Here is a 108,223-nt window from a genome sequence, read left to right as displayed (position 1 = left end):
GGGATCATAGAGCCCGTTGTAGCCGCCATAGGCGTCGGCCTGGAGGATGCCGGACCATGCCGCGAGGTGCGCGTCCGGATGCTCGTGCCGCCGGTCGCGCGAGGCGAAGTAGAGCGCCGCCGGCGGATCGGCGCCGCCAAAGGGCCTGTCGTCGCGGACATAGGTCCAGATCCGGCCCGTATCGGTTTTGCCTTTGGCCAGGATCGGCACTGTGGTGTCGTCGGCGTGCAGCCTTTCGGCCGTCATCACGTGCCTGGCGATCCGCTCATGCAACGGCGCCAGCGCTGCCGTTGCCGCGCCAACCTGGTCGGCGAGCGTCGAGACGGAGAGTTCGATGCCTTCGCGGCCGTAGCGCTCGCTTTGGCGGTTCAGTGGTTGATGTTGACCGAACTTCTCAAACAGCACCATGGCCAGCAGGTTCGGCCCGACGAAGCCGCGTGGGGTCACATGGAAGGGCGCCGGCGGTTGCGAGATGGCCTCGCACGCGCGGCAGGTGAACTTCTCCCGGACCGTCTGGATCACCTTCCACTGGCGTGGGATCACCTCCAGGGTCTCGGTGACGTCCTCGCCGAGCTTCGACAGCTTCATGGAGCCGCAGCACGGGCACGACGAAGGCGCTGCGATCACGACCCGCTCGCGCGGAAGATGTTCCGGGAACGCCTTGCGTGATGGACGGCGGCGTAGCGCCGGAGCCGGCAACGAGGCCTGCAGCGCCGCAGCCTCTGCCGAGAGTTCGTCCTCCGTAGCCTTGGCCTCCAGCTCCTCAAGCTGCAGTTCCATTTGGTCGATGAGCCGCGCCGTGCGCTCCGATCGCTGGCCGTAGAGCTCGCGCCTGAGCTTCTGGATCATCAGCTTGAGGTGGGCGATCATCGCTTCGGTGGAGGACGCCGCGGCCTTTGCCTTCAGCGCTTCGGCGACGGCGTGGGACGCTGCAGTCTGTGCCTCGATCCTGGCCTGGCGCTCGCTGAGGATCATCGCATGAGCCGCCGCCAGATTGGCGGGAAGCGAGGGCGAAGTCGGCGATGAAGGGGCGGCGCTCACGACGGTGAGGGAATCACATCCTCCTGCAAACGCAAGCAAAAAGGCCTATCCGATCACCGTCGGACGCCAGGTCTCCACCGGATTGCGCCAGTCGATCCCGGAGAGCAGATAACCCATCTGTGCGGGCGTGATCGCGACGACCCCGTCGGCTGGCGAGGGCCATAGGAAGCGGCCCTTCTCAAGCCGTCGCACGTAGAGGCTCGCCGCCTGCCCGTCGTGCCAGATTACCTTCAAGAGATCGCCCCGGCGCCCGCGGAAGCAAAAGACGTGGCCGCCGAGCGGATCACGCTTCAACACCTCCTGCGCCAACAGCGCCAGTGAGGCGAACCCCTTCCGCATATCGGTGTGGCCAGTGGCAAGCCAGACCTTCACCCCAAGCGGAACCGGGATCATCGAAAGCCCTCAAGGCCCCGCGCCAACGCAAGCACCGCGTCGACCTCGACGCCGCCTTCGACGATGATCCGGCGCCCGGCGGACAGCACGATCTCAACCCGCGGCGACCGCTCCGGCCGCGATGTCGGATCCCGATCCCTGCTCGTGTCATCCAGCAGCGATGCCGGCACCGGTGCCGACAGCGGTGCCGGACTGGACGGCCCTGGATCCGACGCGACCGCCACAGCCAGGAAAGCGCCACAGGCCGGCCGCGCCTCCAGCCGTTCACGCCAGCGATAGATCTGCTGCGCCTGGATGCCGTGGCGCTTGGCCGTCGCGATCACGTTGCCGCTGGTCACGGACTCCGTCACGACAGCGCGCTTCTCTTGAGGACTCCAGCGGCGGCGCCGGACGTAGGTCGCATCGTCCATCCGAGCATCTCCAGCACCGATGCCAGCACCGATGCCGGATCAGATCACCGAAAAGCTGGACGCCGATAAACCTCCAAACAAGGCGGCCTTCGCCGGATGCGCACGATGATCCCGCATCCCGGCATGAAGCTGAGCGCATGCCCTCAACCTCGAATCTGCCTCAGGCCGCCCGCCGCTCGCTGGTCGATTCGGCGATCGATCTCATCCGCACGCAGAACGAGACCGGCCGCTGGAAGGTCGGGGCGCGCATCCCGAAGGAGGCGGAACTCGCCGCGATGCTGCAGGTCGGGCGGAATACGGTGCGGGAGGCCGTGCGGGTTCTCTCTCATGCCCAGGTGCTGGAGGTGCGTCAGGGGGACGGAACCTATGTCCGCCTCAACGTCGATCCGGCGGAGGTCATGCGCCGGGTCGCCCATGCGAGTCTGCGCGACCATTTCGAGTTGCGTGCGCTTCTCGAGACCGAGGCGGCCCGCCGGGCGGCGGCGCGACGGAACGACGATGACGTGGCGCGGCTCGAAACCTTGCTGGAAGCACGCGGAGACCGTCCCCAGGATGGGGACCTCGCTGCCTTCATCGAGCGCGACATCGCCTTCCATGTCGCGGTTGCGCAATGCGGCGACAACGCCGCGCTCGCGGAACTCTACCGCTATTTCGCCTTGTCGTTGCACGGCAGTACAAGCACGGCGCTCGCCGACAGGGCCTTGCCCGAGCCCGACCTCGCCGCCCATCGCCGGGTGGTCGATGCGATCCGGAAACGGGACGAAGCGGGTGCGGCGGAGGCGGCCCGGGCGATCGTCGGCCCGATTCTCGATGCGCTCGGGCGTATCGAGACCGCCGGGGCCTGAGCGCGCTGCGGCTCCGATCAGCCCACCGTGTCCAGGGTCTGCCTAGCCAGTGCGACGGCTTCGCGATCGTTGGCGCATGCGGCCTGGCGCGTGCCGAACGCGCGGATCACGCTGGAAAAGGGCGTGGCGGCCCTCCGGGTCTGGCTCGACGACGATCAATGCGCGGCAGCGCCCGCCCAGGGCTTTCTTGTTCCGTTTCAGCTAGAGGCCGCGCACGACCCGGTCGTCCTGCGCTTCGTCGTGCCGGCGCCCGTCATAGATCGGCACGAAGGGGTCGCCGCCTGCGAGCAACGCGTTCATTTCCCGGCACCAGACGGAGGCGTAGCCGGGCGGACGGGCAGGGTCATTCCGGCTCTGCGCCATTGATCCGGGCGCGGTCGATGCGCGCGTCGGGTCGATCGGCGAACACGGCGGTTCCGCGAAGCGACACGGACACGGAGATCGCGCTGCCCGTGCTTACGGTGACGCGACGCGGGATGACGGGAACGGATCCGGTCCCTGGGATCGTGGCCCGGGTCTCGCCAGCGGGATCCGCGCCATTGGCCGGAGCGCCGGCGACCCGGCCAACAGCTTCTCGGTGCCGCCCGTGACCCTGGTGGACATCGGTGTCCGCCACGAACTCGGCGCCGCCGATCCGGGGCTGGCGGGCTGGCAGGTCTCGATGAACGCCGCCAACCTGTTCGACCGGACCAGTGTCACGTCCTGCTTCGCTGCGGGGGGCTGCTTCTACGGCAACGGCCGGACCGTCATCGCCAGCCTCGGTTACCGCTGGTCGGATTAGCGCGTGCCCGCCCGGCGGGTGCGGCGCTCGGCCTTGCGGGTCGCGGTCTCGCGCAGGTGCTGCTCGATGGCGTCGTTGGCGCGGCTGCGCATGTGCCGGATCGCCTCGACGTCGTCGAAGGTGTCGGGGAAGCGGCGTGACAGCCATAGATAGGCGCTGGCCAGGCGGACGCTCCGCTCCTGGTAGTCGAGTTCCCCGGTCAGGTTCGCCCGCAGGGCCGGGACCGTGGTGCCGGCCGCCCGGGCCTGGCTCCAGCGTTCGAGCATGCCCATGGCGATCTCGTCGCGCCGGTTGATCGGGCAGACCGAGAAGGCGAACTTTTCCTCGATCGGCAACCGCGCCCGGTCGACCACCCGCGCGACCTCCAGGATCTCCTCCAGAGCCGAGGGCTGGAACGGCGAGCCGGCATAGAAGGTCGCCCGGGCGAAGTGCGTCAGCACCTCGTGGAGGCTGTGGGTCTGCATCTCTGCGGCGACGGAGCGGATCGCGCCGAGATCCGGCCGGACGAAGAAGCGCGAGTCCGCTGCCGGCGCCGTGGGAGCGCCCGACAACGCGACCCGGATCGGCTCGACGGCGATCGCGTCCGTCGCCGCCACGTAGCCGACCTCCTGGTGCCCGTAGCGGCCCGCCCGCCCGGCGATCTGGCGGATCTCGGAATTGGTCAGCCCGCGCTCCTTCACGCCGTCCCACTTGCGCACGGTCGAGAACACGATCCGCCGGAGCGGCCCGAGATTGAGCCCCATGCCGATCGCGTCGGTGGTGACCAGGACGTTGGCCTCGCCGGTGCGGAAGCGGGTGGCCTCGGCCCGGCGCACCTCCGGCGACAGGGCGCCGTAGATCGTCGCGACCCGGTGCCCGCGGGCGACCAGGATCTCCCGGTTCTCGTGCACGGCTCGGCGCGAGAACGCCACGACCGCGTCCCCCGGCTCGACCTTCTCAAGGGGCACCGCCTCGTCGAGCAGCAGGAGCGGCGACTTGCGGGTGAACGGGATCACCTCCAGCGACTCGCCCGCGGCCTCGGCGGCGCGGCGGACGTACGACAGGGCGTCGTCGGAACCGCACACGACCACGGTCCGGGCGGCCACGCCGAACAGGGCGTTGGTCCAGGCCCAGCCGCGGTCGGGATCCGACAGCATCTGGATCTCGTCGATCACCGCGACATCGATGGGGCGGGTCAGGTCGGCGGTCTCGATGGTGCGGGCGGTGTGGGTCGGCTCGGGCTCGCCCAAGACCTCCTCGCCGGTGACCATCCCGGCCCGGAGCCCACGCTCGCGCAGGGCCTCGTAATTCTCCAGGGCGAGCAGCCGCAGCGGCGCCAGATAGGTGCCCGTCGGCGCCGCCGTCAGCATCTGCAGGGCCGCGTAGGTCTTGCCGGAATTGGTCGGGCCCATGTGGAACAGGATCCGCCGGTTCAGCCGGCGGGCGGCGGCGAAGCGCTCGATATAGGCACCGAAGCCGACCTGATCGCGCAGGCGGCGCAGGCGCGAGCCCTCGCTCGCCACCGCCTTGGCGTGGCGGCGCACGGGGGTGAGCGCGTCGACCAGGGCGCGTGCCAGCTTCGGCCCGTAGGCGAACACCCGGGACCGCAGCGACCGGTCCATGTGGGCGATGTAGGCGGCCGCATCGGCCCCGACCTCGCGCAGGTCCTGGATGATCTGCCCCCGCAGGCGCTCGACCGGCTTGCCCAAGCTGCGGACGGCCTCGGCCGCCCGCTCCGTCACGGCCGCCCGCAGGGCCTCGACCCGGTAGGCGGGATCGTTCCGGGCCGCCATGCGCGCCAGGATCTCAGCGGCGGCCGGGTCCGGGGCGATGTCGATCCGGAGGTCCATGCGGCCGTTGTCGAGCAGCGGGATCTCGATCCGGATGGTCCAGATCACCCGATGGTCCCGGGTGATCGCGGCCTTCAGGGTGGGGATGGCCTTCCGGACCGCCGGGACGCCCGTCTCGGCGAAGGCCCGGGCCCGCTGCCGGTCGCGCAACGCCTGGGCGACCCGCTCGTCCGCGACCTCGGCGCCGAAATCGGGCAGCTCGAGATCGGCGCGTAGGGTTTCCAGGTCGACGGAATCCGGGGCGAGCCCGAGCCGCGCCACGGCCTCGGACAGATACGCGATCGTGGGGCGGAGACGCTTGCGCGCCATGAACTCACCTTCGGCAGCGGCGTCCGCCGGTCGGCGCTGACGCCGTCGAACGCATTCCTAACAAGCATCTATGCCTAACAAGCATCTATGCCTGACAAACATCTATGCCTGACAAGCATTCTTGCGCCAGGATAGCTCCGGATGCCATCCCGCTTCCTGTCCCGTGTTCAGGCGTCGTGCGCCGCCTCGGTCAGCCAGGCGCAGAAGGCGCGTACGGTCGGGTCGTCCGCCCGGGTCTCGGGTACGTAGGTGTAGTAGCTCCGCGCCGGCAGCGACGGGCCCGCGAACGGGCGGGTCAGGCGGCCGGCGGCCACGTCGTCGGCGATCAGGCGCTCCGGGCCCATCGCGACGCCGAGGCCGTCGAGGGCGGCCTGCAGCGTCAGGTAGAAGTGCTCCAGGGTCACCGAGGCCTGCGGCGTCAGGTCCGGCACCCCGGCGGCCCGCAGCCAGTGCGGCCAGACCTCCGGGAGCGTCGCCGCGTGCAGGAGGGTATGGTGGCGCAGGTGTTCCGGTTCGTGGAGCGGCAGGCGCCGCAGCAGGGCCGGGCTGCACACCGGCAGGCGCCGCTCGGACAGGAACGGCTGCCCGATATGGCCGGGACGCGTATCCGGCCCGCCCCGGATCGCCACGTCGAACGGGTCCACCAGGTGGGCCAGGGGCACGTTGGAGGTGGTCAGCCGGACTTCCACGGCGGGGTGGGCGACCTGGAAGCCGGACAGGCGCGGGATCAGCCAGCGCAGGGTGAAGGTGGCCAGCGCGTTGACGTGCAGCAGGCGCGGCCGGCCGCGCTCGACCTGGCGGGCGGTGGCCAGGGCGACGCGGTCGAGGGCGGCGCCGATCTCGGCGGCGTAGCTCTGCCCGGCCTCGGTGAGCACCACGCGCCGGTTGTGACGCTCGAACAGCGGCACGCCGAGCCAGCCTTCGAGCATCTGCACGTGCCGGCTCACGGCTCCGTGGGTCACGCGCAGCTCCTCGGCGGCGCGGGTGAAGCTCGCGTGACGGGCCGCCGCCTCGAAGGCCCTGAGGGCGTTGAGGGGCGGCAGGCGGCGATGCATGTCTGTCAGATTTCCTCACGCGAGCGTCAGCATAAGTCGTTTGTCAGCCGGGCGCGAGACCCGCATCCTGCGATGGAACCACCAAGGGAAGCAGATGGCCCGCGCATCGGAGCTCACCGCCTCGCTGGACGACGCCCCGGACCGGACGGCCAAGCGCATCGAGGACAAGCGCATCCAGGACAAGCGCATCCTCGTGGTCACCGGGGTCAACCACGCCCTCCACGACGGCTACACCGACTTGATCTACGTGCTGCTGCCGGTCTGGCAGGCGGAGTTCGGCCTCGACTACGTCGCGCTGGCGCTGCTGCGCTCGCTCTATAACGGCGCGCTCGCCGCCCTGCAGATGCCGGCGAGCCGGCTCGCCCAGTCGCTCGGTGCCCGCACCGTCCTGGTCCTCGGCACGCTGCTCAGCGCCGGCGGCTACGCACTCGCCGGGGCGTCGGGGGGCCTGATCGGCCTCTGCGCCGGCCTGCTGCTCGGCGGCGCGGGCAGCAGCACGCAGCATCCGCTCGCCTCGACGGTGATCGCCCGGGCCTACGGGGCCGCCGCGCGGGGGCCGCTCGGCACCTACAACTTCGCCGGCGACCTCGGGAAGGCGGCCGTGCCGCCGCTGGTCGGCTTCCTGCTGACCCTGTCGGGCTGGCGAACGGCGCTCTGGGTGATCGCCGGGCTGGGCGTCGCGGTCGCGCTCGGCGTCGGCCGCTGGCTGCCGCGTGATCCCGCCTCACGCGGCGCGCCATCCCGGACCGCCCCGGGTCCCGCGCGGGGGGGCGACGGGACGGAGGCGCGGCCCGGCTTCGGGCTGCTCGTCGCCATCGGCACCCTCGACAACGCCGCGCGCCCCGCCTTCCTGCTCTACCTGCCGTTCCTGCTGCAGGAGAAGGGCGCGGCCCTGACCACCGTGGGGCTCGCGCTCTCGCTGGTGTTCATCGGCGGCGCGCTCGGCAAGGCCGTCTGCGGCCGGCTCGGGGAGCGCTTCCGCGTGACCCGGACCGTGCTGCTGACCGAGACCGGGACCGCGGCCACGATCCTGGCGGTGATCGCCCTGCCGCTCGTGCCCGCGCTGATCCTGCTGCCGCTGCTCGGAGTGATGCTGAACGGCACCTCGTCGGTCCTGTACGGCACGGTGCCGGAACTCGCCCCGGGCGGCCGGGTCGAGCGGGCGTTCGCGGTGTTCTACACCTGCACGCTCGGGGGCAGCGCGCTGGCGGCCCCGCTGCTCTATGGCCGGCTCGGGGACGCGGCCGGCCCCCATTGGGCCGCGGTGGCGGCTGCCGTGACGGCGCTCGCCGTGGTGCCGCTCATGCTGGCCCTGTCCCGGCATCTGGCCGGGGGGAGGGCGGCCCAGCGGTGCTGATGGGGTTTCTCACCGTGCCAGATGGCACCGATCCGTGAACACCCCGGCGGCTCAGAGCACCCCGAGCGTGCTCACCCGGACCGGCTCGGATCGGCCCTCCACCGGGATCTCCCGGATCGCCGTCGGCGTGGCCTTGGCGGCGCGGTAGACCGCCTCCGAGACCACAGCGATGCAGCCTAAAACCTTGGTCAGGCCCTGCAGGCGCGAGGCGACGTTGACGGTGTCGCCGAGCGCGGTGAAGCGGGCGTCGGTGGCGTCGCCCATCTCGCCGACGATCGCCAGGCCGGCATGCACGCCGATCCCGTACCGGAGGGTGTGCTCCAGGTCCGCGGCCAGGAGCTCGTTCAGGGTGGCGACGTGCTCGGCCACGAGCTCCACCGCCCGGAGCGCGTCGCGCGCCGCCGGCTCGGGTTCGGTCTCGAGGCCGAACAGGGCCAGCAGGCCGTCGCCCAGGAACTGGTTGGTCGAGCCGCCGGCCTCCCGCACCGCGTCGCCGACCGCGCCCAGGAAGCGGTTGATGATGAACACCGTGTCGTAGGGCAGCCGCTCCTCGGCGAGCCGGGTCGAGCCGCGCAGGTCGACGAACATCGCCACGATGAAGCGCTCCTCGCCGGATTGCGCCCGGTCGAGCAGATCCGCCTGCCGCACCGGCGGCGGCAGCGGGAACAGCGGCACCACGGCGAGGTCGGCCTCGGGCCGGAACTGGCAGGCGAGGCGCACCCCCGGCCCGGCGGCGATCCGCTCCAGCACGGCGCGCTCGGCCCGGCCCGCGGGGGGCGTGCGGTCGCTGCCGTCGAGCACGCGGATTCGGCAGGTGGAACACCGGCCCCGGCCGCCGCAGACGCTGGCATGCGGGATCCGGTTGCGCCGGCTCGCCTCCAGCACGCTGGTGCCGTGAGGTACCCGGACCACGCGGCCGCCGGGATAGCGCAGCCGGATCGTCCCGCGCTTGATCTCCGCCAGGGTCCGGACCCCGCGGGCCGCGATCACGGCGGCCACCAGGCCGGCATAGGTCAGCAGCATCCCGTTCCGGATGGCGGCGAGCCGCGCCACCTGGTCGGGCAGTCCGACATGGACCGGCTGGAGCGCCACGGCGCGCCAGGCCGGGTCCTGGGCGAGCGCAGCGATCGTCCGGCCGCCCTGCGCGAAGCCGAGCAGGGCGAGGACCGGCACCAGCACCGCCACCGCCAGCAGCCAGGGGGCGGCGCGCCCGAAGGCGGGCTTCAGACGGAGCCAGAAATACAGGCCGGAGCAGCCGTGGATCCAGGCGATGACCAGCATCGCCGCCTGCATCGCGCCCTGCTGCGGCGCGGCGACCCAGAAGGCGTAGAGTTCCTGCGCGTAGCCCTTGTCGAGGCCCTCGGTGGCGAAGGCGATCCGGGTGCCCGCGACGTGGCTGATGAGCAGCGGCGGGATCAGCAGGCCGGAGACCATCTGGACCACCTCGCCGGGCCGCCAGCGGAAGTAGCGGGCCACGTAGAGGCCCTGGAGCCCGAGCAGCAGGTGGATCAGCAGGGCGCCGTAGAGCAGCGCCAGGCCCAGCGGGTTGAGCCACAGGGCGGAAGCGATATCGAGGCCGTCCTCCATGGCGTCGAGGGAGACGTTGCCGAGGGCATGGTTGGTCAGGTGGGTCAGGATGTAGGCGAACAGCACCAGACCGCTGCCGAGGCGCAGGCGGCGGACGCCGAGGACGGGCCGGACCCGGGCGCGCAGCGGGATCGGGGCGGCCGGCAAACCCCCGGCGGGGGTTCGGAGCGTCGCGATCGACGAGGTGCGCGTCATGCTGGGAGGTCCGACGAGATCGGCAGCGGGCCCGGTCTGGCCGGCCTGTCGTACCAGCAAACCGCGTCCGCGGCCTCCGCTGTCTTTCTACGTGCGGGCGAATTTCGGGTCGGGACCGGAGCGGAGGCCGCCCGACAGACTTCGCGGTCCCTTCGAAGCGAACGAAAAAGGCATTGCCGTCGGCCGGGGATCGACGAAGAAGTGCGCGGCCCATCCGCCACGTCCACGAAGTCTGCGGGGCCGGACCCGGATGCCGGCGGAACGTCAACCCAACGGACCGCCCGGCCTTGCCCGGCTGGCTGACACCATCCAGATGACACTTCCGGCATGACACGCCCAGCATGACCCCCGTCGATCCGAAGCCCGCCTTGTTCTTCGCCCGGAACGCCGCCGCGGTGGCGGCGGAGCTGATCGGCGCGCGGCTCTGGGTCGGCGCGGCGGGCGGGCTCATCGTCGAGACGGAAGCCTACGACCGGACCGACCCGGCCTCCCACAGCTTCGCGGGCCCGACCCGCCGCAACGCCAGCATGTTCGGGCCGCCCGGGCACGTCTACGTCTACCGGTCCTACGGGCTGCACTGGTGCCTGAACCTGGTCTGCGAGCCGGGCAGCGCGGTGCTGCTGCGGGCGATCGAGCCGACCGAGGGCCAGGACGCCATGGCGGCCCGGCGCGGCACGGACGATCCGCTTCTGCTCTGCGCCGGACCCGGCCGGCTGTGCCAGGCCCTCGGGGTCACCGGCGCGCTGGATGGCCTGCCGGTGGCGGAGGCGCCGTTCCGGTTCGAGCCCGGGCGCAGGCCGTCGCGGTCGCGGCGGACCGCCGCATCGGGATCACCCGCGGCGCCGAGACGCCCTGGCGCTTTTGCTCGCCGGATCCCGGTTCGTCAGCCGGCCGGCGCGGCGGACCGCGGGGAGCGCGCCGCCGGCCTGAGACCCGGCGGCCCCGGTGGAACCGCACGGACCGTCGCGGCCGCCCCCGCACGCTTGGCCGGTAGCGCAACCTCATGTATAGGTTTCTTCGCGGGAGACTGACATTGCTACAACTACAGGTCGGATAAATTTTACTCCGCAAGCATTCGGACGTTCCGTGAGCCAGGATAGCCACAAGGCCTTCGAGATCGTCGGCCGTCTCAAGCAGGCCGCGCGGATCCCGGACATCCTGCGCGAGATGCGGTCGGCCGGCGCGTATTTCGGCTACGACGCCTTCATCATCACCAACCTGCCGGCGGAGCACGCGATCTCCACGCAGGGCTGCGCCCTGGTGCCGGCCTGGCCGGAGGGCTGGCGGAAGCGCTATTTCGACCGGGACTACCTGCGGATCGACCCGGTCGCGAACCATGTCCGGCGCACCACCGAGCCGTTCCTGTGGCGGGAGGCGCCCTACCGGGCCGACGAGGCCGGGGCCGCCCGGGTGATGGGCGAGGCGACCGAGTTCGGGCTGACGCAGGGGTTCTGCGTCCCGATCCATCACCTGTCCGGCCCGGGGGGCGGCGTCAGCTTCGGGGCGGACCGGCTCGACCTGTCGGACGACGCCAAGGCGGCGCTGCACCTCGTGTCGATCTACGCCTACCAGCGGGCCGAGACCCTGATCCGCGAGGGCGGCCGCAGCCCGGCGCGCAAGGCGCCCCGGCTCACCGCGCGGGAGATCGAGTGCCTGCGCTGGACCGCGGCCGGCAAGACCAGCTGGGAGGCCTCCGAGATCCTGAGCACGTCGCAGCGGACCGTGGAGTTCCACCTCAAGAACGCCGCCCGCAAGCTCGACGCGGTCAACCGCGTCCAATGCGTCGCCGAGGCCATGCGGCAGGGCATCATAGCCTGACCCCGGGGCGGCCGCCGACCTCGTAAATTTACGAGGCTCTTTCGGACCCGCCACCCGGCATCACGCCCCCAAAGGGGGAAGTGATCCATGGTTGTTGTGATCGACGACGACAATATTTCCCGGCACGGCGATCTGATGGACAAGATCTACCGGTTCCGGCACGCCCTGTTCGTGGAGCGGCTGAACTGGGAGGCCTGCCGCCGGCCCGACGGCCGCGAGATCGACCAGTTCGACGGCCCCGGCTGCATCCACCTGGCCTACCTGGAGGGCGCGGCCGTGACCGCCTACACGCGGCTGCTGCCGACGACCCGGCCGCATCTGCTCACGGAGGTCTACCCGCACCTCGCCGAGCGCGCCCCGGCGCCCCGGGGCGCGGCGGTGTACGAGTGGACCCGGTGCGGGACGCTGCCGTCCCGGCGCGAGGGCCGCACCAGCCGCATCGACCCGGCCACCGCCGGGATCTTCATCGCGGCGGCCGAGGTGGCGCGGGCGCGCGGCCTCGACGGCCTGCTGGCGCAGACGCACCCGATCCTGGTCAATCGGCTGATGTCCTGCGGCTGGGACGTGGAGCCCCTCGGGCTGCCGACGACCTATCAGGGCCATTCCATCCTGGCGGTCTACGCCCGGCTGACGCCCGACACGGTCGCGGAGTCGCGCCGGTTCTTCGGCCTCGACGCCGCGCCCCCGCACGCCCCCCGCACGCAGGCGATCCGCCCGTCCGTGCCCGCCGAGCGGAGGCTGCACGCATGAGCATTTCGGACATCCTGGACGAGGCCTGCGGGCGCGAGGGCGAGGACCCGGCGATCGTGCGCCTGGGCCACCACGCGATCGAGATGTGGCGGGCCGCCGAGGAGATCGGCGACCCGGGTCTCCTGGCCGCCCTGCGCCCGCTGGTGGAGCATGTCGGCCGGGCGCTGGCCCGCGACGTCGGGGGCGAAACCTGCCTGGACGACACGCTGCATTGAGGGCGCGGGGGCGGGGGTTTTAAGCGGCCGACGGTCCCGCCCCCGTCGTTGCCCGCGCGGCGCCGCAGCCGTGTGGTCGAAGTCGGAGGCTCGGTTCCCACCGCGATCTCGGCCAGGGGTGGCAAGTGGCCCCCGGCTTTTCGCCCCGGAGCAGACGTTCCGCGACCGACCCCCGCACGCCCGCGCCGCGACACCGTGGTCCACACGACGAACGCACGCCGATGCGCCCTCACCAGGGACTAGAATTTGGAATTATTCGCACTCCAGTGCATCCTGCCTCTGCGCTGAGCCGGCTCGCTAGAACAATAAAGCGAAACGCTCGGCCGTGGAGGAACCATGAACGAGATCGTCAAGCCCGACTCCCTGCTCGTCGCCAAGGCGGAGAGCCTGACCCAGACCTTCTTCGGCGGCTGCCCCCACGATTGCCCGGACACCTGCTCGATGATCTTCGAGGTTAAGGACGGGGAACTGCTCGGCGTGCGCGGCAACCCGGACCATCCGATGACCCGCGGCGGTCTCTGCGTGAAGCTGAAGGACTACGAGAAGCGCCACTACCATCCGGACCGGCTGCTCTACCCGATGAAGCGGGTCGGCCCGAAGGGCTCGAAGCAGTTCGCGCGCATCACCTGGGACGAGGCCCTCGACACCATCGTCACCCGCTGGAAGGCGATCATCGACCAGTACGGGCCGGAGGCCATCGCGCCCTACAGCTACCTCGGCAACCAGGGCCTCGTGCATGGCTTGAATGGCGGCGACGCGTTCTTCAACCGCATGGGCGCCACCGTGACCGAGCGCACCTTCTGCGGCGAGGGCTCGTGTACCGCGTGGCTGCTCACGGTCGGGCCGACCGCTGGCCTCGACCCGGACAGCTACATCCACTCCAAGTACATCGTGATCTGGGCCTGCAACTCGGTCTCGACGAACCTGCACCACTGGGCCATCGTCAAGGACGCGCAGAAGAAGGGCGCCAAGGTCGTCGTGATCGACACCTACGCGTCGCGCACCGCCAAGGCGGCCGACTGGCATATCGCGCCCAAGCCCGGCACCGACGGGGCGCTGGCCATGGCGCTGATCAATGCGATCATCGCGCAGGGCCTCGTCGATCAGGATTACGTCGACAATTACACGGTCGGCTTCGAGGAGCTGAAGGAGCGGGCCAGCACCCGCACGCCGGAATGGGCTGCCGAGATCACCGGCGTCCCGGCCGAGGACATCCGCAAGCTCGCCTACGAGATGGTCACCGAGCAGCCCGTCGGCATCCGCATGGGCGTGGCGCTGGAGCGGCATTACGGCGGCGGCCAGACCATCCGGGCGGTGACCTGCATCCCGGCGCTCACCGGCGCATGGCGCCACGTTGGCGGCGGCGTCACCCAGTTCGGCGTCTGGGAGCACCCCTACAAGTTCGACGTGATGTGCCGCCCTGATCTGATCCCCGAGGGCACCCGCGTGGTCTCGAACCTGCAGATCGGGCGCGCGCTCACCGGCGAGATGCAGCTCGACCCGCCGATCATGTCAATGATGTGCTGGAACTCGAACCCGGTCACGCAGGCGCCCGAGACCGACAAGATCGTCGAGGGGCTGATGCGCGAGGACCTGTTCATGGTCTCGGCCGAGCACTTCATCTCGGACACCGCCTCCTACGCCGACATCGTTCTCCCGGCGACGATGGGCGCCGAGATGGAGGACATGATCCTCTCCTGGGGTCACCTTTATCTCACCTACAACACCAAGTGCGCGGACGCGCCCGGCGAGGCGATCCCGAACAACGAGATCTTCCGCCAGCTCGCCGCCCGCCTCGGCTACGAGGACGAGAACTTCAAGTGGTCGGACAGCGAGTGCCTGGAGCACTACGTCGACTGGTCGTCGCCGGCCTGCGAGGGCATCGACCTCGCCTACATGCGCGAGCACGGCTTCGCCCGCCTCAAGGTCGGGACGCCGGACGACCGGGCGCCCCACCGGGAGGGCAACTTCCCGACGCCGACCGGCAAGTGCATGCTCAAGGTCGAGGGTGCCACGAACTTCGTCGCGCCGCCGTTCCGGCAGATGTACGAGGGCTTCCAGCCCGGCGAGGCGCTCGACCCGCTGCCCGACTACCTCGGCCCGCGCGAGTCCCACACCAACGACCCGGAGCTGGCCAAGCGCTTCCCGCTGAACATCGTCTCGCCCAAGAGCCACTACTTCCTGAACTCCTGCTACGCCAACATGGAGGACAAGCAGAAGGGCCAGGGCGAGCAGTTCGTGATGATCAGCCAGCACGATGCCGACGCGCGTGGCATCCGGGACGGCGACCGCGTGCAGGTCGGCAACGACCGCGGCGCCTTCAAGGGCGTGGCGCGCATCACCGACGACGTGAGGGCCGGGATCGTGGTCGCGACGCTGGGCTACTGGCGCCAGCTCAACGAGGGCACGGTCAACAGCATCGCGTCGGGGGCCTTCACCGACATGGGCCACGCCCCGTCGTTCTCGGACAACCTCGTCGAGGTCGCGCGCGCGAACTGAGAGCCCCGCGCAAAACGCCCTCTGCGCTGTCTCGTGCAGAGGGGGACGCCCGGTGATCGGGCGTTTTGTAAGGTGCGCTCGGCGCGCCGCCCGGGCTCAGGCCACGCGCTCGGGCGCCGTGCGCCGGTCCGAGGACGGGCTGCACCCGAACTGGGCCCGGTAGCTGCGGGAAAAGTGGGCGGCGCTCGAGAAGCTGCAGGCGGTCGCGATCTCCCCGATCGCAAGCGGGCTCTGGCGCAGCAGCCGCCGGCCGTGGGCGAGGCGGATGGCGCGGTACTGGGCCGAGAAGCTCAGGCCGCACTTCTCGCGGAAGAGGCGGTCGAGGTGGCGCGCGCTGACCGCGGCGAGGCGGGCCATGGCCCGGCGGGTGAGCGGCGCTTCGACGGTCGTCTCCATCGTTTCGAGGACGGCGAGCAGGGCCGGGTGGTGGATGCCGTACCGCTCCGCCGCGGAGGCGCGCTGCGGGTCGTCGGCGGCGCCCACCGCAATGTGTAGGAACCAGTCCGAGATGCGGCGCGCGAAGGCCGCCCCCAGGCGCGCGGCGATCAGCGTGTGCGCCATGTCGAGGGGGGCGACCCCGCCGCCGCAGGTCAGGCGGTCGGCATCGGCGACGAAGCGCGCCCGCGTGAGGCGCGCGTCCGGAAACGCCTCGACCGTGGCGCCGGCGTATTCCCAGTGAATCGTGAAGGCGCGCTCCGCCAGCAGCCCCGCCGCGGCCATCAGGTAGGGGCCGCCCGATATACCGCCGACGCGGACGCCGAACCGGGCCATGCGCCGCAACCCGGCATGGATCGCCGGCCTGTCCCACTCGGTCGGGTCGCCGCCCGCGCAGACGAAGACCGTGTCCAGGCGCCCGCGCTCGCGCGGCAGCTCCTCGGTCGGGACCTCCGCCCCCGAGGACGAGGCGACCCGGCCTCCGGCCTCGCCGAAGTAGCGCAGCCGGTAGAGGACCCGGCCGGCGAGATCGTTGGCCGCCCGGAAGGGCTCGCAGGCCGAGGCGAACGACAGCAACCCGAAGCCCGGGACCAGCAGGAAGCCGATCTCCTGCGGCCGATCCCCCGGGGCCGGGCCGCCCGGATCCGGCATCGCGTCGCTGGTTTGGCTCATCCGTGCAAGAAAGCGTCTCTCCCGGTCAAGCGCAACCGCCCGAGCGCGTCATGCTCACGGTCGCCTTCCCGTTCGACCGAGATCCCGATCCTATGCCCGGCCTCGCAGCTCCGCGCCCGTGTCGTCACGGACATACCCGTTGCGGCCACACCCCCACGCAGGGGCAGGCCCGATGACGCGCCGGTTCGACGTCGCGGTCCTGGGGCTCGGCGCGATGGGGAGCGCGATCCTCTACCAGCTGGCCAAGCGCGGGGCCGCGGTGGTGGGGCTCGACCGCTACGCGCCGCCGCACGCCCTCGGGTCGAGCCACGGTGAGACGCGGATCACCCGCCAGGCCGTCGGGGAAGGGCGCGACTACGTGCCCTTCGTCACCGCCTCGCATCGCATCTGGCGGGAGCTGGAGGCGGCCACCGGCGAGACGCTGCTGAACGCCTGCGGCGCCCTCGTCATGGCGCCCGGCCGCGGGGTCTCGTCCCATCACGGCAAGCCGGACTTCGTCGGCCGCTCGATCAGCGCCGCGCAGGGGGCCGGGATCCCGCACGAGGTGCTCGACGGGGCCGCGGTCGCCCGCCGCTTCCCGCAATTCCTGAACCTCGCGGGCGACGAGAAGGCCTATTACGAGCCCGGCGGCGGCTACGTCTTCCCGGAGCGCTGCATCGCGGCGCAGCTCACCCGCGCGACCGCCCTGGGGGCCGAGATCCGGACCGGCTGCGAAGTCCTGGCGCTGGATCAGGACGCGGCCGGCATCCGGATCGAGACCTCCGACGGCGTGATCCTGGCCGATCGCGCCGTGGTCGCGGCCGGCGCCTGGACCGCCCCGCTGCTCGGCGCCCCGTTCGACGGGCTGCTGACGGTCCGGCGCCAGCTCCTGCACTGGTACGCCCTGGCGAACGAATCCGCGTACGGGCCGCGCGCGCCCGTGTTCATCTGGATGTACGGGACCACCGACACGGATTACCTCTACGGCTTCCCGCCCCTGGCGGGGGAGCGCGCCATCAAGGTCGCGACCGAGCAGTACAGCACCGCCACCACGGCCGACGCCGTCGCGCGGCGCGTCGACCCCGCGGAATCCGACGCGATGTACCGCTTGCGCGTCGCGGGCCGGCTGGCCGGCGCCACCCCGGAGGTCGTCCGGGCCGCGGCCTGCGTCTACACGGTGACCCCCGACCGCGGCTTCATCATCGACCGGCATCCCGGGATGGACCGGGTGCACGTCGTCTCGGCCTGCTCGGGGCACGGCTTCAAGCATTCGGCGGGCATCGGCGAGGCGGTCGCCGCCGACCTGGCCGGAGGCGCCGGGCGACCCGACCTCACGCCGTTCGCCCTCGCACGCTTCGGTTGATCCGAAGGCCGATGGCTCGTGGATTGCTAGAAACCGTGCCAAGATCCGTTCGCCCGAGCAGGACCGACCCGATGCGCCCCATGTCCCGACGCCTCCTGACGAATGCCGCGCTGGCCGCCCTCGCGGCGATCCCGGCGCTGGCATGGCCCGGCCGGGCCTCGGCCGCGGACGGCGTCGACGCGATCAAGGTGCGCGGGACGCTGATCGTCGGCGTGAAGGCGGATTACAAACCCTTCGGCTTCCGCGATCCGAGCGGCGCGATCATCGGGCTGGAGCCCGACCTCGCCGCCGACCTCGCCAAGCGGCTCGGGGTGAAGCTGGAGCTGGTGCCGGTGGTCTCGGCCAACCGGATCGAGTTCCTCCAGCAGGGCAAGGTCGATCTCCTGATCGCCACGCTGTCGGACAAGCCGGAGCGCCGCCGCGTCGTGCAGGCGATCGACCCGCAATACTATTCCGACTTCGTCAACGTGCTGCTGCCCAAGACCGCCGGCATCACCGACTGGGCGCAGCTGAAGGGCAAGCCGCTCTGCGCGACCTCGGGGGCCTGGTACAACAAGGACGTCGCCCGCACCTACGGGGCGGAGATCGTCGCCTTCGACGGCTCCGAGAAGCCGCTCTTCGCGCTCAAGCAGGGCAACTGCCTGGGCTACGTCTACGACCAGAGCATGCTGCAGGGTAAGCTGCTCGACGACGACTGGAAGGCCGGCTACGCCCTCCCGCTCAAGGGCATCCTCGACGCGCCGTGGATGATGGCGGTGGCCCTGGGCAACACCACGCTCCAGACGATGGTCGAGGACGCGACCAAGGACTGGATGAAGACCGGCTTCGTCGTCGCCGGCGAGCGGAAGTGGGGCATCGAGCCCACCGCCTACTCGAAGGCGATGCACGAGAAGTACAAGAACGCGACCAACTGATGCGCGCCCGTGCAGCGAGCCCAGGTGATCGGCCGCGATGATCGAGGCGATCCAGGCCTGGTTCCAGGGTCTCTACGAGACCACGGGCTTCAATTTTACGGTCTTCTACGACCCGTATGACTGGAACCGCTACGTCGCCGGGCTGCGGATGACGCTGCTGCTCGGGATCAGCACGATCCTGGCCAGCCTGGTGATCGGCGCGGTCGGGGCGCTGCTGCAGAGCGGGCCCTCGCGCCTGCTGCGGGGGCTGGTCAACGGCTTCGTCGTGGTGTTCCGCAACACGCCGCCGCTGGTGCAGATCTTCTTCTTCTACTTCGGCCTCGGCACGCTCCTGCCGGCCGTGCGCTCGGCGGACGGCCTGCGCGTTCCCATCCTCGACAACGTGCAATGGGCGATCGTCTCGCTCTCGCTGTTTGCCGGCGCGTTCAACGTCGAGATCTTCCGCTCCGGCATCGAGGCGGTGCCCAAGACCACCGTCGAGGCCGCCGAGGCGCTGGGCTACACCCGGTTGAAGGCCTATCGCCACGTCGTCCTGCCGCTCGCGCTCCGGGTCTGCCTGCCGGCGCTCAACAACAACCTGATCAACCTGCTCAAGACCACGACGCTCGCCTACGCCATCGCGGTCCCCGAGACGCTCTACGCGGTCAAGCAGATCTGGTCCGAGTCGCAGAACGTCCTGGAGATGATGCTGGTGCTGCTCGCGACCTACGCGGTCCTCGTCGGATTGCTCGTGTGGATCATGCACCGCTGGGAGCGCGCCCTGCGCATCCCCGGATACGGCCGATGAGCGCTCCGGACCGGACCGGCCGGCGCGACGACGGCCGCCCGGCGGGTCGTCCGACGGACCTGCCGGTCCTGCTGCCGTTCGCGCCCGCCCGGGGCCGCCCGGCGGCGCGCCTGCGCCCCATCCACGGCTGGCTGCTGTGCGGCCTCGCCATCGTCGCCCTCCCGGCCTGGGCGCAGGGCGGGGCCGCCGCCCTGTCCCCGCTGGAGGTGGTGATCAAGTGGGCGCCGCTCCTGCTCACGGGCTTCGCCTTCAACGTCGCGATCTCGCTGATGGCGATGGCGATCGGCACGGCGGCGGGCCTCGGGCTCGGCCTGGCCATGCTGGGCGAGGGCCGGGTGCTGCCGCGCATCGCGTGGTCGGCCACGCAGGTGTTCCGCAACGTGCCCTGGCTGGTGCTGCTGTTCTTCGTGATGTTCCTGGTCCCGTTCCAGGTCACGGTGTTCGGGATCCGGGTGCCGCTGCCCGACTGGGTGAAGGCGACCTTCGGCTTCAGCCTGCCCGTGATGGCCAACGTCGCCGAGATCGTCCGCGGCGCGGTGCGCTCGGTGCCGAACACGCAGTGGGAGGCCGCCGAATCCCTGGCCTTCACCCGGCGGCAGACCCTGTGGCGGATCATCCTGCCGCAATGCGCGAAGCGCATGCTGCCGCCCTGGATGAACGTCTACGCGCTGATCGCGATGGCCACCGTGCAGGCGTCGATCGTCGGGGTCACCGAGATGCTGACGCTGACCGCGCAGGTGCACGCCGCCGAGGGCGGACGGCCCGAGCTGTTCGCCCCGCTCTACGGCTTCGCCCTGCTCTGCTTCTTCCTCTACTGCTACCCGATCGACCGGTTGACCGCCCACCTGGAACGCCGCTTCGAGACCCGTTGAGCATGATGCAAGCGACCGTCGCCAGCAGCCCGTCCCCGGCCTGGACACCCGACCAGCCGATCGTCCGCGTCGTCGACGTGCACAAGTCCTTCGGGACCTTCGAGGTCCTGAAGGGGATCAGCTTCGACGTGCGCAAGGGCGAGGTGGTCTGCATCATCGGGCCCTCGGGCTCGGGCAAGTCGACGCTGATCCGCTGCATCAACGCGCTGGTGCCGGTCACCGCGGGCTCGATCCAGGTCGAGGGGATCGAGGTCACCGATCCGCGGCTCGACAAGCTGGCCTTGCGCCGCAAGGTCGGGATGGTGTTCCAGCAGTACAACCTGTTCCCGCACAAGACCGCGCTGCAGAACGTGATGATGGCGCCGATCCACGTCCTCGGGCAGGAAAGGCGCGAGGTCGAGGCCCGGGCCCGCGCCCTGCTCGCCAAGGTCCGGCTGGCCGGCAAGGAGGCGGCGTATCCGGGCGAGCTCTCCGGCGGTCAGCAGCAGCGCGTGGCCATCGCCCGCTCGCTGGCGATGCGGCCCGACGTGATGCTGTTCGACGAGGTCACGGCCGCCCTGGACCCCGAGACGGTCAAGGAGGTGCTGGTCACGATCCGCGAGCTGGCCGAGGAGGGCATGACCTGCATGCTGGTCACGCACGAGATGAACTTCGCCCGGGACGTCGCCGACCACATCTACTTCACCGACCGCGGCGTCATCGTCGAGCACGGGCCGCCGGCGACCTTCTTCGCCTCCGCGCAGGACGCGCGCACCCGCCGGTTCCTCTCGCAGGTGCTCTGACGGGCCGGGGCGGGGCGAGCGGCTGGGGCGCAGGCGGACGCAGGGCCGGCCTGCCGCCATTCGGTCGCGCAGGACGGGCGAGACGGTGGGGCCGCGTCGGCCGCCTGGCGCGCGCGGCGCCGTCGCGCGTTTCGAAGGTGCCCCCGCGTCGCCCGCGCTCTCAGCTCAAGGCGACGTCGAAGCCGCGCCGCACCGCCGGCCGGGCCATCATCGTATCGTACCAGCGCTTCACCTGCGGGTAGTCGGAGAGGTCGACCTGATGGCGCTCGTGCCGCCACGCCCAGCCAAGAATGGCGAAATCCGCGATCGACAGCGCGCCGGCGACGAACTCCGCCGCCGCGAGGCGCCGGTCCAGCACCCCGTAGAGCCGGTGAGTCTCCTTCAGGTAGCGCTCCAACCCGTAGGCCCGGTCCTTTTCCGCGACGCCGAGGAAATGGTGGACCTGCCCCGGCATCGGTCCGAACCCGCCCATCTGCCACATCAGCCATTCCAGCACGGCCATGCGCCGGCGCGGATCGGCCGGCAGACACCGGCCCGACTTCTCGGCGAGGTAGAGCAGGATCGCGCCCGATTCGAACACCGAGATCGAACCGCCGGGCCCGTCCGGATCGACGATCGCGGGGATCCGGTTGTTCGGGCTGATCGCCAGGAAGGCCGGATCGAACTGCTCGCCCTGCGTGATGTCGACGGTCCGGACCCGATAGGGCAGGCTCATCTCCTCCAGGGCGACGCTGATCTTGCGTCCGTTGGGCGTGTTCCAGGCATACAGCTCGATCATCGTGGGGCCTCGCTATGCGGGCGGTCGTGAACGGTGTGCGGTTGCCCGTGCGCGACCGGACCGGACCGCAGCATCGTGCGGACCGGAAGCGCCGCGATCAAGCCGCCGCGCGAGGGCATCGGGACATCCGCGACCAAGCCGGCGCCGCGGCGCCGGGCACGGACACGACGGCGGGGCCGTCGGCGAAGGCCGTCGATCGAGGACGCGCTGGCTGCCGCCGTCCGCCGATCCGCATCACGCGCGGCGTGAAACCGCAACGGGACGCGATTTCACGCCGCGCGTCTCGAACGGGACAGGAACCGGGCACGGAGGATGCGGCAGCCGGGCAGGGGAGGAAACGTCGGCGCAACGCCCGGAGCGAGGGCGTGTTCGCGCCCGAAGCGTGCCGGCAAACCGATCAGGACGGTGGCGAGTGGCCCTGCGGGCCTCCGCTAAGTCCCTGGCTCAGCAGCGTTATCGCCGCAGCCAGTAGGACACTCGATAACCACCAGGAAGGCCTGGTGGTGCACGCAGTCGGGCTCGAACCAGTCTCTGTTTCGCGCAGAAAGAAATGGGAATTTGTTGCAGTGCGAAATGCGATTGGAGATGGGAATTCGCAGGTCATAGATGGGATTAGGTTCAACATGGGAGGCCGGATGCCACCATGAACCTAAGTTGAGGGGTTGACCGGTCGGGGCTGACGGGCGATGCTTCGGCTACTGGCTTGAGCGCTTCCGATCTCCGGGTGCGGGGTGCTCATTACGCAGCAGTTCAGGTTCGGCCGCGGATCTCCGCACCGGCTACGAGCACGCAGCTAACGCCTCCTCGATCTCGATGCCTCGTACCAAGCGTGCGGGTGAGTTCGAGCATGGCAGCTGTCGCTCTCCCGGTCGGATCGACACCGTGTCCTCAGCCACTCCTACCGAACCGCATGGCCTCGCACTTCCGGCTGCGCAGCCGCAGACCAGGGTTCGTCGGCGGCCGCCTGCATCTCAGCAAGACGGGCAGGCCCGGACCTCGCTCGCCATCGCCTATCGTCCACCGGGCGAACTCACCGTCTCGCGGATCAAGCTACGTAAGTACGATCCCCGCCACCGCGAGCACCTGCTCGCGAGCGTGAGGCGCTGGGGGATCGTCATCCCTATTCTGGTTGATGCAGGGAACCGGATCATCGCGGGGCATGAGGTCGTCGCGGTGGCGCGCGACCTCGGTCTCGTGACAATCCCGACCATCGAACTGGCCCACCTGAGCGACGAGCAAGCCCGTACCTTGCGCATCGCTCTCAACAAGATCGGCGAGCTCTCCAAGTGGGACCCGAAAGCGCTCAAGGATGAGCTCGGCTTCCTCGTCGATTTCGACCGCGATCTCGTCACCTTCACGGCGTTCTCCTCGGCCGAACTCGACGCGATCTTTAGAGCGCCCGACGAAAACAGCGACGACGATCTGCCGCCGCTGCTGAGGGAGGCGGTCTCACAACTTGGAGATATCTGGCTGTTCGCGGGTGGGCATCGGCTCGGTTGCCTGGACGTTCTGAGCGACGTGAGCCTACCGGCGCTCATGGCCGGCGAGCTGGCGGGTCTCGTCGCGTGCGACCCACCCTACAACGTCGCGATCGCCGGACACGTTACCGGCCGATCCGATGCGCGGGAGTTCGCGATGGCTTCCGGCGAGATGAGCCCGGAGGCGTTCACAGCCTTCCTACGTGCCGCGTTCGAGCGGCTCGCGGCGCACGCCAGAGATGGATCGCTCTCGCTCCAGTTCATGGATTGGCGGCACATGCGCGAAATGCTGGACGCCGGTCACGCCGTCTACAGCCAGCTCATCAATGTCGCGGTGTGGGCCAAGTCCAACCCCGGCATGGGGTCATTGTGGCGTAGTGGCCACGAGCTGTGTTTCTGCTGGAAGAACGGCACCGGAGAGGTTCTGAACAACGTCGAGCTCGGCCGCAACGGCCGAAACCGCTCGAATCTGTGGGCCTATCCGCGCGAGAGAGGTTTCGTCGACGGACGGCGCGGCCGAGATAGTCTTGAACACGTCACACCGAAGAACGTCGCGATGATCCAGGACGCGATCCTCGACGTCTCCCGGCGCGGCGAGATCGTGCTCGACGCCTTCGCGGGCAGCGGCACCACTCTGGTGGCGGCCCATCGCGCGCGGCGGCGCGGCTACGGCACAGAAATCGATCCGTTATACGCCGATCTCGCCGTGCGCCGGATGGAGATCTGCACGGGGGCGCCGGCGCGCCACGCCGTGACCGGCTTGACCTTCGCTGAGACGGCCGCGGAGCGGGGCGTCAAGCTGCCGTCGCACGCCGCGCGCGCGTGAGGTGGTTTCATGGCTAGGGATCGCGAGCGCGGTGCGAAGCCCGCAGACACTGCACCGATCGGTTACGGACGCCCGCCTGAGGCGCACCGCTTCAAGCCGGGCGGTGTTGGCAACCCGTGGGGCCGTAAGGGCAAACCGAAGCCGACGATCGACTTCTTCGACGAGATCGTCACCGTGCCGGTCGGCGGCAAGCCGCGTCGGATGACGCGCGACGAGACCATCGACCTGGCGCTGTACCGGGAGTTGATGGGCGGCAACGTCTCGGCGAGCAAGGAGATGGGCAGGCGCAGGAAGGAGCGACAGGCGAACCGGACGGCGACCTCTGAGGACGACGCGCTCAGCCCGGAGGATCAGGCAGCGTTCGACCGCATGATCGAGCGGCGCGCGCGAGGGCTGCGATCGTTGGCCGGTGAAGCGGAGGATAGGTGTGAGGCCGCAGCCACGGATGAGGGCGCACGTCTGGGCGGGGATGACGAGGAGGGTGCGACATGAGCCAAGCCCAGCGCCTGTACCGTCACGCCCTGCGTACCGACTTCATGGTGTTCTATGAGCGCTGCTTCGCCACGCTCGAGCCCGGCACGCCGTTCGTCGACAACTGGCACTTGCACGCCGTCGCGGAGGCGCTACGGCGCATCGAGGCGGGCGAGAGCCGCCGACTGATCGTCAACGTACCCCCGCGCTCGGGCAAGTCGCTACTGGTGACGGTCGCCTTCACCGCCTGGCTGCTCGGCCGCAACCCCCGTCTGCGCATCATCTGCACCTCGTACTCGGCCGACCTCGCCCAGACGCATGCCGCCGCCTTCCGCGCGATCGTTGCCAGGCCGTGGTACCGCGCTGCCTTCCCAACCTTCTTCATCCAGCCCGGCGGCGACCGCAAGCTTGAGACGATTACCACTGAGCGCGGCTACCGCTTCGCTGTGTCGATCTCCGGACCTGTGCTCGGGCGCGGCGCCGACCTGATCATCGGCGACGACGCTATGAGCCCGGAGGCGGTGTTCTCCGAGGCGGTGCGGCGGCGGGAGATGAATTTATGGAACACCGCCCACCGCACCCGGCTGAACGACAAGCGCCGCGGCGCGATCGTGCTGGTTTCGCAACGCCTGCACGAAGACGACCTCATCGGACAGGTGCAACACACCGGGGAATGGGACCAGCTGATCCTGCCCGCGATCGCGTCCGAGCCGGCGTGTCATCGGATCGGGACAGGCGCGCATGACGTCTACGACCGCGCGGCCGGCGAGGTGCTCGACGCCGCGCGTGAGCCGCGGTCGGTGCTCGACGAAGTGCGCGCCGCGGTCGGGTCGATGACGTTTGCGGCGATGTACCTGCAAAACCCGGTGCCGCCGGGCGGCAACGTGATCCAGCGCGCGTGGTTGCGCTACTTCGACGAGGAGCCCGAACCGGATGCATTTGCCTACTTGTTGGCGAGCTGGGACACGGCCTCGACGTTGGAGGAGACCAGCAGCCACTCGGTCGGGCAGCTGTGGGGGTGGGACGGGGAGCGATACTACCTGCTCGAGCAGCTGCGGGGTCGCTGGGAAGTACCGGAGCTGCGCCGCAAGATCATGGAGGCGGAGCGAGCTTGGCAGCCGAACGCGACGCTGATTGAGGACACCGAACTCGGGCGCAGCCTGCAGCAGGATTTGCGGCAGAGGGACGGCATGCGGCTGCAGCTGCGGCGCCCGCGCTACGACAAGCGCGCGCGGCTGCTGGCGCAGAGCGCGCGGTTCGAGGCGGGAGAGGTGTGGCTCCCGAAGCGCGAGCCGTGGACGGACGTCTACGTCGCCGAATTGCTAGCGTTCCCATTCGGGCGCGGCGACGACCAGGTCGACGCGACCTCGCAGGCGCTGGATTTTCTGGTGTCGCAGACCGCGCGTCTGGGGCCGATGCGCCGGCGCAACCCGAAACGACGCACGATCGAACGCCGCGGCGTCGAGGACGATGAATCTGGCCTCGGCGATCGAGACGCGTCGAGGACGTACGACGGACCGCCGGGCTTAGGGTGAGCGGGTGATCGCGTCTTGGGCGTGCATCTCACTCTTGCCCTCGGTCGGGTTAAAGATGGCCGCGCACGTACCTATGAGCGCGGCTCGAACGTGCAGGTCATGGCCGTGGTCTCGCGCGACGGTGTGGACCTGCACTGGGCGACGTACGCACCCCGAACGACTGTCCGCTCGGCGCCGATGGTCGAATCGTCGTCGCCGCGCGTCAGGCCAAGCCCCGCACTCAGCAGATCCTGCACCGCTCCCTCCGCGATCCCCGGCTCGAGTGTCTTGATCAGGCTGGCCGCTTTGCCGACGAAGCCGAACAGGTTCATCGGGTCCGCCCGGTCGCCGGTGAGCACGATGCTCGATGCCTTACCGGCCCGGCTGACCACCGACAGCCCGAGCTTCGAGCTGAACGAACCGCGCACGAGGTCAAGCTTGCGGAACGCCTCGACCGACTTGCGGAACGGGGCGTCGTCGAACCGGCAAACGTAGTTCATGCCTTGCTCGGCGCAGTCCTCGATGCCGCCGTCACCATCACCACGCAGGCGCCTGTCGTACATCCGACGGAAGCTCGGCGCGTCGAAGGCGAAGGTCGTCGTAGGACCGGTCGCCGGCCGGCTCTCACCGTCGCCGGGCTCGTTCTGGCTCATCTCACGTGGAGGCATCGGGGCCGGCGGTCGTTGTTCGGCCGCTTCACGCAAGGCACGATCACGGTACCCAACCGCGGCCCGCGCCTGCGCTTCCGCGCGTCCGGCCTCCGCCTCCAGGCGTCGGACGTCGTCCTCGGGGCCGGCGGCGGGCAGGTCCGCCTGCCGGCGTGCCGCCTCGATCCGCGCCTGCGCGAGGTCCCGCCGGGCCTGGAGTTGGGCCCCTGCCGCGCCCGCTCGGCGCGCGCGGCCGCCACGATCTGCGGCGCGCGCGTCTCGAGCTCCCGAGCCTGGCCCCTGACCTCGGCGGCGAGATACGGGGTCACCCGGGCCGCCGTCCGCTCGCACGCGGATAAGATGGCGGGGAGGGCGGCGAGATCCGTGTCCGTCCAGTCGCCGGCGAGCTTGCCGAACGGCGCCTGCAGGCCGCCCCCGGCCAGGACGAACGCCAGGGGACCGGCCGCACTGGCGCAGCCACCCTGCGCGTCGATGTAGGTCTGGATGAAGCTCTGTCCTGCCCGGGCGTCGGATGGGGCAAGCGAAGCCAGAGTGAGTGCTGTCGCGAGCTGTACGCCGGTGTGCCTGCGCCGCGTCCTCATAGCTGCTCTTCCGTCGCGCGCCCGGGCGAGCCGCCTGACCGGCGTGCGCCCCGGTGCGTCGTGTCGCTCCGGTGAGGGGTGGTAGTCCAGCGAAATATCCGACTTTTGGATATCCAAATATCGGTTCTAGCCGAGCTGGCGGTTCTCACCCGCACGGCCCGGCATGGCGCGCACCCTCGGTTCAGCTCGGCACGCGCGTCTGATCGAGCTCGTCGTACGTGCGCGGGAGGCGGCAGGCCTGACCCAGGCCGAAGTGGCAGGCCGGCTCGGGCGACACCAGCCGTTCGTGTCGAACATAGAGAGCGGCGAGCGGCGGATCGACTTGGTCGAGTTGCTCGATCTGGCCACGATCATCGGCTTGGACATGCATCAGGTGGTCGAGGAGCTCACACGCGTCCCCCCGGGGTAGAGCGAAGCGTCTGCACCAGTCCGCCACCCATCCTTGCTCGTGAGATGAGGCGTTGGGACCAAACACCTTGTGCAGGTCGCCGACGACGAGCCAGCTTAACCCAGTCAGGAATGCCGCGAAGAATAGGGCAACGAGCCACAAGCGGCGTTGATCCAGCGCTTGGAAGGACGTTTGCCGGTGGCCGAGCGATCAGATCCCTGTATGCGCCGCTGACAGGTGCACGCGGGCACGAGAGGCCGCGAGGTAGCGTCCGACCAGCGCGGCGAAGGCGTCGGGCTTGAGGCCGCGCGAACCCAGAGACTGCACGCAGACGTGACGTCGCCGTCGGCTCACTCCGGCCTGCGAGAACAGGCGCTTGGTCCTCGGCAACGTGGCGTCCGGCGTGAGGGCAAGCGTCAGGGTGAGCCGCTTGCCGTGCGTGACCTGGAAGTCCGCCACATCCTTCCACGCTACCGCACTGTCGAGTAGCGGCGAGCGCAGCACGTCCGGCGTCAGCACCAACAACGGCGTCCGGCCGCGTCGATGCACGAGACCGGCGTAGATCCCTGCCCAGGCGACACCCGCCGCGGCAGCGGCGCCGAGGATCTGCTGCGCCAGCGCATCGTGCGCGACGCCAAGGGCGCGGGGGTACAGAAGCAAGGCAGCGCCGGCGCCGGCGAAGAGGAGCGCTAGGACGCCCATCGTCCAGACCATCGGCGCACCGTTCTCGTGCACCACCGTCTCCTCGACCGGCACTGCCGCTGCGGTCTCCTCTAGGTATACCCGCTCGGCAGCTCGGTGCTCCCGTGCCCCAGTCAGGAAGTCCACGCTGAGCCAGCGGCACAGACCGGTCCAGTCCGCGACCAGGGCGGCCGGCCAGGCGCGGTCCCCTACGGTGAGCGGCCGGGCGGCGCGGGCGAACAGCTCGGCGTCGAGCGGAACGCCGAGCGCCGCGATACGCTGCCGATCGGACGGGTGGGTGTCGGTGGGGTGCGCCTGCCGGTCGTCGAGGTGCGCCCCCGGCTCGGGGAAGCCGGCAACGGGGATTGCGTCGAGTACGCCCGCGACAAGATCGTCGGGCGCCGCGTCGGGCTTGCCGTAGGAAGATGCGAGCGTCTCGCCCACCACCGGGCCGAGGACGCCGACACGCAGCAGGGCGGAGGCTGCGGGTGGTGCTCCAGAGACCTGGGCACCGCGCCGGTCGGCCTCGAACTCACGCGCCCGGCTCCAACGCGCCACCGCTGCGTCGAAGGTGCCGAGGCTGCGATAGCCGACATAGGCGGCTGGGCGAGTGAGTAAGTCTCCGGGGCCGACATTGCCCAGCGCGGTCAGCGCGCGATGTAGGCCGGCATAGATCGGGGTGAAGCGCCGGCTATAGGCGGTGTCCTCGCCCGCGAAGTGCGCGAGTTCGTGCCCGATCACGGCGGAAAGCTCGCGCCCGTCAAGCACGCCGAGATAGGGGGCCGGTAGGTACAGCGTGCGCCCAGTCAGCGTCCGCGTGTCTGGACTCAGGCGGACTGCGGACTCTGTGACGAAGAAGCCACCGGTCAAGCCGACGACCACCGCGTCGGGGACCAGCGAGTCCCCGCGCCCGGCGAGCTCGCGCACGAGGCGCCACAGACCCGGTGCATCGGCCTCGTCGAGGACGCGGCCGCGTACGTCGATGGGCTCGGGGGTGAACAGCGCGAACACCCCGCGCAGGCCGCGTACCGCCGCGACCGCGGCCCAGGCCGCCAAAGCGGCGATGACCAGCGCGCCGAGCAGCAGCTTGGCTTCGCCAGCCGAGAACCGCTGAGTGAACCACAGCCCGGTGGCCTCGAACAGCGCGGCTGCGAGCACCGCGAGGCTCAAGCCCACGATCTGCAGTCCAAGCAGCACCGGCAGCACGCGGCGCACGAGGCCAAAACTGGCGAGCAAGGCGTCGCGCGAACGCCGCGCCCATAGGCCCGCGGCTCCGCCGCCGGCCAGCGCGACGAGACCGGCCAGCAGTGCGAGCAGCGCGCCGCCGAGCGTCGCGTACGGCACCCACGCGCGAGCCCGGGCCAGAGGCAGGTCGCGTGTGACCACGGCCAGCGCCTCCTGAGCTTTGTCGGTGGCCAATGCCGCCCCGTAGGCGGTGCGCCCACCTTCGAAACGGACCGAGGCGTAGGGATCTGTCGCCGCCAGCAGCCGCAGCTGAACGACGGAGACCGGCAACTCAACTTGGCGGCGCGTATAGCTTTCGGCGCTCGCCAGCCCGCGTTCGACCTCCCAAGCCCCGAGCCCGCCGAGCAATGCCGGAACGCCGACGACCCAGGCGACGAGCCAGACGACGGGAGGAAGTCGGCGACTGCCGCGGCGGTCCTGATGAACCGGTATGATCATCTGCTCCTCGGCGATCGATTGTCGGAGGCTGCCAGCCTGCGCTGTGCCAGCGCCGGTTAGCTCGGCCGCACCCTATCCTCGTACCGCTGGCAGGATTCGAGATCGCGCACCGAGCGGTTGTAGGCGTCGTTGAACAGCCGCGCCGGCTGACTCGGGTCACCTTTCGCCTTGATGTCTCGCGCGACGTCGCGGCCGTGACCGATCACGCTCGCCACCGTGTCCGCGTATCCGGTGCACGACGAATTCGCTTTTGGGTTCATGCCGTCGAACGTCACCCCGAGCTGTCGATTCGCGGTCGACACGTCGCTGAGAGCGGCCAGGAACGGGGCGGTATCGGACCTTGGCGCCAGGGCCTCGAAGCGCTGCACTGCCCGGCGTAGCGCCAAGCTGGTGGCGAGCAGTCGGCGTGCTGGGGCGTCCTCCGCCAGCGACGCCATCCGCCGCTCGTCCCGGGCGAGCTCGCGCTCGAACAGGGCGGTGCAGTAGGCGTCCATCGCCTTAGCGGCGGCTTCGACCTTGGGCACGAGGATCCGATGCTGTTCGCGGGCGAACTTGTAGCCGTCCTCCTTGAACTCTCGCGTGGTCTGATAGCGGGTCAGCGCCTTCAGTACCGGGTTGAGCTCGCGCAAGGCTGCGAGCAGCCGGGTGGCCTGGGAGTCGACCTCGGGAATGGTCGCCGGCAGGGCGGTCGCCTTGTCCAGTTCGTCGATCACCCCGTCGAAGTCGACGATGCCGAAATGGTACCAGGCGTTGGCACCCAGCTTCGTGCCGAGCTTGAGCACGCGCTCGTTGTCGCGTCGGTAATCGGCGAGCTGCCGTTCCAGGGGATGGGAACGCACGAGGTGGTTCTGCACCTCGGTGTAGGCGTTCACCTTCGCCACCTCCTGCATCTCGGGGCTTGGCGAGGTTGATGAGGCGCGCACGCCCCCCCGGGCCGGCGCTTGTGCCGAGGCCGCGGGTGGCGCGGCCTGCAGCAGAGCCTGGGAGGCCGGCGGCGGAGCGGGGAAGTCGCACCTGAAGGCGTCGACCATGCTCTTACGCACGGCCTCATGGGCCTGGGCGCACTGGTAGGCGACCGTCGGGCGGGCGGCCGTGTTGCGGCTGATGGCGTCGCGGAAGCTCTCGCGCAGCGTGCCGATGCCTTGCCGGATGTTGGGGCGGGCGGCCTCCGGCACGCCAGGGCTTGCTGCACACTGAGCGTAGGCATCCAGAAAGGCCTCACAGCTCTCAACACCCACTGGCGTCACCGGTGTCACGGCCGTGGCGGGCGTAGCCATCACTACGGTGAGACAGGCCACGAGGAACCGACGGGGTCTCTCCGCACGCTCACAGCTGCCACGCGGCATGCTCATCTCCTTAACTGTATGGCTGGTTGGGGGCGTCAGATTCAGAGATTGCGCAGGGCAAGCAATGGGACGAGCGCGGCGAGCGCGACTGGCACGGACCAGTACTGCACCGGTACCCAGAACAGCGCGTGTCGACGGCGGAGAAGAACGCGTTCGCTCGTGGCCGGGTCGATGAGTTCGCGCGGCGCCCTGCCGTTCAGGCGCCGGCCGACGATCCAATTGGCGGCTGCGGCCGCGAACAGCCCGAGGCTGATGGCGAGAAATATAAGTTCGGGGTGACCGAGGGCCCGAAGCGCCAACCCGCCCACCGCCCCGACCGCAACCGCCGTGCCGACTACGACGGGAATGACCACGATCCCCCAGCCTGACCAGATGAACAGCATCAACACCGCCTAAGCTTTACCCGGAGCCTGCAGCCGAGGTAGCGAAAAGAAATGCATCGCGCGGGACGGCGATACGGCAGCGCCCTGCGTGAGCGCTCGGATCCCTCTTGGGCGTGGGAATGAGGCGTCGCTGTGTTCACGGCGTCGTGAACTGATCAGAATAAGCGTTGAGCGTGATCGTTGGTCTTCAGGAATAGGCTGTGCTGGATTACCAGCACGGCGTGCGGGAACAATGGATACGGCCGCGTGGTTCATCGCGTCGGCTTCGCGCCGCTCATCGCCATGCTGGTGGCGAGCACCTTAGGGCTGATTGCAGTGGGTGTTTACCTCCTCCCCGGCGCAGTCTGTACGCTTGTAGCGCCCGCGCTTAACCGTTGGGTCTGTGCATCGTAGTGGCTCGAAGCTCCTGCTACGTGACAGTACCATCTTGGCGTGGCCGCACGTAATGCACGGGCCATCTACCCTGTCTGCTTCACATCACCGATCGCTAGAAACCAGACGGACAGCTTTCGGCCAGCAAACGTCGTTGTTGTTGGCGCGTTTGTTTCGCTTCTAAGCACTTGCCCGCTCTATGAGCTCATAACCGAGGTCAAGCTTGCGGATGTCGTAGGAGGGATTGCGCAATTGCTTCATCAGCATCTCCGCTGCCTGATGCCCGATCTGATAGCGAGGAAAGCGCAGCGTTGTCAGCGGTGGGGAGACGGCCTCCTGGAGTTCGTTGTCATCCGAGCCGACGATCGCGATCCTGTTTGGGACATCCAAGCCGCGGCGGTTCGCTTCAAGCAAAGCTCCGGTCGCCAGCACATCGCCGGAAAGGAAGATCGCATCGACGGCCGGTACGCGCTCAATCAAAGTCGCGAGTGCGCGCCCACCGCTCCGCAGTCCGGGCGGGCTTTCGAGCAGCAACTCGGGAGCGGAGATCAACCCACGTCGTTGATGGGCGGCTAGAAATCCCGCCCGCCTCTCGGCAGCGCGATCATTGTCGTGAATGGGCAGGCTGACAAATCCGATGTTCTTGTACCCACGGCCAATCAGGTACTCCGTCATCGCGCAGGTGACCTGAACGGTATTTTGAACCGAGCCGATTGAGAGGCTACTGCATGGTAGCGGCCATGGGTAGCCGGAAGGCCAGATCCGGGAAGGTGACAGGGGCGGGCGGCCGGTAGCCCAAGGACGAATGCGGTCGAACGCGGTTGTACGTATTCTGCCAGATCCCAATCACGGTCTGTGCCTCCTTGAGCGAGTAGAAGATTTCTTGGCGTAGGCACTCGTCCTTCAGCTTGCCATTGAAGCTCTCACAATAGCCATTCTCCCACGGCGATCCTGGTGCAATGTACTGGATCTGTGGGCCGGTTTTGGCGACCCATTTCCGCAAAGCTTTCGAGATCATCTCTGGGCCGTTGTCGCAGCGGATGTTGTCTGGGATACCATGCAGGCACATCGCATCTGCCAGCGCCTCGATCACACCCAGACTGTTGATGCGCCTCGCGACCTTGAGCGCCAGGCAGGCGCGACTGTGCTCGTCGATCAGCGTCAGGATACGCAGGCTTCGCCCGTCATGGGTCTGACCCTGCACAAAGTCGAAGCTCCAGACGTGATTGCGATGGAGAGGCCGCAGCCGCACGCAGGAGCCATCGTTCAACCACAGCCGGCTTCGCGGCCGATGCTTTTGCGGAACCTTGAGCCCCTCACGACGCCAGATCCGCTGAACCCGGTCTTTCCCCACCTGCCAACCCGCTGTCTGCAGCAGCGCAGTGACGCGGCGGTAGCCATAGCGTCCGTACTCGGACGCCAAGGCGATGATGGCGCGGGTCAGCGCATCCTCGTCAGCCGGTACCGTGGGCACGTAGCGTTGCGTGCCCCGGTGCTGGCCGACGATCCGGCAGGCGTGGCGCTCCGAGAGGCCGTACTTCTCCTGGATCGCGTCGACTGCCTGCCGGCGTCGCTCCGGGGCTACAAGTTTCCCGCGGCGACGTCCGCCAGCACCTGCTTCTCCAACGATAAGTCAGCCACGAGCCGACGCAATCGCGCGTTCTCGCGCTCCAGATCCTTCATCCGACGGGCCTGATCGATCTGCAGGCCGCCGTACTCCTTGCGCCAGCGATAGTAGCTCTGCTCGGAAATCTCGGCCTCCTTGCAAGCCAGCGCCAAACTCTTGCCCTGGGCCGTCTGCACCTCGATCTGGCGCAGCTTCAGCACGACCTGCTCCGCACCCGTCTTCTGACCTCGCTTCATGCCCAGCTCCTTCCGTCCTGGCTGATCCTCTCAATCAGCCCGGTCCAAAGCCAGCCGGTCAGGTCACCGGTACTTGGTGCCGTCCCCGCGGTAATTGGTGATGTAGCCGTGGAAGCGCTCCCCAGCTGCCAAGGCGCGTCTGAAGGTGTCGAGCGTTTCCCGGCGGGTCTCCTTCCCTTGCATGAAGCGGGGGCTCTGCCCGACGATCTTACCGAGGTCGCGCCCGACGAGGCGTGAGAAGGCAGGATTGGCGTAGCGGATGATCGGCCCCGGCGGATCGATCGCCACGTCCGTGACGACGATGCCGACGGGCGCATCTTCGGCAAGGGCCCGGATCAGGTCGAGAACCATCATGGGTGAGAAACGCGTCAGACGGGAAAGGCATCTGACGACCATAACGGTGCACGAGGATGACCGTTCTCATGGATCATGCGGATCCCGATTTTCTGCCTGCGATACCAAGGCGAGGCCAGCGCGTTGGAGTCGGCGCTGACCTCTAGGCCTGGTCGGCGTCCATCACCTTCTTGGTGCGATCCAAGGCGTGATGGCCGAGCGCGGCGTCGGACAAACCTTCGAGCCACATCGCAGCCGCCAAAGTTCCGGTAACGTGAGGGCAATCCGCGTCAATCGCGCCGGCTCCCTGGGCGGCTTGTCCCTCCGCATAAGCGTTTTCGATGGTTGCATCGGGCATGGCGCGCTCCTGCTCGGCGCCGAGCATACGTCAGCGGGGAAGGGCGCACGAGATGTTCGAGACAAGAGGGCGGGGCAATTCCGACCAGCCTCGGATTTTAAACTGAAACACCTGCTGATGCACGTTCTGCTAGTGCAGATGCGACATCTGCTGCTCATGGACTTCGCGTGCCAGTTCCCGACCAACGGCCAAGAGTAGCTCGTCCGCCTTCTGCAGCAGGTGCTGCGAGCCAAGCTGTTCGAGGACCGCCCGCGTCTCCAGACAGCGGTCGGCCGCTTGCACGATTAGGCTCTCCTCGTGCGACGAGGGCTGCGCGACATAGCCCTCGCCGGTATCGCCAGCGTCACGGCTCTCGGTGATGTCGATCATGATGCCGCGACAGCGCACCGCCCGGCCATCCTCGCCTCGATAGATCCGGCCGCGGCACAGCAGCCAGCGGACGCTCCGATCCGGGTTCATGATCCGGTACTCGACCAGAAATAGCCCTCCGGTTTGCACCGCCTTGGCCATGTCGCGCACCATCCACTCACGGTCCTCGGGATGAACGTTGGCGATCGATATCGGCACCCTGATCGGTTGGCCGGCGAGGCTGGGATCGCCGGTGTGCAGGGCCGCAGCTTCCTCGTCGTAGTACACGCAGTGGTTTAGCAGGTCCCATTCCCAAGTGCCGACGACGCCTGAGGCCGCCAAGCTGGTCCGCAGTTCGTTCGGTCGGGTCAGGTTCCGCACAACGCCTCGCTTCGGCATCTGCTGTCATTCCCTCCGGCGGCGATCTCGGTCGCGTGCAATCGGCACGTAGCTGATTTCATACACTCGTTTCGATTGCACTCGCGTGCTAGCTTGCAACCTACGCGGATTTTGCCGCCTGTGTGCGGCTGCGGCGGGGCAACATGGGCGAAAAGTACAAGAGCGCTTCTCGGCCCGGCGGTGAAGCCGACCGAGAACGTCCCAAACCAATCGCCGATGCTGCGGCTCTGCGGCTGAGGACGATCGCCGCCAGCCTCAACATGCCGGTTGAAGCGTTCAGTCTGTCGCATTCAAGCGCGGCGGTGCCTCAGGTGTTCGCGTCGCGGGAGGAGGAGGGGGTCGAGATCCTGCGACTGTACTTCGCCGTCGACGATGTAGCCGCACGGCTGCGCTTCCTCGAACTGCTGCGCGGCTTTTCGACAGCAACCGCGTGCCTCGCTGAACATAATTTGTAAGGTTTGTGCTGGTGATTCTCCATCCAATCGTGCTGCTTCCTAGGTGAGATAGGAGATTAAAAGCCTGGCTGTGCGGGGTAGCGGCGACTATGCTGCCTGGATCCGTACCCCTTCAGCATAGAGCCGTGCCTCGCGCGGCGGCAACGGGCGGCTGAACAGGAAGCCCTGAACCTCACCGCAGCCCTCACGGCGCACCAGTTCGAGTTGCTCGACCGTCTCGACCCCTTCCGCCACGATGCCCATGCCGAGCCGCTCGCCGATGCCCACCACCGCCCGCACGATCGCTGCCGCATCTGAGTCGACGATGTCGCGGATGAACGCGCGATCGATCTTGATCTTGTCGAACGGGAAGCGGCGCAGGTAACTCAGTGACGAGTACCCCGTACCGAAATCGTCGAGTGCGATGCGCACCCCAAGGGCGCGCAGCCGGTGTAAACGGTTCAAGACCTCGTCGGCGTCCTGCATCAGAACGCTCTCGGTTACCTCTAGCTTCAACCGCGCTGCGGGCAGACCACTTACAGCCAGGGCTGTTAGCACTGCGGCTTCGAGGCCGTCCTGCTGCAGCTGGACCGGGGAGACGTTGACCCCGACGCGGATGTGAGCTGGCCAGTTCATCGCTTCGTAGCAGGCCTCCTGCAGCGCCCAGGTACCGAGCGGCACGATCAGGCCATTCTCCTCGGCCAGCGGGATGAACTCGCCAGGTGAGATCTCGCCCCGCTCCGGATGGCGCCAGCGCATCAGCGCCTCGAAGCTCATCACAGCACCGGTCGTAGCCTTCACGACCGGCTGATAGACCAGTCGGAACTCGCCGCGCCGGATCGCCTCCTTCATGTCGAGACCAAGATGGCCACGCGTCGTGATGCGGGCGCCAACGTCTGGCTCGAACTCACGATAAGTGTTCCGGCCCGCCGCCTTGGCCTCGTACAACGCAATATCGGCCTTGTTGAACAGCTCGTCCGCGCGGGCGCCCTGTAGCGATGCAACGATGAAGCCGACGCTGACGCCGACCTCGACCACCTGTCCGTCGAGATTAATCGGCTCGCTCACCGCGGCGATCAGGTCTTCAGCGAGGCAGGCTGCCGCGCACGGTTTGTCGAGATCGGTGAGCACGAGCGCAAACTCGTCGCCGCCGAGCCGGGCAACAGTGTCGTAGGGGCGCAGCACCGCCTGCATCCGCGCCGCCACGACTTGGAGCAGGGCGTCGCCCGCTGGATGGCCGAAGCTGTCGTTGATGGCCTTGAACCGATCGAGGTCGCAAATCAGCACCGCGATGGGTTTGTCGGAGCGGGCGGCGCGGGCGATCGCCTGGTCGAGACGGTCGCGGAACAGGGTCCGGTTGGGCAGGCCGGTGAGCGCATCGTACAGGGCCATGTGTCGGACCTGCTCCTCGGCCTCACGGCGGGCCGTGACGTCCCGCAAGGCGGCGACATAACCTACTGGATGTCCGCCCTGGGGATCTCGTGCCAACCGTACCGACGCTTCGATCCAGACGTAGTGTCCGGCTTTGTGGCGGTGGCGGACGCAGGTGACGAAGCGGCCATCGTCCTCCATCGACAACTTCGTCTGGAGATCGGCGAAGGCGTGAGCATCGTCAGGGTGGCCGAACGTGGCCGGCGTCGTCCCGACGAGTTCTTCCGGTTCGTAGCCGAGAACGGTGCGAGCAGCGGGAGAGACGTAGAGGCGACGCATGTCGAGATCGCCTAGGACGATGACGTCGTTGGCGTTCTCGGCGAGCAACCGGTAGCGATGCTCACTCTCGCGCAGTGCGGCGTAGGCTGCCTCGGCTTGCTCGCGTGCGCACTCAGCCTCGATCTGGGCAGCACGACCGCGCAGCGTGGCTTCGATGAACTTAGCGAGGTCCAACAAGCGATGCCGATCCGCCTCGCCGAAGGCTTGGCGGGGCGCGTCGTCAGCGATGCAGACAGTCCCCGTGTTGCTTCCATCAGCATGGGCGATCGGGACGCCGGCATAGAACCGCAAGAACGGTGCACCCGTGACGAGTGGGTTGCGGGCAAACCGCGGATCATCGTGCGTATCGAGCACGATCAGCGGCTCATGAGGTGCACCGAGAACCGTCAGAGCGCAGAAGGCGATGGAGCGAGATGTGGTTTGGACATCGAGCCCCTCGCGCCCGAGGAAGAGCTGACACTCCGTGTCGAGGTGCGAAACAAACGCGTAGCGCACCCCGAAAAGTGCCGCCGCTGTCCGACACATCGCGTCGAGGGTCGGATCTCGGTCGTCACTTTGCCGCAGAGAAGACAGAGTGTATTCGGGGAGCGCGGTTTCGCGGGATGGCATGGCTCGCCAGTTTTAATACCGGGGTGAGCAGGTGTTATCCGTGGAGATTGTTAAAAATACATTATTGTCTGCGCATTGACCTCTAAACATAAATTATAAATTATACCGAACTTTTAGAATGATGCCGAAAACTGGCGGCAGAACTGTTAAGTGTTCTTCGGTGTTTGCGCATGGCCGAGTACGAGCTTAGGGCTCAGCGGAGATCGACAGCCGAGAGCACCCGGGTTCGGATAAGCGAGCGGCAGCCTACGATCTGCTGATGATCTGAAGCTCGCGCTTCTGTGAAGCTGTCGGGGCAGCGTGCATTTTTGCGCAGCGGGTCTGGTTCCGACCGCCTGCCTTGGCCTCGTAGAGCGCACCATCTGCAAGGCGGTAGAGGTCCGTCAAGGCTGTCACCTCTGCGCCGCCCGCTATGGTGGTGACGAGCCCGATGCTCACCGTGACTGCGCCAGCACCGATGCCCGCCGAGCCAAACGTTAGGGTCAATACTTCGGCGTGGACCTTCTCGGCGATGCGGAGCGCACCTGCCTGATCGGTGTCCGGCAGAAGGACGGCGAACTCCTCACCGCCGACGCGGCAGACGAGATCATGAGGGCGATGGACGCTGGCCGAGAGGCATCGTGCCAAACCCTGCAGTACCTCATCTCCGACCTGATGGCCGTAACGGTCGTTGAAACGCTTGAAATGGTCGGCGTCGACGATGAGGAGGGAGAGAGGCTTGCCGCTCCGTAGCGCAGCCTTCCAAGACCGAGCGCCGGTGTCCTCGAACGCGCGACGGTTCGGAAGACGCGTCAGGGCATCCGTCAGCGATAGCCTTTCGAGTTCAGCCTGCATGGCCTCGCGGCGGCGCAGCTCGCGCCCGAACAGCAGCGACAGCGCGATCGTGAGGCCGCACAACATCAGCACGATGACGCCGATCGTGAGCGCCTTCATGCGCCATTCCGCTTCGATCTCGTCCGTCGACAGGGCGACGTTCAGGATCAGCGGCAGGTCGCCGATACGTGTGAAGGTGTAGTGCCGTTGGATACCATCCCGGGCGGAGGTCTCGACGAAGCTGCCGTTGTGCTCGCGCAGGAAGCCCTTGAAGGTCGGGGCACCTGCGATATTCACGCCGATGTCGGCTTCCGCGTAGGGCTGGCGCATGACGCGTGTGCCGTCACGCAGGTACAGGTTGATCGCCCCATCCCGACCAAGGTCGATCTGGCTGAACAGCCGCGTGAAGTAGGACAGTTTCAGGGTGCCGACCACCACGCCACCGAAGCTGCCGTCAGGCTTGTTGATGCGGCGACTGAGCGCGAGCATCCGGGTGGTTGTCAGGCGGGAGACCAGCGGCTCGCTAATGTAGAGGCCGAGATTGGCCTGAGCCTTGTGCACCAGAAAGTAGCTGCGGTCAGCGTTACTGATTTTTCGGGCTGGCACTGCGCCGGCGTCGATGATGCTGTCGCCGTTCTCATCGAGGACAAGCATGACGCCCATGTCCTGAGCCGTGGCTGCCCGGTCGAACAGGACGAGCTGGCGCAGCTCGGGGCTGATCTGATCGAGGCCGGGAACCTTGAGGTTTTCGACGACGGCGCGCAGCGAGAGGTCGTACATCTCGATGTTGCGGGCGATGTCGCGCTCAAGGACCTGGAGGAGGTTCTTGGAGGTCTGCTCGGCCTTGTCCCAGGCGTCTTGCCGCAGGTCGAGCAGCATGAAGCCGGAAATCACGAGCATACCGACTGGTGCTAGAACACCGAGGGCCATCCAGGTCCGAGCCGAGTTGAACCGATGCGTGAGGCATCGCAGCGAGGCCATCAGAGTTTTCTCGCGAGCGCGTTCGCTCCTGCCCAATCCTCGCATGGGAAGTCTTAATCAAAGACTTCAGATCAATAGGCCACAGCAGGGTCAAGCGGTTTATGTCGTCGAGAGACTGAACTGCTCAGTTTTGTGAGAAGCGGCTGCGGCGGCCATGCAGCGTAGCGTTTGGCTCGACGGGGGCGACAGGTTCTCTCGCCTGGGTCGATGTGGTCTTCGTCACACGCTCGATGCGAACACCGGCGTAATGACCCCGACGCCAAGCCAGCTGAACCGCGCAGATGAAGTCGCGTCCGACTACCTTGAACATGATGGTCTTGGGCCAGACGTAGGAACTCGGCACCGCCAGGCGAGCGCCGGAGGGAGATATGTCCTTCACGGTGGTCAAGATCGCGCTACCGTCAGGTAGGCGGATCAACGTCCAGTTGGTCTCTCGACGCTCTTCGCGCCGGTCGATAAAATTAATTGACTTCCCAGAATTGGGTTCACTGTCGCTGGGTATCACGCAATCTACGATAGCGTCGCCTAAAAATTTCTAAAGCATATATTCACATTCTCTACGCTAGTTATTGGTTGTTTTATTGATAACATTTCAGATGTAGATGAAATTTGACTGTCTAAAATTGTAGGCATATTACCCTTGATGTTCCGACTGCTCTCCTACCGCCCGCCATGCAAAGAACGAGGAGTATTCGCCTTCCATTCCGCTGTTAGAGAAGCAGCGCGCATCTACAGCATGTTCGCATAAGGGCGGCTTATGGCACACCACGTCGGTCCAATCGGACGTTCAACCGGATGAAACACCGCGGCGCGAGAGTGCTGGAGACACACCGAGGCTTCCCTACAGCTCAGTTCGAGCCCATCTTAGGATTATCCACCGCCGTTTGAGGTCGGGATGCGTGCAAGGCCGGGCGAGCCGTGATGATATGGCCGCCCGGCCAGCGCGTTGTGTCAAACGCATAGAACGCGCTTAGGGCTCGTGACCGTCAACGGACCACGCGCAATAAAGTAACCTGTGTTAGGTGCCTTCGATGTTGAAGCGCGTCGACACACCCTGGTTCGTAGCCATCGGCGCCTCTGGCGGTGATGGTTTGGACGACATCATGGCCGTCCTGCGCGAGTTGCCGCCCTCGCTGAACGCTGTCGTGCTGATCGTCCTGCACAGGCTCTGGGACAAACCGAGTCATCTCGCTGCTGTGCTTGGACGCGCCGCCCACATGCCGGTGTGCGTGGCTTTGGACGGCGGTCGGTTCACCCCAGGCACAGCCTATGTCGGAGCCCCGGCGGACCACCTCACTCTGGCGGCCAACAGCTTCGGGCAGTTGATCGACGATCCAGACCGCACCCATCGCAACCGCACCGTGGACCTGCTGTTCCGATCCGTTGCGGCGCATGGCGGCTCCCGCATCATTGGGGTGGTTTTGTCCGGATCCCTTGATGACGGAGCACGCGGGCTGGCGGCCATCAACGAGATCGGCGGCCTCTCGATGGTCCTCACGCCTGCGCGGCCGCCCGAGCAGGGCATGCCAGAGAACGCCATTTCGTATGACGGTCCTATCGACCTGATCGGAAGCCCGTCTGAGATCGCCCAGGCTATCTGTGCTGCCGTCCAGCAGCCGTGAAGCTACCCGCATCGGAGGAAAGCCGTTTCCAGACGGTACCGAGTGTCGGATTTGGTCCACTAGCGATCCGCACCTGGCTGGCCGGTGGTGGACGCCCCCGGCACGCTGCAGTAGCTCTCCGGCATGGCCAGCAACCCAACCGTGTCCGACCTCCACGACCCTAATACACGCCATGATGCTGCTCCCGCATCTGTTAAGATAGCGAGCGAGTCGTTCCCTCCGCTCTTCAGAGCGGCAGTCCATCGCGCAATGGTGCGCCTCGACGGTTTCGCTCGTGGCCTCGGCCTGAACGAGGCGGCCACACGCATGATCGTCGAGCAGGTCGTGGTCGAGCTGCCGCTGGTTGAGGACGAGCAGCGTCTAGTCGAGGCCCGGAACCGGATGATCGCGGCTTCGGCGTAGCTCCATGTTCGAGGACTCAGTTCCGATCGCCGAGGCCGTAACCGTCCTCGCTTCGCGCGGCCACACCGTCGAGCCCGACGACGATTACGAGAATTGGCGCGTGGACGGCAGCGACTGGCTCACCGTCGGCGGCTTGCTGGCGTTGGCCATCCGCCTCGGCTTGAACGTCGGGGTCGGCCGGCTGCAGTAGACCTCCATGCCCGAGACCTTGCCCGGCTGGGTCTTGTTTGCGGCCATGATGGCGTCGGCGACGGGTACGCTGGTCGCAGGGACACGGCTATCCCTGGCTGAGCTCCGACAGGCGAAGCCGGATCGGCAGGACATGCACTCCGTCCGCGCCTTTGGGACATTGCTGATCGTGTCGACGCTGCTGTTCCTGTTCGTCGAGGGTCGGTAGCTCAACCAGCACAGTGAGCGGCGACACGCTCGGCAAGCCGATCGGCTGTCAGGCATCCGTCTGGGTGATCGCGCCTCAACGCCGCCATGGGCATGTCAGGCGCCGCGGCCTCCTCCGGTTCCTGCACCAAGCTGAGACCACCGTGCGCCTTGATCGCGAGAAGGCCCTCGGCGCCGTCGCCATCTCCGCCGCTGAGCACGATCCCGACGACGCGCTCGCCGTAGGTTTCGGCCGCTGAGACGAACAGGGGATCGGCGGCTGGGCGCGTGAAGTGGACCTTCGGACCTCGATCCAGGTGGATCACACCGAAGCGCAGCCGCAGGTGATGGTCCGGGGGCGCCACGTAGATGCGGCCGCTCTTGATGATCTCGCCATGCTGCGCGAACGCTGCCGGGAGATGACCACGCGAGGCGAGGATGTCTGGCAGGTAGCTGCGGTTCGCACCGATGTGGCTGACGATGAACACGGACGCCCGACAGTCGGACGGCAGCGCGGTGATGATCTGCACGATGGGATCGAGGCCACCGGCTGAGGCAGCAATGACGACGATGGCGCTCATCTCCCCAGCTCAGGTTAGCCGCTGGTCCAGGTGCAGGTAGAGCGGATCGAACTCGGCAAGTACCTTCAGGCGGCTCCAATCCCGGATGATCAGCGTGCGTTTCATGAGCTGGATCATCTGCTCGGCACGTATCTCCTGTAGGATGCGGTTGACGTGCACCGAGGTCAGGCCCAACGCGTCGGCCAGGACCGTCTGCGTGAGCGGCAGGGCGCACCGTCCCTCTTCCTTGACCAGGCCTGCAGCCTTCTGCCGGACGTAGAGTTCATACAACAGGTGCGCCAACCGTTTGGGACCAGAACGACGGCCGAGCCCGATCAACCACTCGTTCGTGATCGACGCGATCACCAGCACCTCGTGCCAGAGTGCGGCCGCAGCATCGGGGTATCGCACCATCAGGTCGTGGATCGCCTCGTGTGGGATTAGGGCTACGGACACGTGTGTGAAGGCGCAGATGCCGTGGTCGACGACGGGCAGATGTAGGGTCTGAAGGTCAGGGATGTCGCCCGCGATGTGGAGGGCGAGGAACTGACGCTCGCCGTTGGGCAGCAGCGTGAAGCGGCCCATCCAGCCACTGAGCACGAGACAGCAACTCGTGGATCGGTCGCCGGGATGGATGAAGCCGGTGTTCGGCGCCAGCTCTTGCATCGTGGCCGGCAACACCTCGATGGCGCGCCGCGCGTCGTCGGAGAGCGGCATGGCCCGAGAGAGCCGCGCCGTGAGCGCCGAGAGCGGAGAAATTGTCGTCGTCAGCATCACGCCCGCCTCTATCGAGCAGCGGAAGCGCACGCCTCTCCCAGTCACCGATGCCTGGATTTGAACAGACGATGATCCAGGGAAAATTCACATGGAGCAGTTCCGCTCCCGAATAGCGATCGGGTCGAGGCGCTCGCGAAGAGCCAATCGAATTCCTTGACGATCGTGTGCGAACGACCTTCGAGGGGCAGCAGGCACACTGGAAGAGCCAGGCGGCATGACGCGCGAGATCGTCCTCGACACCGAGACCACCAGCACGGACCCCAAGGTCGAGCGCATCATCGAGGTCGGCTGCGTCGAGCTGATCAACCACATGCAGACGGGCCGGACCTTCCACCGCTACTGCAATCCGCAGAGGGCGGTTCATCCGGACGCCTTCGCGGTGCATGGCCTGTCCGACGGCTTCCTGGCCGACAAGCCGCTATTCGCTACCATCGTGCCCGAGCTGCTGGCCTTCATCGGCGACGGCACACTCATAATCCACAACGCGCCGTTCGACGTCGGCTTCCTCAACGCCGAGTATGCCCGGCTCCCCGAGCCGCGGCCGCCTGCGATCAAGCTTGATGATGTGGTCGACACGCTCCTCCTCGCCCGGCGCAAGCATGCGGGCGCGGCCAACAATCTCGACGCCCTCTGCAATCGCTACGGGATCGATCGCAGCCGCCGCGCCAAGCACGGCGCGCTCCTCGACGCCCAGATCCTGGCGGAGGTCTATGTCGAGCTGCTGGGCGGCAAGCAAACTGGCTTCGACCTTGCGCCCGCCCTCGCTACCTTGGCTCAGTCCACTGCGGACGCTGGGCGGCCGGTAGCGCCGCGCGTGTTCAAATCCCGGCTCACCGACGCGGAGCGGGAGCGCCATGCGGCGTTCATTGGCACGCTAAAGACGCCGGTCTGGGCGGACTACATCAGCGAGACGGATAGCTGACGGGCAACGGGCCGACGCTCAGTTTCGCACCTCGAGCCTGTTGGTGCATCCGGTGAAGAAGTAATCGCGCCGTGGTCTGAAACCGGCATGGCTGGTAGGTCGGGACGTTCATTCGAGAAGGGTCACGCTGATTTCCGACGATGCATGGTCGACAGCACTGGGTCTGCTTGCGGTCTTGGTCCTCGTTTTCGCCAATGGGTTCTTCGTGGCAGCCGAGTTCGCCCTGGTCTCCGTGCGCCGCAGCCGGGTCGCCGAACTGGTCTCCGAGCGGCGAGCCAACGCCACCGCCCTGCAACGGGCCACTGACCGCCTCGACGCCTACCTTGCCGCTACCCAGTTCGGCATCACCCTCTCGTCCCTGGCGCTGGGCTGGATCGGGGAGCCGGCGCTGGCTCACCTGATCGAGCCGGCTCTGACCTGGCTGCCGATGTCGCTCGGAACGGCCCTGGCTCATACCGTATCTGTGGTCGTGGCCTTCTCGATCATCACCTCCCTGCACATCGTGCTCGGTGAGCTGGCCCCGAAGAGTTTGGCCCTGCAGCGCAGCGAGCGCACGGCGCTGGCTGTCGTCCGTCCGCTCGGCTTGTTCCTGCTCGTCTTTCGTCCGGCGATCCTGTTGCTCAACGGCCTCGGCAACGGCGTGCTTCGGCTCTTCGACCTCCAGGCTGGTCACGGCGAGGGCTCGCTGCATTCGACCGCCGAGCTCAACCTGCTGATCCAGGCGAGCCAGGAAGCTGGCCTGATCCGCGAGGTCCAGCAGGAAGCGGTGGAGCGCATCTTCTCCATCGGCGAGCGCAAGGTCCGGGACATCATGACCCCGCGCCACGAGGTCTTCTGGGTCGACGCCGACGACCCGAGGGACGTGGTGCTGAAGGCGGTGCGCGAATGCAATCACGCCCAGGTCGTCGTCAGCCGCGGCGACGTCGACGAGATCGTTGGGATCGTCCGCAAGCAGGACCTGCTCGACCAGGTGCTCGACGGCAAGGACATCGACGTTCTCGCGGCCACCCAGCCGCCCATCGTCGTGCACGAGAGCATGACCATCCTCGCGGTGCTGGAGACCTTCCAGAGCCAGCCGATGCGCATGGCTGTAGTCGTGGACGAGTACGGCAGCCTGGAAGGGATTGTCACCCAGACGGACCTGCTGGAGGCCATCGCCGGCGACATCCCCGAGGCCGGCGACGAACCGGACGTGATTGAGCGCCCGGACGGCTCGCTGCTGATCGACGGCATGATGCCAGCCCGCGAGGCTCTCGAACGGTTGGAGCTATCCGAAGACCTGACTTCAGACGACTTCAATACGCTGGCCGGCTACGTGATCTTTCAACTGGGTCGGATACCAGCCGCCGGAGATGCATTCGAGGCCGGCGGCTGGCGCTTCGAGGTCGTTGATATGGACGGACGCCGAATCGACAAAGTCCTAGTCTCCAGGGTGATGGGATGACGTCCGCTCAGTCGCTGTCGTCTCCGGCAAAAGCATCGTCGTAGGCATCAAGCAGCCACGCGAGCAGGTTGGTCCCTACATCGTCGCCGAAGTTGCCCGAAGCCGTGCCCGGCGGCTTCTGCGGGTACTGGAGCTGAACGTCGGCGTACAACGCACACGCCAACCGCTCCAATGCGTCGTCCGGCAACACTTGCTCTTGATCGACAGGCATGGCCGTACCCTTTGATGACGTACCAGCCGGCTTCGGCCCCGCCACCTGATCTAATCACGAGTCAGACCGCTCTGCTGTTTCTTGGGCGAGGATCAGAAAGTGGCGGCGCATCTCCGGGTCGCTGATGCGTCGGTAGGCCAGCAGCAGTGCTGCGCAGGCTTCGTCGAGATCATTTTCCTCGCTGGTGGGGTCGGCTTCAGACCCGACCCGCGGGTCGGCCGGACCGTGCAGCGTGGCCTGCGGTAGGTGCAATGCGTCGGCAATGCGCTTCAGCAGTCGCATCTTGCGGGCACGCTCTGCCGCGGCTTGATCCTGCGGGGCGAAGCTGAACGCACGCCCATATTCGTCGTCGTGCTTCGCCATCTCAGTTCCGCCATTGGTCGCAGATGTTGAGGATTAAGATACCCTTGTCGCGAAGCGGCGCAAAATTATGATGCTGTTTCCTGGCCGAGTTGCGAAAGCGTCGGATCGTTTATGCCGCGTAAGTCACCTGAACGCGCCCTGTGGTCACGCTCCCTGACGCTCGCTGCGCCCAGCATCGGTGTCTGGGAAACCGATCTCGAAGCCGACCGGACGCGCGGTGATTCGGTAGTCGCCCGGCTTTTCGGATGGTCGGATGCCGAGGCCGCGGAAGGCGTTCCGATTTCGCGGCTCCTGTCTGCTTTTCACCCAGATGATTTGGCCCAGGATCAGGAACGTCGCGCCCGCATACGCGAGGAGGGCGGTGTGTTCGTCTGGGAGCATCGCGTTGTACCCACGCAGGGCGTGGTGCGCTGGGTGCTGGCACGCGGTCACTATTGGCGAGATGCGAGCGGCCGGATGTTCGGGCGCGGCATCGTTATAGACGTGACGGACAGCCGGAGTGACGGGAACACTGATGGCCCAGCCCGGTTCCTGACCACTCACGAGGTAGCGGGTCCACTCCTGGAGCGCATGGCTGAGCGCGCTCTGGAGATCGAGGAGATAGGTCGCGGCCTTGATGACGAAACGGCGAAGCGGGTTCGCCCCTTGATTGAGGGCCTGCTGTACGAACTTGGCCGTCAGATTTCTGCATCGCTGGCAGAGGCCCCGGCGGCCGAGCGGTCGTCAGACCAAACGATGCATTGAGCGCAACATCGTGAACGACACCTTGCGTAAGGTGCTTCACCAGCGATCACACCGGTAGGTCGGTGGGTGGAAGCGGCATTCTCGTGGATGTCACCCAGATGCGGATGAACGAGGGCACGTTCTGCGAGGCCGAGATCAATCCAGCGGAGCCGCCATTGGAGCGGGCCGCCGACCACGCCATGGCGGCCCAGCAGGCGATCATCGAGTTGCAGGACCCGGCCCTGAAATCTCAGGCGGATGCGCTCTTGCTCGGACTAGGACGCAAACTGGCCGAGCAGGAGGTTCAGGGGCGGCGCAAGCGAATGAACTGAGCACCGCCGGCTCGGCCCCGCCGTCCGATCTGATTACGGGCCGGCGGGGGAGGTAGCCTCACCAGGTTCGAACGCGAAACAATTTCCCTCACGCACGCGTTACCGGCGTTCTTTGGCACAACGAGGTTCTGATGCGCCAACGCTCAATTGCGGCATCTATCCCGCTCATGGTCCTGCTTTCGGGAGCGGCTCACGCACAATCGCCGACGGCAGCCCCTCCTGCTACGGCTCCCGGTGCTCCGACGACTATGGCTCCCGGTGCGCCTGGGGTGGCAGCGCCGCAGCCTGGTTCGACTGGAGCACCGGCAGCCGTCACCGGTACCCCGACTGGTCAGCCCGCCGATACCATGACGAACAACTCAGCAGCTGGTGGCAATGCCGCTCAGCCCTCGCGTGCCGTGCCCCAGGGCGGCGGTAGCGGGAAGTGACGTTCCGACTACAGCAATGAGACGAACCTCGTTTTAAGTAGCTATTGGTTTGTTCCTGAGACCACGAACTTCCTAAGCCCGCCCGGTTTGCCGGCGCGGGCTTTTTCATGTCGAAACATCTGCCAGATGCAAAGCGAACTTATCACGGCTGATTGGGTTTCCAGCGTAGGGGGAGCCTGTTCACGGAGGCGTGAGTGTCACGCTATTTCATCAGCACAGCGAACGGCATCGAGGTTCAGGACGAGGAAGGGGTAGAGTTGCCCAACCACGAAGCTCTGCGCACGATGCTTCTTCAGACGCTCACGGCGATCCTGCGCGACGAAAGCGAGCCTCACGGTGTCGAGGAGCTGACCGCGAAGGCCTATGCCGAGGATGGCTGTCTAGTCATGCAGGCGCGGGCGACCTTTTCTATCACTGAACAGTAATATGACGATCGGCTCGACTGCGAGTAAGGCCGAATGCTCCCCCACCCGAGGCGATACAAGATAGCTTCGAAACAGTCGTTAGCCGATCGCTCGGGGGTGTGGCGATAGCGTTCCGCGATAGGTCGCGGCAATCAGCGGGCAGCCGTTGTGCGGCTCGTCATGCCGCATTATTGGCCGGTGCGCCCGCAGGTAATGGCAATAGATCCGCACGCGCCCATGACAAGCAGGGCAGCGTTTGGAGGCATCGCGATACCGCCGATGCACCTCGACCAGCGATAACGTTCGCCATGCGCCGTCGATCTTCGCTTCACAGTTCGGGCTTTCGATCATCGTTATGCTGAGGGCGCCGCATTGCCGTTCACCGACACGGCTATGACGCATAAATGGTAGAGCAATTCAGCGTCGCTTCTTGCCGCATAGATCGGCACATGGCCAATCGTAGCTGGCTTGACTTGAACAGAAAGCTGCCACGCCCCTGAGCAGGCCGATGCGGGCCCGAGCGGAAGCGCGATTGCAGGTAAGCAGCTCGACCTGCCCAAAAGTACGGATCAGTTCAGGTTGCCGGAGATGGCGCTGAACTTGGTGCCGAGCCGCGAACCAACGACCTTTAACGAGGCTATAATCGCGACGGCGATCAGGGCGGCGATCATGCCGTACTCGATCGCGGTGGCGCCGGTCTCATCGCGGGCGAACCGCTGCAGCAGCTGGAGGCATCACGGGGATCCTGCGCCGGTCAGGGCTCACGACCCCGTGATACCGGGGGGCGCATTTACGGTCTGTGAAGAACCACTACTCGGTCCCCAGCAATCCGCATCTGAGCGGGTTCCACCATCACCAACGATAGAGGCGAAGGCCTTTCATGGCCTGCGCTTTGCCAGAGGCGCCGGCTCGTCGATGAGACCACGAGCCAACTTGCGGCGTGCTCCTGACGGGGTGCGCCGCCCCTTCCGCGACATCGTCCGACACCACCTGCGGCTACCTAACTGGCAGGCGTATTGCGTCCGATAATGGATGGCTGTGTTTCACCTCGAATGCTCCATACATCGCCGATGCGCTAGCGGCATCTCAGTAGCCAGCGAGCAAATCGCGGCGCGAACAGAAGCTGAAGCAATCTCTGATGCCAACACTCGGTTTACATACTTGATTGCCCACCGATCAGGGGTAGCCACCCTTAGAGATGATGCCGGGCGGATCATCTGGACCAAGCGGGTAACAGAACCCGTAGACGCATAGTGGTCGCGCCTACGCGATGGCAGCCAATGCCGGGCAGGTGTGGTTCTGATAGCAGCGGTGCACCCCCGATCCTTCCAAGCCGAAATCAGGGGTGCACCATGCCTGCGATGAACGGCGAGCTTAGGAACCGAGCAATCGGGATGCCACTTTCACTAATTTAGGTAGCCTGTGCGGATGAATGACGGTGTGCTCATGGACACCCAACAGCCCCTAATCTGTCAGCCGATCGCAGAAGGTGCGCACGCGCGAGCAATTGGTCGCCCGAAGGATAGCTGTCCGTACCCAACCGACGCTCCTGAGCGACAGGCGTGGCTCGACGGATACGATGGCACGCCGAGCGAGGACGGTCCTGATGTTCCCATCTCAGATGCTTGAGGTGGCAAGTGGCTACGGTGCGCAGGCGATTGATAGCGTACCATTCGATGGGCTCGGAGGCTCGCCCGGCAAGGTGCGCCTATCCGATGTCTGCTCCTGCTTGCATTGGGTGTCGCGCCGGTTCATTGCATCCAAGTCGCGCCAGCCCTTCTCCAGCTGCCGCTGCACCTCAGCTGGATTGATTGGGGTTCACTCGGCGCCCAACACGTTCTGCGCTGAAGCACTCCCGTCTGTAATCGCGGTGAGTGCGATTGTGAGTGTGACGATCAATGAGCGCAGCATCTAGAGCGGGTCCCGGGCTGATTGCGACGGGTTAGCGGGTGGCGCGTTGACGGGTGAAGGAGCATTCCAATGCCTTCACCTCTGTCCGTCGACTTGCGCGAGCGTGTCGTAGCTGCCGTGGCGGCGGATGCCTCGTGCCACCGAGCCGCGGCTCGCTTTGGGATCAGCGTGTCGAGCGCCAGCCGCTGGTCGCAGCGCTTCCGCCACGAGGGCCAACTCGCCTCCAAGCCGATGGGCGGCGATCACACCTCGAAGCGAATAGAGGCGCATGCCGGGCTGATCCTGGCGACCTCCGAGCAGGAGCCACGCCTCTTCCTATGCGAGCTGCGCGACAGGCTGGCTGAGCAGGGCATCCAGACCAGCACGAGCGGCCTGTCGCGCTTCTTTGCCCGCCACGGGATCAGCTGGAAAAAGGGGCGACGTACGCAGCTGAGCAGGAGCGTGCGGACGTGAGAGCTGCCCGCGAGGCGTGGTTCGAGGCACAGCCCGAGCTCGACCCGGAGCGGCTGGTGTTCCTGGATGAGACGGCGGCCGCCACCAACATGGCGCGCCGCTACGGTTGGGCGCCGCGCGGCGAGCGCTGCCGGCTCACGGCCCCGTTGGGCCACTACAAAACCACCACCGTTACCGCCGCCCTGCGCACCAGCGGACTGTGTGCCACCGCGCTATTGGACGGTCCCACGAACGGCAGGCGCTTCCGAAGCTACGTCACCGAGATCCTGATCCCGGTGCTGCACCCAGGCGACATCGTCGTCATGGACAACCTGCCAGTCCACAAGGTCGCCGGCGTGCGTGAGGCGATCGAGGCCGCAGGAGCGCGGCTGCTCTACCTTCCGTCCTACAGCCCTGATTTCAACCCGATTGAACAGGCCTTCGCCAAACTGAAGGCGCTGTTGCGCAGCGCGGCACCCCGCACGATCCCGGATCTCTGGGCGGCGATCCGCCAAGCCTTCACGCGCTTCACCCCGCAGGAGTGCCGCAACTACCTCGCCGCAGCCGGCTACGAGAACGACTTGGCCGTCGCTACCTGACCGGGAACGGCTCTAGTTCGCTTTCTCAAGATCCTTACGGCTTCGCTCGCTGCGATGATCGAGGGGAACCGACGCCAGAGCGTTTGCGCCCGCCAGCTGCAGCGGCTCTCCGGCCCTCGTCGGTGATCGTCCACTCTTCGCGTCCGAAGCGATCACGGCATTCTGTGCGAACGATCGGTCCGTCCCGAGCAAAACTGCTAAGTATCGAATTTCCCCGTTTGTAGAAGCGATCTCGTTCGCTCAGCAACCGGAGGCGATTTAGGTAGGCATCGCTCAGCGGACCCGTCATGCGCCGGGCCACGCAGATCGTGTGCCAGCCTCAAGTGCGTAGCTGAGCGCGCTCCACCTTCAACGTTTCTTCCGCCAGGTGGTGGATTGGATCAGCGAAGTCGCCATACCCTTGGGTTCGCGGCGGCGATGGCCAGGACGTAGGAGGCGACACCCAGCTGTGTGCCGTAGGCGATCACCAGAAACCCGATCCCGATCCAGGCTATCAGCAACGCGGCCATGATGGCGAGCACGTAGGGGTTCCCGGTCGGCACGCTATGGTTGGTTCTTTGTCGAGCCCATTCAGCGGCACGCCTGTTCTGAACCGATCATACTTGTGGCCGATGACATCAAGCTCCGATCCAGTCGCTATTCTGACGAACGGACGGACCTCGTCGTCGACCAAGTGGATCAATCGCTCGCGGAAAATTGCATCGGGCTCAGGATCGCTCATGGCTTATGCAATAGCGCAATGACACCACTTGCAATAAGCCCCGCGCCCAACACTTTCAGGGGAGCGTTGGTAACGTCATCGTTCGTTAGAAACGCCGTCGTTGCGCCTGCTACCACCGCGACACACAGGAACATGGCGACCCGGCTCAAACTCACTTCAGATAGCTCTTCGCCTTCAGATGCTCGGTGGTACGGCCTGTTCGCTCCAATGCCTACCCCTTCCGCTCCCGAACCCGCACCCCGGCCCCGCCGCCGTTCTCAGGGATGAACTCCAGGCTGGGGGCATGGTAGGTAGGAAACGGCTAAGGATCTTAGCGGCCATCTTAGGCTCCCTCATTGCTCGACCTTGAACCGGCGCGAGCGGCATGTTGCAAAGGGGGTGGCCAGGTGGGTGAGTGTCCAGCCAGGAGCCCGCAAAGCTTCGTACGTCCGGTTCGACTCCGGACCCCGGCCTCCAACATCCTTCCACCGTTTATGGCTGCACCTCCGCATCCCCCTCTGCTGACTTTGAAATGCTAAGCCATTCCAGCGCGGCCGGACGCGATTTGAAGATGTGCCGCTGGTTCGTGAATGGCTCGGGCCGCTTGATCGCAGGGACTTCGTCGAGCAACTCGATTACCCACGTGTCGGCCGGTCCGTCCCGATGGACATTCCGGACGAGGCTGGCGACCAGCGCTCCGTCGAGCAGCACGTCGTAGCTGCCAGGGGCCAGTTGCTGGACGGTATAGGTCACTGCTGTTCCTTTTGCGCGAGCCAGCGAGGCTGCGGGCAAGCCCGGGGGAATATGATGCAAATACCTGTGATACAGGCACATTCCTCAATGACGTGGAGATCCTCCACCCGTAATTCAGCGTTATGCCGCACCTGCCGAAGCGCCATGCCTACCTCGTGGCCGTGTCGCAGAAGCGCGAGGCGGTCCGTGTCTACGCGGTGCTGGCGGTGACATCGGATGAGGCGTTGGAGGCCGTGGCGTTGAACGCCCCGCCCAAAACGAAGGTGGAGATCGTCGGAAGCCTGTCGCGCGCCTTGGTGAAGCGCATTCGGCTCAAGCCGGGGGAGCTACGATTGGTGTGACAGAGTCCGACCTGCCCACCGCCGACGAAGCGGCAAAGCTGCCGCGGATCAGCCGCCGGACCTTCGACGGCCATGTAGCTCGGGGCGACATCACCTACATCGCGGTTGGGCTGGACGGCATCGCAACCGACTCGGCAGCGGCTGGCAACGAGGGTTAGCCTTCACGCCTCGGCTCTACCAGCAGCGGTGGCGGGAAATAACGTTATTGGTACCGTAACGGAACAGGCCTTGCGGTAGCACAACTCGGTTCGTTCATGAGACCAAGACCAGCCTCAGTCCCGCCGGCCCAGCCGTGCGATGCTTTTCTTTAACCTCTGTCCAGGTAGAACCGTCCTATATCCAGCTGGCTCGCCCCCGACCCGTTGGATCTGAAAGCCCGCCTGGTTCGCCGGCGCGGGCTTTTTCGTGCCCAATCCCGGCTTGGGACGCTTCGGTTCGCAAACCAGCACGCCTCGGTAACCGCCGCCCGCCATCCTGTCGCTGAGCCAAGTTGCGTATCGGTTCACACAGGTGAGGCAATCGAGACCCATGCCGCCGCATAGCAAGCCACTCGCTCCCACCGCTCGAGGTGAAAAAGCTGGGCGGCTTGCAGCGAGCGAGATGATCAAGACGCTGAGCCCGGAGACAGGCAGCATTGAGGGCGTCGTGCGCCGGCTCGAGCAGGTCGGGATCATCGTGGCCCAGGGGCATCAGGAAGCCGGCATGCGAATTGCTGAAGTCCGGGCATGGCACATCGGCTTCGAAGCGGGGATGCGCCTCGAACTCGGAGATTACATGCGCCGCTTTTGATGGGCCGACTTCCGCCCCGCCCCGTGAGCAGATCGGGGCGGGGCGGAGCGGATCACCGGCGCCGCGGCACGCTCATGTCGATCTCGGGCGTATTGATGACGGTCACGCCATCCTCGAAGCCCGAGCCGGTTGGCGTGAACGTCACGTCGAAGGTGCAGGTTGGCTTGGCGAGGTGACCCTGACCCACCAAACTGGTCCGCGCTGAGCGCAAGTTTTTCGGGCATCCTGAACCCTGAAGGAGGGTGGATGCCATGCCTCGCGAACGCTTCACGAACGAACAGATCGCCTTCGCCCTGCGGCAGGCGGAGAACGGCGCGACGGTGGACGAGGTCTGCCGGAAGATGGGCGTATCCGAGCCGACGTTCTACCGCTGGAAGAAGCAGTTCGTCGGCATGGGCGTGCCGGAGATCCGACGGCTCAAGCAGCTGGAGGACGAGAACAGCAAGCTCAAGCGGCTGTTCGCCGACCTGACGCTGGACCGCTCCATGCTGCAGGACGTCCTCAAACGAAAGTAGTGAGGCGGCACAGGTCGCCCTCGACGCCGCGGATCGCATCATCGCAGTGCTCGACCGCATGGATGGCGATACGGATCTTGAGGATGGCGCCGACGCTGAGCCGTCCCTGGCGGCACCCGAGAACCACACCGGCAGTCAGGTCACATGGCTGCGTGGGAGCGATCAGGATCGAGAGGAGGAGGCGCCCGAGACAGTGCGTACGCCTCCGGTGAGGGCCGCGGTCGAGGGCATCGCGCTCTGCGCTGAAGCCTGACCTTAATGCTGGCGTTAAGGTCGGCGGGTCGGGGTGATGCGGGTCGAGCTCCTGGAGAATGCCGAACGGCGGCGGCGCTGGTCGTTCGATGACAAGGCGCGGATCGTCGAAGCCTCGTTTGAGACAGGCGTGTCGGTGTGTTCGGTGGCGCGCCGGCACGGGATCGCCCAAGGCCTGCTGTTCACTTGGCGGCGTCAGGCGCGGGAGGGCCGTTTGGGCGGGGACGCGCAGGCCCCGGTCCTCGTGCCCGTCGCGATCGCCCCAGAGCCGTCACTTCCTGTTCCCGCTGCGCAGTCGGATGATCCGCGTGCTCCAGCGCCGCCGCGCCGGCTTCGTCGCAAGAGCGGCGTCATCGAGATCGATCTCGGCGGCGGTCGGCGTCTCACGGTCGACCGGGACGTCGATGCCGCGGCGCTACGTCGGGTGCTCGATGCCCTGGAGGGCCGATGATCCCGCTGCCGGCCAACGTGCGGGTCTGGTTGGCGACCGGCCACACCGACATGCGCAAGGGCTTTTCCAGCTTGGGGATGATCGTCCAGGAGACGCTGAGGCGCGATCCCCACTCCGGGCACCTGTTCGTGTTCCGCGGCCGGCGCGGCGACCTGATCAAGGTGATCTGGCACGATGGCCAGGGCGCGTGCCTCTACACCAAGCGGCTCGACCGGGGCCGTTTCCTGTGGCCGTCGGTGGCGGACGGAGCCGTGACGATCTCGACGGCGCAGCTCGGCTACCTGCTCTCGGGCATCGACTGGCGGATGCCGCAGGAGAGCTGGCGTCCGAGTGCGGTCGGATGAGGATAACGCGTTACAAAAGCTGAGCAATATGCTCTTCTCTCGGGCGTGCCGAACGCGTCCGAGCCCCCGCCGCTTCCCACCGATCTCGCCGCCGCCCACGCCATGATCCTGGCCGAGCGGGCAGCGCGGCTCGTGTCCGAGATCGCGGTCGAACGGCTGAAGTTGGAGGTCGCCCGGTTGCGACGGGAGCGCTTCGGGGCCTCCTCGGAACGCAGCGCCCGGATCGACCAGCTCGAACTCGCCCTGGAGGATCTGGAGGAGACGCTGGCCGAGACGGACGCGCAGGCGGCCGCCGAGCCCGAGGCGCATGCCGCCACCACTTCCTCCCGGCGCAAGCCCGCTCGTAGGCCCCTGCCCGAGCATCTGCCGCGCGAGCGCATCGTCCATCCCGGCCCGACGACCTGCGCCTGCTGCGGCGGGGCACGCCTACGCCACCTCGGCGAGGACTTCACCGAGACCCTGGAGCGGATCCCGGCGCGCTGGGTCGTGATCCAGCACGTGCGCGAGCGCTTCTCCTGCGCCGACTGCGAGACCATCACGCAGACCCCGGCTCCGTTCCATCCGATCCCGCGGGGTCGGGCCGGGCCGAACCTCCTGGCCGAGGTGATGATGGCCAAGTTCGGCCTGCATCTGCCGCTGCATCGTCAGAGCCAGCGCTTCGCCCATGAAGGCGTGCCGATCGACGTCTCGACGTTGGCCGGCTGGGTCGGGGCCGTCACCACCGCCCTGTCGCCCCTGGTCGCCCGGATCGAGGCCCATGTCCGGGGAGCCGAGCGCCTCCATCTCGACGATACGCCGGTGCCGGTCCTGGCCAAGGGTAAGACCCGCACGGGCCGGCTCTGGACGGTGGTGCGCGACGACCGCCCCTTCGGTGGACCCGAGCCGCCGGCGGCGGCCTACTTCTACTCTCCCGACCGCTCCGGCGCCCATGCCGAGACCTGGCTCGGGGACTTCCACGGCATCGTGCAGGCGGATGCCTTCTCGGGGTTCGGCCGGCTGTACGAACCCGGCCGCAAGCCGGGTCCGATCCGCGAGGCGGCCTGCTGGGCCCATGCCCGACGCAAGTTCTTCGAGCTGGCCGATCTGAGACAAGCTCCGATCGCCATCGAGGCGGTAACGCGGATCGATGCGATCTTCGCCATCGAGCGCGCCGCCAATGGTTTTGCCCCCGATGAACGCTGCGCGCACCGCCGCGCCCGCTCGGCTGCTCTCGTCGCCGACCTGGAGACGTGGCTGCGGGAGAACCGCGCCAGGCTCTCGGCCAAAGCGCCCACGGCAGTAGCGATCGATTACCTGCTCAAGCGCTGGATCGCCTTCACCCGGTTCCTCGACGACGGGCGCATCTGCCTCTCGAACAACGCCGCAGAACGCTCAATCCGTCCCATCGCGGTGGGCCGCCGCAACTGGACCTTCGCCGGCTCGGATGCGGGTGGCCATCGCACGGCTGCCCTTTACACCCTGATCGAGACCGCCAAGCTCAATCGCATCGATCCGCAGGCCTGGCTCGCCGATGTGCTCAGGCGTCTGCCCGACCATCCCGTCCGGCGTCTTGACGACCTTCTGCCCTGGAACTGGACCCAGCCTCAGCCCCGGCAGATCGCAGCCTGATGCCCCGTCGGAAGCACAACTGCGGCCTTCACCGTAGGCGTACGACAGTGCCGCCGCAGGTAGTGGTCGAGATGCCGGTGAAGGCGAGTGTTCTGCCGTGGCGTGGGCGCGGAAACATTATCGCGGCAGCCGGTGTAGCCCTACTAGACCTCGCACGGGTGCGCTGATGCCGATGATCATCCCAAACCCATCGCCGACCGCTGCTGCCGTTGAGCGCCTGCCTTGGTCGAAGATGGCACGTTTCCTAGTTTTACTGGCATGGGTGCGGTGGCTGAACCGACGCCTGCACGCCGCTCATCAGAGAGTGGACCGCCACGGTCTCGATGCCGGTGGGGCCGATCTGGTGCTGATCGTCGGGTGCTGGCTGGCCGCCCATCAAGCGATCAGCGTCTTGCTGGGCTGCCCCGAGCCGCCGCATGTCGCGCAGGTGCGGGTACGGCTAGGCAGTTGCCAGGAGGTCAAGAATGACGACTGATCAGTCCGGCGCAGCAAGGGCAATGGCTGACGAAATTGAACGTCTCATGGCCTTGGCACCGGACTCCCGCAGTTTCACGATGAAGGGCACTCGGGAGGAATTGAGCGTGATCTTAGCCGCTCTTCGAACGTCTTGGATTGAGACCGGCGGGAATGGTCGTGCTGCCCATCCTCATCAGGTGAACGAGTCGCCACGTGTGCCCCCCGATGCGAATAGCTCTTTGACGTAGCGAGCGGACGGCCGTCGCGTAGGTGGGTGCGATGGCATGCTACTTCCGGGCTGGCTTCGGCTCCGCCTTAGCCGTTCGCGCCAGGCTTCGGATCACCCGCGGCGGTCAACCAGCCTTGTCGGCGATCTCAGCCTCCTGCTGCTCGCTAAAGTCGCGAGCAGGCCCAGTCCTGCGGGAGCTGTTGTGCGCGCTTGGTCATGCAGGGCTGATACCTGTCCGATCCCGGTGGGCCAAGCGCTTCACCTCAGCTGGATGGATCAGGGCGTCGTGCACTGGATCGGCACGGCCCGGTTGGACGTGGCGCGGTGCCGAACGCAGAACTTTAGTCCCGTGCCCTGACAGATGTAGGAGGCCCGGTGCAGGCAGCCAGACACGGTGCATCCGTCCACCTCCACGGGTTCGATCCTGGTTGCACCTGGGAGCCGCTCGACCTTCCTCGCCTGCGGGGCCTGGATAGGGGTGGAGGATCGATGTGTGGATTTTTCCAGGATTATGGGGGGCTGGCGAACGGTCCCCTCACCCGGGTACCGTTCGGTCCCCCTCCCCCTTGCCGGTTCGGTCCCCCGGACCAGGCGCAGTTCGGTCCCCTGATCGAGAGCTGGTTCGGTCCCCCTGGGGGTCGAAGTATCGCTGTTCGGTCCCAAGCGACGCTGTTGCGCCTCCAACTCGCTCTCAGGACCGGGAAGCCCCCGGAGGGGAGCTGGACGATCTGCGAGTTCGGGGTCGGGAGCGCGCCTCGGCGTAGCCTGAGCGGTACTCTTTCGTCCTCAATCTGCAGCACGGGTTTCGAGACAGCGGTTGATTTGGTCTCATGGCCCGCCAGCATCCTCTCACCGACGTCTTCGCCAACCGCGCACGGCTTCAGCTGCGTGCCCTTTGGGACGCCGCCGTGCGGATCGCGTACCTCGCGCTTGGCCCTCCCGGCGTTCGCCTTCGGATAGATGTGCCGCATCAGTTTGCCGTTGCGCGGCTCCATGATGAGGACGATGTGCCCGTTCCGCTCCAGCTGCCGCAGACCCTCGATCACGCTGGATGGGCTGGTCCCAAGCGTCTCGGCCATCCGGCCATTCGTGCGTCAGCAGGCGGCGGTCTTCGAGTTGAACGCGTCGGCCAGTAGGGCGCCCATACGTGCGCCGGGCAGGCCGATGCCGGCACCCGAGATGACATTCACCAGCCAAGGGCCGACTGCGCTCCACTTCTGCCCTTGCTGGTACGTGATGACCCCTTCCTTGGTCTTGCTGAACGGCATGGCCCGATCCTCCGACGGGCCGATGACCGACCCGGTCAGAAGGAAGCGAAAACCGTCGAAAATCGCGAACGCGGTCCCGTTTTCGGCCTCGGCACGCCGAGGCGCTTCCGAAGGGTCTGACTTGCTCTACGTGCTAGCTAGAGCCCGGCGATCAGGATCCTGCGCGGGGATCTTAGCATTCGGGACCATGCTGCCGGAGTGCGATTTGCAAGCCGACCGGCGGCATGGTCGCAATGTGTGGGGCAGATCCTCGAGCAACCTTTGAGATTGTAGCAGGGCCGCACCTACTGGAAGCTACCGTCGGGTAGACGACCGTGGAATGGCGTGTTGCGGCAATGCCCCCATGGCCCGCGCCAATAGCTCCGAGGGCACCCATTCCCTGCGCGAACTTGGTACCAGCCACCCGGGAGGGGGCCAGAGTACGGCGTATTCCGGCAGTGCCCCCACGGGCCACGCCAAGAGCCTGGGCCGCAACCACCTGCCACGAGGGTAATGGGAGCAGTGATGCCCGGATCAGCCGCAATCGGCATCGCATTGGCGGAGGCCAGCGGCAGAGTGGCGAGCGCCGCGGCAGCGAAAATTGTATTCATTATCTTCATGGCCGGTTTCCTCTGTATTCAGTCGCGAAGATGCTCGCGGCGGCTGTCCATACAACTTGGCAGAGGAACAGACGCTGCATTAAATCTTAGCCATGAAACCGTAGGGTTTCTGCAAAGAAGATAATTTGATGCGGATGAAGCTAACGACGATGTTAAATTAAGTTCGCAGGAGCTCGGCTCAGGCGCCCCGCTTGACGCTGGAGCCTCGGCCGAACAGAGTATCGAGCACGACCGCGCCGCCGAACGTCAGGACCGAAACCAAGGTGTTCTCGACATAGCTGCTGAAGTGCGCGTTTGGCGATGCCGGGCTGATAGGTCCTCAAGTTCGATATGCTAGGCCGTCAAATGGCAATGGTTTGACCATGGCGGTGATCGATAGAGGTTCCTATGGTCGCTGCCATGCCTCGCCGGTCCTGTCAGAACCCCAACAACTGCCATGCTGCCGGTCGCGGTGGGCCGTGCCGAACTTGTGACGCGGAAGCGATCGCGCGCCGGGCTGTGCTGCTGCGGGAGCGTATTCATGCGAACCAAGCGGAGGGGCGCCCGCTGTATGCCGAACGCCCTGCACAGCACCTGGAACAGGAACGTAGGCTCGATCCTGAACTCTGAGCGAAGCTTCGCTACTCCGCAGCAGCCCCGACGCTATCGGCCATCTTCGCTCCCCGCGTCCCTAGGGGCTGCGGTTCGCCAACAGTCGTGTCCTCAGCCGTCTGATGTTCCGTCTCGGCGTTCACCTGGGCGCCCAACAGCACGATCGTCGTCGAAATCCAGATCCAAGTCATGAACCCGATCGCCGCCCCGAGTGAGCCGTAGGTTTTGTTGTAGCTGCCGAAATTCGACACATACCAGGAGAACAACAACGAGCCGCCGAGCCAGAGTATCGCCGCAACGGTGCTGCCCCCGGTGACCCAACGCCAGCGCGGCGCGTCCCGGCTCGGACCGTAGCGGTAGAGTACCGCCAAACCGCCGAGCACAGCCAACAGGAGTACCGGCCATCGCAGGAGAGCGAGCCACCATGCGTCCTTGCCGACGCCAATGAACTCGAACACCACCGGCAACACCACGACTGCACCGAGTGCCAGGACTAGGAACGTCAGGGCGCCCGCCGTGAAGGCCAGCGAGACGAGATTGAGTACGAAGAAATTGCGCTTCTCGCGCTCGTTGTAGACGAGGTTCAGTGCGTCGAAGATGTGCTTCATGCCGCCGTTGGCACTCCACACCGACAGAACGATGCCGACGATCAGACTGAATCCCAGCGTGGCGTTGCCCTTCTCATCCAACGATTTGATTTGTTCACCCACAATGTCGAGAGCGCCTTGGGGTAGGATGCCCTGCAGGCTGGCAAGCTGGTCGTTAATGCTCGAAGCGTCGGCCACGAGGCCGTAGACGGATACCAGGGCGGCAACCGCGGGGAAGATCGCCAACAGCGCGAAGAAAGTGACGCCGGCCGACACCAGCATGATCCGGTTCTCGCCGACGTCCCGGTAGGTGCGTAGCGCGATGTCCTTCCAACCCTTGGCCGGGATCTCAGTTGGTCTTGATGCCTGGCGGCCGCGATCGGCCTGCGTGTGTGCCACCTCTTCAGCATCGCGGCCAACATGGGAGGGCGACGCTTGACGGGCGTTGTTCTCTCCTTGGTTACCTGATGTCGCACGTGTCGTAGAGCGGCGCGGAAGCGCCACAAGGCCGATGAGGGCGGTGGCGAGTGCCAGCGTCCAGACCGCTGAGGCTTGTCCGTCAGGTTTACCGGACGGATCCGAATTCGAGGGGGTAGGGGACATAGTCGGACTTCAGCCTCACGCACGAACGCTCAAGATCGCCGCCACAACGACGAGGCGTCAAACCGTGTTGCAACGAACGTAGCGTTTTGCTGAGGATGGAGGGTGATTGAGGCACTCAAGACGCCCGAACCATGCCATCCGTCATGTGCTCCCGATTTGCCGGCTTGAGTTTCAGCCTTTCACGCATGGCCTTGCCTGGCTTGAAGTGGACGCTCGTCCTCTCCGGTACGACGACAGATGCACCGGTGCGCGGATTGCGGCCGGTTCGGAGCTCGTGGCGGCGAAGCGAGAAGGCACCGAAATCCCGCAGCTCGACGCGGTCGCCATCGGCCAACGCCGTCGCGATGCGGTCGAGGATGGCGTCGACCACGGCCTCGATGTCCTTCGCGTAGAGGTGCGGGTTCTGTTCCGCGATGCGGGTGACGAGCTCGGATCGGATCATAACCCTCGACGCTGTCTCATTCACTCGACCGAAATGGCTTACGGTGCGGTCGGCCGCGCTGCCATGACGGCGGCGGCTAATACCACCCGGAACGCGTTCTCAAGCGTCTCGGTTCGCTCTACCATCTGGAAGGCAGGTGACGCGTCTACGATAGCCGCGATGTCGAGGCTATGGCCGCTAGCGAACCGGTAGGGTCCAGACGCTGAGTTCCGCATGTAGGCGTCGATCGCTGCAACGACCTCCTGACTGTTGATGATGCCAGCCTTGCGCAGGTCGGCGACGGTCGCAGGTTCGGCCATAGACGCGCTGATCATTCCCTGACGTTGACTTAAACTGTGCCTGCCGGTCGACATGGGACGTTCCGGCCGGGTCCGCTTTGGCGAGTCGAGAGCCGGCAATTCAGGAGACCGTCGCCGCGAGATAGACCCTGAAAAGCCAACAGCCCCTTCCCGGCAAGGAAGAGGCTGCTGAAAATTCCGAGGGCCTGTGAGGGCCGAGTCGCTTCCCCTCACAAGCCATGAGACCCCCCGGGTGTCAAGACGGAACCTGTTTCCGTCAACGGGAAGGCTTTGCCTGGACCCTAGCCGCGGCCCGTGAGGGACCGGGTTCGATGAATTATGCCGATGAGATCCGCCGGCAGGTGGAGGCGGCCCCGCGCGCCGCGTTGCCCGCCGTCACGGCTGCGCTCTGGCGCGCCTACAGCGACGGAAAGATCACGGAAGCCGAGGCTGAGGCGCTGTCTGAGCTGATCGAGGTACGCATGGACGCGCCTGCAGCTCGTCGGCCGCTGACTAAGGCCCTTACCAACCGGCATACCCCTCAGGATCGTCAGAGCAGCCCCAGGAGACCCGGCGCTGGCTCGCGGCCACGGCACCGGATGCTTCGATGGACCGCCGCCGCCGCTGGGCCGCCTCTGGCCGCCTGCCGCCCGGTCTCGCCGCCAAGTTCACACTGGCCGAGCAGTCGGTCCTCGCCCTGGTGGCTGCCGAGGTCGCCCGCCGGAAGGACTGCCGGTTGTCGATCGAGAACATGGCCGCCGTCGCAGGCGTGTGCCGCTCGACCGTAAAGAACGCGATCCGCGAGGCGGCCCGGCTTGGCCTGCTGACCGTCGAGGAGCGCCAGATCACCGGCTTCCGCAACGACACGAACGTGCTGCGCATCGTCTCGCCCGAATGGACCGCCTGGCTGAGGCTGACCCGGAAGGGGAATACCGCCTGGCCTACCCCTACCCAAGGGAAGGGTCATCACGGCCCCACCTTCCAAGGGGGAGGGGTCAAAAGCGTGACTAGCACGCCTACTGAGGTTCCAGATCTGGAGAAAACGAAACCAGCGGAACGGGAAAAGGGCTGCCGACAAGCGGCTGGCGACCTCGACCGATCAGGCCGATTGAGAATTCGCGCGGGTGGTGGAGCGGGCCGAGCCATGCGGTGAGGGTCTGCGACCGGACGGTATGACGAACGGAGACGCCGTACCAAGGACGGCTAGATTTTGGCTGACTAGGTAAGATTGGGTCGAAACTGGCGTCAGCACGTTGCGGTGACGCTTCTGTGCTCAAGGTGAAAGGTTGGTAGGATGGTGGTTGGCGAGGCCATGACGGCACAGGTGCGAGTCGTCCGGCCAGAACAGACGATCCGCGAGGCCGCAAATTTGATGGCCGAACTTGATGCTGGTGCTTTGCCCGTTGTCGAGGGCAACAAGCTGGTCGGCATGTTGACCGACCGAGACATCGCGGTGCGTGCGGTCGCGCTGGGCAAAGGTCCAGACACGCCGGTAAGTGCGGTCATGTCTGAACAGGTGAAGTGCTGTTTCGTCGATGACGATTGCGCCGTGGTCGCCAACGAGATGGCCCAGGAACGGGTTCGCCGGCTACCGGTGCTCGATCGGGAAGAACGACTCGTTGGTATCGTTTCGCTGGGAGATCTCTCGACCCGGTATAGCAGCGGCTCGGCCGGCGGCGCCCTCGGCTACATCTCGGAGTGACGCGCAGTCCGTCGGATTATACCCCCATAATGCGTTGGGCGATGGCCGTGTGGGCTGTATCGCCTTCCTTGGCCTCGTCGAGAGAAGCCTGCATCGCCTGTGCTGTTTCGTTCATCCCGATCTGCGCCGCATAGGTGCGGATCGTGCCAAAAGCGGCGATCCAGTAGTGCAGCGCGAGCTGGCCATTGGCGATGATGCCCAAGTCGCGCGAGGTGTCGTCGGGCGCCTGTTGCCGGATCATCCGGCTGACCTCGTACAGGCCCTCCAAGACCGGGTTCTTCGCCTCGCCGCTGGGGCTACCGGTTTCCCGGAGAGCCTGCTCAATGCGTTGCGCCCAGCCCTGCGACACCTTGTTGCCGGTCTCCAGCGCCGCCTTCAGTTCGGGGTGACGCGCGTCCTCGCGGATTTCGGCAGTCGCTTTTGCAGCGACCTCACTCCCGGCCTTCATCGCGGTTAGGCCCTGTGCCACGAGTGTCTTCAGAGCACCGTTATCCATAGTGGTTTTCCTACATCGTAATCCCGGACTGTCCGGGCTCAGCAGAGCAACCGCGAGCTGAGCGGCCAAGTTTTTGGTACTCGCGACCTGCGACCTGCGGCAGAGCCGCCCACCCCTGTAGGCGCACATCCACACGATCGAACGTGACACGCGCAGACGAAATGAACGACGACAGTTCCTCCTGCGCCTGCTAACGCTCAGTTTCTTCCCGCCAGTGCGCCCGAGGCGTTCGCGACACCGCAAAGCGTGCGGCGGGCAAGCACGTGACGACAGGCGCTCTCCGGGCCAGTTCCCCGTAGGCCGCCCGTGAAGCCTCGGCCGGGTAGTCGCGTGAGGGTCGGTGCAGCGGGGGAACTGGACACCGCAAGCGCCGGCTCACGGCCCGTTATTGTATGCGGCTTGATCCGGCGTTGGCCCTGATCCAATGGGGTGAGAGGATGTCGCCGTCCTCGGTGATGATCCAGGGCTGCGCATCGTCTGCGTCTATGACTTCAGTCGCTGCCGCAAGAGCCTGCCGTAGCGTCGGGAACTCGTGACCTTGTGCGACGTGCGCTGGGCCCTGGCCAGGCCACACGGTCAGCTCGGCGCGCTTGTCGAGATCAGCTCGCGTCATGCTTTGCTCACGGCCATTGCGGGAGCGAGAGTGCCTACCGCCGACATGCGGCGAGCGAGTGACGATCTGGTTAACGGTCGGCGTCTCTAAGTTCGTTGCCATGCCGCCAGCACGGTGAGACGCGACAGCTATGTGCGCTGATCGGAGATCGAGCATTGTTTGTTGCGTCGCACCAGTTTAAGTGTGCGTTGCAGGATCGCGATGGCGTCGCGATCCTGCTGCCCTGAGAAGGGCGTTTCCTCCCTAGACTTCGGGCCGCTCCTTCGGGAGTGGCTTTTTCTTTGTCTGGGGTAGACTCGCTAGCCAAACGGAGTGCTGGCAGCAAGCAGGATGATGCCAACTGCGGCTGGCCTCCACAGAAGCTTGAACGATATCGATCACGATGACGTTCAGCCCAGGACCGATCGAACCGATCCGTCTGGAGCAAAACGCCATGTCGATGAAGACACTCGCTCTCGCCGCCGCGCTTTCTGTTGCAATGGCAGGAGCAGCACTCGCTCAAACCCCCGCCGGCGGAGGTAGCGCCGAAGGCAACATGAACAACCCAGGCAGCGTGAAGAGCCCGTCTCAGAAGCAGATGGGTGGCCAGACCGGCATGATGGGGCGGCGACACATGACCCGTCACCGGCGTCATCACATGCGCCGCTCCCGCATGTGATTTCATGGTTCAGCCCCGCAGCAGCCAAAACTGCGGGGCTCCTTCCCATCGAACCGGGCGACTGGCGACCTCCGCGGCTGTCCCGTCCTCGACCCGCGCCTTAAACTAGCTAGGCCAAGCCATCCTTGGCTGCCTTGTCTGGATCGTCAGGTTTGCTCTCGGCGTCTTGCACTACCACCACGTCTTTGCTCTCAGGCTCGCTCCCCGTCGTCGGGTCAGGCACGTTGATGTTTCGGATCGGCACCGTCGGCGGTACGACGCTGATGCCATGAGGCTTATCGGTTTCGGTCATCGCTATGCCGTCCCTCAGTGACACCGGGACGTCGTGCGGACCAGATGACCCGCCCGGCATCATCCCTCAACGTCGCAGATCCTGCACGATTGGCAATCAGGCCTGCGAACCGGGCATCGGCATAGGCGATCGCCTCGGCATCCGTGCGCATCACGATCTGCTCGGCCGCAACCGAAAGACCACTGGCGCAACGCCGGTGGATGGAGCATTCGAGGTGGAACACAGCCATCTCGAGGGGCAGGCAATACCCTTGCCAGAATGCACGGGTCGATCGGCGATGATGCCTGTTCGGAGAGGCCCTGTTCCGTGAGATCGGCCGCCTGCACGACGGCGACATGGTCGTGGTCTGCGAGAAGCTCGGCCTGTGGTTGGGCGTCGTCTACGGCTCCGCGCCGCTCGGATACCAGACGACGATCCTCATACCGGTCGAACAGAGTTACACCGGCCCCTGCGAGCACAGCTGGGTCATGGCTCGCAACGTGAGCGTCGATCCGCGGTGACGTCGGCTCTACATCTCTTCGATGGCATCCGCCGACGCGTGCTTGTGGCGGCTCACCTCCTTCAACCCCTCGGACCACAATGAACGCCCTCAAGGATCTGCTCGCCCGCTTCGGCCGGACTGTCACGGCCTATGCCGGCGACGAAGCGCTGATGCAGGCGGGGGTCTCAGCTGCCGCCAACGTTATCGTGGCCGACGGCGAGGTCGCGGGTGACGAATTCGAGACCGCGCTCGTCGGTTTGCGCGCTAATCCGATCATCGAGAAAGGCTACGACCTCTTGATGCTGGAGGAGGCGCTGTACGAGGCGATCGCCCGGGCACGGACCCGCGCTGGCCGAGTGGAGAACCTTCGTCGGGTCGCTGCGATCGCCGGTCGTCCGATCGAGCAGCGGCAGGACGCGTTCTTGGTCGCTGCTGATGTCGCCGACCATGAGGGTGTCAGCGAGATCGAGGACAAGGCGCTGACTGAGATCGCCGCAGCCCTTATCGTCGACAAGGCCGAACTGATGCAGACCGCGATGACTAGGTCTACGCCAACCCCGTCGGCTGTGTAGGCTCTCCGCCCTCGACCAGCGCTCCAATCCATATCCACAACGCTTGGTGTTCAGGTCCGCCGCGGTCGGCAGCAAGGAAGGCAGCCAGCGCGGTGTCCGTGACGTGTCCACCAGAGTTCGGGTTGGCCTCGTGGCGGACGAAGCTTCGCCCGTCGGTGGGATCGCGTAGCAACAGCCAGCGATCCCCGTTCGAGCTGGTGTAGAGTTCCCGGCTCAAGGCTCTGCGCCTTTCGATCAGCGGACTGGGTGGCCGAGATAGCCGGCGACGCTGATAACGCGCGAGCCGACCATGCAAACGGCTTTCCGCAGACGCTCCTCATTGAGGCCGAAGCGCAGCGCCCAACCTTCGCGAACGGCCCGATCGAACACGTCGATGCGAGCCTTGGCATGAAGCTCTGTCGGCATGGTCTAATCCAGCGTTTTCCCGGCGTGGCCAGGATTTCCACGGCCAACCCGATAGCAGCCTCCTCGGTGACCGCTGCATCTTGGTGATATACCGCAATCTGCCGGAACGATCCCTGTCACACCGCCGACCTGGAAGCCTTCGAACGCTAAAACCGCACTGATCTGCCCTATTAACCATTGCATAACTCAGGTTAATAATTCGTTGGTGTAAAGCCCTGCTTTGTGAGGAAATACGTAGGCGGGTCGGTGCCCGCCACGTCTTTCGAGGTCATCATGGTTCGGGTCTCGGCGCTCAGGCTCACGCGTCGCCTGGGTACGCGCGCGCTGGGAAGCCTCGCAGTCTCACCCTTGGCCTTCCTCGCCGGTACGAGCTCCGCCAGCGCTCACGTGAAATGGTTCTGCGCCTACGACGTCGCCGGGCAGCCGCGCGGCCTCGAGCAGGTGCTGCGCGCTGACTTCGAGTGGCTCGCTGGTCTGGCCATCCTGTGCCTGATGTTCGGGTGCCTGGCCGAGGGCACGCCGCTGGGCGGCGCCCTGCTCAACGCGTTGGATCGCGTGACCTCCCGGGTCCGGACCGACACCGAGCTGCTGGTCCGCGCCACGCTGGGCTTCTTCTTCGTCTCGCTCTGGGAACTCGGTGGCATCATCCTCACCCCCGAACTCAAGACCGACGTTGCCTGGATCCCGTGGTTCCAGCTCGCGCTGGTCGCCGGCCTGATCTGGCGCCGGACCATGCCGCTCACCGGCCTGGGCATCGTCTTCCTGTTCAGCTTCGCCACGGCGCAGTACGGCGTCTTCCACCTCGCCGACTATCCGGTGTTCCTCGGTGTGGCGGTCTACCTCGTCTGCCAAGGCCTCAACCTGAAGCCCTTCGGCCTGCGCCCGCTCGACATCGTGCGCTGGACTGCCGCCATCACGCTGATGTGGGCCTCGGTCGAGAAGTGGGCCTACCCGCAGTGGACCGATCCACTGCTCGCCGCCAAGCCGCAGATGACCATGGGTGCGACCCCGGAACTGTTCATGCAGGCCGCCGGCGTCATCGAGTTCACCCTGGCCTTCGCGCTGCTCTGGACCCCGCTGGTGCGGCGCGCCGCGGCGATCATCCTGGCTGCGATCTTCGTCTCGGCGGTGTTCGAGTTCGGCAAGGTCGACGCGATCGGGCATTCCGGGATCATCGTCGTGCTGCTCGGCATCGCCGCCGACGACGTGCGCACCGCGGTGCGGGTCCGCGACATCACGTGGGCGCCGGCCTACTACGGCGGTGCGCTCGCGACCTTCCTGGCGCTGTACTACGTCGGCCACGAAGCCCTGTACGAAGGCCTCACCGGCCTACCGGTGATCTGAGGCCGCCTGATAGACGGAGCTCGGTGGCGGCCTTCCTACTGGACGTGGAGGGTAAGCTTCATCTTCGGGTGGATACCGCACTCGATCACGAAGTCGCCGGGCTCCTTCAGCGTCAGCGTGGCCTGCTTGCCCGGCTTCTGGTCGCCGGCGTCAAACGCGAACCGATCGGCCTCGATGAAGGCGTGATGGATCGCGCCGTCGTCCCCGTTGACCAGGACGATGGTGTCACCTCGGCGCAGGAACAGGTCGGTGGGGGCGTATTGCCGACCCTTCTGCAGCACGACGCGAACGACGTTGGCAAGATCGGCTTGGGCCGGTCCGAGTGCGAATAACCCTGCCATGAGCGCGATAGGCGTGCCGATGAGAAACGCGCGGCCTAGATTGCATATCGCCACGGATACAACCTTGATGAGTAATCTTCGTCAAACAGACCTAGCACCACGAGGCTGGGTCCCGCCTAACCGAGATCAGTATAGTCGCCTAAAAGTTCCCGGTGCTTCGCGCTCAATTTGTAAAGCGTGTGCAATCTGCGCGTTAATATCAATGAATTATTAAGGCTAGCATTCGTGGCGGGTTCAAGCGTAGGGCCCACCGAATAGATCCCCCATCGCCTTCCGCCAGAACAGCGTGCGCCGCCGCCGTCTCTGATGCTCCGGCCGGTCGTGGATCATGTGGCAGCGCTGGCAGAAGGCCGCGAGGTTGGCGTCCGCGTTGTTGGCCATGTCGTGGTCCCGGTGCGCAGCTGCCAGGACGACATGAGTCCGGCGGGCTCGGCCGAGGATATCGACGCCAGACCTGATCCGGATCCGGCGCCCCCATCCATCGCGCCAGCGGTTGGCCTCCGCATCCCACCAACGCCCATCTCCAGGGTGGTAGACTACGTCAGATGGATAGCCGGCACGACCTGTGCTCATGCCCGAAAACGCAAACCACACCCATTCAGTTCATAACAGCCTCTAAGCGCTCAGCCAATTAACGGCATTCTCAGCTGCGACGTGCTGGACCGTGGGATCGCGACCTTCCACGGACCCAAGCAGTCGCTGATCTTGGACCTGTAGGAGGCGCAGACGTGGGATTGGCAAGCAACACAGAACTCTGTCAAAGCTGCACCTTCATGGGTGTCATAGCGGCTCAATCGAAGAGCCGGCCGCTGTTTTAGTTCGGCAGACGTAAATTGCAACTTTTAGTCGAGATAAAATGGACGAAGAGATTTTCGCTCTAATTCGAGCCTAAATAGCGAATTTTAACGTCTACGATTTAGTCCCTGTCGGGTTCTGACTGGGGGCAACCAGCATGACCAACATCACAATGGCTGTAGACAGCGAGGCGCGCGGCAACGTTCGGCTCGCTGACATCCTCGCGGCGCTGAGCCAAGCGCTCGACCTCACCGAGGGGCAGCCAGCCGGGCATTGCCTTCGAGCGACCTACATCGGTATGCACGTCGGCCGCGCCATGGGCCTGCCACAGCTTCAGTTGTGGGAGCTGTACTATACGATCATGCTCAAGGATCTCGGCTGCTCCAGCAATGCGGCTCGGATCTGTGCGCTTTATCTCGCCGACGATCTGAAGGTGAAGCACGACTTCAAGACCGTCAGCGATAGCTTCCCACAGGTGCTGGGCTTCGTATTCTCGCACACCGGTCTCAAGGTTGGGCTGGCGGAGCGGTTTAAAGCGATCCTGAACATCGCTCGCAACAGCGGTACCTTGGTCGAGGATCTGATCCAAACCCGGTGCCAGCGCGGCGCCGAGATCGCTGCTCGAATGCGCTTCCCCGCTGCGGTTTGCGACGCGATCCACGCCCTGGACGAGCATTGGAACGGCAAGGGGCATCCCGACCAACTCGCCGGTACAGCGATCCCGCTGTACGCCCGTATCGCGCTGCTGGCACAGGTGGCCGACGTGTTTCATACCGCGTCGGGACCGGACGCAGCGCTGGCTGAGGTGCGGTCTCGCGCAGGCACGTGGTTCGATCCGCAGGCCGTCACCTGCTTTGAGCGTATCGCTGCCGAGCCCGGCTTTTGGCAGATCCTTCGGTCGCACGAGAGTGTTATGCAGGCGGTCTCGGCTTTGGAGCCGGCGCAGAGCTTCATCGTCGTCGACGAGGATTACTTAGACGACATCGCCCGGGCTTTCGCCCAGGTGATCGACGCCAAAAGCCCGTTCACTTCCGGCCATTCGGAGCGGGTGGCTGTGTACGCCGACATGGTCGCAGCTGAGCTTGGGTTCGATCCTGCTCGACGGCGCTGGCTCCGGCGGGCGGCCTTGTTGCATGACATCGGCAAACTCGGCGTATCCAACACGATCCTCGACAAACCCGGCAAGCTCGACGAGGCGGAGTGGCGGGACATGCGTGCGCACGCTCTCCTGTCCGAGACGATCCTGGCGCGGGTCGGGGCCTTCAATGAGATGGCCCGGATCGGCGGCAGCCATCACGAACGGCTCGATGGCAAAGGCTACCCCCGCGGATTGAAAGCAGAGGCGATCCCTCTGGAGACGCGCATCGTCTCGGTGGCCGACGTGTTCGACGCGCTCACCGCAGACAGACCCTACCGCTCGGCCATGCCGTTGGAAAAGGCGCTCAGCATTATGCGCGCCGACCTCGGGACCGCGTTCGACCCTGTCTGCTTCTCCGCGTTGGAGCGTGCGCTGGCCGCGATTGAGGGTGATTTGGCGAGAGCGGCGTGAACGACGATCGGCCTATCGTGGACTAGGTGCGAACCAGTCTGAGAATGGAGGCTTGAGTAGCCGCTGGTGCGTCTTGCGATTGTGCACAGCGTGTCTGGTTTCGTCCGCCTGCCTTGGCTTCGTAGAGTGCGGCATCAGCGAGACGATATAGATCTGCTAGCACAGATACCTCTGTGTTGGCCGGCATGAGGGTCGCGAGCCCTATGCTGACCGTGACAGCGCCAGCCCCAATGCCCGCGGAGCCGATCGCCAGGGTCGATATCTCAGCGTGGACCTTTTGGGCGATGCGACGTGCCCCCACCTCTTCGGTATCTGACAAGAGTAGTGCGAACTCCTCACCGCCGATCCGGCAGACGAGGTCGTCAGGCCGATGTACGCTGGCTGAGAGGCTGCGCGCCAAGCCCTTTAGCACCTCGTCCCCGACCTGATGGCCATACCTATCGTTGAAGCGCTTGAAGTGGTCAGCGTCGACGATGAGTAAGGACAGGGGCTTGAGGTTGCGCCGCGCGGCTTCCCACGCCCGCAGCCCATTACTCTCGAAGGCGCGGCGGTTCGGCAGCCCGGTGAGGGCATCGGTCAATGACACCCTTTCGAGTTCCGCTTGCATAGCTTCGCGCCGGCGCAACTCGCGCCCGAACAGAAGCGACAGCGCAATCGTGAGGCCACACAACGCTAGTACGATGCTGCCGATGACGAGTGCCTTCACCCGCCACTCCGCTTCGACCTCGTCGATCGACAGAGCGACGTTGAGGATCAGCGGCAGGTCGCCGACGCGCGTGAAGGTGTAATGGCGCTCGATGCCATCTCGGACCGAGGTATGGACGAAGCTGCCGCTATGCTGGCGCACAAACCCTTGAAACGTCATGGCGCTGGCGATGTTGGCGCCGATATCGGCCTCGACGAAGGGCTGACGCATCACCCGCGTGCCGTCGCGTAGGTACAGGTTGATCGCGCCATCCCGTCCGAGGGCGATCTGACTGAACAGCCGCGTGAAGTAGGACAGCTTCACGCTACCCAGGACCACCCCCCCGAAAGTGCCATCCGGTTTGTTGATGCGGCGGCTGAACGGCAGCATCCGCTCGCCGGTCAAGCGCGAGACGATCGGGCGTCCGATGTAGAGGCCGAGGCCGGCGCGTGCTTTATGGACCTGGAAGTACTCACGGTCCGCGTAGTTGCTCTTGCGCGGTGGAACGGCATCGATATCAGCAATGATGCCGCCGTGCTCGTCGATGACGAGCATCACGCCCATGTCGCGGGCGGTCGCTGCGCGATCGAACAGGATGAGTTGGCGCAGCTCCGGAATTACGTCTGCTAGGCCCGGCGTCCTGAGATTGTCGACTGCTGCCTGGATCGAGAGATCGTACAGCTCGACATTGCGAGCGATGTCACGCTCCAGGACCTGCAGGAGGTTCTTGGAGGTCTGCTCGGCCTTCTCCCAGGCATCCTGACGCAGGTCGAACAGCATGGTGCCGGACGCTGCGAGCATACCAATGGGCGCCAAGACGCCGAGGGCGATCCAGGTGCGGGCGGAGCGAAACGGGCGCGTCAGTCGCTGTATCGAGGGCATTAGGCATCCCCCCAATCGCGCCCACTCTGGCGCAACCTTAGCATGCGGGTCTTAAGCAGCCCTTCCATGCTGCTGAAGACTGCGATCAGCTCACCGCCCAGAGCAATGGAAGCGCACCGGCTAGGAACAGGGCTGAGGACAGGAGCACGGCGAAGCGCTCGCGATGATAGAGGGCGAAGGCATGAGGTCTGGCGAACATGAGTGCGAGCCGGATCGGATGGGAGCATCATGCTCACCCTCGAACCTTGAGCGATCAGGGGTATTCCGCGTCGTCCACAGGCGGTCGTCGAGCACCGTCGCATCCGAGCCACAGGCGGAAGGATGTGCTGGTGCGCGCCCCCCGGTGATTAGATCGGGCGTACCCGCTTCTTCAAGGCCGCCCTCCGCCCCTCAAACACGTCAGCGGCAGCTCCGCTTCCGCGCATGCGTGGCGTGGCCTGTATTGCTGTCCTCGATACAAAACGATAAGCGAGGCCTGCGTCCGCATCGGAGAAGGTGGCGATGAAGACCCCTCTCGCCTTGCGGATCGACCCGACCGTGCTGGCTGCCGCCCGAGAGTGCGCGCGACAGGATAACCGCACGCTCACCAACTTCATCGAGACCGCCCTGCGCCAGCGCATCGCAGAGATGACGCCCGAGCACCCCGGACGCGGGCACCTCGGCGCTGGGCTGGCCAGGGAACTGCCGCGTGACCATTGACCCCTCACCGCACGCCACCCTGCCGAAGGCACGCACCGGCATCGACGGCTTCGACGATGTGACCTACGGCGGACTGCCTGCAGGGCGACCGTCACTCGTCTGCGGCGCCGCCGGCTGCGGCAAGACGCTGTTTGCGACAACCTTCCTCGTGAACGGCGCGACGCTGTTCGACGAACCCGGCGTGTTCATGAGCTTCGAGGAGCGCGCCGAGGACCTCGCGGCCAACGTCGCCTCCCTCGGCTACGACCTCGACGGCCTCGTGGCGGCGGGCAAGATCGCTATCGATCACGTCAAGGTCGAGCGCAGCGAGATCGAGGAGACCGGCGAGTACGACCTCGAGGGCCTGTTCATCCGCCTCGGCTACGCCATCGACACGATCGGCGCTAAGCGCGTCGTGCTGGACACCATCGAGACCCTGTTCGCCGGCCTGAGCGACGCTGCCATCCTGCGATCCGAACTACGCCGTCTGTTCGGTTGGCTCAAGGATCGCGGGCTCACCGCGATCATCACCGGCGAGCGCGGTGAGGGCCAGCTCACTCGACAGGGCCTGGAGGAGTACGTCTCGGACTGTGTGGTCTTGCTCGACAATCGGGTCGAGGACCAGATCACCACGCGGCGCCTGCGCATCGTGAAGTATCGCGGTTCGGCGCACGGCACTAACGAGTACCCGTTCCTGATCGACGAGCAGGGCATCAGCGTCCTGCCCGTCACCGCCGCCGACCTCAGCTACGAGGTGTCGGATGAGGTCGTCTCGACCGGTATCGAGAGCCTCGACGCGATGTTCGGGCCCGGCGGCCTGTACCGCGGATCCAGCGTGTTGGTCTCGGGCTCGGCCGGGACCGGCAAGACCACGATCAGCGCCCACATGGTCGAGGCGGCCTGCGCCCGGGGCGAGCGCTGCCTTTCGTTCGTGTTTGAGGAGAGCGGCGAGCAGATCTGCCGCAACGCTCGCTCGGTCGGGCTCGATCTGTCACGGCACGTCGACAGTGGCCTTCTGCGGTTCGAGGCCGCCCGCCCGACCTTGTACGGGCTGGAGATGCATCTCGCGCGGATGCACCGGGACATCGAGCAGTTCCGGCCCCACCTCGTGGTGATCGACCCGATCTCGGCTCTGCGCGGCCCGGAGGTCGAACTGCAGGCCACGCTGCTGCGCATGGTCGACATGCTCAAGAGCCGCGGCATCACCGCGGTGTTCACCAGCCTACGCACAGACGGCGCCTTCGGTCAGGCCGGCGACCTCGGCCTGTCCTCGCTGATGGATGGGTGGATCAAACTCCAGGACATCGAGGCCAACGGCGAGCGCTCGCGCACGCTCTACGTGATCAAGGCTCGCGGCATGAGCCACTCGAACCAGGTCCGGGAGTTCCAGATGGCGACGACCGGGCTGAAGCTCGTCGACGCCTACATCGGGCCGGCTGGCGTGCTCACCGGGACCGCACGCATCGTCCAGGAGGCACAGGAGGAAGCCGCTGCGCTGCGCCGTCAACAGGAGAACGAACGGCGCAAGCGTGAGGTGGTGCGGCGACGTCAGTCGATCGAGCGCCAGATCGCTGAGCTGCGGGCGAGCCTGGAGACGGCCGAGGAGGAAGAGACCCTGCTCCTCGATGAGGATGCCCAACGCGAGACGCAGCTGGCTGGCGGCCGCTCCGACATCGCTCGACGCAGGAGCGCGGCCGAATGAGTGAGCGCATCTCACCCATCGCTGATCCCGTCTCCGAGGAGGATGGCGACCCGGGGCAGTATCACTTGCGCCTGTACGTCGCCGGTCAGACGCAGAAGTCGATGACGGCGCTGGCTAACCTCAAGCGCGTCTGCGAGCAGCACCTCGCCGGTCGCTACGACATCGAGGTGATCGACCTGTTGAAGAACCCGCAGCTCGCCGCGGGCGATCAGATCCTGGCGATCCCGACCCTGGTGCGCCGCTTGCCGGCCCCGCTGAAGCGGATCATCGGCGACCTCTCGAACACCGAGAAGGTGCTCGTCGGCCTCGACATCCGTCCGCGCGATCCCGCTGCGTCTTGAGCCCGGGTGGGCCAGACGCGCCGAGCCCGGCCGAATACCAACTGCGCCTGTTCATCGCCGGCACGAGCCCACGCTCGCAGCGAACGATCGAGAACTTGCATCGGATCTGCCGGCGCCACCTCGCCGGCCGCTTCAGCCTGGTCATCGTCGACATCTACCAGCAACCGGAGTTGGCCGAGGCCGATCAGGTCGTGGCGGCGCCGACCCTGCTGAAGCTGACGCCGCCCCCGGTGCGCCGGATCATCGGCGACCTCTCGGACGAGGCGCGGGCGCTGCGCGGCCTCGGCATCTTCTCGTTCCCCGGAGACGGTGATGAGCCCGGGCGCTGATCCGACCGTTCTCGACGTAGCTCGTGCCCGCATCCACGAGTTGGAGGCGCAGCTGGAAGAGAGCGAGGAGACGCTGGCCGCGATCCGCCGCGGCGACTTCGACGCCGTGGTGGTGGAAGGGCCGAACCAGGAGCGTTTGGTCTACACCCTGGAGAACGCCGACCGGCCCTACCGCGTGCTGATCGAGCAGATCCAGGAGGGGGCGTTCACCCTCAGTTCGGATGGGGCTCTGCTGTACTGCAACCCGCGCGTCGCGGCGATGCTCGCGCACCCACCGGAGGCGCTGATCGGGCAGCCGCTCGGCGCCTTCGTCCACGAGGCGGATCGTCCGGTCTTGACGCGCTTGTTGGCGCACGCCGACCGCAACGGTGCGGCCCGCGGCGAGGTCTGCCTGCGCTCTGGCACCGGATCGCACCTGCCGGCCAATCTCTCGCTCAGCCGTCTGAGCCGGGGCGACGGCGTGGCCCTGTTGTGCGGCGTACTTACCGACCTGACCGAGCAGCGCCAGCACCTGCACGAACTGGCCGAGGCCAACGCGCAGCTCAAGCAGCAGGGCGAGGAGCGCGAGCGCATCGAGGAGGCGTTGCGCCAGGCGCAGAAGATGGAGGCGGTGGGTCAGCTCACCGGCGGCCTCGCTCACGACTTCAACAACCTGCTCGCGGGCATCTTGGGCTCGCTCGAACTCATGCAGAGCCGCATGCAGCAGGGCCGCCTAACCGACGTCGATCGGTACATGACCGTTGCTCAAGGGGCGGCGAAACGCGCCGCCGCCCTGACGCATCGCCTGTTGGCGTTCTCACGTCGCCAGACGCTCGATCCCAAGCCCATCGACGTGAACCGGCTCGTCGCCGGCATGCACGAGATGATCCAGCGCACAGTCGGACCGGGCATTCTGGTCGAGGTGGTCGGTGCATCCGGGCTCTGGCCCGCGCTGGTCGATCCCCCGCAGCTTGAGAATGCGCTGCTAAACCTGTGCATCAATGCGCGCGACGCGATGCCGGATGGCGGGCGCATCACCATCGAGACCGCCAACAAGTGGCTGGATCGGCCAGCTGCGATTAAGCACGTCATTCCCGAGGGCCAGTACCTCTCACTCTGCGTCACCGACACCGGCACCGGCATGCCTCCCGAAGTGATCGCCCGGGTGTTCGAGCCGTTCTTCACGACGAAGCCCATCGGCGAGGGCACCGGGCTTGGCCTATCGATGATCTACGGCTTCGCCCAGCAATCGGGCGGACAGGTGCGGATCTATTCCGAGGTCGGCGAGGGAACGACGGTCTGCCTATACCTGCCGCGCCACTACGGCGACATCGCTGTCGATGATCCGACCGCCCTGCTCGCCGCTTTACCCCGCTCTGAGCAGGGCGAGACCGTTCTGGTGGTGGACGACGAGCCGTCCGTGCGGATGCTCGTCACCGAAATCCTCGAAGACCTTGGCTACCTCGCTATTGAAGCAAGCGACAGCGCGGCGGGCCTGAAGGTGCTGCAATCGGACGTGCGCATCGACCTACTCGTGACCGACGTGGGCCTCCCCGGGGGCATGAACGGGCGACAGATGGCGGACGCGGCCCGGGTGTCGCGGCCCGATCTGAAGGTTCTGTTCATCACCGGCTACGCGGAGAACGCGATCCTTGGCAACGGACACCTCGCCCCTGGGATGGCGGTGCTGACTAAGCCGTTTTCGATCGAAGAGATGGCCTCGCGCATCCGGTCGATGATTGAGGGCGACAAGGAGAAGACGGCCCGATCCTAAGCCATCGTCCGCTTCGAGGCGGTAGGCCAGGGTCCGCTTGCCACCCCGACCAGTCATTCCAAGCCGCATCCATGCCGGCACTCCTTGCGAAGGCGGCACCTGCGCAGAGCGCATAACTTAGTGGTGTCGGGTATCCGGTCGTTTTTCCGACGGTCATGCGCCTGCATAAGGACACGCTACGGAACGAGGTGCGCCGTGATACACGGTCCTGAGTTCTGGCTGAGCCGATCGGTTCAAACATGGGCAAACCTGCCAGGGACGTTCATGCATCCATCGCAGGAGAGAACGCTCATCACCACGCGCGTCCGGGACGGTTTCAAAACTTGCGCAGGATGGGGCTCGGCTCAGGAAGTTCACCTTGGTCCTGGTAGATCGGCACCGTGGCGCGCAACCAGCCGCGAGTTTCAAGTCCGGCGTAGTTGCGCTGAACGACGTCCCGCGTGACGTAGGCTTGAAGGTTGACCGGGCCGAAGTTGTATCCCACAAGGCCGCCCACAGCGAACTGGCCCTGCCGGGCATAGGACGGATTGTTGGTCGGAAGGTCGGTCGATCCGAAGGCTACCGGCCCGATTTCCCACTTGCCGAAATGCTTGGTGGCCGTAAGGTCGAGATTGAGGAAGTCGGGGTAGTAAGTACCGCCGGCCGACCGCGTATCGAAGAAGGTACCGTACAGGAAGTTGCCTGTCAGGTTCCAGCCATCGCCATTGTAAGTGATCGCGAAACGTTGGTGCAGAACCGGATTTTGGATGACGATCTTGGTCTCGCTGGGTAGGTACGCCCCAAGCAGGTAGCTGAAGTTGAGGTTGTTGCCGAGCTTCCAGGCCACCTGCGCAGCGAGCAGCGTCTGGCCGAACCCGCTTTGGTACGCCGCGCCTCGCGTGCTCGAAGCTGTGATTGGCTGTAACACAACGAGCTGCAGCCGGCCGCCGACCACCTCAGCCGGTGTCGCCCAGATGAAGGACGGCAGGTTGATGTTCGAGTCGGTGCCGCGTGGGGTGATATCGCGCGAGCCGAAACTGGACGTGTCGATGAAGTAGAGCCCGATCGGCAATGGCGCGCCCGGGGCTTGCCCCACGGTCTGTCCAGGTTGTGCTGATGAGCCGGCCTGCGCGGTGATGCCGGCCAACCCGTAGGTAAGCGAAGCGGCAATGGCAGCGATATGGATCGCTCGGATAAGCCCAGCTCTCGTCATTCCGCAGTCCAAACCTCTCCATCGTCGGATCGGCCTTTATTGCATGCCGGCACGGATTAAGCGGCCTTCCCGTGCTTGCAGTGCAGAGTTGCGACACGAGCGTAGCCAACGGGCAACAACCGACACAGCGAAGGCTCGCTTTCTCGGATGCCCCAAACCGCGCCTGCAGTGAGGCCCAGCGCATGGCGGAGCGTACGGTTTGGGACGTAAGGCCAAGGTTCACTCACCACCCTTCTCGGACATTATTGCGGCCAAGCTGATCAAGTTCAGGTCCTTACGCTTCGTCCGAGCCGATATCGGTCACGATCTGGTTCCCCGCGGCGGTCAATATCCAGGTGGGATCCCAGCGTTCGCACATCCGGATCAGGCCCATCATTAGCAAAATGGGCATCGAGGTCGGGTGCGCGGACATCCGAAGGTCGCCAGGGGTGGCAGCAATAGCCCGTAGGGCGGCTAGGAGCTCTGGCGACAAGGTACACCCGGCGGACGTCACTCTCCGTTTAGCCACTGCTCAGCCCCCGTCGGTGCCAGCTTGATCGGCCTCAATCGTCTCGACAGGCGAGGCTCCGGGCAACGCAGCGCTCGTCTAGGATGGGATATGCTCTCAGTTTAGGTTGATCGATGGTTGCCCCCCGCAATCCTATGCCGCCTGGGCGGGACTCTCCTGAGTTGCACCGGCAGCGGCCAGGCAAGCCTCCACGGCCTGCCGGAGCGAGGACGCATAGGCGTCGGCCCCGACCTGGCGTCCAACGCTGGCATCGGTGAGTACCTTCTCGCCCACCGGCCAGAGGCCGACTAGGACCGGAACGTCTGGTGCGCGTCGCTTCAGCCGCTCCAGCAGGTAGCGCAGGTGTGCCGGGTTGCCGGAGATGTCGAGGTAGGAGATGCACACCATTGCCACGCCGGTCAGGTCGAGTTCGCGGATGCGGTCGCGTGAAACAGCCTCGTAACCGGCGACCCGTGCTCCAAGTCCGTGCTTGCGCAGCAGTTGGGCCAGCATAGCCGAGGAGGCCTCGTCGAGGGGGCCGCGTCCTGCCACACACAGCACGGGCGTCTCCCCTTTCCACGCTTCGGGAAGCGCCTCTGGCAGTGGCGCTTGCCCGGGCACGGCTTCATTTCTGGGATGGGCTCGCTCAGCTAAGGTCAGAGTCTCGCTCGGGTTCATCGCCTTAGCGTCTCCCGCAGGCTCGACGTCTTCGTGCACCTCAAAATCTTCGACCAGGGAACGTGCCGAAGCGCGGATGTTTTCCAGCTGCGCTGGCGTGACAACCCCACGTTGATAGTCGTTGGCTGCCAGTTGGAGACCTTTGAGCGCAACCTCGTCGTAGTAAGAGGACAGGGAACGCTCCTTCAGCATGGTTTCGCCGAGATCGCGCGCCTCGTCTGGGTCGCCGGCCAGCATGCGCTGATAGAAGTTCTCCACGGGCGTCAGTGGCGGCCGATCACCGAGCATAATGTCGAGGAACTCCAGGCTGTCGACGTGGCGACCGAGCACCACGAGACAGACCGTGAAAGGCGTGGCCAGGATCAGGCCGATGGGCCCCCACAGGAAGCCCCAGAACAGAGTCGAGACGATCACCGCGAAGGGTGAGAGGCCGGTCGAGTGCCCGTATAGAAGCGGTTCGATCACCTGTCCGAACAGGGGCTCGGCTACCAGAAACAAGACGGCCGTGGCGATGACCATGGTCCAGCCCGGGTCGACCGCGGCGGCGAGCGCGAGGGGAAACACGGCCGAGATGAAAGCGCCAATGTAGGGCACAAACCGCATCAGCGCCGAGAACACACCCCACAGCAGGGGGTTGGGCACCCCGATCAGCCATAGGCCAACACCGATGATGATGCCGAAGGCAGCGTTCATCCCGAGCTGGGCCAGGAAGTAGGTGCCGAGCCGACCGGCCGCATCGTCCATGGCCACCGTCGTGCGGTGCAGGTCGCTCGACCCGAACAAGCGGATCATGCGGTTGCGCAGGTCCTCCCTCTGCAGCAGCAGGAACACGACCACGACAAGCACGATGCCGACCGTGGTCAGCGGCTCGAAGATCGGACCGAGCACCTTTTCGGCCAGAGCCAGCGGTGAGATCTCGGGCTCCTGAACCCGCACGAGCTGCGCCTTCGGGGTGTCGCCGGCCGGTCCCGTCGACGCTGCCGTACCGGCGGCGTCGACCTTCTGGGTCGCGTCGTGAACCTGATGGTTGAACTTCTGAATGACCCGGTTGGCCTCGCCGAGCCATCCCTGCTGCAAGCCAGCGAACTTCTTTTGCACCGTCACTTGGTACTGTGGCAGGTTGCCGGCGAGCCCGGCGACCTGGGTGCCGATGACCGCGCCGAAGCCGCCGATGACGGCGAGTGCGAGAAGGACGGCGACAATGACCGACGGAACCCGTCCGAGCTTGATCCTCCGGAGTAGGTTGACGACCGGCCCGAGGACAAAACTGAGGAGCACCGCCAGTACTAGGGGGATGAACACCTCGCGTCCGAAGTAGAGGGCGGCGATCAGCACGACGCCGACGGCGAGGGTGAGCAAGCCGCGTAGCCCTGGCACCAAAGGCGGCGGCACCTGGGCTGGCGGGCGTGGGGCGGTGGCTTCGTCCATCGGCATGCGGCGTAAACTCCTCGACGCTGCGCCGAGGCTCACGGCACACCGGATACAACGCCACCGCGAGCGTTTCGCCTCCCCGGCACGACGCAGAACGCGACGTTGTCGTTAAAACGATCGTTTTCCCGACGGTCGTGGGCCGTATATGATAAACTGGTTAGCGCGACTGAAATCCTGTCGGGTAACCATGTCGGCTATTCAAACGTCGGCAAAACGTCTTCTTTGGATACGGGAAGCGAGACTGCTGCCATGTCCGCTCAAGGACATGGCGAAGCCGAAACCAGCCAGTCCGCTTTCGGCCAGACTACGCCATGCCGGATCGCCGATGGGCGCAAAAGCGGTCGTTCGGCTTTGCGCCCATCCCGGTCATTCAAGGTGTCTCGGCCGCTCCTCCAAAGCAGATGGGGTGGATGGCTCCCGCTCCAACTGACGGCATCTCGGTGCCAAGATGTGGTTGCTGTCGAAGCAGCAGCCACGCAGATGCAGGAGCCATCCCCATGGAGATCACCACCGTCGGCATCGATCTGGCCAAGAGCATTTTCCAGGTTCACGCCGTTGATGCAGCTGGGCACGTCGTCGTTCGCAAGGCGCTGCGGCGGGCGCAGGTCGTGCCGTTCTTCGCCAAGCTGCCTCGATGCCTGGTCGGCATAGAGGCGTGCGGCACGTCCCATCACTGGGCCTGGGAACTGACGAAGCTCGGCCATGAGGTTCGGCTGATGCCGCCCGCTTACGTGAAGCCGTATGTGAAGCGCGGTAAGACCGATGCGAACGACGCCGCTGCCATCTGCGAGGCGGTGACGCGCCCGAGCATGCGCTTCGTGCCGGTGAAGTCGACCGAGCAGCAGGCGGCGCTGGCGCTGCACCGGACGCGCGACCTGCTGGTCAAGCAACGCACGCAGTTGGTGAACATGATCCGCGGCCTGCTCGCCGAGTTCGGGATCGAGATGGCGCGGGGCCTGCGGCACGCGCTCGAACTGGCAGCCCGGCTCTCGGCCGGAGACGCAGCCGAGGTGCCACCACTGGCGCAACGCGTGGTGACCGGGCTGGCCGACCAGATCAGCGCCTTGCAGATCCAGCTCACCCGCCTGGAGAAGGAGTTGCTCGCTTGGCATCGGGAAAACGACCTGTCGCAGCGCCTGGCGACGATCCCCGGTGTCGGTATCGTCTCGGCAACGGCGCTGGCCGCCTCGGTGAGCGAGCCCGAGCGCTTCCTGCCCGGTCGGCAGTTCGCCGCCTCGTTGGGACTGACACCGCTGCAGAACTGTAGCGGCGGCAAGGAGCGCCTGGGTCGGATCTCGCGCATGGGCGACCGCTACCTGCGCCGCCTGCTCGTAGTCGGCATGACTTCTCTGGTCCGGCGCGCGAAGGCCGCGCCGACGTCGGTCGACTCGCGGCTGCCGGCCCTTCTCCAGCGCAAGCCGGTGCGCGTCGTGACCGTTGCGGCCGCCAATCGCACCGCGCGGGTCGCCTGGGCGATCATGACCCGCGGCGGCACCTACCGCGCACCCGCGGCCACGGCCGCCTGACCGCACGGCGCGGAGGTTTTTCCAGGTTGCGAGGACGACGAGAGTTGATGGCGAACCGGTCAGACCGGGAGCCGGGACACCCCGCTGAATGTCCAGGGCATCATAGCCCGCAAAGCAGAGTGGGACCCAGCTCGCGGATACCATCAGGGCCAGCGGTCACATGAACGACTGCATCAACAGGCCGGACACAAGACTGCACCCGACCAACGCGTCAGAAGCTCAATTCGCCGCTTGCAATGCGGGAGCCATCCACACAGGACATTCAGCGCAACGGCTGCCACGTGGGGTGTTTCGCATAAGAGCGCCTTATCGCTCGATCCCTCGGTCCAATCGGTCATTCGACCCGATGAAACACCGCGGCGCGAGAGCGCTGAAGACACACTGTCTCTTCTTCGCGACCGCCTCCGTCCCCATTCCAGGAAAATCGGCTGCGGGCACGCCCATGCTGTGTGCGAGGCCGGGCGACCCATGATAATATGGCCGCCCGTTCGGTCGCGAGCCAAGCCGATCAGTGTACGTCGGAAATAGATAAAGGCGACGGGTCCGTGCCCGTCGCCTCCCAAAACCAGCAAGGTCTGAATGACCCGCTACATCGGGTCTCACATGCCCTGTTGCAGCCGCTGGGCCGCACGGTAGTGGTTCTCATAGACCGGTAGCGCTTGCTGCGCGTAGGTCCGTAGCACCGGGCTCGGTCCCGAAGCCGAGTAGGACTGCGTCATCGCGATCGCCTGCTGATGCGACTGTAACTGCTGCTGGACGTACAAGCTGTCGAAGGCTGGGCCTGCTGGAGTCGCAGATAGATCTGCTAGCATCGCCTGCTGAGTGGGGCTCGGTGCGGCGACGGTGGAACCGGTATCTACCACCTCTCCCTGTCCGACGCCGCTCCCGACCTGTGCGCCGCGGGCAGCTCCGGCGCCCGCTCCCTCCAAACCGCCGACCGGGCCGCCCGATAGGGTGCCGCCGACCACACCAGCTGCTGCTCCAGTCGCTGCGCCAACCGCACCGCCGGCCACCGCGAGCGGTGCCGCGAGTACGCCACCCACCGGGCCGCCAACCTCGGCTCCCTGTAACCGATCGTAGTTCCGCTCACCGCCAACCAGGGCTGCGTTGGCAGCCCGGTGATCGCGGATGGCATCTTCGGCGTAGGCACGCAGCGCCGGGTTGCGGGTCTTCGACAGCGCGATCTCGGCCGCCTGAATTTCGTAGGCGTTCGACTCCAGGGAGCGGACGCGGAACTCTGTGAAGCCCTGGGCCAGCGCCGGAGCCGACACAGACATTACCAGAGCTGCTGTAATCGCGTGGCATTTGAACATAACTAACCTCGGGAAGCTCATATGCGGACCGCTCTGGCGACAGGTGTTCGGCAGCGACAATATGCTTCCCGATCACGGTCACGCTGGGACCGTTCAACGGCGCACTTCCTAGTCGGTTCCTGACACAACTTGATCCGGTCGGTAGTGTGCCTTCGAAGTAGCGGACCGTCTAAGCTGGGATTAGACGGACTTAGCAGCGCAAGGCGCGGAGCCGCGATGATATGGCCGCCTGGCCGGGGCGCCCTAGCTAAGCCGCTCATGGTTGAGGAAAATTCTCGGTTGCCCCGCGCCAAGTTGGCGACGGCCGCCATACTGTTGCTGTCCGCATTCCTTGTCGTTGTGGTGCGTGGGGTTGCGCATCTGTTTTGATCGAGGCTCTACGCGAACGCGCTTCATGGACGGGGTAGGGTAGCCGCGATACCTCTGCTGGATGGCCAACACCCCGACCGTGTCCGACCTCTTGAAATCCAAAGAGGTCACTGCCGAGCAGGTGAGCGCCGCGGTCGACGCCGTACTCGCGACGCCCAAGACCGGTTTGTTCGAACTGGCTCTAGGCTGCGTCGTTGACCTCACCGCGACTGTGCGAGCGGATCGCCACGCATCAGCCGTTCTCAAAGAGCCAAATGCCAAAGCCGGTAGCAAGCGAGCCGCGGTCAAATCCGCGATCCTGCTGGCGCACCCGGTGAAGGGATGATCCGTGAAGGACGAAATCGATCTAAATCACCAGATTGTCGTGGAGCGCCTGATACAGGCCCTACGGGTCTTCGCACACGGGCTCGGCCTGGATGAGAACGTCGTGCGTCACATCGTGAACCGCGTGATCACCGACATGCCGCTGACCCCGGACGAGGATCGCATGGCGAAGGCCCGCGATTGGATGCTGATCGCGTCCGCGTAGGTAACGGTCTTGGCTACGGTGATTCACCTATGTCCTACACTCTGACAGGCTGGATCCTGATCGCCGCCATGTTGGTCTCAGGGATGACCGCAGGCTCAACCGCAGCGGTCATGCTCGACGATGCGCTGGGTGAAGGGGCTATCCAGCGCCGCGACTTCCTGACGGTCCTGCTGTTCGGGACGCTTATGGTAACGGCGGCGCTGCTGCTGCTGTGGGTCGAGACGCAGTGACGAGCTAGCCTCGGCCACCGTCTCGCATATGCGGTTGGGCTTCGGCGCGATCTGGCTGGATCAGGGGATCGAGGTCCACTTTACACGCCCGGCCGCCGATCCGTTTTTCATCTCGGCCGCCGAAACCTATGGCGCGCGTGGTCGGGATCGTGCTCAGCGGTGCGAACAGCGATGGGGCCGCGGGCATTCTTGCAATCACGGCGCACGGTGGCCTTGGCTTGGTACAGAACCTGGACGAGGCCGAGTTTCCCGAGATGCCCAGGGCTGCGCTGAAGCTCGATCACCCTGAGGCTCCCCTTACTGCCGGGCGCCTCGCGGAGCGGGTAGCTGCGCATTGCGCCAACTTCTGAACCGGATCGACTTGCTTACTTGGCCCCGGCCTTCTTGGCGAACTCCCAGACAGACACGCCCCATTCCTGTCCCAGCCGGTTCTGGTAGCTCGACGTCCGCTCGAACAGAACCCGGGGCGCCAATCAAGGCAACGCCGTCTTTACCCTGGCCACAGCGCATCGAAACATGCCTGGGGCAGCGTGCGTACCGCGCCCATGAGCAGGGAACGCATCTTACCGACCGAGCCGGCTCCCCAGCCCGAGGACTCTCTCGCTCGAATGCCGGGACCCCGATTTATTGCGGGCTGGAAGGCGATGGTGGGAGAGCCGCCGGCCACGATGCTCGAAGATCGCTCCGAGATGATCCGGGTCTTGGCGGAGAGCTCCCCGATCGTCCCGCTGGAGGGAATGGACGTGTCGGTCGAGGGCGATCAGGACGAGAACACTTGACGGGTTGGCCTGCGATGAAGAGGCTGGGCTTGGTGTTGGTGCGCATCAAACTGGCGATCGCTGCTGTAGTCCTCGTGTTAGCAAGCATCATCGCCGTGGCCCGAGGGATCGGGCGCCTTCCGTGATCGAGGCGGGGGCTACGATACGGTTCAAGCCGGTCCCAGCAGAACTGCTCCAATCACGCTCGCTGATCAGTGATGAGGCCGGACGGTCTACGATCCGAAACCTTTCCGCAGGGGGCCTCGTATCAGGCGCCATCTCCCTCACCGAAGGGGGCAATGGAAGGAAACATGATGTCTAACGCCAACACTGGCCGCCGCGTCGCCCAGACGTTCGCTCTGACCCTCGCCCTCGCCCTCGGCCTGGGCGTGACCGGCGCGGCCTACGCCAAGAACCCGATGGTCGGCGGCGCGCCGATGTATGCCAGCAAGACGATCGTCGAGAACGCGGTCAACTCCAAGGACCACACCACCCTGGTCGCCGCCGTGAAGGCCGCCGGCCTCGTCGAGACGCTGAACGGGCCCGGCCCGTTCACGGTGTTCGCGCCGACCAACGCCGCCTTCGCCAAGCTGCCGGCGGGCACCGTCGAGAACCTGGTGCAGCCGCAGAACAAGCCGACGCTGACCAAGATCCTGACCTACCACGTGGTCCCGGGCGTCTACACCGCCAAGGATCTGATGGCGTTGGCCAAGAAGGGCAGCGGGCAGAACCAACTCACAACTGTCGAGGGTGAGCCGCTCGGCGTCTCGGCGCAGGGCAAGAAGATCTACATCACCGACGTGAAGGGCAACACCGTTCCGGTGACGATCCCGAACGTGATGCAGTCGAACGGCGTGATCCACGTCGTCAACGGCGTGCTGATGCCGTGATGATGCTTGGCGGCGCGGTTCTGACTGCGCCGCCTCGACCTACGCTTACTCGGCGATCAGCTTGCCGGTAAAGACGACCGGTCCAGTGGGCTGGCCGCTCGGCGAGCCGCCCTGCGGCTCCACCGACACTGCCAGCACCGCGTCCGGCGAGGCGCCCTGCGGCAGGGTCACCCGGGTCGCACCGCCCCCGACGAGGCCAAGCGGCTTCGGGCCCTCGGCGCCGACATACCACAGCTCCAGGCTCCGGCCCGCGGGCGCCTCGGCCCCGACCGGCCGGACCTGGGCGGTGCCGGTGCGGGTGTCGACGCGCACGATCAGCGCTGGGGAGCGCGCCGCCGCCCTGGACCACCGCGAGGTAGCGGGCCGCCCTCCGGCTCCGGTCGCAGGCCCATCGCCACGAACAGCGCCAGCCCGGCCGCCAGCAGCCCGGCCCCGCGGTGGCGATGCGCCAGCGCCGGACCTGCCGCCGCAGATGGGTGAGGGGATCGCCGACCAGCGGAGCGGTCGATCCGCCGAGCCGGGCCGAGAGCGCCCGCAGCAGCGCCGCCCGTACCCGCGGTGACGGCATCACCGGCGGGATGGCGCCGAACAATGGCGAGAACCGCCGCTCCCAGGCCTGTACCAAAGCCGCCGCGGCAGTATCGGTGGCGAGCGTGCGCGCCATCGCCGCTCGCTCCTCCGGGTCGAGGGTGCCGAGCACGTACTCGGCCGCGCGTAGGTCGGGATCCGAAGCGGGGTCGTAGATGCCGCCGTTCATGACGCGCTTTCTGAGATTTGTGGGTGTGTCAGGTCTTTGCGACCAGCTCACGCAGCCGCATATTGCCGACCGCTCGCGCGCCAGCGACCGTTGCGTAGGAGTAGGACGATTGTTCCGACCGTTGGCCGTCAGCCGAGGTAATGATCCATCGGAAGCAGCCCGGCTGAGCGGTGCAAGGCACTACCTTGACGCGGTGGGATCGCAAGATTTGGCCGAATGCTGACACCTTGAGAGCCATTCACCCCCTACGGTCAGCGGGGCGACAGAGTTTCAGGGCTGTTCCAGCAGGCCAGAAGCGGGATTGCTTGATCTGGGCTGAGAACCGGCTCGGCCCCGCCGCCCGATCTGATCACGGGCGAGCGGGGGAGGTCGTCTATCCCACCGACGTTCCTATAGATTGCCAGTTTCTGGTTAGCGCAGGTGTTACTGCGAGCACCGGTGACGATCCGAGAATGGGAATGGTCAGGTGCTGTACTACTTGGCTGCGTCTTGATTGCCGCGGCTCTAACTCAAAGACGACGCCGATGCTATTTGCCGCCACCGCCTTTGTAATCCGTGATCGCACGCCGTCAGTTTTCCGAAATATTGTCCACATTCTTCTTGAAGCAGGCGTCCATCTCCGGACTGTCCGGATCATTGCCGCTGCAGAAAGTGACCGTATCACCCGAGCAGTACGTCTTCAGATCCTTGTTGCCACGCTTTGAGGTAGATGCGTCGAGTGCCCCGAGAGCAGGAGCCGTAAGGGCGAGGAGGCCGAATGCCGGGGTGATGCTTCGCATATTGGATGTCGAATCAAAGGAGTTCGTTGATGCGCTAAAGGCTTGGTTCGGTGGTCCAGCCTTTGCGCTTACGAAGCTAAGGCTTGCACCCTTCGCGGTATTCGAGCTGTGACCGAACGGTAGATTAGCTACTTACCGCCGGCGTCCTTGTAGGCATCAGTGGCTCGGCGGCAGTTCGGAGACATCCGGCTCAAATTCTTCTTGAAGCAGGCGTCCATTTGCGGGCTGTTCGGATCGATGCCGGCACAGAATGCGAGGGAGTCACCCGCGCAGTTGGTCTGTAAGTCCGCGTTGCCGCGGTTGGGCACCTGCGCTGAGGCGGGACCGGCGATAGCGAGGACGCTGACGGCGAGGATGAGGCTGCGCATTCTTGGTCCCTGACCAGAGCAATTCGTCGAGGCCCCAACGAAGACGGCGCCCATTTTATCCCTTCCGCTGTCAGAACCAGATCCCGGCACGGCTCCCGTTCTCGGAGATGAACTTCAGGTCGGGGCGCATAACCAGAAATCCGTGGACTTCCATCAAAATCGATCGACCTTCAGATCTGCCATCCGGATCCGGCCCACGATCAGGGCGGAGCCCCTGGTCGCGTAGGGGTAAGCCGATCGCTCGGAGAAGAGGCCGTCAGAGGACGACACGATCCAGCGGTAGCAGCCCCGGTACACAGGGCAGGGCATCACCGCGAGCCTGTGAAGTGGGACAAGGCGTCAGCCTCGTAATCGGGCGGAACGACAGAGGGTCAGAGGGCTCCACCGGAGCCCCCCCGATGCTGGCAGTGAGCCTCTCACATGCGATGCATCATCCGCTTGCGCATCATGCGGCGGTGCATCATCCGCTTATGCATCATGCGCTTCTTCATCATCATGTGGTCGCCGTGCATCATCCGGACCTGCGTGACATCCGACTGGCCGGTCTGAAGACCGCTTACCGGAACTAGAGCCGCCGACACGGTGCCGACACTGAGGGTGAAGCTGCCGAGCAGGGTTGCAGCAGCGAGAGCGAAGGTCGTCTTCCTCATCATGTTCTCCTGAGTTCGGCGGGCGCGTCGGCACAGAGCCAGGAAGGCTGGGGAACCGCACGCCCCGGCACGACGCCAAGGCACGACGTCAGAGTGCCCCTACGAACCTGATGGCAGGGGAGTTTCAGCTATCGAGCCGATAAAGCGACGAATTTTCACTGTACGATCAGATACAGAGCGGCCAGCCTCAACGGCTTGAGGACGAGACCACGACGAGCCCATCCACAAGCTTGACCGATTGAGAGTTTCAATCTCGGTTGAAGCTGAAACTATTCGGCTGCTCCTTTCGTATGCCGGGAATGCGGCCGATCATAGCGGCCTGTGGCGGAGCAAACGTTGGAGCTATCTGTGATCCGTATTCCCGTGGCGATCCTCGTGGCTATCGTGTCAGCAACCCTCCTCTGTCCGGCTGATGCCGCTATGAGGAAGGTGCGGATACCAAACCAGTACGACGGCTCGTGGACGATCATCGCTGCGACGGCCCAAGGACCCTGCTCAGCTAGCACGAGCTATCAGGTGCAGATCAGGGGTAGCGACGCGTCGATCCCCGGCGACGAGATCGACATCGCTGGCGGCGTATCTGCCGGAGGCGCGGTGAAGGCGACGATCACCAAGGGGGCGAACAAAGTGCCGATTGCTGGGAGCCTCAGCGCGAGGGGCAGCGGAAGCGGTACGTGGCGCACTTCCGGTGGACTGATCGAGTGTAGCGGCAGTTGGAGCGCCAAGCGAGCCGGATAGAGCCGATCACGCCAGGAGGCTTTCGATAAGCTTTTGGTTCATACGGCTGAGCGCGATGGTTCGCTCGATCTCGCTCAGAACGTGCTCGGCGTAGATCCGTGCGGGCGAGCCTTGGGCAAGGGCCGACAGGACGCGTATCTGCTGCTCGCGCCGCTCTTCAGCCTCGGCGACCTGCCGCCCTGCCTGGAAGAGTGGGTCGTGCAAGATTTCATTCGAGCGCGAGAGCATGGCAGTCACGAACGTATCCATAGCGCTGCCCCGCCGCCCATCGTTTTAGGGCTGGCGGGGCTCGATGCCGTTCCTCACGGCGATGGGGCCAGGTACGCGACACGGCCCAAGCTGCACAGTGATCAGGGACGGTTATCTGAGATAGAATGGCCGCGCCTGAGGAGATCCCGGATCGGGAAAGGCAGTCGGCAGTGCCAGTCCGCAATGGCAATCGGTCCACGCGTGACTGGACGGACTGAGGTGTCAGGCCGCGGACCTCGCGCGGCGCTCGAGGATGTCGCCGGCCCGTAGCTGCTCCGCCGTAGGCGTCCAACAGGTCGCCCAAACCTCGAACGTGCAATGTCGGACGCCATAGGCTTCTCGACAAAGGGTCGCGATCTGGCCCCTTGAAAGCCGGCCACGGGCCATGAGGCCGCCGGCAACTGCCTGGATCGCAGCGGATCCTTACGGCGAGCGGATGAGCGCTCGCGTCCCAACCGCCTTCCTGGAAGACATCCGCGATGATGTGGATCGGCTGGCGCAGCGGCCCGCAGCCGCCCTGCCTGTCGGCGCCAAGCTCGTCGACCAGATCGCCTTCGCATCTGCCGCGCTGGAGGATCTGAAGGGCGCTTTACAACCTGGCGGGGACGGGCGGCGACATGGCCTATGCCATGGCCTGGACGGGGGCAGCGCACGCCAACGAGTGGTCGAGGCAGAGCCACCCCGGCGAACACTACAACGCCGCCGGCAAGCTGATTCGGTTACTCGGCGAGGCCCTAACCGACGTGGCGGATGTGACCCGCAAAAAGGGTTAGCGGCGCCAGCCCGAGACGCCCAGCGAACGCGAGACCCGCCTGACGATCCTGTCGCGTCCCGTCGTCCGGAGCGGCGACCCCGACGAGACCGAGGCCTTTGCCCGGGCTCTCGTCGCCCACGTTGAGGCCGAGCGGGCGGGGCACCGACCGGCGCTCCTCTCCCTTCCGTAGCCGTGCGTGCCGCCCCGGCCGGTGCCTGCCGGGCTTCCCCGTCACCGCGACCCGAGATCTGACATCATGGGCGACGTGCTCACCTTCACTCTGCGTTCGAAACCGGCTGTTCCGGAGGCGTCAAAGCCGCTGACCGGACCGGAGATTTGCGTCACCTTGGAGGCGGCTGCACAGGTCGCACTCGACGCGGCGGAGCAGCTACATCGCCGTGCTCGACCACATGGACGGCGACACGGACCTCGAGGATGGCGCCGACGATGAGCCGGCCCTGGCGGCGCCTGAGAACACCACCGGCTCGCAGATCGTATGGATGCGCGGCAGCGACCGGAATGGTGAGACTGAAACAGCTGAAATTTTGTTGTCAGAATGTGGGATTAAAAGAGATTCTGATCCGTTTGTCTTACCCGGAAATGGACATGGCAATGTTATTGCCGCCTGTGGCTCGGTATCACCCAATCTAGTTGGCGGGAGAAAATAAGTTGGATCACGTTCGACGGAGGGTGTGACCAGACGGATACATGATTTGGTGGCAATCTCGTCTAGCCTGCGACACGATTTAGTCTGGGATCGGGACATCGCAGTTATGAGAACGCTACTCGCCTCGCTGGCCGCATTCACCGCCCTGACCGGCGCCGCTGCCGCCGCTGACCTTCCGCGCCGCGCCGCCCCGCCGCCGATCTTTACCCCTGTGCCGGTGTTCACTTGGACCGGAGCCTACTTCGGTATCAACGCTGGCTACGCCTATACCGAGTCGGATACGATCCGGACCGTGGGCATCGGCACCCTACAGAACAACGTGAACAACCTGCTCCGCAGCCCGGCCGTCCGCCTGTCGCAAGATGGTTTCTCCGCCGGTGGCCAGGTCGGCTACAACTATCAGTTCACCCCGGGGTCGGGCATCGTCGTTGGTGTCGAAGCTGACGCCCAGTACATGGATCTGCAGCGCACTGGCGTGCAGTCGATCTTTCGCCCGGCCTTCAACCCGAACGTCCTGACCAACACCTACCGGACGGACTTGAGCTTCCTAGGCACCGTGCGGGGGCGCGTCGGCTACGCCTTCGACCGCGTCTTGGTGTACGGCACTGGCGGCTTTGCCTACGGCGACGTGACGCAACGCGTTGGCTTCCAGACCGCAGCGCCGCTGACTTATTTCGGTAGCCGCTCGCGGATGGATACCGGCTACGCCTACGGTGGCGGCATTGAGTACGCCCTGCCCACCCACTCGTTCCTGAACTTCTTCCGGTCAAACGCCGTGACGATCAAGGCCGAGTACATCCGCTACGATCTCGGCAGCCACAACTTGCTCGTCGGCTCCGTCGGCGGCCCAGGCGTCGGCTACATCTCCCGCTTTCGGACCGAGGGTGGCATCGCTCGCGCCGGCCTGAACTTCAAGTTCGGTTCCTACTAGGATCGGTGGCGCTTTTCCCGGCAGCTGTGCCGGGGGACGCGGCGGTGGGGCGAGGAGTGTTGGTCCTCTTCCTCGCTCCCCCGTCGCAGAAGAGCAGCCGTCCGGTTGACCTTCACATCTCCAGCCCGATCAAACTGGCCGCTACATCGGCCACACCCTGAGAGCACCCGCTCCTGGGGTGTTTCTCGTTCTGGCGGCTGCCTCGTTCGGCATCAGTGCATGCCGACCAATCGTTCGGGAGCCTGCCCCCGAGGGAGATAGCCGAACGAACATCTACTCTGGCGGATCCGCGGCAACGTCATCGCGGCGCACAGTTCGCTTTTTGTCGACCCTCTGGAGCGTACCTGACGCAGACTGCGTCAGGTCCCGAAGCGGACGCCCTTGCGCTCCCGTGCATCATCCTCAGCTGCAGGGATCCCCATCAGGACGCGCGAAGGATGGGTATGCACGATCCGAACGTTTTTCGGCGCCCAGGTGCACCCTAGGCAAACAGCATAGATCCAGCGATCCCATAAATTTGTGTTTTCATTGTCGATCGATTTCTGTTTTTCCCTCGCCTTAGTTATGAGTTGCCTAGTTTCTTCTGCCTTGGCGTCGCTGTTTATATTGTCACTGGTTCCAGCTGCATCCCTACGGGGCTGTGTATGTTGAGCGAAAACTGGTGACGAAAAACTGATGAGTAGAAACGAAATCAATATCAAAGTGCGCATTAGATGCTCCAAGAGCCTCGTTGGCACCCCCCTGTTGCGGCCTTGACGAAGCCGAGCTCCGATAGGTTTCAAAAACAGCAAAAATAGTTTGAAGAAATCAAACTCCGATGATGGTGCATCGCGGCACAGGAATGAAATCAGGCGAGCTGAAACTTGATGATATGCCCTACTCCCGCACGGGCTTCGGCTCTGGCTGAGCCGTCCGTGTGAGGGTCTGGATCACCCGCGGCGCCAAGGACGCGATGAGCCGCGAGATGCTGGTGGGGCTCGACGCCGCGGGCGTCGGCATCGCCGCGGCAACCTACGACATCGTCGGCCTGCCGCCCGTCGAGCTCGCCGGACGGCGGCGCATGGGGCGTGCCGCCTCCTCCTCAGAGGCCGCCGAGTGACGAGCCTGAGACCGCAGGCGTCTTCGAGGCTCCTCGGGCGATCCGATCCCAGCTAAGGCCTCCGTCGTCTGCGTGTCAGCAGGTTGACCGGAGAGGCAACCGTTCTACCGAACCCGCCGCCGCCAAGATGGAGGTGGTTGGCCGCCTGAAGTACCATCCCGGCTGAGACCTGCGCGGTCGTCGTGCGATGGGATCCTCCGGTGGATCCCTTGATGCGGATCACCGACGCGGGTGGACAAGGGCGCCGAGGACACGAAAAGACGTGCCCTACACGTTCGACCGCGAGCGGACGCCGGTGAGCCACAAAACAAGGGAAACGCCATGACAGACGCCGTGGCGCCGACGCCGACCGCTCCGGACGCGTCCGACTTTCGCAACCTCGCAGACACCCTGCCGCAGATGGCCTGGATTGCGGACGCGAACGGCGACATCTTCTGGTACAATCAGCGCTGGTACGAATACACGGGCACGACCATCGATTCCATGAAGGGATGGGGCTGGAAGGCCGTCCACCACCCCGATCACGTCGACCGGGTCGTCGAGCGGATCTCGTATGCCTTCAAGGCCGGCGAGCCTTGGAACGACACCTTCCCCCTCCGCAGCGCCACCGGCGAATACCGCTGGTTCCTTTCGCTGGCCAACCCGTTTCGCGATGCCGAGGGACGCGTCATCCGCTGGTACGGGACTAACACCGACATCACCGACCGTAAGCGCATGGAGGGACGGCTCGCCCGTCATGCGGTCGACCTGCGACGAACCAACGAGGAACTGGAGCAGTTCGCCTACGTCGCCTCGCACGACCTCAAGGCACCGCTCCGCGGCATCGAGAACCTCGTCGGCTGGATCGAGGAGGACCTCGAAGGTGCGCTGACAGGCGACGTCCAGACCAACATGGATCTCCTGAAGAGCCGGGTCCGGCGCCTGGAGAGCCTGCTGGACGACCTGCTGGCCTACTCAAGGGCCGGACGAGCCGATGTGGCCTTCACGCCGGTCGACACCAAGGCCCTCGTCGAGGAGCTCGCCGTGCTGGTGAGCCCGCCCGACGGCTTCGAGATCGTCGCCGCGGACGACCTGCCGACGCTGAACGCGGCGAAGGCCCCGCTCACGCAGGCGCTCCAGAACCTGGTCGGCAACGCGATCAAGCACCATGACCATCCGGGGGACGGACGCGTCCGTGTCGATGCGTACCCGACGGGCGATATGGTAGAGTTCGTGGTCACGGACGACGGTGCCGGCATCCCGGAGCAGTTCCGCGAGCGCGTGTTCGGCATGTTCCAGACCCTGAGGCCCCGCGACGAGGTCGAGGGCAGCGGCATGGGTCTGGCCATCGTCAGGAAACTCGTCGAGCGCCAGGGTGGCAAGGTCTGGCTGACCGAGGGCCGGGAGGAGGGGCGCGGCCTCTCCGTTCATTTCACGTGGCCGCGGGACGGCGCGAAGGGGGGGACTGATGGGTTCGACGGTTAACCTGCTGCTGGTCGACGACGACGAGGTCGACGTCCAAGGGCTGAAGCGCGCCTTCAAGAAGAGCAAGATCGGCAACCCGATCACCGTCGCCCGCGACGGCATCGAGGCGCTGGAGTACCTGCGGGGCCAGAACGGCAAGGAGAAGCTGCCGAAGCCCCACCTCATCCTGCTCGACCTCAACATGCCGCGCATGAACGGCATCGAGTTCCTGGAGGAGATCCGGGCCGACGAGGACCTGCGCACCGCCGTGGTGTTCATGATCACCACCTCGAAGGCCGACGAGGATCGGATGCGGGCCTACGGCCATAACGTAGCCGGCTACATCGTTAAACGCGATCCGGCCAACACCTTCATGGAGGCGGTCTCCATGCTGGAGCACTTCTGGAAGGTGGTCGAGTTCCCGCAATAGAGCTCGGCAGACACGTGGAATCCCCCACACGCATCCTGCTGATCGACGACGACGCCGTCGACCGGACGTCCGTGCGCCGCGCCCTGAAAAAGTCGGGGCTGAAGCACGACCTGACCGAGGCACCCGACGGCACGACCGGCCTGCGCTTGGCGCGGGAGGGTGCGTTCGACTGCATCCTGCTCGACTATCGCCTGCCGGACGTCGACACCTTCGACCTGCTCGCCTCCCTCCTCGCCCTTCCGGGCGAGGGTCACGCCGTGCTGATGCTGACGGGCGAGGCGGACGAGGACCTGGCGTTCCGGCTGATGCGGGCCGGCGCCCTCGACTACCTCGCCAAGGCGGAGGCGACGCCGTCGAGCCTGGCTCGGGCGATCCGCTACGCTGAGGCGCGCCGCGGCTTCCAGGCGAAGCTCGACGAGGCCCGGCGCGAGGCCGAAGCGAAGTCGCTGGAGCTGGACACCCTCAACCGCCAGAAGACGCTGCTCTTCTCGATCATCGCCCACGATCTGCGCAACCCGTTCCAGTCGCTGCTCGGACTGTCGGAGGTCCTGGGGAAGGCGGTGGCGAAGCGGGACCACGCCTCCATCGAGCGTCGTGCCAAGGGCATCAATCAAGCCGCGACCCAGGCCTACGCGCTTCTGGAGAGCCTGTTCTCCTGGGCGAGCCTGCAGATGGACACGATGGCGGTCACCATCACCGACGTCGCCCTTGGCACGGTGGCGGCGGAGGTCATGCAGGGCGCCGCCGAGGCGGCCGCCGATAAGGGCCTGACGCTGACCATCGCGTGCCAGGGGAGCACCGTAAGCGCGCAGCGCGACATGCTGGCCACGGTCCTGCGCAACCTGGTCAGTAACGCGGTCAAGTTCACGCTGCCGGGGGGCACCATCACGGTCGCCGGCCAGCGGACCGGGAGCGGCATCGAGATCACGGTCTCCGATACCGGCGTCGGCATGCCCGCCGGCAAGGTGGCCGACCTGTTTAGGCTTGACCGGCGCAGCACGACGAACGGCACGGCGGGCGAGCGCGGCAGCGGATTGGGGCTCCTACTCTGCCGCGACCTCGTGGAGCGTCAGGGCGGCGAGTTGACCGTCGAAAGTTTACCGGACCAAGGCACCGTTTTCCGCTTCACCCTTCCGGAAGCGGTCGGCGCCTCATGTCCCTGACGACCCGCATCCTTCTTCTCGTCCTGCTCGCCCTCGCACCGGCGCTGGCGATCCAGGGCTACAACGAGCACGCCCTGCGCACCTCGCGCGACGAGACCGTGCGCGCCGATACGATGGCGACGGCCCGGACCGTCGCCGAGGACCTTTCGCAGGTCGCGGAGTCGGCCCGCCAAGCCCTCAACTTCCTGGCTCAGGACCCGGCGGTCCGTGCGATGGAGCCCTCGGGCTGCACCGAGTACTTACGCCGGGCCGTGCGCGACAATCCGCAATTCGCGGTGTTCGCGCTGACGCGGTCGGACGGGACCGTCGTGTGCAACAGCCTCGGCTCCGCACCCGGCTCCTACGCCGTGCCCGACCGGGTCTACCAGCGCCGTGCGGTCGCCGAGGGTACGTTCGTGATGGGGACCTACGCCCGCGGCAACGCCTCCCGCAGGGACTCGCTTCACTTCGCCCAAGCGCTACCAGACGCGGAGGGGCGCACGGTCGGCGTGCTCGCCGTCGCCGTCGATCTCGGGTGGCTCGACGGTTACCTCAGGCGTAACCTGAGACTGCCCAGCACTTCCGTGACGGTAGCGGACCAGGACGGCATCATCCTGGTTCGCTATCCCGACGGGAATGGTTGGGTCGGAAGACCAGTGCCGCCGGATCGGCAGCGCATCGTGATGAGCCGTGGCGAGGGTGTCCGCGTCGACTTCGGCATCGACGGTCGCGAACGCATCCTCGCCAACGCCAAGCCCGGCGGCGCGGCGTCGTCCGCCTGGGTGACCGTCGGTCGCGACCGAAAGGTCGCCTTCGCTGACGTGGACGCCGCCACCCGCAGGGGCGTGGTGCTGATCGTCCTGGGTGCCGTGCTTGCCCTGGCCGCCGCGCTCCTGGCGGGACGCGTCTTCATTCGACGACCCTTCGACCGCCTGCTCCGAACGGCATCGAAATGGCAGGCCGGAGACCTCGCGGCCCGGACCGGGTTGGACGGCGCCGACGAGTTCGGTCGTCTCGGAAGCAAGCTCGACGCGATGGCCGGGAGCCTTCAACGCAACGAGGCGGACCTGCGCGACGAGGTCCGCAATAGCCGCGCGATGCAGGAACGGCAGGTGACGATGCTGCATGAGTTGAATCACCGTGTGAAGAACACTCTTGCCACGGTCCAGGCCCTGGCACGGCAATCGACGCGTGGCGGCGAGGCCCCGGGGGAGAGGCTGGAGGCACGCATCCTCGCACTCTCCAAGACCCACGACCTCCTGACGCGGGACGACTGGTCGGGCGCCCCCCTCCGGGCGGTGCTAGAGAACGAGCTGGGTCCCTATAGGTATGGCGACGCGACCTTCGTGGTGGATGGTCCCGACGTGGACCTTCCGCCGCGCCATGTGCTGTCCCTCGGGATGACGCTGCACGAGCTGGCTACCAACGCCGCCAAGCACGGCGCGCTGTCCGTTCCTGGAGGCGAGGTTCGGATCACATGGTCGGTCATTGCCGATGCCGGCAACAGCCGTCGGCTCCTCCTGGAGTGGCGGGAGACCGGCGGCCCGCCCACCGTTCCGCCGACGCGTCGGGGCTTCGGCACGCGGCTGATCGCAGTCAGCGTCGAGCGCGAACTCGATGGGGAGATCGACCTCGATTTCGCCGAGACGGGCCTCCGCGTCGCCTTGGATGTCCCGTTGACAGCGCTTGGGGCCGCACACTTGAGCCCGCTTGCCACCATGCATTGAGGGACGAGCAGTCAGCGCCATCGAAAGGATTGGACTTTGGCCGGAGGCGAAAGATGCCCGTCGGACGCCATGCCCCGGCATACCTCGAGATCACCTTGGCTAATGCCGCGGATCGCCCAAACGACGCTCGATCCGTCCGCGCAGGCAGGGACGACAGCTAAGATTTGTTTGGTGTGAACGCTTCTTGTCGAACGCGGCGCCCCTCAGCGACACGCATCGTCAGACCCTGCGCATCGAAGTATTCCAGGATCGGCATCGTGATGTTCCGGCCGATCCCGGTTGCTTCGCGAAACTGCCCTACGGTGAGAAGCGCTTCAGGGTGTGCGCTGGCCACCGCCCGGGCGTGATCCACCAATTCGATCAGGACGCTGGGCAGAATGTAGTAATGCTTCGAGATGCGCTGCAGCCAGCCGATGCGGCCGAGCCGATCGAGAAGGCCACGCAAGGTGTCCGGGTCACTGCCCACGCGTTGTGCAAGTTCGGCCAGGCGCGGCTGATCGAGTCCGGCCGCCTCCAGGATCGTGCGTATCTCATCGTGAAGCAGCGCATCCTCGGGACTCAGGCGGACGACGTGCCCGGGGCGATGATGGTGGTTGCCGCGACGCGCGACCGTACCGTCGCGAACCAGTGCATCGAGGATGGGGGGCAAGACCCTGCGATGTCGAGTGGGAATGCCTGCCGCGACTTCCTCCTGGGATAGACCCGGATTGTCGGGCTCGATCCGATGCGTGTCGTCGAGCAACGCGAGGACGGCACTGCGGATGCCGTTCATGCGCGTCCTTGAAAAACCGAGCGGACCGCGGGGCGTCTCCACCACCATGACGCCGAGGGTGTCTGCAAGGGCGTCCATGGCCGCCGCGGAAACGTTGCGTGACCGCGCGAAGTGACCGAGATCCACCTCGACCGGGCTGGCTTCGAGCAGGCCGTCGAGCGCGTGCCCATCGTCGGCTCGGTCGAGGGCGCGGACCATCGCCTGCCGCTCCTCCCACCAGGCTCCGCGTCGCGGTCCGTCGATGTCGACGATGGTGCCTCCGCCCAAGGTGCGCGAGGCGGAGATGTCGCGCAGGATGAAGCGGTCGCCGTGAAGCGCCCCAAGTCCCGCATCGAGGGCGATCTGCGCTCTAGCCGAGCCGCCAGGCTCGACGACGACGCCTTCCGGGAGGAGAATCCGTCCGGTGACCAAGCCTGCGCCGTGGTGCACCTGGACGGGCGTTCGATGGCGGAGGGCCCGCTTTTCGCTGGGCAGCAGGCGCAGCGTCACATCGAGACGTAGGGTCGGTCCATGCAGCGCTGGTGCGAGGATCCAGTCCCCGCGATGGATATCCCCCTTCGACAGGCGCGGGCCGACGATATTCAGGGCGCAGCGCTGCCCGGCGCCGGCCTCATCGGTCACGAGATCCTCGGCGCGGATGCCCCGCACCCGCACCTCCTGTCCGCCCGGGGAGGCCAGCAGGCGGTCGCCAACGCGCACGGTGCCGGCATGCACGGCCCCGGTGACCACGATGCCGACCCCCGAGATCGTAAAGGAGCGGTCGACCGCCAGACGGAAGCCTCGTTGCGTCGGTCGGACCACAGCGGGCGTGGCCGCAGCGGCGTCCAGCAAGGCCGCAAGCTCGGGGATGCCGGCTCCGGACAAAGACGAACAGGCGACGATGGGCGCATCGGCGAGGCCGGTCCCAGTCAGTGCCGCGCGGATTTCCGGGCGAACCGCCACGAGTCGTGCCGGGTCCACCGTGTCGCTCTTGGTGACCGCCACGACCCCATGTCCGAGGCCGAGCAGGTCGAGGATCGCGATGTGCTCACGGGTCTGGGGCATCACGCCATCGTCAGCCGCCACGGCAAGGAGGGCGAACGCGACGCCGGTCGCCCCTGCCACCATCGTACGCACCAGACGCTCATGGCCGGGCACGTCCACGAACCCGAGGGTGCGGTCGCCGCGACGGGCATAGGCGAACCCGAGATCCAAGGTGATCCCGCGGGCCTTCTCTTCCGGCAGCCGATCGGCGTCGACGCCGGTGAGCGCCTTCACCAGCGTCGTCTTGCCGTGGTCGATATGACCCGCCGTCACGACGATCATGGCTTGGCGACTTCGTGCTGGAGCCCAGTGTGGCCGGCGCGGAACAGTCCGCGCCGGCCGGAAGTGACTTCAACCCTTGATGCGGGTTTCGGCCAATTCGGACATGCAGGTGTCGTAGGGGGTGAACTCCACCCGGTTCGACACCGCGAACAGCGTGTAGGGCGCGTACAGGAACAGGGCTTTGGCCTCGTCCTGCAGGTAGCGCTCCACCTCGCGAACCACCCCTTCCGTTTCGGTCTCCGGCGTATGCAGGAGCTTCTCGTAGAGGGCGTCGAACTTCGGATCCTCCGGACCCTGGCGCAGGGTCGCGTCACGTCCGAAGAACTCCCGGTGCACGCACGCCACCGGATATTGCGGCGTCCAGTCGAAGTACCATTCGAGCTTGACGTCGAACTCCGCCGGCGTTTCGTCCTTGGCGCTGACGAAGCGGCAGCCCAGGCCAACTTTTCCCAGGCACTGGCCGATGGCGTCCACCACGCCCTTCCAGGCGGGTGAGGCGACGAAGACCAGTTCTTGTCCCCCGAGCCTCAGACCATCGAGCGTGCGTCTGGCACCCTCGGGGTCGTGCGGCATCGGCTTCATGTCCGGGTCTGCGCCGTAGCGGCCTGGCTGGATGAAGGCTGGGATCACCGTGCCGTAGCCATACGCCCCGTGCTCCAGCACGAAGGCTTGGTCGATGGCGAGGTTGATCGCCCGGCGGGCCTCCGGGTTGCGCCAAGGCGAGTCCGGACGGTTCTCGTTGAAGACACCCGTGAGGATCGCCTTCGCCTTCTTCGTCTGGATTCTCCCGTGCGCACTGTCCGGGAAGGACTTCGCCTCGTCCGGCGTCAGGTCGAACACTACGTCGACCTGGCCGTCACCGACCGCGACCGACTTGATGCCCTCGTCCTTGCCGATGACGTTGTCGTAGACGATCCGGACCGTCGGCCTGCGGGCCGGGTTCCAGTACGTCGGGTTGGGCTCCATGACCACGCGGTCGGAGCGGCTATCGATGAGCGAGACGCCCTCGGTGAGCACAAACGGGCCAGTCCCCCACGGACCAGGCGCGTCGATGACTCACCAATGGCCTTCTGCCGACCCCGTCTTTGGGTCAACGAAGCCCCACTCGTTCCAGAACCGCGTCGAGGGCAGGTGCATACCGCGCAGCTTCATTAGCGCCGCGGAGTCGCCGCCGGGGAAGCGCATCCGCACGGTGCGGTCGTCGACCGCCTCGCAAGTCACGTCCCGGGCGAAGTTGAGGAAGGCGCCAGGCGGGTGCGGGTTGGTCCATTCCTGGACCTTGTCGAACCCGAGCTTGAACATCGCAGCGTTGAAGGGCTCGCCGTCCTGGTAGACCGCGTCCCGCATCTTGAGTTCGAGGGTCTCGCCATCGAGCCAGCGCCAGCTCTCGGCGAGGCTCGGCTGGCCGATGCCGTCGTGGTCGACGCGGTTGGCTTCCTCCATCGTGTTCCAGGTGATGGAAAGCCAGTTCACCGGCGACGGGTCGACCACCGTCACCGTGTTGTGGGGTCCCCAGGGCTGGCCGCCCCCCGGATCCCCGGTCGCTTGCGCGTCCATGTATCCTCCTCGTGTTCGACCCGCATGGCGTGCGGGCATCGTCCGGCTCATCGCGAGCCGACAGGATGGAAGGCGCCTGCAGTTGCGCATGGCCCTCGATTTATTCGCCTGGGCCGCCGGCCAAGCTGCCGTTGAACCCTCGCGTTTCAGTTCGTCCCCGCGGGGAGCCTCGTCCGCACGTCTGGGTGCGGGGCATCCTCAGCCCGGCTCGTCGCCCTGGGCCATGCCCGCTGTGGCGACGCGGTCGGCGAGATCCTTCAAGTCCTGGCGCAGGTCGGCGAGTTCGCGGTCGCCGAGGCCGGTGCGACAGACCACGGCCTGCTGCGCCGTCGCAACTTGGTCCTCCAGCAACCGGCCCGCCTCCGTCAGGGCGACGAGGACGATGCGCCGGTCCGCCGCGCGGGTCCGGATGACGAAGCCCGCGGCCTCCAGCCGGTCGACCAGGGGCGTGATCGCGCTGGACGTGAGTTGCAGCCGGGCGGCCAGGTCGTGCACCGCCGTCACGCCGTCCTGCCAGAGCGCCAACATGACGAGGTACTGCGGGTAGGTCAGCCCTACCTCGCCCAGCAACGGCCGGTAGGCGCGCACGACCGAATTCGTCGCAGCATAGAGGGCGAAGCAAAGCTGGTCGTCCAGCCGCAGGCCAGTTTGCTTCGTCGACGTCGACACAGACCGTTGCTCCGTTCAGACCTTAATCATTCACGCGTGAACGATATTGTCAACGGGCCGTATCTTGCGCAGGGGAAAGCGCGGCTATCAGGCTTGCCTTTTCCTAGTCACAGGGGGGCCGCATACGAGAGAAGTCGACGAAAAGCCGACCGGCGCATTCCTGAAGAGTTTCGGGCGCCGTCAGGCGTACGAAAGTCGTGGAAGAACGAACCCGCGGGATGGCGGGCGCAGAGTTATGGGGATTTTGGCAGACCGTCGTCCCCAGCGAGGGACGGAAGGCGCGTGATTACCAGCGCCTGGGTGCCTGAGCGCTCCTGGATTGCTCGGTCTCCGGTGTTTGCCGGATCGCGACAGGTCGGGCGACAGGGTTTGTGAAGACCATTCTGGCGTTCGGCACGCGGAGAGGCGTGCCCCGAGATGCGCCTCCTCGGATGTGTGGTGGTGCCAGGCCATGCCGGGTCATGGCGTACACGCCCGGTTCGGCGCGGGGCTGAACGGCGGCCCACGCGGCTGGTACCAGCCTGCGAAGGAGCCGACGGTTCTCATGGGACCGCCGCAGCGGGGGCAAGGCGGTCGAGCGTCGGTCGCAGCGTCCCGGTTCAGGGTCGGTGGATCGCGGCGGGGCCGGTGTGCCGAGGATCGTGCGGATGTGGGCCAGAGCGTCCTTCCGGTTCGAGCCGGCGAGGAAGCCGTAGTGCCGGATGCGGTGGAAGCCGCGCGGCAGGACATGGAGGAGGAAGCGCCGGATGAACTCCGTGGCGGACAGGGTCATGACCCGCGCCTGCCCGCCCTCGGGGCGGCGGTAGTCCTTGACGCGGAGGCTGACGTTTTGCCCATCGAAGGCAAGGATGCGCCGGCTGGAGATGGCCACGCGGTGGGTGTAGCGCGACAGATAGGCGAGGACGGCCTTCGGTCCGGCGAAGGGCGGTTTGGCGTAGACGACCCAACGCTTCCTGCGCACCGGGGCGAGGGCGCGGACGAAGGCCTTGGCGTCGGAGAGTGGGGCCAGGGTGCCGAAGAAGACGAGCGTTCCGGCCTCGTGGAGGGCGGCGAGCCCTTCGTGGAACAGGCGGCGGAACAGCATGCCCAGCACCCGTACCGGCAGGAGGAAGGCAGGGCGTGACGAGACCCAGCGGGTCCCGTCCGACGAGCGGCCGCCGCCGGGGACGATCATGTGGAGATGGGGATGGTGGGTGATGGCCGAGCCCCAGGTGTGGAGCACGGCGGTGAAGCCGATGCGGGCACCGAGGTGCTTCGGGTCGGCGGCGATCCGCGTCAGGGTCGCGCTCGCGGCCCGGAACAGCAGATCGTAGACGGCGGCCTTGTTCTGGAAGGCGATGGCAGCGATCTCGGCGGGCAGGGTAAAGACGACATGGAAGTAGCCGACCGGGAGAAGGTCGGCCTCGCGCGCGGCGAGCCAGTCGCGCGCCGCCGCGCCCTGGCAGCGTGGGCAGTGCCGGTTGCGGCAGGAGTTGTAGGCGACGCGCAGGTGGCCGCACGCGTCGCAGCCCTCGACATGGCCGCCGAGGCTGGCCGTGCGGCACTGCTCGATCGCCGCCATCACCTTCAGCGCGGCCAGGTCCAGGTGCCCGGCGCCAGCGGCGCGATAGGCGGGACCGGCGGCACGAAAGACGTCGGCCAGCTCGATCGCGGCGGGCATCGCCTCAACCCGGTGCGGGTCCCTCCCCATGGAACAGGGCGAGCCTGTCGAGGGGGCTCGTCACGGCCCGCACCGTCCGCGTGGCGACCTTGGCGTAGAGCGCCGTCGTGTCGAGCCGGGCGTGTCCCAGCAGCACCTGGATGACGCGGATGTCGACACCGTCCTCCAGGAGGTGGGTGGCGAAGGAGTGGCGCAGGGTATGGGGACCGACACGCTTGGGGATCCCAGCCGACCGGGCCGCCTCCACCACGATGCGGTGAAGCTGGCGCGTGCTGATCGGCCGTTCCCAGTCCTGTCCGGGAAACAGCCAACCCTCGCGATGCAGGACGCCCTGCCGGTGTCCCTCGGTCCACCAGCGCCGCAGGAGACCCAGGAGATCGGCGGACAGCATCGCGTTGCGGTCGCGGCCGCCTTTGCCGCGCTCGACCCGCAGGAGCATGCGCGTCGAATCGACGTCCGCGATCTTGAGCGCCGCGACTTCGGCCACCCGCAGTCCCGCGCCATAGGCCACCGACAGGGCCGCCAGATGCTTGAGGCAGACCGTGGCGCCGAGCAGCCGGCGCACCTCGTCGGCGGAGAGGACGTCGGGCAGCGGGCGCGGATGGTTGAGGCGGACCAGCCTGCGGGCGAGATCGGGCCGCTCGATCGTATGGACGAAGAAGAACAGCAGGGCCGAGACGATGGCATTCATCGTCGGCACCCCGAGGCCGACCTCCTGCTGCGCGATCTGGAAGCGGCGCAGGTCGTCGACGGTCGCCGTGTCGGGCGAGCGCCGCAGGAACGTCGCCAGACGCCCGACGTCGCGGAGATAGTTGCGCTGCGTCTCACGAGAGAACCGACGCAGGGTCATGTCGTCGACCAGGCGCTGGCGCAGCGAGCCGACGGAAGCGGCGGGAACGGCAAGGATGGTCATGGAACCGGCTCCACTCGGATGAAGGGAGCCACGATCGTCCGCCCAGGCCAGGCGACGCTCAATCAGCGCAGGGCGCTCGTCTCAATCTGCAAACCTCGAAGCTGCCACCCATCCCGCGTAAGCGGGTTCGTTCATCCACCCAACCCAGTCGTAGGTCCTCGTCCATCAAGCTGCCTCGGAGCAGACCTTCCGAGCTTCTGCAACGGGTCGGTTCGAGCATGTCTGCTTTTACGGTGCGCCTGCTCCGAAGCAGGCCGGCAGCTTTCGGCCAGACTACGTCATGCCGGATCGCCAGTGCGCGCGATACCGGACGTTCGGCTTTGCGCCCAAATCTGCCATTCAGCCAGCGCTGTCTCCATCTCCGAAGCGGACATCAAGTTAGCTTAGCACCGGGCGAACGGCGGCGGATAATCAGCAAGCTGCGATGGTCTATGCCCAACGCTCTATCCCGTAGCGGGCCCAGAAAATGGCAACGGCCTCATCAATCACGACTGCGTCGCTTGGGGCATCAGCGGATGGTTGTGTTCGACGATGCAAGCGCGGCGAATAACCGGATCGCCGCAATCAACCGCCGCCTCGCCGGGCGCGGTGTCGGTTTGCCGTACAGCTATGGATTGGATGCCGACGCCCTCGCGACGCTTCTCGCTGCCTGGTGCGCGAGGGCGAGTCAAGATGAGACGAAGCGAGCCTAAGGAGATCCTGGGCGGCTCAGATCGTGCCGCTCTTCCCGCGCATGCAGGATGGCTTCAGGCCTGATGAAGGACGGCCTATCGGACCGAGGGTGGCCGATAGGCTTCGGGTGGAAGGTCACGGAAGAAGGTCTCGCCGGGCGCCTGGCCCGGGACCGGCTTGGGTGCGGTCCCGGGACCGCCGCCATCCGTGATGTAGCGCTGGTTAATGCCCTCCGGCAGCAGGGGAGCGGGCGCCTGCGGGTTCGGCGGCACGATGTAGCGCTTCTGATCGGGCGCCGCGATCGGCGGCGCGACGGGCGCCGCGATCGGCGGAGAGGCGGGCGGCGCGACGGGCGCCGCGACCGGCTGCTGCGGCGGTGGCAGCTTCCGCGGCGGCGGGATCTCGGCCTTTTCCGCCTCGCCGGCGGCTGGCTTGCCAGGGCGACGGGCGACCGCCTTCGGTGCGGTTCTCTGGGATCGGACGCGCGCGGCCGGCGGCAGGAGGCGCGTTCCCGGCAGGGCGATCCGCAGGCCCTCCACCGCACGGACGAGGTCGCCGAGGCTGGCCTCAGCGGTGCGGCACATCCGGATCCTCAGGGAGATCGCCCGGCGTCGCGCGACCGGCTCGGCCTGAAACAGTGCCGGCTGGCCGCCGGAGGGGCTGTCGCCGCGGTCGCCATCGATCCATTGCCACGCGTAGAGGCAATCGACGCCGAGGGCGATCCCGATCGGACCGTATGCGTTCCGCAGCGGCGGCCGCACGGTCATCGCCTGTCCCGGAAACCGGACGGCGATCTCCCCCGCGATCCCGAACTCGCTGGGCTTGGCTAGCCGCGGCGGGAAGGCGAGGAGCAGATCGGCGGTCTCCCTGCGCAGGGCAAGCTCGGCATGGTTGCGGCCGTCGCCGCCAGCATAGCGCAGGCGCTGGTCAAAACCGTCGCGTTCGCGTGTCTCGATCACCGCCGTGACGGTCCCGGCACCTGGCATCACCAGAACGGGAGCCGGCTGTGCGATGGCCGCGCCGCTCGCAAGGAGCCACGGGATGACGCCGATGCGTGCGCCGATCCGGGCGGCAAGAACTCCGATGCGCCTCACGGGCCGGTCCGTTCGGTCGTGGCGGACGTGTCGAAGGCCGAACGCGCGGGCAACTGAAACCGCTTCGCCTCGGAATTATCGGGCCGCCCCCGCTCGGCCTGCTGGTCTTGCCACAACGTTCCCGGGGCAGGAGACGAGAGGAGTTCGGGCTTGTCCCCCCCGCGATAATCCGGCAGCAGGGCGTAGCCGAAGCGCTCATAGGGCATCGGCCCCGCGCCGGGCACGCGCCGCGCCACGAGGGGCGGCGCCGAGGCCGTGGGCTCTCTCGCGTAGGTGCCGGCGGGAACGGGCTCGGCCAGGATCCGCGCCAGCCCGGGCGGCGGGTAGCGCAGGCCGTTCTCCATCGACACCGCCAGGGGAAACTCATTGCGCTGAACCGCGATGGGCTTCGCATCGGCTGCGGCGTTCGGGAGATCCGGCCGCGGCACCCGGTTGAGGGGGGCGACCTCGGCCCTGCCCGGAGCGGCCGCGTGACGCCCGGGAGCGGCCGCGGCGACGGGCGGTGCGGGGTCGCAGGGCAGCGGCGACCCTGCGGTCGCGTCCTGGAACAGCAGATCGACCGCCTTGGGGAAGAGGCCGTCGTAGCGGTTCACCGTCTCGAGAAAGGGAC

110 protein-coding genes, 1 tRNA gene and 6 pseudogenes (2 of these 117 only partly in view) are annotated in these 108,223 nt (G+C 66.2%); 64 read left to right on the top strand and 53 right to left on the bottom strand.

The window, feature by feature from the left end:
* The 3 genes from FVA80_RS22770 to FVA80_RS22760 form a co-directional block, all read right to left on the bottom strand.
* On the bottom strand, positions 1-975 hold the 5' portion of the coding sequence (locus FVA80_RS22770; RefSeq protein ID WP_147910971.1) for an IS66 family transposase. 633 nt of this gene lie to the left of the window's left edge; only the first 975 of its 1,608 coding nucleotides appear in the window; its start codon is at positions 973-975; its stop codon lies beyond the left edge, outside the window.
* A gap of 111 nt (positions 976-1,086) precedes the next feature.
* Positions 1,087-1,434, bottom strand: coding sequence for an IS66 family insertion sequence element accessory protein TnpB (gene tnpB / locus FVA80_RS22765; protein ID WP_091928781.1), 348 nt, complete (start codon positions 1,432-1,434; stop codon positions 1,087-1,089).
* Entirely contained in the window at positions 1,431-1,844 is a 414-nt protein-coding gene (locus FVA80_RS22760) for a transposase (RefSeq protein ID WP_147941957.1), read from the bottom strand. The genes tnpB (FVA80_RS22765) and FVA80_RS22760 overlap by 4 nt, the downstream gene beginning before the upstream one ends.
* 137 nt (positions 1,845-1,981) lie before the next feature.
* On the opposite strand from FVA80_RS22760, the gene FVA80_RS22755 reads away from it, so the two are divergent.
* Positions 1,982-2,689, top strand: coding sequence for an FCD domain-containing protein (locus tag FVA80_RS22755; RefSeq protein ID WP_147907421.1), 708 nt, complete (start codon positions 1,982-1,984; stop codon positions 2,687-2,689).
* Between the two features lie 586 nt (positions 2,690-3,275).
* Positions 3,276-3,470 (top strand): hypothetical protein, encoded by a 195-nt coding sequence (locus FVA80_RS22750; protein ID WP_348642416.1) that lies wholly within the window; start codon positions 3,276-3,278, stop codon positions 3,468-3,470.
* Here FVA80_RS22750 and FVA80_RS22745 read toward each other — a convergent pair.
* Positions 3,467-5,608 carry a helicase-related protein gene (locus FVA80_RS22745; RefSeq protein ID WP_147907420.1) on the bottom strand — a complete coding sequence of 714 codons (2,142 nt, stop codon included), beginning with the start codon at positions 5,606-5,608 and terminating at the stop codon, positions 3,467-3,469. The genes FVA80_RS22750 and FVA80_RS22745 overlap by 4 nt on opposite strands.
* Before the next feature lie 167 nt (positions 5,609-5,775).
* Positions 5,776-6,663 (bottom strand): transcriptional regulator GcvA, encoded by an 888-nt coding sequence (gene gcvA, locus FVA80_RS22740; protein WP_147907419.1) that lies wholly within the window; start codon positions 6,661-6,663, stop codon positions 5,776-5,778.
* Between the two features lie 94 nt (positions 6,664-6,757).
* On the opposite strand from gcvA, the gene FVA80_RS22735 reads away from it, so the two are divergent.
* Positions 6,758-8,020: an MFS transporter gene (locus FVA80_RS22735; RefSeq protein ID WP_147907418.1), complete on the top strand. Its 1,263-nt coding sequence runs from the start codon at positions 6,758-6,760 to the stop codon at positions 8,018-8,020.
* A 51-nt stretch (positions 8,021-8,071) separates the two neighbouring features.
* Here FVA80_RS22735 and FVA80_RS22730 read toward each other — a convergent pair whose 3' ends face one another.
* Positions 8,072-9,802: an adenylate/guanylate cyclase domain-containing protein gene (locus FVA80_RS22730; RefSeq protein WP_187193481.1), complete on the bottom strand. Its 1,731-nt coding sequence runs from the start codon at positions 9,800-9,802 to the stop codon at positions 8,072-8,074.
* Between the two features lie 341 nt (positions 9,803-10,143).
* On the opposite strand from FVA80_RS22730, the pseudogene FVA80_RS22725 reads away from it, so the two are divergent.
* The 5 genes and pseudogenes from FVA80_RS22725 to FVA80_RS22705 all read left to right on the top strand — a co-directional run bounded on the left by FVA80_RS22725 (position 10,144) and on the right by FVA80_RS22705 (position 15,084).
* Positions 10,144-10,732 (top strand): annotated as a pseudogene (locus tag FVA80_RS22725) (DNA-3-methyladenine glycosylase).
* 156 nt (positions 10,733-10,888) lie between these two features.
* Positions 10,889-11,620: a LuxR family transcriptional regulator gene (locus tag FVA80_RS22720; protein WP_147907416.1), complete on the top strand. Its 732-nt coding sequence runs from the start codon at positions 10,889-10,891 to the stop codon at positions 11,618-11,620.
* An 87-nt stretch (positions 11,621-11,707) separates the two neighbouring features.
* Complete coding sequence (locus tag FVA80_RS22715) at positions 11,708-12,370, top strand: acyl-homoserine-lactone synthase (protein ID WP_147907415.1); 663 nt, start codon at positions 11,708-11,710, stop codon at positions 12,368-12,370.
* The gene (locus FVA80_RS22710) at positions 12,367-12,585 is read left to right on the top strand and encodes a hypothetical protein (RefSeq protein ID WP_147907414.1); all 219 of its coding nucleotides are present in this window, start codon (positions 12,367-12,369) and stop codon (positions 12,583-12,585) included. The genes FVA80_RS22715 and FVA80_RS22710 overlap by 4 nt, the downstream gene beginning before the upstream one ends.
* 336 nt (positions 12,586-12,921) lie before the next feature.
* The gene (locus FVA80_RS22705) at positions 12,922-15,084 is read left to right on the top strand and encodes a molybdopterin oxidoreductase family protein (protein WP_147907413.1); all 2,163 of its coding nucleotides are present in this window, start codon (positions 12,922-12,924) and stop codon (positions 15,082-15,084) included.
* Positions 15,085-15,180: 96 nt separating this feature from the next.
* Here the strand turns inward: FVA80_RS22705 and FVA80_RS22700 are convergent, their stop codons facing one another.
* Positions 15,181-16,191: a GlxA family transcriptional regulator gene (locus FVA80_RS22700; RefSeq protein ID WP_246692091.1), complete on the bottom strand. Its 1,011-nt coding sequence runs from the start codon at positions 16,189-16,191 to the stop codon at positions 15,181-15,183.
* 172 nt (positions 16,192-16,363) lie between these two features.
* Between FVA80_RS22700 and solA the strand changes: the two genes are divergently transcribed.
* From solA to FVA80_RS22675, 5 genes are all read left to right on the top strand, one after another.
* Positions 16,364-17,533, top strand: coding sequence for an N-methyl-L-tryptophan oxidase (gene solA, locus FVA80_RS22695; protein ID WP_147907412.1), 1,170 nt, complete (start codon positions 16,364-16,366; stop codon positions 17,531-17,533).
* Positions 17,534-17,604: 71 nt separating this feature from the next.
* The gene (locus FVA80_RS22690; protein WP_147907411.1) at positions 17,605-18,447 is read left to right on the top strand and encodes a transporter substrate-binding domain-containing protein; all 843 of its coding nucleotides are present in this window, start codon (positions 17,605-17,607) and stop codon (positions 18,445-18,447) included.
* A 37-nt stretch (positions 18,448-18,484) separates the two neighbouring features.
* Complete coding sequence (locus FVA80_RS22685) at positions 18,485-19,234, top strand: amino acid ABC transporter permease (RefSeq protein ID WP_147907410.1); 750 nt, start codon at positions 18,485-18,487, stop codon at positions 19,232-19,234.
* Positions 19,231-20,106 carry an ABC transporter permease subunit gene (locus tag FVA80_RS22680; RefSeq protein ID WP_147907409.1) on the top strand — a complete coding sequence of 292 codons (876 nt, stop codon included), beginning with the start codon at positions 19,231-19,233 and terminating at the stop codon, positions 20,104-20,106. The genes FVA80_RS22685 and FVA80_RS22680 overlap by 4 nt, the downstream gene beginning before the upstream one ends.
* Before the next feature lie 2 nt (positions 20,107-20,108).
* Positions 20,109-20,888 (top strand): amino acid ABC transporter ATP-binding protein, encoded by a 780-nt coding sequence (locus tag FVA80_RS22675; RefSeq protein ID WP_147907408.1) that lies wholly within the window; start codon positions 20,109-20,111, stop codon positions 20,886-20,888.
* Between the two features lie 160 nt (positions 20,889-21,048).
* Here FVA80_RS22675 and FVA80_RS22670 read toward each other — a convergent pair whose 3' ends face one another.
* Positions 21,049-21,666 (bottom strand): glutathione S-transferase N-terminal domain-containing protein, encoded by a 618-nt coding sequence (locus FVA80_RS22670; protein WP_147907407.1) that lies wholly within the window; start codon positions 21,664-21,666, stop codon positions 21,049-21,051.
* Between the two features lie 882 nt (positions 21,667-22,548).
* Between FVA80_RS22670 and FVA80_RS22665 the strand changes: the two genes are divergently transcribed.
* From FVA80_RS22665 to terL, 3 genes are read left to right on the top strand one after another with little or no spacing between them, the layout of a single operon-like run.
* Positions 22,549-23,970: a DNA modification methylase gene (locus FVA80_RS22665; RefSeq protein WP_187193480.1), complete on the top strand. Its 1,422-nt coding sequence runs from the start codon at positions 22,549-22,551 to the stop codon at positions 23,968-23,970.
* Positions 23,971-23,979: 9 nt separating this feature from the next.
* Entirely contained in the window at positions 23,980-24,462 is a 483-nt protein-coding gene (locus FVA80_RS22660; protein WP_147907405.1) for a DUF5681 domain-containing protein, read from the top strand.
* On the top strand, positions 24,459-25,976 hold the full coding sequence (gene terL, locus FVA80_RS22655) for a phage terminase large subunit (protein WP_147907404.1): 1,518 nt from the start codon (positions 24,459-24,461) through the stop codon (positions 25,974-25,976). Before FVA80_RS22660 ends, terL begins: the two co-directional genes overlap by 4 nt.
* A 71-nt stretch (positions 25,977-26,047) precedes the next feature.
* Here the strand turns inward: terL and FVA80_RS22650 are convergent, their stop codons facing one another.
* Entirely contained in the window at positions 26,048-26,518 is a 471-nt protein-coding gene (locus FVA80_RS22650; RefSeq protein ID WP_147957878.1) for a hypothetical protein, read from the bottom strand.
* An 849-nt stretch (positions 26,519-27,367) separates the two neighbouring features.
* Between FVA80_RS22650 and FVA80_RS22645 the strand changes: the two genes are divergently transcribed.
* Positions 27,368-27,613, top strand: a complete 246-nt coding sequence (locus FVA80_RS22645; protein ID WP_147907402.1) for a helix-turn-helix transcriptional regulator — start codon at positions 27,368-27,370, stop codon at positions 27,611-27,613.
* Between the two features lie 189 nt (positions 27,614-27,802).
* Here FVA80_RS22645 and FVA80_RS22640 read toward each other — a convergent pair whose 3' ends face one another.
* The 8 genes from FVA80_RS22640 to FVA80_RS22600 all read right to left on the bottom strand — a co-directional run bounded on the left by FVA80_RS22640 (position 27,803) and on the right by FVA80_RS22600 (position 35,358).
* Complete coding sequence (locus FVA80_RS22640) at positions 27,803-29,956, bottom strand: M48 family metallopeptidase (protein ID WP_147907401.1); 2,154 nt, start codon at positions 29,954-29,956, stop codon at positions 27,803-27,805.
* Between the two features lie 56 nt (positions 29,957-30,012).
* Positions 30,013-31,131: a DUF3829 domain-containing protein gene (locus FVA80_RS22635; protein WP_246692090.1), complete on the bottom strand. Its 1,119-nt coding sequence runs from the start codon at positions 31,129-31,131 to the stop codon at positions 30,013-30,015.
* A 212-nt stretch (positions 31,132-31,343) separates the two neighbouring features.
* Positions 31,344-31,685, bottom strand: coding sequence for a hypothetical protein (locus tag FVA80_RS22630; RefSeq protein ID WP_147907399.1), 342 nt, complete (start codon positions 31,683-31,685; stop codon positions 31,344-31,346).
* 552 nt (positions 31,686-32,237) lie between these two features.
* Positions 32,238-32,732 carry a substrate-binding domain-containing protein gene (locus FVA80_RS22620; RefSeq protein ID WP_147907398.1) on the bottom strand — a complete coding sequence of 165 codons (495 nt, stop codon included), beginning with the start codon at positions 32,730-32,732 and terminating at the stop codon, positions 32,238-32,240.
* A gap of 46 nt (positions 32,733-32,778) precedes the next feature.
* A protein-coding gene (locus FVA80_RS22615) for an IS3 family transposase (RefSeq protein WP_147907397.1) occupies positions 32,779-33,920 on the bottom strand; the annotation gives its coding sequence in 2 pieces (ribosomal slippage) (positions 32,779-33,653 and positions 33,653-33,920; 1,143 coding nt in all).
* Between the two features lie 63 nt (positions 33,921-33,983).
* Positions 33,984-34,274, bottom strand: coding sequence for a PAS domain-containing protein (locus tag FVA80_RS22610; RefSeq protein WP_187193479.1), 291 nt, complete (start codon positions 34,272-34,274; stop codon positions 33,984-33,986).
* Positions 34,275-34,416: 142 nt separating this feature from the next.
* Complete coding sequence (locus FVA80_RS22605) at positions 34,417-34,611, bottom strand: hypothetical protein (protein WP_147907395.1); 195 nt, start codon at positions 34,609-34,611, stop codon at positions 34,417-34,419.
* 129 nt (positions 34,612-34,740) lie between these two features.
* Positions 34,741-35,358, bottom strand: coding sequence for a PAS domain-containing protein (locus FVA80_RS22600; RefSeq protein ID WP_147907394.1), 618 nt, complete (start codon positions 35,356-35,358; stop codon positions 34,741-34,743).
* 143 nt (positions 35,359-35,501) lie between these two features.
* Between FVA80_RS22600 and FVA80_RS22595 the strand changes: the two genes are divergently transcribed.
* Positions 35,502-35,813, top strand: coding sequence for a hypothetical protein (locus FVA80_RS22595; RefSeq protein ID WP_147907393.1), 312 nt, complete (start codon positions 35,502-35,504; stop codon positions 35,811-35,813).
* An 87-nt stretch (positions 35,814-35,900) separates the two neighbouring features.
* Here the strand turns inward: FVA80_RS22595 and FVA80_RS22590 are convergent, their stop codons facing one another.
* Both FVA80_RS22590 and FVA80_RS22585 read right to left on the bottom strand, forming a co-directional pair.
* Entirely contained in the window at positions 35,901-38,111 is a 2,211-nt protein-coding gene (locus FVA80_RS22590) for an EAL domain-containing protein (RefSeq protein WP_147907392.1), read from the bottom strand.
* A 246-nt stretch (positions 38,112-38,357) separates the two neighbouring features.
* The gene (locus FVA80_RS22585) at positions 38,358-39,905 is read right to left on the bottom strand and encodes a sensor domain-containing diguanylate cyclase (RefSeq protein WP_147907391.1); all 1,548 of its coding nucleotides are present in this window, start codon (positions 39,903-39,905) and stop codon (positions 38,358-38,360) included.
* A 1,031-nt stretch (positions 39,906-40,936) separates the two neighbouring features.
* On the opposite strand from FVA80_RS22585, the gene FVA80_RS22580 reads away from it, so the two are divergent.
* The 4 genes from FVA80_RS22580 (at position 40,937) to FVA80_RS22570 (ending at position 42,326) form a co-directional block, all read left to right on the top strand.
* Entirely contained in the window at positions 40,937-41,527 is a 591-nt protein-coding gene (locus FVA80_RS22580; RefSeq protein WP_147907390.1) for a chemotaxis protein CheB, read from the top strand.
* Between the two features lie 249 nt (positions 41,528-41,776).
* Entirely contained in the window at positions 41,777-41,929 is a 153-nt protein-coding gene (locus FVA80_RS30725) for a hypothetical protein (protein ID WP_187193478.1), read from the top strand.
* A gap of 4 nt (positions 41,930-41,933) precedes the next feature.
* Complete coding sequence (locus tag FVA80_RS22575; protein ID WP_147907389.1) at positions 41,934-42,119, top strand: hypothetical protein; 186 nt, start codon at positions 41,934-41,936, stop codon at positions 42,117-42,119.
* A 6-nt stretch (positions 42,120-42,125) separates the two neighbouring features.
* Positions 42,126-42,326 (top strand): hypothetical protein, encoded by a 201-nt coding sequence (locus FVA80_RS22570; protein ID WP_147907388.1) that lies wholly within the window; start codon positions 42,126-42,128, stop codon positions 42,324-42,326.
* 1 nt (position 42,327) lies between these two features.
* Here FVA80_RS22570 and FVA80_RS22565 read toward each other — a convergent pair whose 3' ends face one another.
* Both FVA80_RS22565 and FVA80_RS22560 read right to left on the bottom strand, forming a co-directional pair.
* On the bottom strand, positions 42,328-42,885 hold the full coding sequence (locus FVA80_RS22565; RefSeq protein ID WP_147907387.1) for a chemotaxis protein CheB: 558 nt from the start codon (positions 42,883-42,885) through the stop codon (positions 42,328-42,330).
* Positions 42,886-42,894: 9 nt separating this feature from the next.
* Positions 42,895-43,638 carry a Crp/Fnr family transcriptional regulator gene (locus tag FVA80_RS22560; protein WP_147907386.1) on the bottom strand — a complete coding sequence of 248 codons (744 nt, stop codon included), beginning with the start codon at positions 43,636-43,638 and terminating at the stop codon, positions 42,895-42,897.
* A 217-nt stretch (positions 43,639-43,855) separates the two neighbouring features.
* Here FVA80_RS22560 and dnaQ point away from each other — a divergent pair, with 217 nt between their 5' ends.
* Entirely contained in the window at positions 43,856-44,563 is a 708-nt protein-coding gene (gene dnaQ, locus FVA80_RS22555; protein ID WP_147907385.1) for a DNA polymerase III subunit epsilon, read from the top strand.
* Between the two features lie 175 nt (positions 44,564-44,738).
* Positions 44,739-46,007, top strand: coding sequence for a hemolysin family protein (locus tag FVA80_RS22550; RefSeq protein ID WP_246692089.1), 1,269 nt, complete (start codon positions 44,739-44,741; stop codon positions 46,005-46,007).
* A gap of 7 nt (positions 46,008-46,014) precedes the next feature.
* Here FVA80_RS22550 and FVA80_RS22545 read toward each other — a convergent pair whose 3' ends face one another.
* Both FVA80_RS22545 and FVA80_RS22540 read right to left on the bottom strand, forming a co-directional pair.
* Complete coding sequence (locus tag FVA80_RS22545; protein ID WP_147907383.1) at positions 46,015-46,218, bottom strand: hypothetical protein; 204 nt, start codon at positions 46,216-46,218, stop codon at positions 46,015-46,017.
* A gap of 54 nt (positions 46,219-46,272) precedes the next feature.
* Complete coding sequence (locus FVA80_RS22540) at positions 46,273-46,581, bottom strand: hypothetical protein (protein ID WP_147907382.1); 309 nt, start codon at positions 46,579-46,581, stop codon at positions 46,273-46,275.
* 111 nt (positions 46,582-46,692) lie between these two features.
* Between FVA80_RS22540 and FVA80_RS22535 the strand changes: the two genes are divergently transcribed.
* From FVA80_RS22535 to FVA80_RS22520, 3 genes are all read left to right on the top strand, one after another.
* On the top strand, positions 46,693-47,325 hold the full coding sequence (locus tag FVA80_RS22535) for a PAS domain-containing protein (protein ID WP_147907381.1): 633 nt from the start codon (positions 46,693-46,695) through the stop codon (positions 47,323-47,325).
* A gap of 83 nt (positions 47,326-47,408) precedes the next feature.
* Positions 47,409-47,636: a hypothetical protein gene (locus tag FVA80_RS22530; protein WP_147907380.1), complete on the top strand. Its 228-nt coding sequence runs from the start codon at positions 47,409-47,411 to the stop codon at positions 47,634-47,636.
* A gap of 622 nt (positions 47,637-48,258) precedes the next feature.
* On the top strand, positions 48,259-48,489 hold the full coding sequence (locus tag FVA80_RS22520) for a hypothetical protein (protein ID WP_147907378.1): 231 nt from the start codon (positions 48,259-48,261) through the stop codon (positions 48,487-48,489).
* A gap of 548 nt (positions 48,490-49,037) precedes the next feature.
* Here FVA80_RS22520 and FVA80_RS22510 read toward each other — a convergent pair.
* A complete protein-coding gene (locus FVA80_RS22510) occupies positions 49,038-49,193 on the bottom strand; it encodes a Flp family type IVb pilin (RefSeq protein ID WP_147907376.1) in 156 nt (51 codons plus the stop codon).
* 703 nt (positions 49,194-49,896) lie between these two features.
* On the opposite strand from FVA80_RS22510, the gene FVA80_RS31540 reads away from it, so the two are divergent.
* Together FVA80_RS31540 and FVA80_RS22495 are read left to right on the top strand one after the other, a co-directional pair.
* The gene (locus FVA80_RS31540; RefSeq protein ID WP_348642415.1) at positions 49,897-50,097 is read left to right on the top strand and encodes an Rmf/CrpP family protein; all 201 of its coding nucleotides are present in this window, start codon (positions 49,897-49,899) and stop codon (positions 50,095-50,097) included.
* Between the two features lie 351 nt (positions 50,098-50,448).
* Positions 50,449-51,410, top strand: a protein-coding gene (locus FVA80_RS22495) for an IS630 family transposase (protein WP_147907373.1) whose coding sequence is annotated in 2 segments (ribosomal slippage) — positions 50,449-50,797 and positions 50,797-51,410 — 963 coding nt in all. Because the reading frame shifts where the segments join, the coding sequence is not laid out codon by codon here.
* 380 nt (positions 51,411-51,790) lie between these two features.
* Here FVA80_RS22495 and FVA80_RS30720 read toward each other — a convergent pair.
* Positions 51,791-51,931 (bottom strand): hypothetical protein, encoded by a 141-nt coding sequence (locus FVA80_RS30720; RefSeq protein ID WP_210249466.1) that lies wholly within the window; start codon positions 51,929-51,931, stop codon positions 51,791-51,793.
* A 580-nt stretch (positions 51,932-52,511) separates the two neighbouring features.
* Here FVA80_RS30720 and FVA80_RS22485 point away from each other — a divergent pair.
* A tRNA-Cys gene (locus FVA80_RS22485) sits at positions 52,512-52,587 on the top strand.
* 15 nt (positions 52,588-52,602) lie between these two features.
* Here FVA80_RS22485 and FVA80_RS22480 read toward each other — a convergent pair.
* Positions 52,603-52,863, bottom strand: a complete 261-nt coding sequence (locus FVA80_RS22480; RefSeq protein WP_147907371.1) for a hypothetical protein — start codon at positions 52,861-52,863, stop codon at positions 52,603-52,605.
* A gap of 122 nt (positions 52,864-52,985) precedes the next feature.
* Here FVA80_RS22480 and FVA80_RS22475 point away from each other — a divergent pair, with 122 nt between their 5' ends.
* The 3 genes from FVA80_RS22475 (at position 52,986) to FVA80_RS22470 (ending at position 53,993) form a co-directional block, all read left to right on the top strand.
* Positions 52,986-53,204, top strand: coding sequence for a hypothetical protein (locus FVA80_RS22475; protein WP_147907370.1), 219 nt, complete (start codon positions 52,986-52,988; stop codon positions 53,202-53,204).
* Positions 53,201-53,362: a hypothetical protein gene (locus FVA80_RS30715; RefSeq protein ID WP_187193476.1), complete on the top strand. Its 162-nt coding sequence runs from the start codon at positions 53,201-53,203 to the stop codon at positions 53,360-53,362. Before FVA80_RS22475 ends, FVA80_RS30715 begins: the two co-directional genes overlap by 4 nt.
* 442 nt (positions 53,363-53,804) lie before the next feature.
* A complete protein-coding gene (locus tag FVA80_RS22470; RefSeq protein WP_147907369.1) occupies positions 53,805-53,993 on the top strand; it encodes a hypothetical protein in 189 nt (62 codons plus the stop codon).
* Between the two features lie 52 nt (positions 53,994-54,045).
* On the opposite strand, the gene FVA80_RS32030 is transcribed toward FVA80_RS22470, so the two are convergent.
* Positions 54,046-54,180: a hypothetical protein gene (locus FVA80_RS32030; RefSeq protein WP_281408670.1), complete on the bottom strand. Its 135-nt coding sequence runs from the start codon at positions 54,178-54,180 to the stop codon at positions 54,046-54,048.
* A gap of 64 nt (positions 54,181-54,244) precedes the next feature.
* Here FVA80_RS32030 and FVA80_RS22465 point away from each other — a divergent pair.
* The 5 genes and pseudogenes from FVA80_RS22465 to FVA80_RS22440 all read left to right on the top strand — a co-directional run.
* Positions 54,245-54,505 (top strand): annotated as a pseudogene (locus FVA80_RS22465) (transposase); the annotation flags it as partial.
* 292 nt (positions 54,506-54,797) lie between these two features.
* Positions 54,798-55,211: a transposase gene (locus tag FVA80_RS22455; RefSeq protein ID WP_147907368.1), complete on the top strand. Its 414-nt coding sequence runs from the start codon at positions 54,798-54,800 to the stop codon at positions 55,209-55,211.
* Complete coding sequence (tnpB, locus tag FVA80_RS22450) at positions 55,208-55,555, top strand: IS66 family insertion sequence element accessory protein TnpB (protein ID WP_147764499.1); 348 nt, start codon at positions 55,208-55,210, stop codon at positions 55,553-55,555. The genes FVA80_RS22455 and tnpB (FVA80_RS22450) overlap by 4 nt, the downstream gene beginning before the upstream one ends.
* A 102-nt stretch (positions 55,556-55,657) precedes the next feature.
* Positions 55,658-57,163: an IS66 family transposase gene (locus FVA80_RS22445; RefSeq protein WP_147907428.1), complete on the top strand. Its 1,506-nt coding sequence runs from the start codon at positions 55,658-55,660 to the stop codon at positions 57,161-57,163.
* A gap of 166 nt (positions 57,164-57,329) precedes the next feature.
* Positions 57,330-57,638 (top strand): hypothetical protein, encoded by a 309-nt coding sequence (locus FVA80_RS22440; RefSeq protein ID WP_147907367.1) that lies wholly within the window; start codon positions 57,330-57,332, stop codon positions 57,636-57,638.
* 1,304 nt (positions 57,639-58,942) lie between these two features.
* Here the strand turns inward: FVA80_RS22440 and FVA80_RS30710 are convergent.
* The 5 genes from FVA80_RS30710 to FVA80_RS22420 all read right to left on the bottom strand — a co-directional run bounded on the left by FVA80_RS30710 (position 58,943) and on the right by FVA80_RS22420 (position 62,291).
* Entirely contained in the window at positions 58,943-59,116 is a 174-nt protein-coding gene (locus FVA80_RS30710) for a hypothetical protein (RefSeq protein ID WP_187193475.1), read from the bottom strand.
* A gap of 284 nt (positions 59,117-59,400) precedes the next feature.
* Entirely contained in the window at positions 59,401-59,706 is a 306-nt protein-coding gene (locus FVA80_RS31535) for a hypothetical protein (RefSeq protein WP_246692449.1), read from the bottom strand.
* Between the two features lie 629 nt (positions 59,707-60,335).
* Entirely contained in the window at positions 60,336-61,496 is a 1,161-nt protein-coding gene (locus tag FVA80_RS22430) for a YihY/virulence factor BrkB family protein (RefSeq protein ID WP_147907366.1), read from the bottom strand.
* 115 nt (positions 61,497-61,611) lie between these two features.
* Positions 61,612-61,938: an integration host factor subunit beta gene (locus FVA80_RS22425; protein ID WP_147907365.1), complete on the bottom strand. Its 327-nt coding sequence runs from the start codon at positions 61,936-61,938 to the stop codon at positions 61,612-61,614.
* Positions 61,939-61,976: 38 nt separating this feature from the next.
* Positions 61,977-62,291, bottom strand: a complete 315-nt coding sequence (locus FVA80_RS22420; RefSeq protein ID WP_246692088.1) for a hypothetical protein — start codon at positions 62,289-62,291, stop codon at positions 61,977-61,979.
* Between the two features lie 257 nt (positions 62,292-62,548).
* Between FVA80_RS22420 and FVA80_RS22415 the strand changes: the two are divergent.
* Both FVA80_RS22415 and FVA80_RS22410 read left to right on the top strand, forming a co-directional pair.
* Positions 62,549-63,369, top strand: a pseudogene (locus FVA80_RS22415) (helix-turn-helix domain-containing protein).
* A 141-nt stretch (positions 63,370-63,510) separates the two neighbouring features.
* Positions 63,511-63,918: a CBS domain-containing protein gene (locus FVA80_RS22410; RefSeq protein WP_147907364.1), complete on the top strand. Its 408-nt coding sequence runs from the start codon at positions 63,511-63,513 to the stop codon at positions 63,916-63,918.
* 16 nt (positions 63,919-63,934) lie between these two features.
* Here the strand turns inward: FVA80_RS22410 and FVA80_RS22405 are convergent, their stop codons facing one another.
* Entirely contained in the window at positions 63,935-64,414 is a 480-nt protein-coding gene (locus FVA80_RS22405) for a DUF892 family protein (RefSeq protein WP_147907363.1), read from the bottom strand.
* A gap of 995 nt (positions 64,415-65,409) precedes the next feature.
* On the opposite strand from FVA80_RS22405, the gene FVA80_RS22395 reads away from it, so the two are divergent.
* Positions 65,410-65,685: a hypothetical protein gene (locus tag FVA80_RS22395; RefSeq protein WP_147907361.1), complete on the top strand. Its 276-nt coding sequence runs from the start codon at positions 65,410-65,412 to the stop codon at positions 65,683-65,685.
* A gap of 109 nt (positions 65,686-65,794) precedes the next feature.
* Here the strand turns inward: FVA80_RS22395 and FVA80_RS22390 are convergent, their stop codons facing one another.
* Positions 65,795-65,977 carry a hypothetical protein gene (locus FVA80_RS22390; protein WP_147907360.1) on the bottom strand — a complete coding sequence of 61 codons (183 nt, stop codon included), beginning with the start codon at positions 65,975-65,977 and terminating at the stop codon, positions 65,795-65,797.
* Between the two features lie 335 nt (positions 65,978-66,312).
* Here FVA80_RS22390 and FVA80_RS30705 point away from each other — a divergent pair, with 335 nt between their 5' ends.
* On the top strand, positions 66,313-66,477 hold the full coding sequence (locus FVA80_RS30705) for a hypothetical protein (RefSeq protein ID WP_187193474.1): 165 nt from the start codon (positions 66,313-66,315) through the stop codon (positions 66,475-66,477).
* A 79-nt stretch (positions 66,478-66,556) separates the two neighbouring features.
* Positions 66,557-67,030 (top strand): tellurite resistance TerB family protein, encoded by a 474-nt coding sequence (locus FVA80_RS22380; RefSeq protein ID WP_147907358.1) that lies wholly within the window; start codon positions 66,557-66,559, stop codon positions 67,028-67,030.
* A gap of 234 nt (positions 67,031-67,264) precedes the next feature.
* Here the strand turns inward: FVA80_RS22380 and FVA80_RS22370 are convergent, their stop codons facing one another.
* Entirely contained in the window at positions 67,265-67,435 is a 171-nt protein-coding gene (locus tag FVA80_RS22370) for a DUF3606 domain-containing protein (RefSeq protein WP_147907356.1), read from the bottom strand.
* Positions 67,436-67,708: 273 nt separating this feature from the next.
* On the opposite strand from FVA80_RS22370, the gene FVA80_RS22365 reads away from it, so the two are divergent.
* Positions 67,709-68,779, top strand: coding sequence for a hypothetical protein (locus tag FVA80_RS22365; RefSeq protein ID WP_246692448.1), 1,071 nt, complete (start codon positions 67,709-67,711; stop codon positions 68,777-68,779).
* 35 nt (positions 68,780-68,814) lie between these two features.
* On the opposite strand, the gene FVA80_RS22360 is transcribed toward FVA80_RS22365, so the two are convergent.
* Together FVA80_RS22360 and FVA80_RS22355 are read right to left on the bottom strand one after the other, a co-directional pair.
* Entirely contained in the window at positions 68,815-69,120 is a 306-nt protein-coding gene (locus tag FVA80_RS22360) for a hypothetical protein (RefSeq protein ID WP_147907355.1), read from the bottom strand.
* A 234-nt stretch (positions 69,121-69,354) separates the two neighbouring features.
* Positions 69,355-69,660, bottom strand: a pseudogene (locus FVA80_RS22355) (hypothetical protein); the annotation flags it as partial.
* A gap of 412 nt (positions 69,661-70,072) precedes the next feature.
* Here FVA80_RS22355 and FVA80_RS22350 point away from each other — a divergent pair.
* Positions 70,073-71,464, top strand: coding sequence for an HD-GYP domain-containing protein (locus FVA80_RS22350; RefSeq protein WP_246692087.1), 1,392 nt, complete (start codon positions 70,073-70,075; stop codon positions 71,462-71,464).
* A 22-nt stretch (positions 71,465-71,486) separates the two neighbouring features.
* On the opposite strand, the gene FVA80_RS22345 is transcribed toward FVA80_RS22350, so the two are convergent.
* Positions 71,487-73,031, bottom strand: coding sequence for a sensor domain-containing diguanylate cyclase (locus FVA80_RS22345; protein WP_147907354.1), 1,545 nt, complete (start codon positions 73,029-73,031; stop codon positions 71,487-71,489).
* A 501-nt stretch (positions 73,032-73,532) separates the two neighbouring features.
* On the opposite strand from FVA80_RS22345, the gene FVA80_RS22340 reads away from it, so the two are divergent.
* Genes FVA80_RS22340 through FVA80_RS22320 form a run of 5 tightly spaced genes read left to right on the top strand, consistent with a single transcriptional unit; the run spans position 73,533 to position 77,834 of the window.
* A complete protein-coding gene (locus tag FVA80_RS22340; RefSeq protein WP_147907353.1) occupies positions 73,533-73,730 on the top strand; it encodes a hypothetical protein in 198 nt (65 codons plus the stop codon).
* Positions 73,720-75,411: a circadian clock protein KaiC gene (kaiC, locus tag FVA80_RS22335; RefSeq protein ID WP_187193473.1), complete on the top strand. Its 1,692-nt coding sequence runs from the start codon at positions 73,720-73,722 to the stop codon at positions 75,409-75,411. The genes FVA80_RS22340 and kaiC overlap by 11 nt, the downstream gene beginning before the upstream one ends.
* A complete protein-coding gene (locus tag FVA80_RS22330) occupies positions 75,408-75,752 on the top strand; it encodes a circadian clock KaiB family protein (RefSeq protein ID WP_147907351.1) in 345 nt (114 codons plus the stop codon). Before kaiC ends, FVA80_RS22330 begins: the two co-directional genes overlap by 4 nt.
* Positions 75,749-76,081, top strand: a complete 333-nt coding sequence (locus FVA80_RS22325; RefSeq protein ID WP_246692086.1) for a circadian clock KaiB family protein — start codon at positions 75,749-75,751, stop codon at positions 76,079-76,081. The genes FVA80_RS22330 and FVA80_RS22325 overlap by 4 nt, the downstream gene beginning before the upstream one ends.
* The gene (locus FVA80_RS22320; protein WP_147907350.1) at positions 76,065-77,834 is read left to right on the top strand and encodes an ATP-binding protein; all 1,770 of its coding nucleotides are present in this window, start codon (positions 76,065-76,067) and stop codon (positions 77,832-77,834) included. Before FVA80_RS22325 ends, FVA80_RS22320 begins: the two co-directional genes overlap by 17 nt.
* A gap of 316 nt (positions 77,835-78,150) precedes the next feature.
* Here FVA80_RS22320 and FVA80_RS22315 read toward each other — a convergent pair whose 3' ends face one another.
* Positions 78,151-79,026, bottom strand: a complete 876-nt coding sequence (locus FVA80_RS22315) for a transporter (protein WP_147907349.1) — start codon at positions 79,024-79,026, stop codon at positions 78,151-78,153.
* A 640-nt stretch (positions 79,027-79,666) separates the two neighbouring features.
* Positions 79,667-81,625, bottom strand: coding sequence for an AI-2E family transporter (locus FVA80_RS22310; protein WP_147907348.1), 1,959 nt, complete (start codon positions 81,623-81,625; stop codon positions 79,667-79,669).
* 494 nt (positions 81,626-82,119) lie between these two features.
* Here FVA80_RS22310 and FVA80_RS22305 point away from each other — a divergent pair, with 494 nt between their 5' ends.
* Entirely contained in the window at positions 82,120-83,148 is a 1,029-nt protein-coding gene (locus FVA80_RS22305) for an IS110 family transposase (RefSeq protein ID WP_147957877.1), read from the top strand.
* Between the two features lie 599 nt (positions 83,149-83,747).
* Here the strand turns inward: FVA80_RS22305 and FVA80_RS22300 are convergent.
* Positions 83,748-84,461 (bottom strand): DUF4142 domain-containing protein, encoded by a 714-nt coding sequence (locus FVA80_RS22300; RefSeq protein WP_147909433.1) that lies wholly within the window; start codon positions 84,459-84,461, stop codon positions 83,748-83,750.
* A gap of 430 nt (positions 84,462-84,891) precedes the next feature.
* Here FVA80_RS22300 and FVA80_RS22295 point away from each other — a divergent pair, with 430 nt between their 5' ends.
* From FVA80_RS22295 to FVA80_RS22275, 5 genes are all read left to right on the top strand, one after another.
* A complete protein-coding gene (locus FVA80_RS22295) occupies positions 84,892-85,155 on the top strand; it encodes a hypothetical protein (protein ID WP_147909434.1) in 264 nt (87 codons plus the stop codon).
* Positions 85,156-85,158: 3 nt separating this feature from the next.
* The gene (locus FVA80_RS22290) at positions 85,159-85,359 is read left to right on the top strand and encodes a hypothetical protein (RefSeq protein WP_147909435.1); all 201 of its coding nucleotides are present in this window, start codon (positions 85,159-85,161) and stop codon (positions 85,357-85,359) included.
* Between the two features lie 29 nt (positions 85,360-85,388).
* On the top strand, positions 85,389-85,589 hold the full coding sequence (locus FVA80_RS22285) for a hypothetical protein (protein ID WP_147909436.1): 201 nt from the start codon (positions 85,389-85,391) through the stop codon (positions 85,587-85,589).
* Positions 85,590-85,717: 128 nt separating this feature from the next.
* On the top strand, positions 85,718-85,939 hold the full coding sequence (locus tag FVA80_RS22280; RefSeq protein WP_210249207.1) for a chemotaxis protein CheB: 222 nt from the start codon (positions 85,718-85,720) through the stop codon (positions 85,937-85,939).
* A gap of 722 nt (positions 85,940-86,661) precedes the next feature.
* Entirely contained in the window at positions 86,662-87,237 is a 576-nt protein-coding gene (locus FVA80_RS22275) for a fasciclin domain-containing protein (RefSeq protein WP_147909452.1), read from the top strand.
* A 45-nt stretch (positions 87,238-87,282) separates the two neighbouring features.
* On the opposite strand, the gene FVA80_RS32215 is transcribed toward FVA80_RS22275, so the two are convergent.
* From FVA80_RS32215 to FVA80_RS22240, 5 genes are all read right to left on the bottom strand, one after another.
* Positions 87,283-87,549, bottom strand: a complete 267-nt coding sequence (locus FVA80_RS32215; protein WP_348644590.1) for an anti-sigma factor — start codon at positions 87,547-87,549, stop codon at positions 87,283-87,285.
* A gap of 1,014 nt (positions 87,550-88,563) precedes the next feature.
* The gene (locus tag FVA80_RS22260; RefSeq protein ID WP_147909438.1) at positions 88,564-88,773 is read right to left on the bottom strand and encodes a 3',5'-cyclic-nucleotide phosphodiesterase; all 210 of its coding nucleotides are present in this window, start codon (positions 88,771-88,773) and stop codon (positions 88,564-88,566) included.
* A 128-nt stretch (positions 88,774-88,901) separates the two neighbouring features.
* Entirely contained in the window at positions 88,902-89,141 is a 240-nt protein-coding gene (locus FVA80_RS22255; protein WP_147909439.1) for a 3',5'-cyclic-nucleotide phosphodiesterase, read from the bottom strand.
* 416 nt (positions 89,142-89,557) lie between these two features.
* The gene (locus tag FVA80_RS22250; RefSeq protein ID WP_147909440.1) at positions 89,558-89,791 is read right to left on the bottom strand and encodes a hypothetical protein; all 234 of its coding nucleotides are present in this window, start codon (positions 89,789-89,791) and stop codon (positions 89,558-89,560) included.
* A gap of 744 nt (positions 89,792-90,535) precedes the next feature.
* Positions 90,536-90,778, bottom strand: a complete 243-nt coding sequence (locus FVA80_RS22240) for a hypothetical protein (RefSeq protein WP_147909441.1) — start codon at positions 90,776-90,778, stop codon at positions 90,536-90,538.
* 617 nt (positions 90,779-91,395) lie between these two features.
* Here FVA80_RS22240 and FVA80_RS30700 point away from each other — a divergent pair.
* From FVA80_RS30700 to FVA80_RS22205, 8 genes are all read left to right on the top strand, one after another.
* Positions 91,396-91,551: a hypothetical protein gene (locus FVA80_RS30700; protein WP_187193472.1), complete on the top strand. Its 156-nt coding sequence runs from the start codon at positions 91,396-91,398 to the stop codon at positions 91,549-91,551.
* Between the two features lie 379 nt (positions 91,552-91,930).
* Complete coding sequence (locus FVA80_RS22235; RefSeq protein ID WP_246692085.1) at positions 91,931-92,200, top strand: hypothetical protein; 270 nt, start codon at positions 91,931-91,933, stop codon at positions 92,198-92,200.
* Between the two features lie 105 nt (positions 92,201-92,305).
* Positions 92,306-93,130 carry an outer membrane beta-barrel protein gene (locus FVA80_RS22230; protein WP_147909442.1) on the top strand — a complete coding sequence of 275 codons (825 nt, stop codon included), beginning with the start codon at positions 92,306-92,308 and terminating at the stop codon, positions 93,128-93,130.
* A 916-nt stretch (positions 93,131-94,046) separates the two neighbouring features.
* On the top strand, positions 94,047-94,229 hold the full coding sequence (locus FVA80_RS22225; RefSeq protein ID WP_187193471.1) for a hypothetical protein: 183 nt from the start codon (positions 94,047-94,049) through the stop codon (positions 94,227-94,229).
* Positions 94,230-94,550: 321 nt separating this feature from the next.
* Positions 94,551-95,693: a PAS domain-containing sensor histidine kinase gene (locus FVA80_RS22220; RefSeq protein WP_147909443.1), complete on the top strand. Its 1,143-nt coding sequence runs from the start codon at positions 94,551-94,553 to the stop codon at positions 95,691-95,693.
* Entirely contained in the window at positions 95,677-96,102 is a 426-nt protein-coding gene (locus tag FVA80_RS22215) for a response regulator (protein WP_018042937.1), read from the top strand. The genes FVA80_RS22220 and FVA80_RS22215 overlap by 17 nt, the downstream gene beginning before the upstream one ends.
* A gap of 14 nt (positions 96,103-96,116) precedes the next feature.
* The gene (locus FVA80_RS22210; RefSeq protein ID WP_147909444.1) at positions 96,117-97,265 is read left to right on the top strand and encodes a hybrid sensor histidine kinase/response regulator; all 1,149 of its coding nucleotides are present in this window, start codon (positions 96,117-96,119) and stop codon (positions 97,263-97,265) included.
* Positions 97,256-98,971 carry an HWE histidine kinase domain-containing protein gene (locus FVA80_RS22205; RefSeq protein ID WP_147909445.1) on the top strand — a complete coding sequence of 572 codons (1,716 nt, stop codon included), beginning with the start codon at positions 97,256-97,258 and terminating at the stop codon, positions 98,969-98,971. Before FVA80_RS22210 ends, FVA80_RS22205 begins: the two co-directional genes overlap by 10 nt.
* Positions 98,972-99,128: 157 nt before the next feature.
* On the opposite strand, the gene selB is transcribed toward FVA80_RS22205, so the two are convergent.
* The 7 genes and pseudogenes from selB to FVA80_RS22165 all read right to left on the bottom strand — a co-directional run.
* Positions 99,129-101,048 carry a selenocysteine-specific translation elongation factor gene (gene selB / locus FVA80_RS22200; protein ID WP_147909446.1) on the bottom strand — a complete coding sequence of 640 codons (1,920 nt, stop codon included), beginning with the start codon at positions 101,046-101,048 and terminating at the stop codon, positions 99,129-99,131.
* Between the two features lie 69 nt (positions 101,049-101,117).
* A pseudogene (locus FVA80_RS22195) lies at positions 101,118-102,395 on the bottom strand (ABC transporter substrate-binding protein).
* 408 nt (positions 102,396-102,803) lie between these two features.
* On the bottom strand, positions 102,804-103,274 hold the full coding sequence (locus FVA80_RS22185; RefSeq protein WP_147909448.1) for a MarR family transcriptional regulator: 471 nt from the start codon (positions 103,272-103,274) through the stop codon (positions 102,804-102,806).
* A 459-nt stretch (positions 103,275-103,733) separates the two neighbouring features.
* Positions 103,734-104,934, bottom strand: a pseudogene (locus FVA80_RS22180) (IS91 family transposase).
* A gap of 4 nt (positions 104,935-104,938) precedes the next feature.
* Positions 104,939-105,847 carry a tyrosine-type recombinase/integrase gene (locus tag FVA80_RS22175; protein ID WP_147909449.1) on the bottom strand — a complete coding sequence of 303 codons (909 nt, stop codon included), beginning with the start codon at positions 105,845-105,847 and terminating at the stop codon, positions 104,939-104,941.
* Positions 105,848-106,614: 767 nt separating this feature from the next.
* Positions 106,615-107,613, bottom strand: a complete 999-nt coding sequence (gene bcsN, locus FVA80_RS22170) for a cellulose biosynthesis protein BcsN (RefSeq protein ID WP_246692084.1) — start codon at positions 107,611-107,613, stop codon at positions 106,615-106,617.
* Positions 107,610-108,223: the 3' end of a hypothetical protein gene (locus FVA80_RS22165; protein WP_147909450.1), read on the bottom strand. It continues 1,363 nt past the right edge of the window; only the last 614 of its 1,977 coding nucleotides appear in the window; its start codon lies beyond the right edge, outside the window; its stop codon occupies positions 107,610-107,612. The genes bcsN and FVA80_RS22165 overlap by 4 nt, the downstream gene beginning before the upstream one ends.

The sequence above is a fragment of the Methylobacterium sp. WL1 genome (assembly GCF_008000895.1).
Lineage (GTDB): Bacteria > Pseudomonadota > Alphaproteobacteria > Rhizobiales > Beijerinckiaceae > Methylobacterium.
The sequence above is the reverse complement of the archived record's forward strand: the minus strand, read 5'-3'. Positions and strand labels throughout refer to the sequence as shown.

What these genes read in the sequence shown, in the direction of transcription:
- FVA80_RS22545 (WP_147907383.1), bottom strand. Translation starts at nt 46,218, where the DNA reads ATGCCTGTCGATCAAGAGCAAGTGTTGCCGGACGACGCATTGGAGCGG.
- FVA80_RS22350 (WP_246692087.1), top strand. Translation starts at nt 70,073, where the DNA reads ATGACCAACATCACAATGGCTGTAGACAGCGAGGCGCGCGGCAACGTT.
- FVA80_RS22340 (WP_147907353.1), top strand. Translation starts at nt 73,533, where the DNA reads ATGAAGACCCCTCTCGCCTTGCGGATCGACCCGACCGTGCTGGCTGCC.
- FVA80_RS22540 (WP_147907382.1), bottom strand. Translation starts at nt 46,581, where the DNA reads ATGGCGAAGCACGACGACGAATATGGGCGTGCGTTCAGCTTCGCCCCG.
- FVA80_RS22440 (WP_147907367.1), top strand. Translation starts at nt 57,330, where the DNA reads ATGCCGATGATCATCCCAAACCCATCGCCGACCGCTGCTGCCGTTGAG.
- FVA80_RS22685 (WP_147907410.1), top strand. Translation starts at nt 18,485, where the DNA reads ATGATCGAGGCGATCCAGGCCTGGTTCCAGGGTCTCTACGAGACCACG.
- FVA80_RS22430 (WP_147907366.1), bottom strand. Translation starts at nt 61,496, where the DNA reads ATGTCCCCTACCCCCTCGAATTCGGATCCGTCCGGTAAACCTGACGGA.
- solA (WP_147907412.1), top strand. Translation starts at nt 16,364, where the DNA reads ATGACGCGCCGGTTCGACGTCGCGGTCCTGGGGCTCGGCGCGATGGGG.
- FVA80_RS22575 (WP_147907389.1), top strand. Translation starts at nt 41,934, where the DNA reads ATGTTCGAGGACTCAGTTCCGATCGCCGAGGCCGTAACCGTCCTCGCT.
- FVA80_RS22445 (WP_147907428.1), top strand. Translation starts at nt 55,658, where the DNA reads ATGATCCTGGCCGAGCGGGCAGCGCGGCTCGTGTCCGAGATCGCGGTC.
- FVA80_RS30700 (WP_187193472.1), top strand. Translation starts at nt 91,396, where the DNA reads ATGGCCTATGCCATGGCCTGGACGGGGGCAGCGCACGCCAACGAGTGG.
- FVA80_RS22730 (WP_187193481.1), bottom strand. Translation starts at nt 9,802, where the DNA reads ATGACGCGCACCTCGTCGATCGCGACGCTCCGAACCCCCGCCGGGGGT.
- FVA80_RS22535 (WP_147907381.1), top strand. Translation starts at nt 46,693, where the DNA reads ATGCCGCGTAAGTCACCTGAACGCGCCCTGTGGTCACGCTCCCTGACG.
- FVA80_RS22305 (WP_147957877.1), top strand. Translation starts at nt 82,120, where the DNA reads ATGGAGATCACCACCGTCGGCATCGATCTGGCCAAGAGCATTTTCCAG.
- FVA80_RS31535 (WP_246692449.1), bottom strand. Translation starts at nt 59,706, where the DNA reads ATGAATACAATTTTCGCTGCCGCGGCGCTCGCCACTCTGCCGCTGGCC.
- FVA80_RS30705 (WP_187193474.1), top strand. Translation starts at nt 66,313, where the DNA reads ATGGTCGTGGTCTGCGAGAAGCTCGGCCTGTGGTTGGGCGTCGTCTAC.
- FVA80_RS22360 (WP_147907355.1), bottom strand. Translation starts at nt 69,120, where the DNA reads ATGGCAGGGTTATTCGCACTCGGACCGGCCCAAGCCGATCTTGCCAAC.
- FVA80_RS22735 (WP_147907418.1), top strand. Translation starts at nt 6,758, where the DNA reads ATGGCCCGCGCATCGGAGCTCACCGCCTCGCTGGACGACGCCCCGGAC.
- FVA80_RS22470 (WP_147907369.1), top strand. Translation starts at nt 53,805, where the DNA reads ATGATCAAGACGCTGAGCCCGGAGACAGGCAGCATTGAGGGCGTCGTG.
- FVA80_RS22240 (WP_147909441.1), bottom strand. Translation starts at nt 90,778, where the DNA reads ATGGATACGTTCGTGACTGCCATGCTCTCGCGCTCGAATGAAATCTTG.
- FVA80_RS22590 (WP_147907392.1), bottom strand. Translation starts at nt 38,111, where the DNA reads ATGCCATCCCGCGAAACCGCGCTCCCCGAATACACTCTGTCTTCTCTG.
- FVA80_RS22280 (WP_210249207.1), top strand. Translation starts at nt 85,718, where the DNA reads ATGGCGCGCGTGGTCGGGATCGTGCTCAGCGGTGCGAACAGCGATGGG.
- FVA80_RS22585 (WP_147907391.1), bottom strand. Translation starts at nt 39,905, where the DNA reads ATGGCCTCGCTGCGATGCCTCACGCATCGGTTCAACTCGGCTCGGACC.
- FVA80_RS22295 (WP_147909434.1), top strand. Translation starts at nt 84,892, where the DNA reads ATGGCCAACACCCCGACCGTGTCCGACCTCTTGAAATCCAAAGAGGTC.
- FVA80_RS22175 (WP_147909449.1), bottom strand. Translation starts at nt 105,847, where the DNA reads ATGACCATCCTTGCCGTTCCCGCCGCTTCCGTCGGCTCGCTGCGCCAG.
- FVA80_RS22675 (WP_147907408.1), top strand. Translation starts at nt 20,109, where the DNA reads ATGATGCAAGCGACCGTCGCCAGCAGCCCGTCCCCGGCCTGGACACCC.
- FVA80_RS22365 (WP_246692448.1), top strand. Translation starts at nt 67,709, where the DNA reads ATGGTTCGGGTCTCGGCGCTCAGGCTCACGCGTCGCCTGGGTACGCGC.
- FVA80_RS22745 (WP_147907420.1), bottom strand. Translation starts at nt 5,608, where the DNA reads ATGGCGCGCAAGCGTCTCCGCCCCACGATCGCGTATCTGTCCGAGGCC.
- FVA80_RS22345 (WP_147907354.1), bottom strand. Translation starts at nt 73,031, where the DNA reads ATGCCCTCGATACAGCGACTGACGCGCCCGTTTCGCTCCGCCCGCACC.
- FVA80_RS22715 (WP_147907415.1), top strand. Translation starts at nt 11,708, where the DNA reads ATGGTTGTTGTGATCGACGACGACAATATTTCCCGGCACGGCGATCTG.
- FVA80_RS22300 (WP_147909433.1), bottom strand. Translation starts at nt 84,461, where the DNA reads ATGTTCAAATGCCACGCGATTACAGCAGCTCTGGTAATGTCTGTGTCG.
- FVA80_RS22680 (WP_147907409.1), top strand. Translation starts at nt 19,231, where the DNA reads ATGAGCGCTCCGGACCGGACCGGCCGGCGCGACGACGGCCGCCCGGCG.
- FVA80_RS22425 (WP_147907365.1), bottom strand. Translation starts at nt 61,938, where the DNA reads ATGATCCGATCCGAGCTCGTCACCCGCATCGCGGAACAGAACCCGCAC.
- FVA80_RS22475 (WP_147907370.1), top strand. Translation starts at nt 52,986, where the DNA reads ATGCCGCACCTGCCGAAGCGCCATGCCTACCTCGTGGCCGTGTCGCAG.
- FVA80_RS22580 (WP_147907390.1), top strand. Translation starts at nt 40,937, where the DNA reads ATGTTGAAGCGCGTCGACACACCCTGGTTCGTAGCCATCGGCGCCTCT.
- FVA80_RS22595 (WP_147907393.1), top strand. Translation starts at nt 35,502, where the DNA reads ATGGGCGAAAAGTACAAGAGCGCTTCTCGGCCCGGCGGTGAAGCCGAC.
- FVA80_RS22605 (WP_147907395.1), bottom strand. Translation starts at nt 34,611, where the DNA reads ATGCCCGATGCAACCATCGAAAACGCTTATGCGGAGGGACAAGCCGCC.
- FVA80_RS22395 (WP_147907361.1), top strand. Translation starts at nt 65,410, where the DNA reads ATGACGTTCAGCCCAGGACCGATCGAACCGATCCGTCTGGAGCAAAAC.
- FVA80_RS22275 (WP_147909452.1), top strand. Translation starts at nt 86,662, where the DNA reads ATGTCTAACGCCAACACTGGCCGCCGCGTCGCCCAGACGTTCGCTCTG.
- FVA80_RS22640 (WP_147907401.1), bottom strand. Translation starts at nt 29,956, where the DNA reads ATGATCATACCGGTTCATCAGGACCGCCGCGGCAGTCGCCGACTTCCT.
- terL (WP_147907404.1), top strand. Translation starts at nt 24,459, where the DNA reads ATGAGCCAAGCCCAGCGCCTGTACCGTCACGCCCTGCGTACCGACTTC.
- FVA80_RS22710 (WP_147907414.1), top strand. Translation starts at nt 12,367, where the DNA reads ATGAGCATTTCGGACATCCTGGACGAGGCCTGCGGGCGCGAGGGCGAG.
- FVA80_RS22755 (WP_147907421.1), top strand. Translation starts at nt 1,982, where the DNA reads ATGCCCTCAACCTCGAATCTGCCTCAGGCCGCCCGCCGCTCGCTGGTC.
- FVA80_RS22630 (WP_147907399.1), bottom strand. Translation starts at nt 31,685, where the DNA reads ATGCTGTTCATCTGGTCAGGCTGGGGGATCGTGGTCATTCCCGTCGTA.
- FVA80_RS30725 (WP_187193478.1), top strand. Translation starts at nt 41,777, where the DNA reads ATGGTGCGCCTCGACGGTTTCGCTCGTGGCCTCGGCCTGAACGAGGCG.
- FVA80_RS22390 (WP_147907360.1), bottom strand. Translation starts at nt 65,977, where the DNA reads ATGACCGAAACCGATAAGCCTCATGGCATCAGCGTCGTACCGCCGACG.
- FVA80_RS22330 (WP_147907351.1), top strand. Translation starts at nt 75,408, where the DNA reads ATGAGTGAGCGCATCTCACCCATCGCTGATCCCGTCTCCGAGGAGGAT.
- selB (WP_147909446.1), bottom strand. Translation starts at nt 101,048, where the DNA reads ATGATCGTCGTGACGGCGGGTCATATCGACCACGGCAAGACGACGCTG.
- FVA80_RS22230 (WP_147909442.1), top strand. Translation starts at nt 92,306, where the DNA reads ATGAGAACGCTACTCGCCTCGCTGGCCGCATTCACCGCCCTGACCGGC.
- FVA80_RS22260 (WP_147909438.1), bottom strand. Translation starts at nt 88,773, where the DNA reads ATGCGAAGCATCACCCCGGCATTCGGCCTCCTCGCCCTTACGGCTCCT.
- FVA80_RS22760 (WP_147941957.1), bottom strand. Translation starts at nt 1,844, where the DNA reads ATGGACGATGCGACCTACGTCCGGCGCCGCCGCTGGAGTCCTCAAGAG.
- FVA80_RS22455 (WP_147907368.1), top strand. Translation starts at nt 54,798, where the DNA reads ATGCGGGTCGAGCTCCTGGAGAATGCCGAACGGCGGCGGCGCTGGTCG.
- FVA80_RS22705 (WP_147907413.1), top strand. Translation starts at nt 12,922, where the DNA reads ATGAACGAGATCGTCAAGCCCGACTCCCTGCTCGTCGCCAAGGCGGAG.
- FVA80_RS22690 (WP_147907411.1), top strand. Translation starts at nt 17,605, where the DNA reads ATGCGCCCCATGTCCCGACGCCTCCTGACGAATGCCGCGCTGGCCGCC.
- FVA80_RS22285 (WP_147909436.1), top strand. Translation starts at nt 85,389, where the DNA reads ATGTCCTACACTCTGACAGGCTGGATCCTGATCGCCGCCATGTTGGTC.
- FVA80_RS22570 (WP_147907388.1), top strand. Translation starts at nt 42,126, where the DNA reads ATGCCCGAGACCTTGCCCGGCTGGGTCTTGTTTGCGGCCATGATGGCG.
- FVA80_RS22310 (WP_147907348.1), bottom strand. Translation starts at nt 81,625, where the DNA reads ATGCCGATGGACGAAGCCACCGCCCCACGCCCGCCAGCCCAGGTGCCG.
- FVA80_RS22600 (WP_147907394.1), bottom strand. Translation starts at nt 35,358, where the DNA reads ATGCCGAAGCGAGGCGTTGTGCGGAACCTGACCCGACCGAACGAACTG.
- FVA80_RS22320 (WP_147907350.1), top strand. Translation starts at nt 76,065, where the DNA reads ATGAGCCCGGGCGCTGATCCGACCGTTCTCGACGTAGCTCGTGCCCGC.
- FVA80_RS22565 (WP_147907387.1), bottom strand. Translation starts at nt 42,885, where the DNA reads ATGAGCGCCATCGTCGTCATTGCTGCCTCAGCCGGTGGCCTCGATCCC.
- FVA80_RS22560 (WP_147907386.1), bottom strand. Translation starts at nt 43,638, where the DNA reads ATGCTGACGACGACAATTTCTCCGCTCTCGGCGCTCACGGCGCGGCTC.
- FVA80_RS22370 (WP_147907356.1), bottom strand. Translation starts at nt 67,435, where the DNA reads ATGCCGACAGAGCTTCATGCCAAGGCTCGCATCGACGTGTTCGATCGG.
- FVA80_RS22405 (WP_147907363.1), bottom strand. Translation starts at nt 64,414, where the DNA reads ATGGATAACGGTGCTCTGAAGACACTCGTGGCACAGGGCCTAACCGCG.
- tnpB (WP_147764499.1), top strand. Translation starts at nt 55,208, where the DNA reads ATGATCCCGCTGCCGGCCAACGTGCGGGTCTGGTTGGCGACCGGCCAC.
- dnaQ (WP_147907385.1), top strand. Translation starts at nt 43,856, where the DNA reads ATGACGCGCGAGATCGTCCTCGACACCGAGACCACCAGCACGGACCCC.
- tnpB (WP_091928781.1), bottom strand. Translation starts at nt 1,434, where the DNA reads ATGATCCCGGTTCCGCTTGGGGTGAAGGTCTGGCTTGCCACTGGCCAC.
- FVA80_RS22255 (WP_147909439.1), bottom strand. Translation starts at nt 89,141, where the DNA reads ATGCGCAGCCTCATCCTCGCCGTCAGCGTCCTCGCTATCGCCGGTCCC.
- FVA80_RS22250 (WP_147909440.1), bottom strand. Translation starts at nt 89,791, where the DNA reads ATGAGGAAGACGACCTTCGCTCTCGCTGCTGCAACCCTGCTCGGCAGC.
- FVA80_RS22700 (WP_246692091.1), bottom strand. Translation starts at nt 16,191, where the DNA reads ATGAGCCAAACCAGCGACGCGATGCCGGATCCGGGCGGCCCGGCCCCG.
- FVA80_RS22660 (WP_147907405.1), top strand. Translation starts at nt 23,980, where the DNA reads ATGGCTAGGGATCGCGAGCGCGGTGCGAAGCCCGCAGACACTGCACCG.
- FVA80_RS31540 (WP_348642415.1), top strand. Translation starts at nt 49,897, where the DNA reads ATGAATGACGGTGTGCTCATGGACACCCAACAGCCCCTAATCTGTCAG.
- FVA80_RS22420 (WP_246692088.1), bottom strand. Translation starts at nt 62,291, where the DNA reads ATGTCGACCGGCAGGCACAGTTTAAGTCAACGTCAGGGAATGATCAGC.
- gcvA (WP_147907419.1), bottom strand. Translation starts at nt 6,663, where the DNA reads ATGCATCGCCGCCTGCCGCCCCTCAACGCCCTCAGGGCCTTCGAGGCG.
- FVA80_RS22315 (WP_147907349.1), bottom strand. Translation starts at nt 79,026, where the DNA reads ATGACGAGAGCTGGGCTTATCCGAGCGATCCATATCGCTGCCATTGCC.
- FVA80_RS22645 (WP_147907402.1), top strand. Translation starts at nt 27,368, where the DNA reads ATGGCGCGCACCCTCGGTTCAGCTCGGCACGCGCGTCTGATCGAGCTC.
- FVA80_RS22220 (WP_147909443.1), top strand. Translation starts at nt 94,551, where the DNA reads ATGACAGACGCCGTGGCGCCGACGCCGACCGCTCCGGACGCGTCCGAC.
- FVA80_RS22380 (WP_147907358.1), top strand. Translation starts at nt 66,557, where the DNA reads ATGAACGCCCTCAAGGATCTGCTCGCCCGCTTCGGCCGGACTGTCACG.
- FVA80_RS22215 (WP_018042937.1), top strand. Translation starts at nt 95,677, where the DNA reads ATGGGTTCGACGGTTAACCTGCTGCTGGTCGACGACGACGAGGTCGAC.
- FVA80_RS22610 (WP_187193479.1), bottom strand. Translation starts at nt 34,274, where the DNA reads ATGATGGTTCTCGACCTGATCCGGGCCCTTGCCGAAGATGCGCCCGTC.
- FVA80_RS22410 (WP_147907364.1), top strand. Translation starts at nt 63,511, where the DNA reads ATGGTGGTTGGCGAGGCCATGACGGCACAGGTGCGAGTCGTCCGGCCA.
- FVA80_RS22670 (WP_147907407.1), bottom strand. Translation starts at nt 21,666, where the DNA reads ATGATCGAGCTGTATGCCTGGAACACGCCCAACGGACGCAAGATCAGC.
- FVA80_RS22650 (WP_147957878.1), bottom strand. Translation starts at nt 26,518, where the DNA reads ATGTACGACAGGCGCCTGCGTGGTGATGGTGACGGCGGCATCGAGGAC.
- FVA80_RS22205 (WP_147909445.1), top strand. Translation starts at nt 97,256, where the DNA reads ATGTCCCTGACGACCCGCATCCTTCTTCTCGTCCTGCTCGCCCTCGCA.
- FVA80_RS30710 (WP_187193475.1), bottom strand. Translation starts at nt 59,116, where the DNA reads ATGCCGTTCAGCAAGACCAAGGAAGGGGTCATCACGTACCAGCAAGGG.
- FVA80_RS22620 (WP_147907398.1), bottom strand. Translation starts at nt 32,732, where the DNA reads ATGACGGAGTACCTGATTGGCCGTGGGTACAAGAACATCGGATTTGTC.